Annotated in this window: 97 protein-coding genes and 1 tRNA gene (2 of these 98 cut by a window edge); 47 read left to right on the forward strand and 51 right to left on the reverse strand. The window is 47.4% G+C overall.

What is annotated here, in order from left to right; all coding sequences use genetic code 11:
* Positions 1-225: the beginning of a carboxy terminal-processing peptidase gene (locus tag BC349_RS02665; RefSeq protein ID WP_246456757.1), read on the reverse strand. Its footprint begins 1,968 nt before the window's first position; the window shows 225 of its 2,193 coding nt (coding positions 1-225); the start codon lies at positions 223-225; the stop codon falls past the left edge of the window.
* Positions 226-453: 228 nt separating this feature from the next.
* Here BC349_RS02665 and BC349_RS02670 point away from each other — a divergent pair.
* The 4 genes from BC349_RS02670 (at position 454) to BC349_RS02685 (ending at position 4,656) form a co-directional block, all read left to right on the forward strand.
* Positions 454-527: transfer RNA gene (locus BC349_RS02670), tRNA-His, on the forward strand.
* Between the two features lie 44 nt (positions 528-571).
* Positions 572-1,180, forward strand: coding sequence for a DUF445 domain-containing protein (locus BC349_RS02675; protein WP_187255193.1), 609 nt, complete (start codon positions 572-574; stop codon positions 1,178-1,180).
* Positions 1,181-1,341: 161 nt separating this feature from the next.
* Positions 1,342-3,996: a TonB-dependent receptor gene (locus tag BC349_RS02680; protein WP_246456759.1), complete on the forward strand. Its 2,655-nt coding sequence runs from the start codon at positions 1,342-1,344 to the stop codon at positions 3,994-3,996.
* Between the two features lie 87 nt (positions 3,997-4,083).
* The gene (locus tag BC349_RS02685; protein WP_187255194.1) at positions 4,084-4,656 is read left to right on the forward strand and encodes a GNAT family N-acetyltransferase; all 573 of its coding nucleotides are present in this window, start codon (positions 4,084-4,086) and stop codon (positions 4,654-4,656) included.
* Positions 4,657-4,684: 28 nt separating this feature from the next.
* Here BC349_RS02685 and BC349_RS02690 read toward each other — a convergent pair whose 3' ends face one another.
* From BC349_RS02690 to BC349_RS02710, 5 genes are all read right to left on the reverse strand, one after another.
* A complete protein-coding gene (locus BC349_RS02690; protein ID WP_187255195.1) occupies positions 4,685-5,320 on the reverse strand; it encodes a LysE family translocator in 636 nt (211 codons plus the stop codon).
* Entirely contained in the window at positions 5,313-6,377 is a 1,065-nt protein-coding gene (locus BC349_RS02695; RefSeq protein ID WP_187255196.1) for an ATP-grasp domain-containing protein, read from the reverse strand. The genes BC349_RS02690 and BC349_RS02695 overlap by 8 nt, the downstream gene beginning before the upstream one ends.
* Positions 6,374-7,105, reverse strand: coding sequence for an NRDE family protein (locus BC349_RS02700; protein WP_187255197.1), 732 nt, complete (start codon positions 7,103-7,105; stop codon positions 6,374-6,376). Before BC349_RS02700 ends, BC349_RS02695 begins: the two co-directional genes overlap by 4 nt.
* Positions 7,093-7,593: a DinB family protein gene (locus tag BC349_RS02705; RefSeq protein WP_187255198.1), complete on the reverse strand. Its 501-nt coding sequence runs from the start codon at positions 7,591-7,593 to the stop codon at positions 7,093-7,095. Before BC349_RS02705 ends, BC349_RS02700 begins: the two co-directional genes overlap by 13 nt.
* Before the next feature lie 62 nt (positions 7,594-7,655).
* A complete protein-coding gene (locus BC349_RS02710) occupies positions 7,656-8,204 on the reverse strand; it encodes a YceI family protein (protein WP_187255199.1) in 549 nt (182 codons plus the stop codon).
* A 128-nt stretch (positions 8,205-8,332) separates the two neighbouring features.
* Here BC349_RS02710 and BC349_RS02715 point away from each other — a divergent pair, with 128 nt between their 5' ends.
* A complete protein-coding gene (locus BC349_RS02715; protein WP_187255200.1) occupies positions 8,333-9,112 on the forward strand; it encodes a (Fe-S)-binding protein in 780 nt (259 codons plus the stop codon).
* A gap of 49 nt (positions 9,113-9,161) precedes the next feature.
* On the opposite strand, the gene BC349_RS02720 is transcribed toward BC349_RS02715, so the two are convergent.
* Entirely contained in the window at positions 9,162-10,043 is an 882-nt protein-coding gene (locus BC349_RS02720) for an OmpA/MotB family protein (protein WP_187255201.1), read from the reverse strand.
* A 133-nt stretch (positions 10,044-10,176) separates the two neighbouring features.
* On the opposite strand from BC349_RS02720, the gene BC349_RS02725 reads away from it, so the two are divergent.
* Entirely contained in the window at positions 10,177-10,770 is a 594-nt protein-coding gene (locus BC349_RS02725; RefSeq protein ID WP_187255202.1) for a DsrE family protein, read from the forward strand.
* A 42-nt stretch (positions 10,771-10,812) separates the two neighbouring features.
* A complete protein-coding gene (locus BC349_RS02730) occupies positions 10,813-11,703 on the forward strand; it encodes a DUF1684 domain-containing protein (RefSeq protein WP_187255203.1) in 891 nt (296 codons plus the stop codon).
* Here BC349_RS02730 and BC349_RS02735 read toward each other — a convergent pair whose 3' ends face one another.
* Positions 11,704-12,105 carry a nuclear transport factor 2 family protein gene (locus BC349_RS02735; RefSeq protein WP_187255204.1) on the reverse strand — a complete coding sequence of 134 codons (402 nt, stop codon included), beginning with the start codon at positions 12,103-12,105 and terminating at the stop codon, positions 11,704-11,706.
* Positions 12,106-12,314: 209 nt separating this feature from the next.
* On the opposite strand from BC349_RS02735, the gene BC349_RS02740 reads away from it, so the two are divergent.
* A complete protein-coding gene (locus BC349_RS02740) occupies positions 12,315-13,583 on the forward strand; it encodes an alkaline phosphatase family protein (RefSeq protein WP_187255205.1) in 1,269 nt (422 codons plus the stop codon).
* Positions 13,584-13,588: 5 nt separating this feature from the next.
* Here the strand turns inward: BC349_RS02740 and galA are convergent, their stop codons facing one another.
* From galA to BC349_RS02785, 9 genes are all read right to left on the reverse strand, one after another.
* Positions 13,589-16,987 carry a beta-galactosidase GalA gene (gene galA, locus BC349_RS02745; protein ID WP_187255206.1) on the reverse strand — a complete coding sequence of 1,133 codons (3,399 nt, stop codon included), beginning with the start codon at positions 16,985-16,987 and terminating at the stop codon, positions 13,589-13,591.
* Between the two features lie 81 nt (positions 16,988-17,068).
* Entirely contained in the window at positions 17,069-17,914 is an 846-nt protein-coding gene (locus BC349_RS02750; protein ID WP_187255207.1) for a hypothetical protein, read from the reverse strand.
* A complete protein-coding gene (locus BC349_RS02755; protein WP_246456760.1) occupies positions 17,911-19,272 on the reverse strand; it encodes an MFS transporter in 1,362 nt (453 codons plus the stop codon). Before BC349_RS02755 ends, BC349_RS02750 begins: the two co-directional genes overlap by 4 nt.
* Positions 19,273-19,363: 91 nt before the next feature.
* Positions 19,364-20,110 (reverse strand): MBL fold metallo-hydrolase, encoded by a 747-nt coding sequence (locus BC349_RS02760; RefSeq protein ID WP_187255208.1) that lies wholly within the window; start codon positions 20,108-20,110, stop codon positions 19,364-19,366.
* 56 nt (positions 20,111-20,166) lie between these two features.
* Positions 20,167-21,012, reverse strand: coding sequence for a sugar phosphate isomerase/epimerase family protein (locus tag BC349_RS02765; protein WP_187255209.1), 846 nt, complete (start codon positions 21,010-21,012; stop codon positions 20,167-20,169).
* A gap of 122 nt (positions 21,013-21,134) precedes the next feature.
* Positions 21,135-21,878 (reverse strand): substrate-binding domain-containing protein, encoded by a 744-nt coding sequence (locus BC349_RS02770; protein WP_187255210.1) that lies wholly within the window; start codon positions 21,876-21,878, stop codon positions 21,135-21,137.
* 72 nt (positions 21,879-21,950) lie between these two features.
* A complete protein-coding gene (locus BC349_RS02775; RefSeq protein WP_187255211.1) occupies positions 21,951-24,419 on the reverse strand; it encodes a TonB-dependent receptor in 2,469 nt (822 codons plus the stop codon).
* Between the two features lie 105 nt (positions 24,420-24,524).
* Positions 24,525-25,436: a patatin-like phospholipase family protein gene (locus BC349_RS02780; protein WP_187255212.1), complete on the reverse strand. Its 912-nt coding sequence runs from the start codon at positions 25,434-25,436 to the stop codon at positions 24,525-24,527.
* A gap of 55 nt (positions 25,437-25,491) precedes the next feature.
* The gene (locus BC349_RS02785) at positions 25,492-26,097 is read right to left on the reverse strand and encodes a DinB family protein (RefSeq protein ID WP_187255213.1); all 606 of its coding nucleotides are present in this window, start codon (positions 26,095-26,097) and stop codon (positions 25,492-25,494) included.
* A gap of 157 nt (positions 26,098-26,254) precedes the next feature.
* On the opposite strand from BC349_RS02785, the gene BC349_RS20220 reads away from it, so the two are divergent.
* The 6 genes from BC349_RS20220 (at position 26,255) to BC349_RS02810 (ending at position 29,935) form a co-directional block, all read left to right on the forward strand.
* Complete coding sequence (locus BC349_RS20220; protein ID WP_425489721.1) at positions 26,255-26,479, forward strand: helix-turn-helix domain-containing protein; 225 nt, start codon at positions 26,255-26,257, stop codon at positions 26,477-26,479.
* A complete protein-coding gene (locus BC349_RS20225; RefSeq protein ID WP_425489726.1) occupies positions 26,458-26,520 on the forward strand; it encodes a helix-turn-helix domain-containing protein in 63 nt (20 codons plus the stop codon). Before BC349_RS20220 ends, BC349_RS20225 begins: the two co-directional genes overlap by 22 nt.
* A 46-nt stretch (positions 26,521-26,566) precedes the next feature.
* Positions 26,567-26,764 (forward strand): hypothetical protein, encoded by a 198-nt coding sequence (locus BC349_RS02795; RefSeq protein WP_187255214.1) that lies wholly within the window; start codon positions 26,567-26,569, stop codon positions 26,762-26,764.
* Positions 26,765-26,816: 52 nt separating this feature from the next.
* Positions 26,817-28,268, forward strand: coding sequence for a DUF1593 domain-containing protein (locus BC349_RS02800; protein ID WP_246456762.1), 1,452 nt, complete (start codon positions 26,817-26,819; stop codon positions 28,266-28,268).
* 113 nt (positions 28,269-28,381) lie between these two features.
* On the forward strand, positions 28,382-29,329 hold the full coding sequence (locus BC349_RS02805; protein ID WP_187255215.1) for an SRA domain-containing endonuclease: 948 nt from the start codon (positions 28,382-28,384) through the stop codon (positions 29,327-29,329).
* Between the two features lie 93 nt (positions 29,330-29,422).
* Positions 29,423-29,935: a hypothetical protein gene (locus BC349_RS02810; RefSeq protein WP_187255216.1), complete on the forward strand. Its 513-nt coding sequence runs from the start codon at positions 29,423-29,425 to the stop codon at positions 29,933-29,935.
* Here the strand turns inward: BC349_RS02810 and BC349_RS02815 are convergent, their stop codons facing one another.
* Both BC349_RS02815 and BC349_RS02820 read right to left on the reverse strand, forming a co-directional pair.
* A complete protein-coding gene (locus BC349_RS02815) occupies positions 29,936-31,279 on the reverse strand; it encodes a sensor histidine kinase (protein WP_187255217.1) in 1,344 nt (447 codons plus the stop codon).
* Positions 31,269-32,624, reverse strand: coding sequence for a sigma-54-dependent transcriptional regulator (locus tag BC349_RS02820; protein WP_187255218.1), 1,356 nt, complete (start codon positions 32,622-32,624; stop codon positions 31,269-31,271). Before BC349_RS02820 ends, BC349_RS02815 begins: the two co-directional genes overlap by 11 nt.
* Positions 32,625-32,807: 183 nt before the next feature.
* On the opposite strand from BC349_RS02820, the gene BC349_RS20145 reads away from it, so the two are divergent.
* The 19 genes from BC349_RS20145 (at position 32,808) to BC349_RS02915 (ending at position 59,398) form a co-directional block, all read left to right on the forward strand.
* Positions 32,808-34,064 (forward strand): efflux RND transporter periplasmic adaptor subunit, encoded by a 1,257-nt coding sequence (locus BC349_RS20145; RefSeq protein ID WP_187255219.1) that lies wholly within the window; start codon positions 32,808-32,810, stop codon positions 34,062-34,064.
* A gap of 60 nt (positions 34,065-34,124) precedes the next feature.
* Positions 34,125-34,355, forward strand: a complete 231-nt coding sequence (locus BC349_RS02830; RefSeq protein ID WP_187255220.1) for a hypothetical protein — start codon at positions 34,125-34,127, stop codon at positions 34,353-34,355.
* A gap of 17 nt (positions 34,356-34,372) precedes the next feature.
* The gene (locus BC349_RS02835) at positions 34,373-35,050 is read left to right on the forward strand and encodes an ABC transporter ATP-binding protein (RefSeq protein WP_187255221.1); all 678 of its coding nucleotides are present in this window, start codon (positions 34,373-34,375) and stop codon (positions 35,048-35,050) included.
* A gap of 39 nt (positions 35,051-35,089) precedes the next feature.
* A complete protein-coding gene (locus BC349_RS02840) occupies positions 35,090-37,447 on the forward strand; it encodes an ABC transporter permease (RefSeq protein ID WP_187255222.1) in 2,358 nt (785 codons plus the stop codon).
* Positions 37,448-37,477: 30 nt separating this feature from the next.
* Positions 37,478-39,841 (forward strand): ABC transporter permease, encoded by a 2,364-nt coding sequence (locus BC349_RS02845; RefSeq protein ID WP_187255223.1) that lies wholly within the window; start codon positions 37,478-37,480, stop codon positions 39,839-39,841.
* A 10-nt stretch (positions 39,842-39,851) separates the two neighbouring features.
* On the forward strand, positions 39,852-42,287 hold the full coding sequence (locus tag BC349_RS02850) for an ABC transporter permease (RefSeq protein WP_187255224.1): 2,436 nt from the start codon (positions 39,852-39,854) through the stop codon (positions 42,285-42,287).
* A gap of 10 nt (positions 42,288-42,297) precedes the next feature.
* On the forward strand, positions 42,298-44,721 hold the full coding sequence (locus BC349_RS02855) for an ABC transporter permease (protein ID WP_187255225.1): 2,424 nt from the start codon (positions 42,298-42,300) through the stop codon (positions 44,719-44,721).
* Between the two features lie 14 nt (positions 44,722-44,735).
* On the forward strand, positions 44,736-47,198 hold the full coding sequence (locus BC349_RS02860; RefSeq protein WP_187255226.1) for an ABC transporter permease: 2,463 nt from the start codon (positions 44,736-44,738) through the stop codon (positions 47,196-47,198).
* 11 nt (positions 47,199-47,209) lie between these two features.
* Positions 47,210-49,594, forward strand: a complete 2,385-nt coding sequence (locus BC349_RS02865; protein ID WP_187255227.1) for an ABC transporter permease — start codon at positions 47,210-47,212, stop codon at positions 49,592-49,594.
* Between the two features lie 13 nt (positions 49,595-49,607).
* A complete protein-coding gene (locus tag BC349_RS02870) occupies positions 49,608-50,303 on the forward strand; it encodes an ABC transporter ATP-binding protein (protein ID WP_187255228.1) in 696 nt (231 codons plus the stop codon).
* Positions 50,300-51,829: a TolC family protein gene (locus BC349_RS02875; RefSeq protein WP_187255229.1), complete on the forward strand. Its 1,530-nt coding sequence runs from the start codon at positions 50,300-50,302 to the stop codon at positions 51,827-51,829. Before BC349_RS02870 ends, BC349_RS02875 begins: the two co-directional genes overlap by 4 nt.
* A gap of 108 nt (positions 51,830-51,937) precedes the next feature.
* Positions 51,938-53,353 (forward strand): tRNA (N6-isopentenyl adenosine(37)-C2)-methylthiotransferase MiaB, encoded by a 1,416-nt coding sequence (gene miaB, locus BC349_RS02880; RefSeq protein ID WP_187255230.1) that lies wholly within the window; start codon positions 51,938-51,940, stop codon positions 53,351-53,353.
* A 44-nt stretch (positions 53,354-53,397) separates the two neighbouring features.
* Positions 53,398-54,666: a sigma-54 interaction domain-containing protein gene (locus BC349_RS02885; protein WP_187255231.1), complete on the forward strand. Its 1,269-nt coding sequence runs from the start codon at positions 53,398-53,400 to the stop codon at positions 54,664-54,666.
* Positions 54,650-55,180, forward strand: a complete 531-nt coding sequence (gene lptE, locus BC349_RS02890) for an LPS assembly lipoprotein LptE (RefSeq protein ID WP_246456763.1) — start codon at positions 54,650-54,652, stop codon at positions 55,178-55,180. The genes BC349_RS02885 and lptE overlap by 17 nt, the downstream gene beginning before the upstream one ends.
* A gap of 27 nt (positions 55,181-55,207) precedes the next feature.
* On the forward strand, positions 55,208-56,272 hold the full coding sequence (locus BC349_RS02895; RefSeq protein WP_187255232.1) for a hypothetical protein: 1,065 nt from the start codon (positions 55,208-55,210) through the stop codon (positions 56,270-56,272).
* A 1-nt stretch (position 56,273) separates the two neighbouring features.
* Positions 56,274-56,648 carry a preprotein translocase subunit SecG gene (gene secG / locus BC349_RS02900; RefSeq protein WP_187255233.1) on the forward strand — a complete coding sequence of 125 codons (375 nt, stop codon included), beginning with the start codon at positions 56,274-56,276 and terminating at the stop codon, positions 56,646-56,648.
* Positions 56,649-56,725: 77 nt separating this feature from the next.
* Positions 56,726-57,772, forward strand: coding sequence for an endolytic transglycosylase MltG (gene mltG, locus BC349_RS02905; RefSeq protein ID WP_187255234.1), 1,047 nt, complete (start codon positions 56,726-56,728; stop codon positions 57,770-57,772).
* Positions 57,773-57,777: 5 nt separating this feature from the next.
* Positions 57,778-58,746 (forward strand): YihY/virulence factor BrkB family protein, encoded by a 969-nt coding sequence (locus BC349_RS02910; RefSeq protein ID WP_187255235.1) that lies wholly within the window; start codon positions 57,778-57,780, stop codon positions 58,744-58,746.
* A 49-nt stretch (positions 58,747-58,795) separates the two neighbouring features.
* The gene (locus tag BC349_RS02915; RefSeq protein ID WP_246456765.1) at positions 58,796-59,398 is read left to right on the forward strand and encodes a thioredoxin family protein; all 603 of its coding nucleotides are present in this window, start codon (positions 58,796-58,798) and stop codon (positions 59,396-59,398) included.
* Between the two features lie 83 nt (positions 59,399-59,481).
* On the opposite strand, the gene BC349_RS02920 is transcribed toward BC349_RS02915, so the two are convergent.
* The gene (locus BC349_RS02920; protein WP_187255236.1) at positions 59,482-59,958 is read right to left on the reverse strand and encodes a TlpA disulfide reductase family protein; all 477 of its coding nucleotides are present in this window, start codon (positions 59,956-59,958) and stop codon (positions 59,482-59,484) included.
* A gap of 108 nt (positions 59,959-60,066) precedes the next feature.
* On the opposite strand from BC349_RS02920, the gene BC349_RS02925 reads away from it, so the two are divergent.
* Positions 60,067-63,147, forward strand: a complete 3,081-nt coding sequence (locus BC349_RS02925) for an AsmA family protein (RefSeq protein ID WP_187255237.1) — start codon at positions 60,067-60,069, stop codon at positions 63,145-63,147.
* Between the two features lie 65 nt (positions 63,148-63,212).
* Positions 63,213-65,633: a sodium-translocating pyrophosphatase gene (locus tag BC349_RS02930; protein ID WP_187255238.1), complete on the forward strand. Its 2,421-nt coding sequence runs from the start codon at positions 63,213-63,215 to the stop codon at positions 65,631-65,633.
* A 140-nt stretch (positions 65,634-65,773) separates the two neighbouring features.
* Here the strand turns inward: BC349_RS02930 and BC349_RS02935 are convergent, their stop codons facing one another.
* The gene (locus tag BC349_RS02935) at positions 65,774-66,268 is read right to left on the reverse strand and encodes a MarR family winged helix-turn-helix transcriptional regulator (protein WP_187255239.1); all 495 of its coding nucleotides are present in this window, start codon (positions 66,266-66,268) and stop codon (positions 65,774-65,776) included.
* 135 nt (positions 66,269-66,403) lie between these two features.
* Between BC349_RS02935 and BC349_RS02940 the strand changes: the two genes are divergently transcribed.
* Both BC349_RS02940 and BC349_RS02945 read left to right on the forward strand, forming a co-directional pair.
* Positions 66,404-66,787, forward strand: a complete 384-nt coding sequence (locus BC349_RS02940; RefSeq protein ID WP_187255240.1) for a BlaI/MecI/CopY family transcriptional regulator — start codon at positions 66,404-66,406, stop codon at positions 66,785-66,787.
* Position 66,788: 1 nt separating this feature from the next.
* Positions 66,789-68,666 carry a M56 family metallopeptidase gene (locus tag BC349_RS02945; protein WP_187255241.1) on the forward strand — a complete coding sequence of 626 codons (1,878 nt, stop codon included), beginning with the start codon at positions 66,789-66,791 and terminating at the stop codon, positions 68,664-68,666.
* 26 nt (positions 68,667-68,692) lie between these two features.
* Here BC349_RS02945 and BC349_RS02950 read toward each other — a convergent pair whose 3' ends face one another.
* Positions 68,693-69,358 carry a WbqC family protein gene (locus BC349_RS02950; RefSeq protein WP_222840055.1) on the reverse strand — a complete coding sequence of 222 codons (666 nt, stop codon included), beginning with the start codon at positions 69,356-69,358 and terminating at the stop codon, positions 68,693-68,695.
* 389 nt (positions 69,359-69,747) lie between these two features.
* Between BC349_RS02950 and BC349_RS02955 the strand changes: the two genes are divergently transcribed.
* Positions 69,748-70,095 (forward strand): LEA/WHy family protein, encoded by a 348-nt coding sequence (locus BC349_RS02955; RefSeq protein WP_187255243.1) that lies wholly within the window; start codon positions 69,748-69,750, stop codon positions 70,093-70,095.
* A gap of 121 nt (positions 70,096-70,216) precedes the next feature.
* Here the strand turns inward: BC349_RS02955 and BC349_RS02960 are convergent, their stop codons facing one another.
* Together BC349_RS02960 and pyrE are read right to left on the reverse strand one after the other, a co-directional pair.
* Complete coding sequence (locus BC349_RS02960) at positions 70,217-70,582, reverse strand: heavy-metal-associated domain-containing protein (protein ID WP_187255244.1); 366 nt, start codon at positions 70,580-70,582, stop codon at positions 70,217-70,219.
* Positions 70,583-70,607: 25 nt separating this feature from the next.
* Entirely contained in the window at positions 70,608-71,243 is a 636-nt protein-coding gene (pyrE, locus tag BC349_RS02965; RefSeq protein ID WP_187255245.1) for an orotate phosphoribosyltransferase, read from the reverse strand.
* Between the two features lie 85 nt (positions 71,244-71,328).
* Here pyrE and BC349_RS02970 point away from each other — a divergent pair, with 85 nt between their 5' ends.
* A complete protein-coding gene (locus tag BC349_RS02970) occupies positions 71,329-71,979 on the forward strand; it encodes an NUDIX hydrolase (RefSeq protein ID WP_187255246.1) in 651 nt (216 codons plus the stop codon).
* Positions 71,980-71,984: 5 nt separating this feature from the next.
* Here BC349_RS02970 and BC349_RS02975 read toward each other — a convergent pair whose 3' ends face one another.
* The 7 genes from BC349_RS02975 to prfB form a co-directional block, all read right to left on the reverse strand.
* On the reverse strand, positions 71,985-72,419 hold the full coding sequence (locus tag BC349_RS02975; RefSeq protein ID WP_187255247.1) for a hotdog fold thioesterase: 435 nt from the start codon (positions 72,417-72,419) through the stop codon (positions 71,985-71,987).
* 2 nt (positions 72,420-72,421) lie between these two features.
* Positions 72,422-72,895: a pantetheine-phosphate adenylyltransferase gene (gene coaD, locus BC349_RS02980; RefSeq protein ID WP_187255248.1), complete on the reverse strand. Its 474-nt coding sequence runs from the start codon at positions 72,893-72,895 to the stop codon at positions 72,422-72,424.
* 17 nt (positions 72,896-72,912) lie between these two features.
* Positions 72,913-73,845 (reverse strand): aspartate carbamoyltransferase catalytic subunit, encoded by a 933-nt coding sequence (locus BC349_RS02985; protein WP_187255249.1) that lies wholly within the window; start codon positions 73,843-73,845, stop codon positions 72,913-72,915.
* Between the two features lie 19 nt (positions 73,846-73,864).
* The gene (pyrR, locus tag BC349_RS02990) at positions 73,865-74,386 is read right to left on the reverse strand and encodes a bifunctional pyr operon transcriptional regulator/uracil phosphoribosyltransferase PyrR (RefSeq protein WP_187255250.1); all 522 of its coding nucleotides are present in this window, start codon (positions 74,384-74,386) and stop codon (positions 73,865-73,867) included.
* 107 nt (positions 74,387-74,493) lie between these two features.
* Entirely contained in the window at positions 74,494-75,039 is a 546-nt protein-coding gene (locus BC349_RS02995) for a porin family protein (RefSeq protein WP_187255251.1), read from the reverse strand.
* 145 nt (positions 75,040-75,184) lie between these two features.
* The gene (gene pruA / locus BC349_RS03000) at positions 75,185-76,816 is read right to left on the reverse strand and encodes an L-glutamate gamma-semialdehyde dehydrogenase (protein ID WP_187255252.1); all 1,632 of its coding nucleotides are present in this window, start codon (positions 76,814-76,816) and stop codon (positions 75,185-75,187) included.
* Positions 76,817-76,833: 17 nt separating this feature from the next.
* Positions 76,834-77,932, reverse strand: a protein-coding gene (gene prfB / locus BC349_RS03005) for a peptide chain release factor 2 (protein ID WP_425489722.1) whose coding sequence is annotated in 2 segments (ribosomal slippage) — positions 76,834-77,880 and positions 77,882-77,932 — 1,098 coding nt in all. Because the reading frame shifts where the segments join, the coding sequence is not laid out codon by codon here.
* Between the two features lie 258 nt (positions 77,933-78,190).
* Between prfB and msrA the strand changes: the two genes are divergently transcribed.
* Positions 78,191-78,787 carry a peptide-methionine (S)-S-oxide reductase MsrA gene (gene msrA, locus BC349_RS03010; protein WP_246456766.1) on the forward strand — a complete coding sequence of 199 codons (597 nt, stop codon included), beginning with the start codon at positions 78,191-78,193 and terminating at the stop codon, positions 78,785-78,787.
* 282 nt (positions 78,788-79,069) lie between these two features.
* Here the strand turns inward: msrA and BC349_RS03015 are convergent, their stop codons facing one another.
* Both BC349_RS03015 and BC349_RS03020 read right to left on the reverse strand, forming a co-directional pair.
* Positions 79,070-79,804: an acyl-CoA desaturase gene (locus BC349_RS03015; protein WP_187255255.1), complete on the reverse strand. Its 735-nt coding sequence runs from the start codon at positions 79,802-79,804 to the stop codon at positions 79,070-79,072.
* 52 nt (positions 79,805-79,856) lie between these two features.
* Positions 79,857-81,479, reverse strand: a complete 1,623-nt coding sequence (locus tag BC349_RS03020) for an ABC transporter substrate-binding protein (RefSeq protein WP_246456767.1) — start codon at positions 81,477-81,479, stop codon at positions 79,857-79,859.
* Positions 81,480-81,537: 58 nt separating this feature from the next.
* Here BC349_RS03020 and BC349_RS03025 point away from each other — a divergent pair, with 58 nt between their 5' ends.
* Complete coding sequence (locus tag BC349_RS03025) at positions 81,538-83,196, forward strand: M1 family metallopeptidase (RefSeq protein WP_187255257.1); 1,659 nt, start codon at positions 81,538-81,540, stop codon at positions 83,194-83,196.
* A gap of 26 nt (positions 83,197-83,222) precedes the next feature.
* On the opposite strand, the gene BC349_RS03030 is transcribed toward BC349_RS03025, so the two are convergent.
* The gene (locus BC349_RS03030; RefSeq protein ID WP_246456768.1) at positions 83,223-83,891 is read right to left on the reverse strand and encodes a C40 family peptidase; all 669 of its coding nucleotides are present in this window, start codon (positions 83,889-83,891) and stop codon (positions 83,223-83,225) included.
* A gap of 95 nt (positions 83,892-83,986) precedes the next feature.
* Between BC349_RS03030 and dnaE the strand changes: the two genes are divergently transcribed.
* The 3 genes from dnaE (at position 83,987) to BC349_RS03045 (ending at position 89,928) form a co-directional block, all read left to right on the forward strand.
* Positions 83,987-87,625, forward strand: a complete 3,639-nt coding sequence (dnaE, locus tag BC349_RS03035; protein ID WP_187255258.1) for a DNA polymerase III subunit alpha — start codon at positions 83,987-83,989, stop codon at positions 87,623-87,625.
* Between the two features lie 99 nt (positions 87,626-87,724).
* Entirely contained in the window at positions 87,725-88,042 is a 318-nt protein-coding gene (trxA, locus tag BC349_RS03040) for a thioredoxin (RefSeq protein WP_187255259.1), read from the forward strand.
* Between the two features lie 110 nt (positions 88,043-88,152).
* Positions 88,153-89,928 (forward strand): transthyretin-like family protein, encoded by a 1,776-nt coding sequence (locus BC349_RS03045; RefSeq protein WP_187255260.1) that lies wholly within the window; start codon positions 88,153-88,155, stop codon positions 89,926-89,928.
* Between the two features lies 1 nt (position 89,929).
* Here the strand turns inward: BC349_RS03045 and BC349_RS03050 are convergent, their stop codons facing one another.
* Positions 89,930-91,192, reverse strand: a complete 1,263-nt coding sequence (locus tag BC349_RS03050) for a NupC/NupG family nucleoside CNT transporter (protein ID WP_187255261.1) — start codon at positions 91,190-91,192, stop codon at positions 89,930-89,932.
* 129 nt (positions 91,193-91,321) lie between these two features.
* Between BC349_RS03050 and BC349_RS03055 the strand changes: the two genes are divergently transcribed.
* Together BC349_RS03055 and mqnE are read left to right on the forward strand one after the other, a co-directional pair.
* Positions 91,322-95,005 (forward strand): T9SS-dependent choice-of-anchor J family protein, encoded by a 3,684-nt coding sequence (locus BC349_RS03055; RefSeq protein WP_187255262.1) that lies wholly within the window; start codon positions 91,322-91,324, stop codon positions 95,003-95,005.
* Position 95,006: 1 nt separating this feature from the next.
* A complete protein-coding gene (gene mqnE / locus BC349_RS03060; protein ID WP_187255263.1) occupies positions 95,007-96,143 on the forward strand; it encodes an aminofutalosine synthase MqnE in 1,137 nt (378 codons plus the stop codon).
* A gap of 1 nt (position 96,144) precedes the next feature.
* Here mqnE and BC349_RS03065 read toward each other — a convergent pair whose 3' ends face one another.
* The 6 genes from BC349_RS03065 to BC349_RS03090 all read right to left on the reverse strand — a co-directional run bounded on the left by BC349_RS03065 (position 96,145) and on the right by BC349_RS03090 (position 103,073).
* Complete coding sequence (locus BC349_RS03065) at positions 96,145-97,593, reverse strand: TolC family protein (RefSeq protein ID WP_187255264.1); 1,449 nt, start codon at positions 97,591-97,593, stop codon at positions 96,145-96,147.
* A 15-nt stretch (positions 97,594-97,608) separates the two neighbouring features.
* The gene (locus tag BC349_RS03070) at positions 97,609-98,982 is read right to left on the reverse strand and encodes an HlyD family secretion protein (RefSeq protein ID WP_187255265.1); all 1,374 of its coding nucleotides are present in this window, start codon (positions 98,980-98,982) and stop codon (positions 97,609-97,611) included.
* An 11-nt stretch (positions 98,983-98,993) separates the two neighbouring features.
* Positions 98,994-100,685, reverse strand: coding sequence for a peptidase domain-containing ABC transporter (locus BC349_RS03075; RefSeq protein ID WP_187255266.1), 1,692 nt, complete (start codon positions 100,683-100,685; stop codon positions 98,994-98,996).
* A gap of 78 nt (positions 100,686-100,763) precedes the next feature.
* Positions 100,764-102,191 (reverse strand): L-serine ammonia-lyase, encoded by a 1,428-nt coding sequence (locus BC349_RS03080; protein WP_187255267.1) that lies wholly within the window; start codon positions 102,189-102,191, stop codon positions 100,764-100,766.
* A gap of 5 nt (positions 102,192-102,196) precedes the next feature.
* Positions 102,197-102,673, reverse strand: a complete 477-nt coding sequence (locus BC349_RS03085) for an FKBP-type peptidyl-prolyl cis-trans isomerase (RefSeq protein WP_187255268.1) — start codon at positions 102,671-102,673, stop codon at positions 102,197-102,199.
* A gap of 91 nt (positions 102,674-102,764) precedes the next feature.
* The gene (locus BC349_RS03090; protein ID WP_187255269.1) at positions 102,765-103,073 is read right to left on the reverse strand and encodes a hypothetical protein; all 309 of its coding nucleotides are present in this window, start codon (positions 103,071-103,073) and stop codon (positions 102,765-102,767) included.
* Between the two features lie 73 nt (positions 103,074-103,146).
* Between BC349_RS03090 and BC349_RS03095 the strand changes: the two genes are divergently transcribed.
* Positions 103,147-104,034, forward strand: a complete 888-nt coding sequence (locus BC349_RS03095; RefSeq protein ID WP_187255270.1) for a hypothetical protein — start codon at positions 103,147-103,149, stop codon at positions 104,032-104,034.
* A gap of 9 nt (positions 104,035-104,043) precedes the next feature.
* Here BC349_RS03095 and BC349_RS03100 read toward each other — a convergent pair whose 3' ends face one another.
* The 10 genes from BC349_RS03100 to BC349_RS03145 form a co-directional block, all read right to left on the reverse strand.
* Positions 104,044-105,429, reverse strand: coding sequence for an undecaprenyl-phosphate glucose phosphotransferase (locus BC349_RS03100; protein WP_187255271.1), 1,386 nt, complete (start codon positions 105,427-105,429; stop codon positions 104,044-104,046).
* A 30-nt stretch (positions 105,430-105,459) separates the two neighbouring features.
* Positions 105,460-106,554, reverse strand: a complete 1,095-nt coding sequence (gene wecB / locus BC349_RS03105) for a non-hydrolyzing UDP-N-acetylglucosamine 2-epimerase (RefSeq protein WP_187255272.1) — start codon at positions 106,552-106,554, stop codon at positions 105,460-105,462.
* Between the two features lie 10 nt (positions 106,555-106,564).
* Positions 106,565-107,440: an aldo-keto reductase family protein gene (locus tag BC349_RS03110; protein ID WP_187255273.1), complete on the reverse strand. Its 876-nt coding sequence runs from the start codon at positions 107,438-107,440 to the stop codon at positions 106,565-106,567.
* 5 nt (positions 107,441-107,445) lie between these two features.
* Positions 107,446-108,456 carry a Gfo/Idh/MocA family protein gene (locus tag BC349_RS03115; RefSeq protein WP_187255274.1) on the reverse strand — a complete coding sequence of 337 codons (1,011 nt, stop codon included), beginning with the start codon at positions 108,454-108,456 and terminating at the stop codon, positions 107,446-107,448.
* Positions 108,456-109,481 carry a DUF354 domain-containing protein gene (locus BC349_RS03120; RefSeq protein WP_187255275.1) on the reverse strand — a complete coding sequence of 342 codons (1,026 nt, stop codon included), beginning with the start codon at positions 109,479-109,481 and terminating at the stop codon, positions 108,456-108,458. Before BC349_RS03120 ends, BC349_RS03115 begins: the two co-directional genes overlap by 1 nt.
* A gap of 3 nt (positions 109,482-109,484) precedes the next feature.
* Positions 109,485-110,423 carry an SGNH/GDSL hydrolase family protein gene (locus tag BC349_RS03125; RefSeq protein ID WP_187255276.1) on the reverse strand — a complete coding sequence of 313 codons (939 nt, stop codon included), beginning with the start codon at positions 110,421-110,423 and terminating at the stop codon, positions 109,485-109,487.
* A gap of 30 nt (positions 110,424-110,453) precedes the next feature.
* The gene (locus BC349_RS03130) at positions 110,454-111,878 is read right to left on the reverse strand and encodes an MBOAT family O-acyltransferase (protein ID WP_187255277.1); all 1,425 of its coding nucleotides are present in this window, start codon (positions 111,876-111,878) and stop codon (positions 110,454-110,456) included.
* A 97-nt stretch (positions 111,879-111,975) separates the two neighbouring features.
* On the reverse strand, positions 111,976-113,127 hold the full coding sequence (locus tag BC349_RS03135) for a glycosyltransferase family 4 protein (RefSeq protein WP_187255278.1): 1,152 nt from the start codon (positions 113,125-113,127) through the stop codon (positions 111,976-111,978).
* 28 nt (positions 113,128-113,155) lie between these two features.
* The gene (locus BC349_RS03140) at positions 113,156-114,085 is read right to left on the reverse strand and encodes a hypothetical protein (RefSeq protein WP_187255279.1); all 930 of its coding nucleotides are present in this window, start codon (positions 114,083-114,085) and stop codon (positions 113,156-113,158) included.
* 14 nt (positions 114,086-114,099) lie between these two features.
* Positions 114,100-115,343, reverse strand: the 3' portion of a protein-coding gene (locus tag BC349_RS03145; RefSeq protein ID WP_187255280.1) for an MBOAT family O-acyltransferase. Its footprint extends 181 nt past the window's final position; 1,244 of the gene's 1,425 nt are visible here — the last part of the coding sequence; its start codon lies off the right edge, out of view; it ends in the stop codon at positions 114,100-114,102.

A 115,343-nucleotide genomic window follows, 5' to 3' on the forward strand; every position in this document is an offset into this window, starting at 1 on the left:
TTTATTGAAAACCTCTTTTGAGAACTCATCATTCACTTTCCTGGGACTATAATGTACCTGCGCAAGGATATCTCCTACATTGTGAAGGATCTTTTCATATTTGCCGGGAGGATCATTGCTGATGGTTCCCATGGACCGGAAACCAATAAAAAGGGCAGCACTCAACAGGATCACCAGCACGGGTAAGCTTCTTTTATTAAACATAAAGTCAACCAGTTTTTGCATTGTTCCAAAAATAACGATAAAACAACTCGTCTTGTTGCCATCACCACCAATTAACATCTGATTATGATGAGCGGAACCGCTGTTCCCACATAGTATTGATGAGTGAAGCAGTTCCGGAGTTGTATGAGAAAGATGAAAACCAGAGTTTTTTTTAATCCGGATTAGCTGGATTCGATTTTTTACCTATTTTTGTGCCCGCTTCGAAAAAAGCGATGCGAAAAACGCATGGAGGCTGTAGCTCAGTAGGTTAGAGCGTCAGTTTGTGGCACTGAAGGCCGTGGGTTCGAGACCCATCAGCCTCCCATCATTCCCTCACTTCGGTGGGGGAATTTAATTTAAAGCAATCATGAATTACTGGCTCATTCTTATTCCCGTTATTTCTGCCTTTATTGGCTGGTTCACCAACTGGATTGCCATCAAAATGCTGTTCCATCCTCGCCGGCCAATGAATATCCTGGGTTTAACCGTACAGGGAATCTTTCCCAAACGGCAACAGCAGTTTGCGGAGAAACTGGGCAGGTTGGTAAGCGAAGAACTGCTTTCCTTTAAAGATATCGCGCACAAAATCACTGATCCGTCCAATATCGACCAGTTATTGCCCATGGTGGATGAACACATAGAGCATTTCCTTAAAGTAAAACTTAAGGAAACCATGCCCATGATCAGCATGTTCATCGGTGATAAGACCATCGCACAGCTGAAAGGGGTTTTCATGGAAGAACTGAAGACCCTTTTCCCCGTCCTGATGGACAAATACATGGAAAATCTGCAGGATCAGCTCGATTTGGAAAAGATCGTAGTGGAAAAGGTATCCAATTTCTCCAGCGACAAACTGGAGGAAATTCTTATGGCCATCATGGCAAAGGAATTCCGTTTTGTAGAGATTCTGGGGGGCGTGGTTGGCCTGCTGATCGGCATTGTGCAGGTAGCCATCACCCTGCTGACCACCCGGTAAGCCACCCCGAATTACCACTTATACAAAAATTTATCCATCCATCCCTGCTGTTAAACATTGTGGTAAGTGGATTGTCTTAATTCAGTTACCATTTATCAAATTGTCATGATTCCGTCATTGACATTTTAAGAAATTTGCGCCACTCAGAGAAAAACACACGAATGATTAAACAGATCCTATTGGTTGCGGCTATATTGGCCGGAACCTTTACCGTAGCACAGATGCCTGGCGGAATGCCGGGTGGAGCCGGCAGAATGGGCGCCGGAGGCGGAGCCCAGATGAATATCGGCAGATTTTATGGCAAGATCATAGATGCTGCCGGCAATAAAGGCATTGATGCCGCTTCCGTGCAACTGCTACAGAGTAAGTTTGACACGGTTAGCCGTAAAAGAAAAGATACCATAGTTGCAGGCATGCTGACCGACAAGCGCGGAGAGTTCAATTTTGAAGGTCTTGCCGTGATGGCCAGCTATAAGTTGGTAATCACTGCTATCGGTTTCAAAACAATTGAGAAAAAAGTAGGATTCGAACTCAATATGGCAGGTGGTGATATGCAGAAAGCACTCGCCGGGGTAGACAAGGACCTGGGAAACATCAAACTGGAAACAGATCCAAAGTTGCTGGAAAATGTTACCGTAACAGCTTCCAAACCACTGATGTCAATGGGCATAGACCGCAAAGTGTATAATGTGGAAAAGAACCTGGTATCCACCGGCGGAACAGCCGAAGACGTGATGCGCAATATCCCTTCCATTTCAATAGATATTGATGGGAATGTTTCCCTCCGGAATGCGGCACCGCAGATCTTCGTGGATGGCCGCCCGACAACGCTGACTCTCGACCAGATCCCGGCAGATGCCATCGAAAGTGTGGAACTGATCACCAATCCCTCTGCCAAATTTGATGCCTCCGGCGGTACGGCGGGTATCCTGAATATTGTGTTGAAAAAGAACCGTAAAGCCGGTTATAATGGCAGCATACGTGCAGGTATTGACAGTCGCGGTAAACCCAATGGCGGTGCCGACATCAATGTAAAGCAAGGCAAGGTGAATATCTTCGCCAGTGGAATGTTTCGTACAAGGAAATCCATCTCTGAAGGCAATACGCAGCGAACCACTTTCATTAAGGACCCGGTGACGGAATTGAACCAGGATGATTACAATAAGAGTACCGGCATGTTCATGTTCGGTCGCGCGGGAATGGATTATTTTATGAACAACCGGAATACCCTGGGTTTTTCTGTGAATGCAGTTCGGGGTAAGTTCGATTTCCTGAATAACAGCGACATCCAGACCGACAGTTTATTCAACTCGGGTACCAAAAGCAGCTACAGCCAGCGTTTGTCAGATGGTGAGCGTGAATTCCGCAACCTGGGTTCGTCGGTCTATTTCAAGCACCTGTTTACCAAACCCGGGCGCGAGTTTACCGCCGACATCAATTACAACCGCAGTAATAATGATAACATTACCAATGTGACCAACCTGGTGCTGAACGGCGCAGGTGGCGGCATTGCCAGAAAATACGGCCAGTTGAATACTGGTGACGGATCCAGTTCCAATGTTACTTTCCAGACAGATTTTGTAAACCCGCTCTCCGCTAACTCGAAGTTTGAAACCGGCCTGAGGGTGCAAAGCCGCAGCCAGGAAAGCATCAACGATATCAGCGTAGTGGATGCCAATGGCAATATCACATATGTACCATCTCTGTCCTCTCAGTTCAGCTATACTGATCGCGTGTATGCCGGTTACCTGACCTATACCAGCAAGTGGAAAAAGCTGGGCTACCAGTTAGGCCTGCGCGCAGAAAGCTCAGAGTACGATGGCGAAGTACTGACCACCACTGCCCCTCCCAACAGCAAAGACACCCTGTTGAATTATGGCAACAGTTTTCCGCTCAGCTTCTTCCCCAGTGCGTTCCTGACTTATCAACTGACGGATAATGACGAACTGGCCTTTAATGTAACGCGCAGGATCAACCGCCCGAATTTCTTCCAGTTGTTCCCCTTCACGGATTATTCAGATACCCTGAACCTGAGTCGTGGTAACCCGAACCTGAAGCCTGAATTCACTGCATCCTTTGAACTTTCTTACCAGAAAAAATACGGTTCCGGCAATTCCTTTGTAGCCAGCACCTATTACAAGCATACAACCAATCTGATTACGCGTAACCAGGTGGAAAGTGTGAACCCATTCTCCGGCAAGGAAGAACTGATCATCAGTTATATCAACGCCGATTACAGTACTATTTTCGGATTGGAGCTGATTGGCAGCAACAAACTCACCCAATGGTGGGAACTGGTGAGCAATTTCAACCTTTACCAATCGAAGATCAATGCCAACCAACCGGGAATACCCGACCAGGATGCGATCTCTTCCTATTTTATCAAGATCAACAACAACATCAAACTGACCAAAAAACTGACGCTCCAACTGAGCGGCGACTATACTTCCAAGACTATTCTGCCACCTGGCGGCGGCGGTGGTGGCGGTATGATGTTTGGCGGACCTCAAACAACGGCACAGGGGTATATCCGGCCAAAATATGAGATCGAAGCTGCGTTGCGGTACCAGTTCATGAAAGAGAACCGGGCCAACCTGACCCTGACTTTCAGCGATATTTTCCGTACCGACGCCAGCGATGTGTTCAGTTCCTCACCGGGATTTGTACAGAACACCTGGCGCCTGCGGGATCCGCAGATACTGCGCCTGAATTTCAGCTGGCGCTTCGGTAAGTTCGATACTTCGCTCTTCAAACGCAAGAACCTGAAAGGCGATATGCAAAACATGCAGAACGTAAACGAAGGAGTGCAGTTTTAACATCGCGTCTGACGTGCGTCTGACGTACGTCAGACGCATAAAAGAACCCGGCAGAAAACTGCCGGGTTCTTTTATTTAATTTAGGGCATGGAACCTACCTATTTTATCCGGCCGGCATTGGCAACGGAAGCCCGCAATGATGCCCCTGCCATTTCCTCTATCTGTAAGGAAGGATTTTCGTATATCCATGCCAGTGGTTTTGTACCGGAAGACCTGGTGGCATTCTGTGAAAGTTATTATTCTCCTGCGGCAATTGCAGATGATATCAGGATGAAGGACCGGTTTTACCTGGTATTGGAAAAGTTGAAAGGACAGTTGACAGAAAAGGTTGAAAAGGAATCAGAAATCGCAGGTTGCCTGCGCTTGTCATCTCCCAGCCTGCAACTGGCAAAAGAAGACCCCGGCGGAATAGAGTTATCCCGTTTTTATATCAGTGAAGAACATCGCAGCGGTGGCTGGGGCCGGAAGATGCTGGCCATGGCCGAAGCCAGGGCGTTGGAAATGGGGTTTAAGCGGTGCTGGCTACACGTATATATTCCCAATGCCCGCGCACAGGAGTTTTACAAGTCACTTGGATATGAGATAAAAGGCAAAGAAACACTGCATTACCGGGATAGCCACCCTGTCGGATTTGTGATGGTGAAATCTTTACGCGTCTGACGTGCGTCTGACGTACGTCAGACGCACGTCAGACGCGTTTACCCAAAACCCGCACCAGCTGCACAATAGCGGAAATGATAAACACCCCGCCCACCAGAAAGTTGAGTGTCCGCTGGCCGGTATTCAAACGTCTCACGAGCCAGCGACCGCCAAATATAAAAAGCAGCAACCCTGCAACCGTTCCAACCCCAATGCCAGCAGTGTATACATTGAAATATAAACTGCCGGACTGCAGCAGCTTCACACTAAAAAGATAACTGCTCCACATAAACCAGAACGGGATCTGAACAGGGTTCACGGCACTCATGGTTACCCCCAGCCAAAAGCGATTAACAGTGTTATCGAGTAACAAATTCTTTTTCTGTGTTCCCTGCCTTCTTGCTGCAAGCAGGCTGCTGATGCCCAACACTGAAAAAAGCACCACGGTGGCCCATTCCATCCAGTAAAACACCTTTTGGTTGGCCATGATCCAATCAACCCCCTTCAAGGACAGGCGAACGTAGATCAATTCCACAATCGCCACACCCAGCGCAAAAAGGAGCGCCCGGCGGGTCGATTCCTGAACGCCGATCTGCATGGCGGCCATGTTCAGCGTACCCAGGGGCAGGCTGCCCAGGAAACTGATTACCAGGCCAGCTGCAAACAGACTTAACAGGCTAAACATATAACTGCTCCATCTTTTGTTCAAAGGCCGTGTTGTCGCGGAACATCTGACGGCCTTCGGCGAAACTCATATAAGGTATGCCTTTTTTGTGGTTGGCGCGACTGATCCTGAACAACCAGAACCAGTGCCTGATAATCTCATTCCAGGCATAGAATACACTATGCCGCGGATCATAAATATGGGTAGGCTCAGAACCTGCGCCGTTGAGCTCAATAATTGAAAAAGCTTCGCCTTTTCGCAACTTTTCCCAACTCTCATAACGGATATCCAGCCGACCATAATAAAAACCGGGAATTTTTGTACACAAAGTATTAAACACGTCTTGCAGTTCAGCATCCACCAGATCTGTATCATCCAGGAATTTAGATCCCCGCGCATGGTTTCCATAGGGCACCAAAACCTGTTCCACCCCATTGGGCAGTACGGCATCCAGGAAACCGGAATGCATTTGTTCCAGGGCCTGCAACTGTAGGATAAAGCGTTTTTCTTTCAAGATTAGTTGCCGTATTGTCTGTATTCCATCGCCTGTAACCTTTACAAATTCCTTCCTAACGATACCGGTTATGCGCCCACATGTTTCATCCGGCATCCGGCAGAAGAACACACCCGCTTCTTTTTCAAAATGGATATATTCCTGCACCAAAAAATCCATTGGCGACTCCTCGCAATAGCGTGCCAGTTCAGCTTCGTCATCCAGTTTACGCACCCCCATCCCCTTGGCTCCGATATCGGGTTTGGCAATCAAAGGGTACCTGAAACCTGCCTCCCTTACCGCGTGAACAACTGCCGAAACATCAGCCGGCAGGGCAAAAAACATGGTACGGGGATAGGTCCCTGCAGGAAGGATATCATAGATTTTTTTCTTCGACTCCATCATGAAACCACCTGTTTCTATGGATGGATTGGAAGCAGAAAAAAAGAACAGCGCCCGTGCCCGCGCCGCCAGCAAAAAATAAACCGGCAGGATCGGTCCGTACACAACGGCGAAGGGCCAGTACTCCCAGTTCAGCAATCGGATGAAAAACGGCCGGTGTAAGAGACGTTGAAATGTATTCATGAATGGGTAACAGGGACTTTTGTAAGGGAAACCTCCACCTGGAAATGTGCATCCTCCAGTAGGTCCGTATAAAACATCGTGGCCGTATTGGGCGTTTTTTCCATGGAAGTGATGCTCACCGTCAGCATTTCGTTGTTGCGGTTCATGCGGATTCCGTTGTGTTCGTCGCCGGCGCCGCCAAACAGATGAAAGGACCTCACCGCCTGTATATCCGGTGAAGGATGCTGCAATAGCCAGGCATGAAACCAGTCCTTCCGCTGCCTGATCACCTCATCACTGTAAAGTGTAACCGAAGACCATATCTGCGGTTCTGAAGCATCCATAAAGCGCGAATGTTTCCTGCTGCCATCCCAGCGGTTCTCCTGCAACATTCCATCCTGGAACAATACAATCGTAAACGGTTCAATATTTTCCAGCGAAACACTTTCAAACCCTTCAAACAGGTTATCGGTCGCAGCAATATCCAAAAACACCAGTCCCCTGCTTTTCCTGTATGGATATACCGGCTCATGCTTTTGCCAGCCACCGTTCAGCAGCACTGCCATCTGGCCGTTTTCCTTCATGGTGATCCAGGTTCCGGCTGCATCGGGGTCCCTGGGGAATACCAGCCGATGCCCGTTCATTTCGTAGGAAGCGGGCGGCAGGGCGCGGGAGCGGACAATTTTTTCATCCCGGTTGGAAGTAATAAGTACCCCCGAATCGGTGGGCAAATACGTTACTGTGCACATGTTTTTCTGTACTTCATGGTAGAGGAAGCTACCCCAAACCCTTCAGGAATTGTGATATCGGATACTTCAAGCAGGCCCACTTTAATCAGGGCCATATGGTGGATGGTATGCTCCAGGTTGTAGGCGATCTCGCGCCAGAAATTGGTGTCGAGCTGCACCTGTTCATTGGTTTCGGCATCATATCCGGCATGCAGCTGCATGGATTTGTTTGGCAGTGTCAATGCGGCGCAGATCTCGGGCATCAGGGCCACTGCAAAATCCTTATCGGTTTCTATGCGCATGTCCCGCTTCCGGGCTTCATAATTCACCAGTCCGGAGAAATGACCGTTTACCAGGCACTGGTACATCTCGATGATATGCCTGGTATGCTGGCCGATGGTGGCACCGGACAGGGTTTTGCAAACCTGGGTGTACTGTGCCGGGGACAGTTGTTCAAGGATACCTTTTAATTGGTCAAAAGCGTTTTTAACAGCGTGTGTCAACTGCATGCTGGAAGATTGTTTAGTCCGAATTTAATGATTTTTTAACCCCTGCGAAGATAGGGTGGAAATTAATCTTTTGCCAACACTTTCAATTGAACGGTCACTTCGTCAGACAGGGATATACTTCCCCCTCCCACCTTGAAATCGCGGCGGTTGATGGTGAAACTTCCCTGGAAAAGCATACCGCCCGAAAAAGGGCCTGCGCGGAACAGCAACGGAATTGTTCGCGTAGTGGATTTGATGGTTACAGCCGCATCCATTAAATAGGTTCCCGGCTCCTTTCCTGCCCTGATGTTGCCGGCGCGAACCAGGATCCGCGGGTGCTGCTCCACCGCGAAGTATTTATCCCCCCGCAAATGCCGGTTTCGCATATTGATGCCCGTTTCTATGGTGGTGGCTTCTACTGAAACTTCCATACTGCCCGCTGACGCATGAGCGGGGTCGAAAACTATGTTCCCCTTCAGTCCCCTGAAACTGCCCTTCACCGGTGATCCGAAATTGTTAATAATGAATTCCACCCTTGACTCCGCATCCACCGGGTGAAGGACCTGCGCCGGGGCATACTGAATGCCAAAGCTGACCATAAAAAGAACCGTTATCATAACTGACTTCATCATCTTCCTCAAGTTATAATTAATTCCCGCACCAGGTATACACCTGCTTTGTGGCAAATTAGTCAATTTGCCCCCCTAACAACTGTTTGTAATTGGTTCAATTCTTATAGATTTACAAAAAATATCGCTTCATGCAGGTTCCAACGATGGCTGAGTTGATGGCCAGTGGCGAATCACCAGAAGTACTGTTCTGGGTGGGTTGCGCCGGCAGTTTTGATCAGCGTGCCCAAAAGATCACGAAAGCATTTGCCCATATACTGAACACTGTAGGCGTGAAATTCGCCATACTCGGCAAGGAGGAAATGTGTACCGGAGATCCCGTTCGCCGGGCCGGCAACGAGTTCATGTTCCAGATGATGGCCTACCAGAATATCCAGATCCTTAATGGTTACGGCATCAAAAAAATTGTAACCACCTGCCCCCATTGTTTCAATACCCTGAAAAACGAATACCCCGAACTTGGAGGCACATACGATGTGATACACCATGCCACCTACCTGCAGCAACTGATCGATGATGGTCGCATCAAACTTAAAGAGGGTGGCGTTTTTAAAGGAAAGAAAATCACCTACCACGATTCCTGTTACCTGGGACGTGCCAATAATATCTACGAAGCACCACGCAAAGTACTGGAAGCCCTTGATGCCGAACTGGTAGAGATGAAACGCTGCCGTACCAACGGACTCTGTTGCGGAGCCGGCGGCGCCCAGATGTTCAAGGAAGAGGAAAAGGGAACAACCCGCGTCAACTGGGAGCGCACCAGCGAAGCCCTTGAAACCGGTGCCAGTGTAGTGGCATCTGCCTGCCCTTTTTGCAATACCATGATGACTGATGGCATCAAGACAAAAGAGAAGGAAGACAGCGTGCAGGTGCTGGATATCGCCGAACTGATTGCTATGAATCTGCCATAAATAAAGCCCCGGATTTGCCGGGGCTTTAAAATTTCAGGAGCGGCAGGCCTTATTTATTCACCGGCTCCAGCAACTTGAAGAACTGGTCAAGTTGTGGTAAGATGATAATTCTTGTCCTGCGGTTGAGGGCCCTGTTTTCCTTTGTTTCATTATCCACCAATGGATTGTATTCACTGCGTCCTGCAGCGGCCATCTTTTGCGGAGACATTCCATATTCATCCTGCAGGATCCGGATGACTGAAGTGGCGCGCTTCACACTGAGATCCCAGTTGTCCAGCAATACATCCCTCCGGTATGGTACATTGTCTGTGTGGCCTTCCACCATAAACTCAATATCGGGCTGGTTCTTCAACACGGTGGCAACTTTTCCCAAAACAATTTTCGCTTTTTCGGTTACCACATAACTTCCGCTTTTAAACAATAGCTTGTCTGAGATGTCGATATACACCACACCCTTATCCACTTTAATATTGATATCTTCATCATCCAGGTTACCAATGGCCCCTTTCAGATTCAATACCAGCGCCATGTTCAGTGAATCCTTATGAGCCATCTGTTGCTGAAGGGTCTGGATATAGGCATCCTTTGAACCAATATTCTCCATGGATTTTCTTATGCTTTCCGCCTGTTGTTTTGATATAACCGCCATGTTCTCCAACTGTGCCAGTGCCTGGGTATTATTTTCCTTCAGGAAAGCCACCTGGTTGCGAAGATCATCGATCTGCCTGTTCATTTCCCCGTTGTCTTTTACCAGGGATGCATTCTGGGCGGTGAGATTTGTTTTATCCGTATTGCAGGCAGACAGTGTACTTTCCAACGCCCTGATCCTGTTGTCAGAATCGGCCTGTAGCGCTTTGTACTTTTTGCTGCTGACGCAGGATAGAAGTATCACCGGCAACGCCATTGCAAGCAGCATGGATTTAACTTTCATATGTAATAATTTTAAGATTAAAAATAACAGGATAACAATTTACCATAATATGAAGTTATTGCTTGTTCACGGGCACGCGAATGATGAAAATCATTAACTTGATTCCCATTCGTCAATCGCCAATCCAACTTAAATGCTTAAGAAATTCCTGCTATTGCTGATGATCTGTTCTGCTTTTATTGCAGCAACAGCGCAAACCACCCTAACGGACAGTGCCAAACAGGCAAAAAGAGTCGCTCTTTCCACCTATCCCTTACTGAATGCAGGAGAAAACAGCGGGGTATTACCGGTCCCTGTCATTACCGAAAGACCTGATCCAAACCTGGATTATAAGTTCCTCTTTGATTTTGTAGTGAAGAATCCTGATTCACTGGCCGGAGAGTTGAACAGCGGACTGGTGGAAATTGCCCGCAGGCTGAACCTGCATGCGGCGTGTGGCATACCTGCCAAAAAATTGTTCCCCGTTATCATTGTCCATTCGGCAGCCATCAATGCAGTAAAAACCAATGAATCTTACCGGAAAAAATTCAACCTGGACAATCCCAATATCAGGCTCATCGGGCAACTGCAGCAACTGGGCGCCAGATTTATTGTTTGCGGACAAACCATGCAGTTTAATGACCTCAGGCAGGACGATCTATTGCCGGGCATGGGCATATCCCTCTCCGCCCAGACAATGCTTTCCTTTTACCAGCTAAAAGGATATGTGTTATTTAAAATTCAATAACCGCGGTAAGGCTTAATTCCGGCGAATCCCTACATTTGATTCATGAAGTATTCACTCCGTTTTCTAATGGTACTGGCTGGTGCGTTTATAGCTTTTAATAACGGAAAGGCCCAGACGACAAATTCTTACCTGCAGGAAATTGAGCAATGGGACAGTTCCCGCATTCATTACCTGAAAAGCGAAGAGGGCTGGCTGAACCTTGAAGGCCTGTTCTGGCTGAAGGAAGGGAAAAACAGTTTTGGCAGCAATCCTTCCAGCCAGCTGGTATTTCCGGGAAATATCCTGCCCGCAGATGCCGGCTATTTTGAGCGGCAAGGCAATTCAGTGCGACTTTTCCCCACGGAACATACCGGTATACTGGTGAATGGCCAGGTCATGAAAGATGCAGTGGTTTACAATAAAGACCTCCTGCCTGCCCCAGTCATGTCCTATGGCAGCCTGCGCTGGACCATTATTCAGCGGGAGGACAAAATCGGTATCCGCCTGCGTAATCTGAGCAGCAGACACCTCCGGGAATTCAGGGGTATTGAGAGGTTTGCGGTGGATCCTGCATGGAAGGTTGATGCCAGGCTTGAAAGAGGCAATCCTTTTCATACTGTTTCCATAACCAATGTGCTCGGACAAACCACTGAACAGCGCTCTCCCGGCAAACTGGTTTTTACCCTGAAAGGAAAACAATATTCACTTGATGCCCTGGAAGAGGGTGACCAGTTGTTCATCATCTTCGGTGACCTGACCAGTGGAGAAACCACCTATCCTTCCGGAAGGTATATGTATGCACGCAAACCGGGGCCGGACGGCATCACAACGCTTGATTTCAACAAGGCCTATAATCCTCCATGCGCCTTTACCCCTCATGCCACCTGCCCTATTCCACCACCACAGAATATATTACCGGTGGCGGTTATTGCGGGGGAGAAAAACTATCATTGATCAATTCCTCATGGCATTGACAACCTGGTAGGTGTCTGCATATTGCTGGAAACTGATGGCTTTGTTATCCTTTACCCGCCAGATATGAACAAACTGCGCATGCATGGACTTGCCGGTTAATTTATTCACCCCGTTGTACCGCCCCGTTACTACTACTGAGTCATCCACTGTGGTATAAAAGACCATGTCCGACAGTGCGAAATTGTCCCAGTCGGCTGCAATGCGGCCAAACACACCTTCTGCAACAGCCTGGGGACCGATATAAGGGTTACGGTCTGAATAAGGAAAATTATCGGCCTCATTCCAAATTATTGCCGGGTCCATTGTGCCCAGGAATGTGGGGAAATCGCCCTTTGCAACTGCATCATACATGGATTTGACGATGCCTGTTTCTTTTTCCATCTTGTAAGCTTTTAGGAAATATAAAAATTGCTTTAATCGGGAAGCATTCAGGGGGGAGGATATGCGCAAATATCATTAAGAATACAATATGTAAATTAGGGTAATCCTGCCATAATCCGGCGATTATTAAAACTGAACCAGGCTTGCTATACGGATTGGTTCATATGCCAAAACCGCCAATGAATCGTGTTAATAATTACCTTGCCATTATGGCAAAACTCATAACCACACTTCTTTTAATTGTTTTTTATTATCCGCTGGCAGCTCAGGACACCACCCAGCAAATAGTTCCCGGAAGAAAAAATGACCCGCAGCATTTCAAGAAACCTTATGTAATTCTTATTTCGGCTGATGGTTTTCGTTATGATTATGCCGATAAGTACCCTGCCCCGAATTTGCGCAGGCTTCGACGCAAGGGAGTACAGGCCAGCAGTATGTTACCTTCCTTCCCCAGTGTTACCTTTCCCAACCATTATACCCTCGCCACAGGGCTTTACCCATCCCACCACGGACTGGTGTACAACCAGTTTTATGACCGGCAGAAACAACAGACATATGCCGTGGGAAACCGTGCGGTGGTGGAAGACGGAAGCTGGTATGGCGGTACGCCGCTCTGGGTGCTGGCAGAGAAAAACCGGATGCTGAGTGCTTCCTATCATTTTGTGGGAACCGAAGCACCGATACAGAACGCCTATCCCACTTACTGGTACAGGTATAATGAAACCACCGATATTCAATTCAGGATCAGCAAGGTGGTGGAATGGCTGCAACTGCCGGAAGACAAAAGACCGCATTTCATCAGTTTCTATTTTCCTGAAGCAGATCATGCCGGACATCGTTATGGTCCGGATTCGAAGCAAACGGCTGATGCCGTGGCATATGTTGACAAATACACCGGTGAACTGGTGAAAAAAGTTTCTGCCCTGGGACTCCCGGTAAATTTTGTGTTTGTGTCAGATCATGGAATGGGTACGGTGGATACAGTAACCCGAATCAATATTGCCGCGATGGTGGATACGTCGCGATTTATCATCCGCGGTGGAAATGTTATCCTGCACCTGTATGCGAAAGACAGTTCTGCCATTCAACCAGCTTATACAGCGCTGAAGGAAAAGGAAAACGGATTTCGGGTATATATGCCTGATGAAACACCCGCCCAATGGCATTATAGAAAATCAGATGATCACTTTGGAAGGTTCGGTGATATCATCGTGGTACCGGAATACCCAAAAGTACTGAGCAGTTATACTGGGGGCATTTCACCTGGCGCGCATGGTTTTGACCCGGCGCTGAAGGAAATGCATGCCAGTTTCTACGCATGGGGGCCACAGATCAAAAAAAGAAAACGCATAACTTCCTTTGAAAATGTTCACGTGTATCCCTTTATCTGCCGGATACTGGGGCTTACCCCGCCGGCTGAGATCGATGGAGACGGCAATGTGCTGGAAGCGATATATTATCCCCGGCCTGGTAATTAAAGCCATTATTGGTTCAATAGATACTTCCGGCTGATTTCATCATATAGTTTCAGGTAATCATTTGATTTACCCTGCCTGTCAAACACAGATTCCCAGGTGCTCAATGGTTCCCAGATACAGGAACCCTTTCCTTTTCCATTGGGCAGTTCAAAAACGAGTTTGTTTACTTCCTGTTTTTTCGCGGAATATTCCACTATGATAATGTCCTTATCAAAACGGCGGATCAGGTCATGCATATTGTCGCGCAGATCATCTAATGTACCATGCCATTTGGGATAATAGGATAGTCCGATGACATCGATCGGAACGCCACGCTTCATCATATTGTCTACAAAGAATACGGTTTCCTCGTTCTGTCCGCCAAGAGCCACGTGCAGCATCATTACAATGGATGGATCCACGGATTTTACCGCCGCGGTACCGGCATTCAGCAACTGCGCCAGGGTATCGAGGTGCTGCACGCTTCCTTCAGGCCATACGATACCATGGTTGATCTCATTACCTACCTGCACCATATCGGGTGTGGTTCCCTGTTGCTTTAACTCAGTTATTACTGTGCGGGTATAATCATACAGTGACTTTTTCAGCTGCCCAAAATCCAGGTTCCGCCAGGCCGCAGGTTTGTATTGCTTTCCGGGATCGGCCCAGTAGTCGCTGTAATGAAAATCAAGCAGCAGTTTCATGCCGGCGTCCTTCACCCTTTTGGCCATTCTTTTGGTATGGTCGAGGTTGCAGTATCCTTTTCCCGGCGCATAACCACTGTCCCTCGCCGGATCGTTGAAAATACGTAGTCTTACATAATTGAATCCGTGGTCTTTCAATATTTGTATGGCATCTTTTTCTACACCTTTATCTGAAAATTTAACTCCCTGTTCCTCCAACTGAGGCAGGAAAGAGATGTCAGCACCAAGCATCCGGCTTGATTCACGTGGCTTTGCTGCTTCGCCTTTCAGCGAATAGGCAGCATCGTTAGTGATACTCGCCATGCTACCCGGAGAAACCGTAATAATATCGGTGGAACCGCTCCATAGTCCGGCAGCTTTCGCTTCAAATTTTATCAGTCCGGGTTCTTTTGAAGCCTGTACAATCACCTGGCATTTCCCGTTAAAGGCAGACCGCTGCCAGGCACCGTCCACACATTTATCGGGTTCGTGGCTACTGGGATCACCATTTCCCACCCCTATGATTTTACCAGGACCGCTGATGTCAAACCGGATCATATTATTGGCATCGGGCACTTCGCGGCCTTCGCGGTCGATGATCGAAACATTCATTACAGTGGCGTCCTGTCCGTCTGCCAGCATGGTTGTTTTATAAGGTGTCAGTACCACTTCAAAGGGCTGCGAGGTCGTTTCAACCCTGGCGGTTAATTTCTTTCCGCGTTTGTAAGCAATGGCTTCCAGTTTTCCGGGTTCATATATCACTTTCCACTGCAGGTGCCCATTACGGGGCATGTCCTTTTTCCCCTGGCTTTTACCGTTCAGGAAAAGTTCCACATTATCGGCATTGCTGTTCACCCATACATCGATTTCCTGGCCGCGCTTGTCGGGCCAGTTCCAGTGCGGGGAAATATGCAGTACATCGTTGTCGGTCCACCAGCTCTGGTAGTAGTAATAAATGTTTTTCGGGAAGCCGCATACATCCATTACCCCGAAATGGGAATTGATATTGGGCCACTTGAAGGGAGTAGGTTCACCGCGGTAATCGAAACCCGTCCAGATAAAACCACCCAGCCAGAACTTGTTGTCCGCGGCCAGTTTCCACCAGGTTTCGGCTGTACTGGCCCACCAGGGCGCGGTGATATCCTGGTCGGGCAGATAGGCACGGATACTATCGGTTTCATAGATGCCACGGGTGGTAACTGTGCTTCCCATTTCAGTGCCGAGGATCGGCTGGGTGGGGTGATCACGGTGGTAATCGGCCACTGCGAACTGGCGATAATTAAAACTCCGGACGGGCACCACTTCATTCACCCCCCGGAACATATTGCCCAGGTCGGCGGCATAGGTGGAAATACGGGTGGGATCCAATTCTTTTTGTTTGGCCAGCAGGGTTTGTGCAATGCGTTTGCCGTTGGAGTTGGTATGGATCCAGCCTTCTTCATTTCCGATGCTCCACATGAATACGGAGGGATGATTTCTGTCGCGCAGGATGAGCTGCTCAAACTGGTCGAGGTACTCCTTACTGCTGTTCAGCAAACGCTGTTCATCCATCACCAGCATACCCAGGCTGTCGCAGGCATCCAGCAGTTCGGGCGTGGGGGCGTTATGACTGGTGCGATAGGCATTGGAACCCATATTTTTCAGGAGGCGGATGCGATAGTACTGCATGTAATCGGGAAGGGCGCTGCCCAGTCCGGCGTGATCCTGGTGGTTATTGGCACCTTTTATTTTCAGGTATTTGCCATTCAGGAAAAAGCCTTCCTTAGCATCAAAACGGATGGTGCGGATGCCAAACCTTTCTTTACGGGTATCCACGATGGCACTGCCGGATTTCACTTCAGACACCACCCGGTACAGATATGGATCTTCAAGTTCCCACAAACGTGGATTGGTTACTGTTAGTTGCTGTTTGATGGTAGTTTTTCCATTAGCCTGCAGTGTTAATGGCACTGCCTTTGATTGTGCAATGATTTTACCATCGCGGGTGGTGATATAGGTGTAAACTGAACAGTTGGCTGTTTCGTAGTGTTTGTTTTGAACAGTAGTTTCGATGCCTACCGTAGCGCGTGCATCATTCACAGACGTATAAACGAAAAGACCATCTTCCGGAATGCTGATATTATTGTATTGCCGGAGCCATACGTGGCGGTAGATGCCTGCCCCTTCGTAGAACCAGCCCTCGTACTGGGTGGCATCAACCCTTACCACCAGTACATTTTCGCGGTCGAACCGGATATAATCGGTGATATCATAGGAAGCGCCCACATACCCGCTTTGATTATTGCCGACAAAAAATCCGTTGATCCAGATATTGGCATTGCGGAAAATGCCATCGAATTGTATGTTGAAACGACTGCCGGAATCAGAAGAAGCCACGTTGAATTTCTTACGGTACCAACCAATGCTGGTTTCGGGGAAATAACCACCCACGGGTTTGTATCCATGGGATTGCACATCAAAACTTGTGTGGTTGGCAAAAGGCAGTTCCACGGCCCAGTCGTGCGGAATATCCAGTTTTCGCCAGCTGCTGTCGTTATAAGCGGGGTCGATGGCTGTTCCTGCAGCGCCGCCGCTTTTGGAAAAGATGGTGGCCAGGCTATAGTTGAAATCCTTTTCAGGGTTGGCGGCGTGTCCAAAATGAAAGGACCAGTTTTCATCGAAGTTGATTTTTTTCTGTGCGCCTGCCTGAAAAACAGAAAGCGTCAGGATCAAACTGCAATAAAACATCCTGATGGTTGTCATGGGTGCTGTTTTAAGTGTCAATTTGCACATTATTACTGATATCTGGCAGGGAATAGTAAAAAAATCCCCCAATAGGGTGGCTTATAATCGTATCCGGTAAGATGTACTCAGTTTGATAAATGGCCCATCGCCCATATCCACCTGGGTGAGATACTCCTTCTTTTGAATACCTGTCCGTAATTTCCTTGCGATGCCGTAACCTGGTTCCAGTGTAATGCAGAGGCGTTTGGCCGGGTAATAATCCACATACAGCGAAAGCTGGTTATCATCTATCCGGAGATATTGGCCGTTGGACATCCGGAAACTATTGGTCAGCGCCCGGAAAGTAATACCTCCATAAAATTTCTTAGTCCATTCGTGCTCAAAGGTCATTCTTCCAGGAAGGAGACCGAAGAGATAATTCTTTTCATCGATCCGCCAGTCAGCACCCAGCAGCGGCCACATGAACAGGCCAAAGAAATCAGCATTTGTATACAAGCCCAAACGGAATTTCTGCTTTGGCTTCCTCGCAAAACTGACAAAGGCGGCACCTCCCATCTGAAAGGTTTGATCACCAAAGAGTTTTTCTCCATTCCAGCGAAGGGTAGGGATAACCGTTAGTGACCATTTTGATTCCTGCAGGGGAATGATCAGTCCGATCGGAAAAACAAGGCTGCGAACGGTCGGGTAAATCTCTTCCTTACCGGCCGAATCTATGCGCCATTGTTCGTAATAGGGACTGAGAAGCAGGTAGGAATTATTACTGATTTTGAGTGGTATATCCGACCCGGCCCAGAAGTGACTAAAAGGAGTAGCTGCTGCTTTATTGTTCCGAAAACCATAGGTATACCTGAGTTGAAATGGATCCACATATGGTTGTGACCAAAGTTCTGCCGAAATCAACAGTGCAAAGGTCAACAACAGCCAGGTCCGCGATCTTGAATTCATATGGGTTTCTTTTGGTTGGTTAATGAATGGGGGTAGTGCAAGGAAGGTCTTTTTCTGTCTGCAATGATCAACAGGATCAATCCGATGGTGAACCAAATCGCCAGCGCCACGATCGAATTGCGCATACTGCCGGTAAGATTATCCAGGTATCCCCACATGACCAGTCCGCACATCATCGCCGTTTTCTCGCTGACATCGAAAAAACTGAAATAGCCGGCATTGTTGCCGGTTTCGGGGATCATTTTCGCATAAGTGGATCTTGAAAGAGACTGAATGCCTCCCATCACCAGCCCGATAAAAAATGCAGCCATATAAAAATGCAATGGCGTAATAATGAAATAGCTGCCCGCACAGATCAGCATCCATAACCCTACGGCAATCATGAGTGCTTTCATATTTCCCGCTTTTTTGGATAGCCAGGCAAAAAGAAAGGCGCCTCCAATTCCCAGGTATTCTAACAGCAACACTGTTAGGATGAGTTGTGTAATGCCGAGGTGTATTTCTTTTTCACCAAAGGATGTGGCCATAAACATAACGGTCTGAACACCCATGATATAAAAGAAAAAGCTGAACAGGAATGTCCTGAGTTTTGGTTGTGCCCGCAACTGGTTCCATACTTTACGCAATTCCATATAACCGTTCAGGAAATTTCTCCCTTTGTTATCAGCAGCATACAGGCCTTTGGGCAATACATGCAGTGGTATCTGTGCAAACCCTATCCACCAGAAACCTGTAAGCAGGAAAGATAGCCTTGGAAATAAGGTATCGTCTTTGACGCCCAGTGCTTCCTGGTTCAGTATAAACACCAGGTTCAGGATCAGCAAGGTGGTTGCCCCGATATACCCGAAGGAAAATCCCCTTGCGCTGACTTTATCCTGCCTGTCTTCGGTTGCAATAGCGGGCAGGTAGGCATTATAGAAAACAATGCTTCCCGAGTACCCTATTGTAGCCAGCATCATTCCCCCAAGGCCAAGGTAAACGAGGGAGGGACCCGTAAAAAAGAAAAGCAGCATGCAACCGATCGCCCCTGTATAGCAGAAGAACTTCAAATAGGACCGGTGATTGCCGCTGTAATCTGAAATGGAGGAAAGCAAAGGTGAGATCAGGGCCACCAGGCCGAAGGAAAGTCCCAGGTTAATGGAATAGGCTGCAGTATTTTCGATACCTGATCCGAAGAACCCGATCCTGGTGGAGCCGTCAACTTTTGTAATGGAGTTATAGTAAGCGGGGAAAATAGCGGAAGCAATAACCAGGGCATAGGCAGAATTTGCCCAGTCGTACATGGCCCAGGCATTGATCGTTTTCCGATTGTTCCTGGGAACAGGAACCTGCATTGAATGATCGGATAATACTAACATATTAAATGCCGGATACGTATAAACGCATTACGACCTTTAAATTAGTTGAATCATTTGACCTGCAGCATGATTTAGATCATGATTCATTAAGTCAGTACCATTTTCTGATCCTCACATCGATTGCAGGGTTGCCGGCTTTCACGATCCGCGCAAATTCATTGACATCGCTGAAGCCGCCGGGCTGGCGGAAATGGAAGGGATAGACGATGGCGGGTTTGAATGCCAGCACCGCACCAGCAGCCTGGTTGATATCCATGGTAAAAGGCTTGTTCATGCAAATGAAAGCGATATCAATCGCTTTGAGAGTGCGCATTTCAGGAATATCTTCCGTGTCACCGGAAATGTATACCCGCTTACCACCCAGGTTCAGCACATAGCCATTACCGCGCCCCTTTGGGTGACGCACGCCTGGTGTATCGGGCAGGTTGTACATGGGCAGGGCTGTGATTTCAATGCCTTTGAAGGAGGTGGTGGCATTGTTGGGTAACACTTGCAGGTTTGTTGTTTCCGGAAGAAAAGCTGCAGCCCGGTCTTTTACCGCCTGCGGGAGGATCAGGGTGGCTTTTCTCAGGTCAAGGTTCACCAGGGTGCTGCTGTCCATATGGTCGCCATGGATATCTGTGATCAGTACCAGATCGGGTTGACCCATGGCTTCATAGCGCTGTGCTCCGCCATAGGGATCGATAGCGATGGCAAGTCCGTTCCATTTCAGCCAAAGGGAGCCATGGTACACGGGATGTACGTCCAGCCGGCCTTTGCCGGTTCCATAGGAATCACTTTGTGCCATAGTCCGGAAGCCGGCAATAACCAGGAGGACTAATAGAAGAGTTTTTTTCATAACAGTATAAAATCACGCTGGGATTCAGCAGTTTGCAGTTTTCAACATCCAACTTCTCAGAGCGCGTACAGGTATTTCAGGCTACCCGGCACCTGTTTATGTATGTGGCTGCTTTCATCCTCAATATATAACCAAACCAGTCCCGCTTTACGGGCCGCTTTCATCACTGCAGGAAAATTAACCTGGCCGGTTCCCACCATCACATCATTTTCTGTGGATGTGCCGCCGGAGAAATCGCCCTTCACTCCTTTCCTCAGGTCTTTCACGTGCATGAGTTTGATCCTGGACCCATATTTCTTCAGCAGTTTAACCGGATCAACACCCGGGAACTGTGCCCACAAAAGATCCAGTTCAAAACTAACCCAGTCCGGGTTGGTGGAAGAAACGATCAGGTCAAAAAGATCACCCTTTTCATAGGGAATAAATTCATAGCCATGGTTGTGATAACAAAAAGTAACGCCATATTTTTCTTTCAGGATTTTTCCGGCGCGGTTAAAATCCTCAGCTGCCTGCTTGGCCACTTCGGCATTGAATGGTCCTTTATGGGGAATCCAGGCCACCATCACAAAGGAGGCGCCCAGGGTTGTGGCATTCATACCTACTTCATCAGTTTTGTTGACCAGGTCATCATAACTCGCGCCGAAGGAGGTGCAGACCATTCCTTTTTCATCCAGCAACTGCTTTATTTCGGAAGCCGTTTTCCCCCAGAGCGTATAGAGTTCCAGGTTGGTGAGCCCCATTTGTTTGATGGTATCCAGGGTCGCCGGTATATTGTGCTGGAAACTGTTCCGGAAGGTATACGCCTGTATTCCGATTCTAGATCTGATATGATCACCCAGGGACTGTGCCTTTGCGCCATACATGACGGAAGCACAAAAAAGTAATGCTACTAATTTTTTCATGAGAACCTGTTGTTTGGAACAATTTACTGAATCTTTTCAGGTGTCTGACATATGATGTCAGACACTACATGTCAGACACCTGCCCCACACATCCCCCTGATAGCCGGATATTTTCCTGAGCTTTATTCCCAGCCCCATTTTTTAAACACAGAATGTCCAGCTCCGGACTGCAGGTATTCAATGAATTTTTCCGCCAGTCCGCGCTTAGTAGAGATCGTTGTAAGGGCAATTGGTGTGCCCCGGTAAATGTTCCTACCTGAAGGTATCCTAACCAGTTCTGTAAAATCCTTCAACCGGTAGTGCCAGGAAGCATAGGTAATCCAGGCATCATAGGCAGAGTCGCTTTTTAATGCGGCAATGCCTAAGGCCGTGTTTTCAAATGATTGCCGGATATTCTGCTGAATGCCTGCGATCAGGTTTGCCCTGCCTGCAATATCCTCCCACAAGCCAAACTGTCCGGCACCGTTTACATCCAATATCTTGATGCCCGGTCTGGCCAGGTCGCCCAGATGCCTGATGTTTTTAGGATTACCCGGCCTCACCAGGATAGCTGCACCACGTTTATACAATTCCTTCCTGCTGGCATGATCTACTAAACCCGGGTGTCTCTGGGCAAAAGAAGTGAGCATGTATTCAGCGCCACCAAAAATGATGTCAGCATTGTTCTTCGCGGCAGCAATCCAGTTACCCTCGGGACCGGCAGTAACTTTTATTACAATACCATTCGCTTTTCCAAAAGCCCGGCCACATTCTTCCATCGGGGCAAATGGTCCTCCCGGACCGTACACAAAGAGCGTATCCGTTTGAGCGCTGGCAATTAACGGTGTCAGGGAAAAAAGCATCCATGCGATTACTATTCTTTTCATTCCTTTAAAATATTTGATTTTCTGAAACCTGCAGCCACCCGTCGGGTGGCACCCGACGGGTGAAAATCATCACTACCTCACCCGCCCCTGTTCCTCTTCTGCGCTGCCTCCGGAACGGTTGCGCCTGGATTGTTGCGCGCTTCCGAAATTCCACGTAAAACTCAGGGTGCCGACGCGCAGGTCGGATCGGTTCCGGAACTTCGCATCTGCCTGGTACAGGTTATGGATCTGTCCACGACGGGTGCCAGAATAGAATATATCACGCAGGGTTAACCGAACAGTGGCCTTATTACCGAACAGTTTTTTCTGCACTCCCGCATTCACCTGCCAGAAAGATGCGAGCGATACCTGGCCTACCAAAATGCCCGTTCGTGCTGTTCCACCGAGTTCCGCTGACCAGCCTTTACCTAACTGAAACTGGTTGGTGATATTGGTACCTGCATATACAGCACTGGTATCCAAGCGCCCCACCCGAAGCCTGCCTTCATAGTGACGGTCCTGCACTTCGGCAAAAATATTCGCCGACCACCATTTCGCCGGCTTTATCCCGGCATTAAAAGAGAAACCAAGCAACCTGTTTGTACCCAGGTTGTCGGTGCGACTCACATAATTACTTCCACTCAGTACAATTGACTCCATGAACACCTCATCAGTCATCGCATAGGACAAGGTCGCCACATAATTTTTATGCAGTGTATAGGAAACCGATAACTCATTGGTAACACCGGGTTGCAGAAATGGATTGCCTACATAAAGTGTGAATTTATCCAGTGGTGTAACATAAGGATTCAGATCCTGGTAAAATGGTCTTTCAATTCTTCGTCCATACGACAGCGTTATTATATGCTTCTCCAGGCTGTCAGCCTTATAGCTGAGAAACAGACTGGGAAAGAAATTCGTATAGGACCTGGAAAATGCGGAGTCAGGTTTTACGGGATTGCCCAGCTGGTGGCCCCTGGAACGTGTCTGTTCTCCCCTTAAACCAGCTTTCCAGGAAAATCGTTTCCCATCGCCATTCAGGCTTATATATGCCGCATGAATATTTTCCCGGTAACGGAAATCGTTGTTCTTTTCAAAATCGGGCGAAGTTAAACCGTCCTTGATGGTGGTAAAATCCGCCGTATTCCGTGTATTGGCCACACTGCTTTTCAAACCGGCTTCCATATTCCAATTCCACAGCTTTCCCGTATAATCCATTTTGCCGGCCATGATCTCAATATTGGAGGGAAGATACCCAACAAGCTCCTCCCCTTCAGGTTCAGGCGCACCGGGCTTGATAGTTGTATTTGTAAACAGCTGATCCACCCGTGATTTATAGTTCAGGTAATCGGCATCTGCTGCAATGCCGGTCCCTGTTGCCTTAAAGCTTTTACGGTAGTTAAGGTTGACGCTGTAATTGTTCCATTTATCCTCCTCCCGGTTTTTGGCAAGAGCAGTGGAATCCAGCGTGCCATTGGCCTGCGAGAGTTTGCTGGTATTATTGGTGGTCTGCAAAGACGGTCTGTGCAGGTAGGAAAAGCCATAACCGAGTGACGTGGTTTGATCCAGCTGGTAATCCATTCCACCGCGGATGCTGTAGGACTGGTTCCTGCGCCGGATATAGGAATTCTGCCAGAAGTTATATGTCGGTTGTCCCTGCTCGTTATGATAGTTGCGTTCAATGTCCAGGCCGGTTGAACGATTCTGTGTCACATAACCCAGGTTGGCATAAGCATATACCTTGCCAGTCAGGTAATTGGTATTGAGGGAGTTGGTAGTACTGAACAGTTTCCCCTGGTTGAATGCTGTGGACAGTGTTCCGTTCATTCCCTTTTTTAGGTTGCGTTTGGTCCTGAAATTTATCACACCAGCCGTACCTGCCGCATCATAACCTGCCGGGGGTGTTGGCATCAACTCAATTTTTTCCAGGGAAGAGGATGGAATGGATCGCAGGTAATTCGCCAGGGCATCACCCGACAGGTATGTAGGTTTGTTGTCGATCATCACCATCACTCCGGGTTTGCCATTCAGACTGATATTTCCATCCTCATCTACTGATACTCCCGGAACATTTTCCAGCATTCGCAGGGCATCGGCTCCGGCACTGGTGAGCATTGCATCCACATTTACCACAGTACGGTCAGATTTCTTCTCCAGCAATGCCTTCCTCCCGGTTACGGTTACCGATGACAACTGGCTGGCAGCGGCTGAAATAAGGACTACACTGATCGAATCTACCGGGTAACGGCCATTGATGGTTACCGGGTCCAGTAACCGGCCAGAATAACCCACCATGGATAATTCCAGTTGATAGGTGGCCAGGGACAGCGATTTAAAAATGTAATCACCGCTTTTACTGGTCTGGCCTGTTTCGGATTGTTTTAAATTTCCAATTCGCATAATGGTCAGTGTTACACCAGAGAGAGGTTTTTTGAGGCTGTCGGTGACGAATACCCGCAGACTATACTCCTGGGCTACTATCCATTTGAATGGAACTACACAGAATAAAAATATACAGACGGAAATACGCAGCATGGCTGACTGAAATTGAACTGCAATCATAAACCATGTATCACCGAATCCAATCACATGTTTGTGTGAAAAACAGGAACGGTTAGCTGGCCAACCGGAATGGCCAAATCAAGATAATATCAGGATAGCCCTGGCTTATTGCCGCGCAGTTACCCCATCCAGCGCCTTTCTGCAGGCAATTCTTCCAATCTCCACCATTTCCGCGGAACGATAAAATTCAAACGTGGAACAGGCCTCCCTGGAGATTTCCACCAGCACATCGGGCGGAAATTCTTTCAGCATCATAGCTGTAACCCGATCCTGGGTCATCTGGTAGGAATATAAAAGAATATCATTCAGGTATTTGCTGCCTGCCAGTTCCCGGGCATTGCTGATTTTAATTTCCTTCGCAGGCTTTTCGCGGGAGGAATTGATCCGTAACAAAGCTTTTACCTCTTTCAGTATAGTACTCTCCTCGGTTTCTTTTTTGGGTGCAGGAACAAAGAAAGGAGCATGTCCGTTCAGGTTGACGGCCAGTACAATGGCATCCGGTTGTCGTTCTACTGCATTCAGTGGCAAAGGATTCAATACTCCGCCATCCACCAGTATCTGATCTTCATCTATAACCGGCGTAAACACTCCTGGAATGGCGATGGATGCCCGCAAAGCATCGGTGAGCCTGCCCGACCGAAACCATTTCTCCCGTTTATGGTACATATCAGCGGCTATCGCGGTGAAGGGTATGCGAAAGGCTTCAATATCGGGAACATCCATGAACTGCCCTAATACTTCAAACAGTCTGTCACCCTTCACAAATCCTTTTTTATCAAGGGTAAAATCAAGCAATCCCCAAACCTTCCCTTTTGTGAGACCAAGCATCCATTCTTTATATTCCCGGTGAAAACCAGCTGCATAGATACCACCCACTACAGCCCCCATGGAACATCCGGCCACACTTACGATCTCATATCCTTCTTCTTCCAGTACATCAATCACACCTATATGCGCTATACCCCTCGCCCCACCGCTTCCCAGGACGAGTTGAACTTTCTTTTTATTGCCTTGCATGGCAATAAAAATAGTGCATTCACTGTGCCCGCTGAAATAGTTAACAATTCCTCACTTAGTTCTTTGGGAAATCCGCATGCCCCTTCAGTTCACGGATCTGTAAAGTGTGGCGCATGGTATGGCCAGCTATGAAAAGCAGCACCTGGTAAGAGTCAGCCAGTCCGAACGGCGTTTCTGCATAATGGTTCCGCAGGTCATCCTCAGTCGTCCTGATATATTCCATATTGGAAGCTCTCCGCTTTTTGAATTCAACCATTGCAGCAGATACAGAACCAAACTGGCCACTGGGCTGAAATGACTCCTGGGTTTTCACCCTGAAACTCCTGTCAACCAGTATGGACTTCATCTGTTCATCTGTATTCTTCAACTGCGACCTTTTGGAAGGATCTGCAGGGGTCTTGACTGTGCTCATTGCCCAGTCAAAAATGATCTTTTCAGAAATGGCCAGGTGCTCAACATTATTGGCCACACTCCATACGGAATCTGAAGGTTTCCATTTCAACTGGTTTTCCGTCAGACTGCTGATCTCATCTGCCAATGCCTGCCCGGTTTCTGTAAAATATTTAATGGCGGATTCCCTTTCTTCTTTTGTTAATCCGCCTGGTGCCTCCACAAAGGCAGCAAGTAAAAAAACAAGGGCAGTTACAAATAGATTACGCATAGGAAAAGATTTAATGGTGATAAATAAAACTTAATTAAAATTAAACATTTCCATAATACGTTTAAATATCCTCACCCATCGGATAAGTGGCTTTCCCGACGACACCGCAGTTGTCCTGGCTTTGTTATACGGTGTGCCCGGTACCTTCACGTTTTTTATGACAGCCATTTTCAAACAGGACTTCAGCTGCAAAAAGAACAAGAACTGTTTATCCAGAATGCAAACCATCGTCAACATTGATGTAATGCTCGCCAAAAGCAAGAAGCAATCGAAGGAGCTGGCAGAGATCCTGGGCTTACCGCCGGCCAATTTATCCATCCTCAAAACAGGCAAGGCCGAGGGCATCCGTTTTGATACCCTGTGGCCATCAGCAAGGCACTGAATTGCCAGCCCGGTGATATCCTGGAATACCGCGAGGAGTAATTACAGCGATATACAATTTTTTATACACCTACGGGAAATGGTGGCCATGTACCGCCTGTACCTGCTTCTTGGGGAAGAAAAGATCAACGAGGGCCTGCGCCTGCTGCTCTGCCATCATGCATGGCCCCAACCGCCGCCCACCAGTCTCGACCTGCCGGAAGCCCTGTACATGGTTTCTGATTCTACCCTCCATGCCGGGATAGACAGTTTATTAAAGTCGGTGGAACTGAGGAAATGGCCTTAGCAGGCGGGGATTTCCGGTCCGATATCCTATCTTACCTGTACAATTTATGGACATGATGCGAACCAATACAATGTGCACCAGGAGACCTTTGGCTAAGCCTTTCTATGCCTGCCTGCTATTCTTGCTTAGCATATCTGTTTTCTCGCAAGCACAGCCGGAACAGAAACTACGTGTACTGGTACTTACCGACATCGAAGCCGATCCGGATGATGCGCAATCCATGGTTCGTTTTCTTACCTACAGCAACCAGTGGGAGGTGGAAGGATTGATTGCAACTACTTCGATACACCAGAAAACAAGGGTGGCCCCGGAGAGCATTGTGAAAATCCTGGATGCGTATAAAGTGGCACATCCCAGATTGCTGCAACATGAAAAAGGATATCCTGACCCTGAGGAATTGAAAGGCAAAGTAAAGAAAGGACTGGCAGTATATGGCATGGAAGGCGTGGGGGAAGGGAAGGATTCAGAAGGCTCCGACTGGATAGTGAAAGTACTGGAGAAAAAAGACGACCGGCCTCTCTGGGTGCCGGTTTGGGGCGGTCCGAATACCCTGGCCCAGGCATTATGGAAAATCAAAAAAACGAAGACACCTGCCGAAGCCAGTAAACTCTATCAAAAACTACGGGTGTATACCATTTCAGACCAGGATGATTCAGGGCCCTGGATCAGGAAAAACTTTCCCGGGATATTTTTTGTCGTTACACCCGGTTACAATTATGGAAACGCCACCTGGCTGGGCATCGCGTTTGGCCTGCCCGGTTCCAATAAAGAGGTGGTTTCCGCAGACTGGCTGGCAACCAATATCCAGCAGGGACATGGTCCGCTGGGTGCTGCTTATCCCGATGTGGCTTATGGGATGGAAGGCGACAGCCCTGCCTTTATGAACCTGATCAACAATGGACTCAATGATCCGGAACATCCCAACTATGGCGGCTGGGGCGGTCGTTATGAATTATATTTGCCGGAATTCCAGGATTCCAACACCGGTCCGTTCAAGCGGGAAAACTGGCCGAAGGATGAACCCGAAACCAGACCCATCTGGACCAATGCGGCCGACTCCATTGTTTCGCCCCTTGATAAAAAATCCTATGTCGGCAACAAGGAAACGATCTGGCGCTGGAGAGTGGAATTTCAAAACGATTTTGCTGCGAGAATGCAATGGGCGACAAAACCTTTCAGCGAATGCAATCATCCGCCCGTTCCAAAACTGGCGCATGATGACCGGCTTACCGTTAAATCCGGTGAACTGTTTTACCTGGATGCTGATGGCACCACAGACCCGGATGGTGATTCGATGAGTTATCTCTGGTTTCAATATCCGGAAGCAGGTACCTATAAAGGCCTGGTCAATCTGCGCCCCTATTCACCGAATTTATACCGGCTTCCAGTAACCGCCCCGATGGTGGATCGTGAACAAACCATTCATTTCATTCTGAAAGTTACCGATAAAGGAAGTCCGGCCCTGACCCGTTACAAGCGAGTCTTCGTCACCGTTAGACCGTAAACAACCGCTTGTCCGGCCATATCGCCCGTTTTATCATTGTGCGGATAGCCCACTAATATCAGGCTGCCGTCGGCGGAAAGGGAAATCGAATAACCGGTGGTGTTATTGGCAGGATGGGTTTTCTAAACTCTAATAAATCATTATCTTACTGGCAACCATCAAAAATCCGGCAGCTGGAAAAAATTCCTTTCATACCAGATCATGTTTATAAAAGAGCTGATCTTCATGATTCGTATAAGGGAAATCGACAAACAGGCATATCTTATTCAAATAGCTCACCATATATCTTTATTTTCTCAGGAAAAACAGGCACTCAATATAGTTATGCCGATGGTTGGGAAAACGATAACATTTTCTTTTATTCAGGTGAAGGGCAGCAAGGAGATATGCAGTTTATACGGGGGAATTTGGCCCTCAAAAATCATTTGCAAAATGGAAAAAGAGTCTTTCTCTTTGAATTTGCCCGAAAAGGTTTTGTAAAATTTATCACGGAATTAGAATTTTTTGACGCTGGAATTGAACAATCAACTGATAAAAATGGGCATACACGAGACGCCATAAAGTTTTTCTTTAAAAGAAGAGGCGCATTTATTCCTGTTGCTCCGGGTGATTTCATTCAGACTAATTCAGAAGATCCGGAACCAAAATATAATATTGACCGGTTACCCAACACGACCGAACGAGAAGGTCTAATTATTTCCCGGGTTGGGCAGGGTATTTACCGTAAAAGAGTGATTCATCGCTGGAACTACGCATGTGCGGTCACAGGTTTCGATAAATTAGAAATCTTAATAGCATCACATATAGTTCCATGGAAAGATGCAACAGATAACGAGCGACTTGATCCTAATAATGGCATTCTACTTTCACCAACTTATGATGCACTGTTTGACAGGCATTTGATAAGTTTTGAGAACAACGATAGAATCATTCTTTCTGAAAAAATAGAGATAGCTGCATTTGAAAAAATTGGCGTGACCGGAAAGGAAAAAATCAAAAAACTGTCTCATCAAAACCTGTCTTATCTTGAAAAACATCAGGCGATCTTTTCAAGTCATTGAGGCATATAATGATTTATAATAATATTTATATTCTGAAAGTATTCAATAGTACTACAAACAAGTGAATTGTTTCTCATCCCCTAACTTTGTACCATGAATCTCTCCTACGCACACCTGCTGCCCGCTGATTTCCACCCTTCTTCAAGGGTTTGGATTTACCAGAGCAACCGTATGTTCGGCATGATGGAAGCACTGGAACTGGAAAAAATGCTGGACCAATTTGTGGCCGGATGGCAGGCTCACGGCGACCAGGTAAAGGGGTTTGCCACCCTGTTCTTCGGGCAATTTATCATCCTGATGGCAGATGAAACCCAGACCGGCGTAAGCGGCTGCAGTACAGACAGTTCAGTAAGGCTGATCAAAGCCATTGAACAGCAGTTTAATGTAAACCTGTTCGACCGCCAGCTGATGGCCTTTGTGGTGAAGGATAAGGTGCAACTCCTGCCCCTGGCCCAACTCAACCACGCCATAGAAAATAACTTCATCAACGGCGATACGCTCTATTTCAATAACCTGGTCCAGACCAAACAGGACCTGGAAAATAATTGGATCATACCTGTAAAAGACAGCTGGCTGAAAGGCCGTATTCCCACGCTGGCGACCTGATCAGAACTGCAGAATAAAAGCCGTTCCCTCTCCTTCCACACTTTGCACCTGGATACTTCCCTTGTGCAGCATCATGATCTGCTTGCATAAACTCAGCCCGATACCCGAGCCGCTTTTCTTGGTGCTGAAAAAGGGAATGAAAATCTTGTCGAGTACTTCTGCCGGCATCCCCGCTCCATTATCTGCCACGCGGATGACGGTACGTTTGTTGGAACCGGCATAGGCAGATAAGACGATCCGCGGATTGGGCCGGTCCTTCACTGCATCCATCGCATTCACCAGCAGGTTGATGAGCACCTGGTCCACCAGGTTGGTATCTGCTTCCAGGATCAGTTCCGGATCCTTCAGGATGATCTCCGTTTCTATTCCCATTTTCTCCAGTTTGGGAGCCATCAGCAGGTTAAGGTTCTGGAACAGATCAAGCACTTTTACTTTCGTGAGGGTCAGCGTGGTGATCTTGTTCAGGCTGCGATAGGTTTCAGCAAACCGCAGCAGTCCTTCACTCCGGCGCTTGATGGTTTCAATACCTAGCTCCAGGTCGTCGAAAACGGCCGAGTCCCCCTTTATTTCCTCAGCCACCTGGTGCAGACGGTTCTTCAGGGTATCGGCCAGGGATGAAATAGGAGCCACACTGTTCATGATTTCATGGGTCATCACACTTAGCAGCCTGCTCCACGCGCGACTTTCAGTTTCATCCAGGGCCTCATCCACATTCTGGAAAGCGATGAGTTTAAAGACCTGGTTTCCGGTCTGGAAGGCTGAACAGGAGACCAGTATTTTAAAGTTGCCTTTCTCCAGATGCACGGTTGCGATCTTCACTTCACCGGGTTTAATGGTCTCCACGGCCGCAGCCAACGCAGCATCGCGGCGGGCAAGGGATGCAATGGTCTTCAGATAGGGTATCTGCAACATCCGCTTGAGCGATTCATTCATCCACACCACTTCCCCGCTCTGTGTATCATAGGAGAGGATTCCGGTATCCACGAGCTCGAGTATACGCTGCAGGTACTGGTACTGGGTTTCCTTTTCCTTGCTGATGCCCTTGAAGGCGGTATTGATCTCATTGAATCCCTGCCTTAATGGTTGCAATTCAGCCGGGGCGTGCGTTACATCAAAATATCGGGTAAAGTCCCGGTAATGCACTGATTCCACAAATTGTTTCAACTCGTCCTGGGCTTTGCGCTGCGACCGGTAAAAATCATAGAACTGCCAGCCCAGCAGAGGAACCGTCAGCAACAGGAGGCGGTATTCCCCTCCTATCAATGTCCAGGCGGTTGCGAAAAGCACCGCAAAGAGTAGCAGTACCCGCAAAAACAGCCTCGTTTCAAATTTATCAGATATCATATTTGCTTAGTCTGCGGTAAAGGGCCGTACGCGTAAGTCCCAGCTCCTTTGCGGCCCGTGTGATATTGCCATTGTGTTTCTCGATCACTTTCAATATGGTATTCTTTTCCACTGCACTGAGTTTGAAATCCGCAGGTTCCTCACGTTCATCCATAGCCGATTCAATGGGTGAGAACAAAAGGTCCTCGGCAGTCAGTTCTTCTTCCTCGGCCATGATCACTGCCCGTTCAATGGTGTATTGCAGTTCGCGCACATTCCCGGGAAAGGAATAGGACAGCAGTTTATCCTTTGCGCTTTTATCAAAAGACAGCAAAGGCTTCAGGTACTTTCCGCTGTACATTTTATTGAAATGGTCCGCCAGCAGCAGGATATCCCTGCCCCGCTTACGCAGCGGCGGCACAATGATCTCAACGGTATTGATGCGATAGATAAGATCCTTACGGAAACGATTCTCATTGGCCAGTTCCGCAATGGGCAGGTTGGTGGCACAGATCAACCGCACATCTACCGGAATGGGTGTATTTGATCCCAGCCGTGTTACCTGCCGGTTCTGCAGTACACTCAACAACTTGGCCTGCTGCTGCAGACTGATATTGCCGATCTCGTCCAGGAAAATAGTACCACCACTGGCTGCTTCGAAGCGCCCTATTCTTTCCTCACGGGCATCTGTAAATGCACCTTTCACATGGCCGAATAATTCACTCTCAAACAAGGAATCGGTCAATGCGCCTACATCCACTTTCACAAAGGGTTTGGCGGACCGCAGGCTGTGCTGGTGGATGGCTTTGGCAATCAGGTCCTTGCCGGTGCCGTTCTCGCCCAGTACCAATATGTTCGCGTCAGTCGGTGCGATCTTTTCGATCTTGTAAAAAATTGCCTGCATCTGTTCGGATTCACCCAGGAGTTCAGATCCGATGATACTTTGCGTGGCAGCACTGCTCTCTTCCCGAATGCCCGCACGTTTGCGCAACACATCTTTGATGGTGCTGATCAACCGGTCGTTGTGCCAGGGTTTCACCACGAAATCTGCCGCCCCGTCCTTGAGTGATTGAACGGCAAGGTCCACATCCCCATAAGCAGTGATCATGATCACGCCTGCATCGGATTTGAGTTCCTTAATGCGACGCAGCCAGAAGAGTCCCTCATTACCGGTATTGATGGAACTGGTGAAATTCATGTCGAGCATGATCACATCAAAGCGCTTTCCGGCCAGCAGGCTGGGCAGGTGCTGCGGATTCTTCTCCGTCACCACTTCCATCACTTCCGTTTTCAGTAATAAACGTACAGCCGTGAGCACATCGGTGTCATCATCCACGACCAGTACAGTGGCATTTTTGATTGTCATAATTACTCTGCAATGTTAGGATTTATTTACACTGTACACACCGGCTCAAAAGCGGACACAAATTGTATCAAAAGCGAACAGTCGGATTCAAGATAAGTTTACAAAGACTTCATTTTCAATGATTTAAATTTTGGCACGCCGTTGCATATCAATAATCCGAACGAATAACACAAACCATCAACTGTGGACAGAGTAATAGAAAAAAAGAAATGGCCGGCCAGGAAGATCTGGACCATCGCGGGTATTGCGGCCCTGGTTGCGCTTATCGGAGGCAGTTACTATTATACTGCCGGTGCCAGCCGCCTCAACGTGGATACCGAACGTATCACGATCAGTGAGATCAAAAAGGGGATTTTCCAGGAAAATATTCCCGTAAACGGTATCGTGCTCCCCGTGACCACCATCTACCTCGATGCCACCGAAGGCGGACGGGTGGAAGAGAAATATGTGGAGGATGGTGCGATCATGACCAAGGGCCAGCCGATCCTGCGACTAAGCAATACCGATCTCGAACTGAGTCTCTCCAACCAGGAAACCCAGGTCTTCAATGTACTGACCCAGATGCAGATCTCCAGGAACAATGCAGACCAGAATACCATCACCCGCCTCAACCAGATGGCGGAGGTGGACAATGCGGTGAAAGAAGCCGAGCGCGTATATAACGTAAACAAGCGCCTTCATGAACAAAAGGCAATCGGTAAGCAGGAATACCAGTCCAGTGAAAACCTGTACAACTACCAGCAAAAGCGCAAAAACCTGACGGTGGATATCCTGAAAAAAGATTCCATTTCCAGCCGCCAGCAACTGAGCCAGATGCAGCAGTCTTACGAACGCATGCAGAATGCACTGCAGCTGATGCGCCGAAAAGTTGGAGACCTGGTGGTACGTGCGCCGGTGGACGGGCAGCTCACTTCCCTGGATGCCGAGATCGGACAATCCAAGAACAAAGGTGAGCGCCTGGGACAGCTGGATGTGCTCAGCGGTTTCAAGGTACGCGCAGATATTGACGAACATTATATTTCACGCATCATCACCGGTTTGAAGGGAACATTCAATTTCGCAGGCAGGGACTATGTGCTGACCATTAAAAAAGTATATACACAGGTAACCGGCGGTCGCTTCCAGGTGGACATGGAATTCGAGGGTGAAGTACCAAAGGGGGTGCGCCGCGGGCAGACCCTGCAGATCAAGCTGGCACTGAGTGATGAGAAGCAGGCCATCCTCCTTTCCAAGGGCGGATTCTATCAGCAGACGGGAGGCAACTGGATCTACAAGCTGAACGAAGCGGGAACCGTAGCCTACAAAACCGACATTCAGCTGGGCATGCAGAGCCCCGATAATTATGAAGTGCTAAGCGGGCTGCAGCCAGGCGATAAAGTGATCACTTCCAGCTATGAAAATTTCGGCACCAACCAGGAACTCATTCTGAAAAGGAAATAAACACTGACCACACCCACCATCCATAAAGCAATCAAGCCATCAACCATTAAACCTTCTTGTATGAAACATTCTCTTCTTAAATTTTGCGGAACACTTTTGCTGGTGCTGGTTTTATCAGCGGATACACAGAGCGGCGTGAATGGATGCCTGCCTTCTTTGGAGCAGGTAACCATTCCGGCCATCTATCAGACGCCGGCATTGATGCAGTACCCTGTTAAAAAAACCGCTGTTTCGCAGGAACATGCAGAAGAAGAATTGACTTCTCCCCTTTCTTTACTCTTATTCATTTAATACAACAACCACCTGATATGATCAAGATCTCTAACCTGGAAAAAATTTACCGCACCGAAGACGTGGAAACGGTTGCGCTGAACAAACTTTCTTTCGAAGTAAAGGACGGCGAATTCGTAGCCGTAATGGGACCCTCCGGCTGTGGCAAGTCCACCCTGCTGAACATCCTTGGCTTACTGGATGACCCCGATTCCGGCAGTTTTTTGTTTAACGGCATTGAAGTGGCGGGTTTCAATGAACGCAAACGGGCCGACCTGCGCAAACGCAATATCGGGTTCGTTTTCCAGAGTTTTAACCTGATCGACGAGCTCACCGTTTTCGAGAACGTGGAACTGCCCCTGATCTATACCGGCGTGAAAGCGGCGGAGCGGAAAAAGATCGTGGAAGATGTGCTGGATAAGATGGTGATCATGCACCGCCGTAACCACTATCCGCAACAATTGTCAGGCGGGCAACAGCAACGTGTAGCCGTAGCAAGGGCTGTTGTGAATAATCCCAAGCTGATCCTGGCGGATGAACCGACGGGTAACCTTGATTCCAGCAATGGCAATGAAGTGATGCAGTTACTCACAGACCTGAACGAGCAGGGCACCACCATTGTAATGGTAACGCATAGCGAACATGATGCACGCTACAGCCACCGCATCATCCGCATGCTCGACGGGCAGACAGTAATGCAGGACCTCATGGTATAACCATTCCCATTCACCCAACCAACCGGTCAACCTATCTTTATGATCTTCAGCTACCTTAAAGTTGCTTTCAGGAACCTGCGGAAAAACAGGTTCTTCACCCTAATCAATATAGCCGGACTCACCATCGGCATGACCAGCACACTGCTGATCCTGTTATGGGTAAATAGTGAGCGGTCCTGGGACAAGGACCAGAAGCACTATGAGGATATTTACCATGTTTATATAAACCGAAATTTCAACGGTGAGATTACCACCGGGCAGGACATGATGTTTCCCCTTCCTTCAGCGGCAAAAGCAGCCATCCCTGAAGTGGAAGCCGCAGCAGTAGCTAGTTTTCCAGGTGATGTGCTGATGACTGTGGGCGACAAAAAACTCAACCGCCGTTCGATTACAACCACTCCTGAATTCCTGGATATATTCAATTACGACTTTTTGGAAGGCACATCAGCGGCATTAAAAGATCCTGATGCCATCCTGATCACAGAATCCACTGCAAGAGGCCTTTTCAACCGCATCAATGTAATTGGCGAAACAATCAAACTGAACAACGACCGCTCCGTAGTGGTGAAAGCGGTCCTGAAAGACCCTGTCCCAGCCAGCACCGTGCAATTTGACCTGGTGCAGAGTTACAACCAATCATCAGATTGGGTGAAAAATGCTTCCGCTGATTGGGTGAACTGTGGTAACCGCGTATTCTTCCGTCTAAAGCCTGGATCCAATGCAACCGCAGTAGAGGCCAAGACAATTGCACTGATAAGGGCTAAGACCGGAAGCGAAAATCCCACCACACGCGGGCAGATTATCCTGCACCCGATGAGCAAATGGCGCTTGTATGAAGAGTATCGTGATGGGAAAAATACAGGCGGCCGAATTCAGTATGTGCGCCTTTTCACCTGGGTGGCTGTGGTGATTTTGCTGATTGCCTGTGTGAATTTCATGAACCTGAGCACAGCCCGCTCAGAAAAACGCGCCAAGGAAGTAGGCATCCGCAAGACCCTGGGATCCATGCGTAAGCAACTGGTTTTCCAGTTTGTGACCGAATCAGTCCTGATGGCCCTTTTCTCCTTTGCCCTGGCCGTTCTGTTCATGTTCCTCCTGGTGAAACCCTTCAGCCAGTTGCTCAACCAGCAGATCAGTGTTCCATACTCAGATCCGGCCTCCTGGGGCATTATGGCGGGAATCATTTTATTCACAGGATTCATTGCAGGAAGTTATCCCGCTTTTTACCTGTCAAGCTTTCAGCCTGTAAAAATTTTTAAAGGAACCTTCCTGAGCGGCAAACAATTACTGGCGCCCCGGAAGATACTGGTAACTGCACAATTCGTGATCTCCTTCCTGTTGATATCTGCAACCATCCTGATCTACCAGCAGCTTCAATATGTACAGAACAGGGATCTTGGTTACAGCCAGGACAACCTCCTGATGGTAAATTCTTCCAGCCAGGCCGACCGCCAATTGCAGGCATTTAAAAATGACCTTTATGCCACCGGTATGGTTGAGGCCGTGAACCGTACCGGCAACCAGATCACCGACATTTTCGGTTATACCTCCGGTATCAGTTACAGCGGAATGCCCGAATCAAAGAACCTGATCATAGGCTTCATGTTCACTGATCATGACTTCGCCAAAACAATGAAAGTAAAAGTCCTGGAAGGCCGTGATTTTCAACCGGCAGACACCAACAATGTTATCCTGAACAAGGAAGCTGTAAGGCTGCTGGGCCTGAAGGATGCCATCGGCACCAAATTGAACTGGGCCGGAAAGGAGCGCTTACTGGTAGGCGTTATAGATAATTTTGTAATAAACTCTCCCTATGGTGCCCCTGAGCCCCTGATGCTGGTTTCCGAATCAGGCTGGAATGGTCGTATCAATATACGTTTCAGGGATAATGTGGATATTAAAAAAGCAGTGGCGGCAGTGGAGACCATCTATAACAGGTACAGTCCGGATTACCTGTTCGAATACCGTTTCATTGATGAGTTTTTCAATGAAAAATTCAATAATGAGCAACTCATCGGCAGTCTCTCGGTAATATTTTCCGGTCTCGCCATTTTTGTTTGTTGTCTCGGGCTTTTCGGCCTGGTTTCTTTCGCCATTGAGAGAAGGAAAAAAGAGATAGGCATCAGGAAAGTATTGGGCGCATCTGTTCAGCAATTGCTGGTACTCATGTCAAAGGAATTCTTCCTGTTAATTGCCCTCGCCTTCCTGATTGCGATCCCATTGACCTGGTGGATGATGAAAGGCTGGCTCACAAATTATGCCTACCGCATTGAGATCAACCCTGTCGTTTTCCTGGTAGTGGCGGTACTGGTGGTATTCATTGCCCTGGTAACCATCAGCCTGAATGCCTCCCGGGCCGCATTGAAAAATCCTGTAACCTCCCTCCGATCTGAGTAAACCAATTCTTCATAACCAGAAACTGCCGGCATGTTCATCAACTATATAAAAATCGCCTTCCGGAACCTTTTAAAAAACAAAGGGTTCTCGGTTATCAATATCACCGGCCTGGCGATTGGAATGGCCAGTGCCATTTTAATACTGCTCTGGATCAATCATGAAACCAGCTATGACCAGTTTCATGAAAAAAAGGACAGGATTTATGAAGCCTGGCACAGGGCCGAATTCAGCGGTGAATTGCAGTGCTGGAATACCACACCAAAAGTATTGGCTGGTGCCATGCAAAAGGACCTGCCCGAAGTGGAAACCACGGCCAGGGTCAACTGGCGGAACATGAAACTGTTCACCGTAGGTGATAAAAGCCTGATGAGTGGCGGCAATATTGTGGACTCCACTTTTTTCCGGGTATTCAGTTTCCAACCGCTGAAGGGAAACCTGGAAACCGCCCTGATGAACAATGATGGCATAGTGCTGACCCGTTCCCTGGCCCTGAGTTTATTTGGTACAGAGGATGTGCTGGGTAAGATCGTAAAAATCGACCAGGAAGAAAATGCCATTGTAACGGCAGTAGTTGAAGACCCGCCCAAAAATACCCGGTTCAATTTTGAATACCTGCTACCATGGAGCAATATGCGAAAAATGCAGGGGGATGAAAGTAACTGGCAAAATAATTCCATACGCACATATGTGCTGCTCAGGCCAAATACCAACCTGGCCGGTGTGCAGGAGAAAATGAAGACCTTTCGGGTTAAATATGTGCCGGATGAACCCAAATGGCAGATGTTCATCTATCCCATTTCAAAGTGGAGGCTCTATTCCAATTTTGAGAACGGGAAAGAAAGCGGCGGCAACATATTATACGTTCGCATTTTTGCGGTAACTGCTGCTTTTATCCTGCTTATTGCCTGTATCAATTTCATGAACCTTAGCACTGCACGCTCGGAAAAAAGGGCAAGGGAAGTTGGCATCCGAAAAGTGGTAGGCGCCATGAAATCGAGCCTGGTAGCGCAGTTTATCGGGGAATCAATTCTGGTTGCAGGGATAGCCGGATTACTCGCCTTATTGATAGTTATCCTGAGCCTCCCCGCCTTCAACCAACTCACCAGCAAAGAACTAATGATCGACTTTGCCGACCCGACATTCTGGGGACTTTTTATTGCATTTATCCTTATTACAGGAATCCTCGCAGGCAGTTACCCGGCTTTCTTTCTCTCTTCATTTAAGCCTACGAGAGTATTAAAGGGGGCTTTCAATAAATCCAATGCAACGGTATCGCCCCGGAAAGTGCTGGTGGTAACGCAATTCAGTTTTGCCATCATCCTCATCATGTGCACCATCGTGGTACGCAAACAACTTTTGCATGCGCAGAACCGGAATGCCGGTTATGATAAGGATAAATTGGTGTATCATATGATGAACGGCGACCTTTATAAGAACTACACCCTGGTTAAAAATGAATTACTGGAATCGGGCATTGCCAGTTCGGTAACAAAAACCAGTGCTCCCCTGACGCAGGCCTGGCGAGATACATGGGGCATCCAGTGGGCCGGTAAGGATCCAAATGACAAAACTGATTTTGACATATTCTCTTCTGATGAAAACCTGGCAAAAACAGCAGGTTTACAGCTTGTCCATGGCCGCGATTTTGACCTTGCCAAATACCCCACCGATTCCATGGGCATGCTTATCAATGAATCTGCCATGAAGGCCATGAATTTAAAAGACCCCATCGGTAAGGAGATTTTTGATGGCGACGAAAAGTTCCATGTAGTGGGTGTCTTTCGCGATTTTATCATCCAGTCGCCCTTTTATCCCACCAAACCCATGCTGATTGAAGGCGCTGGCCCCAACTGGTTCAATACTATACATTTCAAATTAAGCAACTCGGGAACAGTGGCGGATAATGTCAGGAAAGCCGAAAGTATATTTAAAAAATATAACCCCAGCTATCCCTTTGAGTTTAAATTCATAGATGCGGAATACGATGCCAAGTTTGCCGGGGAAAAACGCGTAGCCACACTCTCCTGGCTCTTCTCCTTCCTCACCATTTTCATCTCCTGCCTTGGATTGTTCGGACTCGCAACCTATATGACTGCCACCCGTACCAAGGAAATCGGTGTCAGGAAAGTATTGGGCGCTTCGGTAACCTCCATATCCGGAATGTTATCAAAAGACTTTTTAAAACTGGTACTCATCTCGGTTTTCATTGGTTGTCCCATTGCCTGGTGGGCGATGAACAACTGGCTGGACAACTATCCCTATCGCACTGGCATCGAATGGTGGCTCTTCCTGCTTACCGCAGGCATTGCGATGCTGATCGCGCTGGCAACCGTCAGCTATCAGGCCATCAGGGCGGCGTTAAGTAACCCGGTAAAATCATTGCGTTCAGAATAAACCTTTTCATATGTTATTCAACAACCTTAAAATAGCCTGGAGAACTCTCGTAAAAAACAAGTTTTTCTCCGTTCTTAATATACTTGGCCTGGCAATTGGCATGGCTTGTTTCCTGTTGATTGCGCTGTATGTAACAGATGAGCTCAGCTATGATCGATTCCATAAAAAAGCGGACCGGATCTACCGAATCAATTCCGATATTCTCTTCGGTGGCAATTCGATGAGCCTGGCGGTCACATCAGACATGATGGGTTCTACCATCAAAAAGGATTACCCCGAAGTAGAGGAATTTACCCGTGTGTATAATTCCAATGGTTCGAGACTGGTAAAAAAGGGAAACGATTTCCTGCAGGAATTGGGGGTAGCCTATGCGGATTCCACTTTCTTTGACATATTCAGTTATGAGCCGGTAGCCGGAGATCTGCATACCGCCCTGAACGAACCAAATACAGTGGTGATCTCGGAATCCGCTGCCATGAAATATTTTTCCAGTCTGGACGTGGTGGGAAAGAATCTCGAAACTGATGACAACAATGGCACCATTTATAAGGTCACTGCCGTGATCCGGGACATGCCCAAACGTTCCCATTTCCGGTTCGACTTTATTTTTTCCATGGATAACCTGAACTATGGATTCGGGGATTTCCTCAGCCACAATTTCGCCACTTTCCTGTTGCTGAAACCCGGCAGTTCTGCTGCAAGCCTGGAAAAGAAATTCCCGGAATATGTCAACCGTTATATATTCCCGATGCTGCAACAGACCATGCAGGTCAAAACCATAGCTGACCTGGAAAAGTCGGGATCAAAGCTTGAGTATTCCCTCATGCCCCTTACCGACATTCACCTGCATTCCGCCAGGGTGGCGGAACTGGGCATCAACAGCGATATCCGTTATGTATATATTTTTCTAGCGGTAGCCGTTTTCATTTTGCTGATCGCCTGCATCAATTTCATGAACCTTTCCACCGCCAGGTCGGCAAACCGTGCCAGGGAAGTAGGAATCAGGAAAGTATTGGGCACTACATACCATACACTGATCCGGCAATTCCTTACTGAATCAACCCTGATATCTTTTCTGTCACTCCTGATTGCCATAGTCATCGCAGCCCTGGTCCTGCCCCTTTTCAATGATATAGCAGGAAAGGAAATTTCGCTGGCAAATTTCTTCCAGCCCCTGTTCCTGGTATCGATGCTGGCCCTGCCTTTTGTGATCGGCCTCCTGGCAGGCACCTATCCCGCCTTCTTCCTCTCTTCCTTCAAACCCATAACGGTATTAAAGGGAAAACTGAGTGGCGGGGCAAAGAAAAGCAACCTCCGCAGCACCCTGGTGGTCCTGCAGTTTTCAATGGCAATTATTCTCATAGTAGGCACCATCGTTGTTTACCGGCAACTGGCTTATATCCAGCAAAAGAAGTTGGGCTTTAGCAAGGAGCAGGTGATGGTCATCAATAATACTCAGGTTATGGGCGATGGCACCCGGGCATTCAAAAATGAATTGCTGCGTTTACCCGGGGTGAAAGCTGTCTCAAGTGGTGGTTATCTGCCAGTTGCCGGTAGCAGTCGTAATGACAACACTTTTTCGAAAGAAGCGGTAATGGACATGAAAAACGGTTTCAATATGCAGGTGTGGGGGGTCGATGAAAATTATATTCCCCTTCTGGGCATGGAAATAAAACAGGGAAGGAACTTTTCAAAGGAATTTGTTTCTGACTCCATGGCCATAATCATCAATGAAACCACGGCCGATATGTTGGGTTACGATGATCCTGTGGGGAAAAAGATATATAAGAGCCAGTCTAATTCCCAGGCTGAAATGCTTGCCTATACCATCATTGGTGTGGTGAAGAATTTCCATTTCGAATCCCTGAAACAAAAGATTGGCCCCCTTTGCATGCGCCTAAGGAATGCCGATTGGTCCATTGCGGTTAAAATGGATGCCACTAACGTCCAGAACCTGGTGAAACAGGTGGAGCAGAAATATGCGGCGCACGCAGCAGGTTTCCCCTTTGGGTATTCCTTCCTTGATGCCTCCTTCAACAATATGTATAAGGCTGAATCGAAAGCGGGTAAACTGGCCTTCAGTTTTGCTGTGCTGGCCATCCTGATTGCCTGCCTGGGGCTATTTGGCCTGGCAGCCTATATGGCTGAGCAAAGGAACAAGGAAATCGGGGTACGTAAAGTGCTGGGGGCGTCTGTCAACCAGATCATGGTACTGCTTTCTATGGACTTCCTGAAACTGGTGGCCATCTCCGCCTGTCTAGCCTTCCCGCTCTCCTGGATCGTAATGAACAAATGGCTGGAAGATTTTGCCTTCCGTATCAATATCGGATGGTGGGTCTTTTTGGTGGCAGGATTACTGGCGGCATTGATTGCCCTGGTAACGGTTGGCTTCCAGGCACTGAAAGCAGCATTAAATAATCCCGTAAAAAGCATTAGAACCGAATAAACCTTAGACTATGTTCAAAAATTATTTCACCATTGCACTCCGCAATATCAAAAGACACCGTTCGCACAGTGTCATCAACATTGCGGGACTGGCCATCGCACTGGCAGCCACCATCGTAATCTTCCTGGTACTGCAGCACGAGTACAGTTATGACACCTACCATAAAAATGCCGACCGCATTTACCAGGTCATCAAAAAAGATGTCAGCCCGACCGAAACAGGCTTCCAGGTCGGCGTCCCCTTCCCTGCTACAAGAGCCCTGCGCCAGGACTTTCCGCAGGTAACGTTTGGTGAATTGTATAAATCATTCGGCAGCCAGCTGACCGTGATGAAAGATCCCAACACAATCAGCTCACGAAGGTTCATTGAAGAGTCCGGGGTATTTTTTGCCGACCCTGAAATATTCAGCATTTTTGATGTGAAGTGGATGGCAGGATCAGCAGCCGTACTAAAAGAACCGGGCAAATTAGTACTGGCAAAAAGTATCGCGGAAAAATATTTCGGTACCTGGCAATCTGCCATGGACGGATACCTGAAGATCGACAACAATATCCTGGTACAGGTGGCAGGTATTATTGAGGATGTGCCCAGTAACAGCGACTTTCCTTTTGCGGTGATTCCTTCCTACAAAACATTTGAAAGCAATCAGCAATATTTCAATTACGGCGAACAGATAAATGATTGGGGGCTATCCACCTCCGACCACCAGGTATATGCACTGCTGCCTGAAAATATGAAAGCAGCATCCATTGATGCAAATCTGGAAACATTTTCAAGGAAATATTACCGAATGGAGAGTGCAACCAAAACCTCGCATTTTCTGCAACCACTTAAGAATATTCACTTCGACACCCGCCTGGAAAACAACGGGGATCACATCAGCAACAAGACTTCCCTGAATACACTGGCCCTGATCGGCGTACTGATCGTATTGATGGCCTGCATCAATTTCATCAACCTCTCCACTGCCCTGGCTGCAAAAAGAGGCAAGGAAGTGGGTATAAGGAAGGTGATGGGCAGCAGCAAAACACAATTGCGCACCCAGGTACTGTTTGAAACCGGTCTCATTGTATTGTTCGCAGGTATGACAGCTGTTTTGCTCGCATGGCTGGCACTGCCCTACCTGCGTTATATTGCCGATATCCAGCAACAACTGACCCTGATCAATACCGGTAGTATCCTTTTTCTGGTGATAACCCTGGTTGTTACAACCATTCTCGCAGGTTTCTATCCATCCCTGATACTGAGCAGTTTTCAGCCGGTGGAAGCCATCAAGAACAAAATCAATAATACCCGCGTTGGCGGCCTTTCTTTACGTCGTGTGCTGGTGGTACTTCAGTTTGCTTTCTCGCAACTGCTGATCATTGCCACCATCATTGCCGTGGGTCAAATGAATTTTATCCGCACCGCGGATATTGGTTTCGACAAGGAAGCTGTTTTGCTTTTACAAGGAAACAACGACAGCACATCCCTTGCCCGGCAAGCCGCTTTCAAGTCAGACCTGCTGAAATTGCCGGCGGTAAAAAGTGTGAGCTTTACGATGGATCCGCCATCCAGTCTTAATTCCTGGACTACCAATTTCGCCTTCAACAACAATACCGAGGATCTGCCTTTTAGCCTCTACCTCAAAACCGGAGATGAACATTATGCCGGGACCTTCGGTATGAACCTGCTGGCTGGTCGTTTTTATACAACCGCCGACAGTGCCCGTAAGGTGGTGATCAATGAAACCCTGATGCAAAAGGTTGGCATTAAAGAGCCATCCGAAGCGATCGGTAAAACCATCCGTATCGGTGCGGGAAAATTCAGGGAAATCGTAGGTGTGGTGCGGGATTTCAAAAACAATTCCCTTCGCGATGGCATCCAGCCTACGGCCATCATCAGCTACCCTGCATTTTATTCCCTCACTGCCATCAAGCTGAAAAGTAATAACCTGGGCAAGTCCGGTGAGGCAATCCAGCAGGTCTGGGATAAACATTATCCCGAATATGCCGCGGAGACAAGGTTCCTGGATGAAAGCATCAATGAATTCTACCAGCAGGAAGAAAGGCTGAGCAGGCTCTACAAAGTATATGCGACCCTGGCCATCATCATCTCCTGTCTTGGTTTATACGGACTGGTATCCTTTATGGCTGTGCAGAAGAACAAGGAAGTGGGTATCCGCAAAGTCCTGGGCGCATCCGTGGGCAGCATCGTGTACTTGTTCTCGAAAGAATTTACCGTACTGATCCTTATTGCCTTTGCCCTGGCAGCTCCTGCAGGCTGGTACCTGATGAACAACTGGCTGCAGAATTTCACCTACAGGATCGATATCGGCGCCTGGGTATTTATCCTTGCTGTGCTGGCTTCCGTAATCATTGCCTGGCTGACCGTTGGTTATAAAGCGATCAGCGCGGCTACAGCCAATCCCGTTAAAAGTCTGAAATCAGAATAAAGAAAAATTACCCCATGTTCAGGAATTATTTCACCATTGCGATCCGGAATTTTTGGCGACACAAATTCTTTACGCTCATCAATGTGCTGGGACTGGCCATTGGTATTTGCGCAGCATTGGTTATTTACCTGATTGTGCAGCATGAGCTGACGTATGACAAATTCCATAAAGATGGTGACCGTATCTACCGGGTAGTATCAAATATGCAATTCCCGGGCATGACAATGAATATTTCGGGGGTACCGGTACCCCTGGCAAAAGCGGCCAGGGAGGAAATAAGCGGACTGGAATCTGTTACACATTTCCTGACGCAGTACGAAACCACGGTATCACCGGACCTTAACAGCCAGCAACAACCGAAAGTTTTCCGCAAACAGCAGCATGTAATTTATGCGGATGAATATTATTTTACCCTGGTCAACTACGACTGGCTGCAAGGCGATGCAGGCTTGGCACTGGTGAAACCGTTTTCAGTAGTTTTGACGGAAAGCCGTGCCAGGATGTATTTTCCGGGAACAGAACTGGCCGATATTCCCGGCAAGACCCTTACTTACAACGATTCAATCCGAACCACCGTTACCGGCATCGTAAAAGATTTCAAAGCAAACACCGATTTCGTTTTCACTGATTTTATTTCCAGGTCAACCATTGAAAATTCAGCATTGCGCAAGGATTATAACTGGGAGGAATGGAGAAGTATCAGTTCCGGGTCTCAATTGTTGGTGAAACTTAAAACCGGCGCAAATCCCGGTGGCATTGAAAAACAGATTGCCAACCTACGCCTCAAATACGTTAAACCTGAACAGGATGGTGAAAAAGATGGTTCCCAGCACTTCCTGCAACCACTGAAAGATATCCATTTCAATCCCGATTTCGATGCCTTCGACCAGCGCCAGGCCCACCTGCCCACATTATACGGTTTGATGGCAGTAGCCGTATTCCTGCTACTGTTGGGTGCCATCAATTTCATTAACCTTAGTACCGCACAGGCGTCTACAAGGGCAAAGGAGATCGGTATCCGCAAAACATTAGGGGGTGAGAAAAAACAACTCATCCTGCAATTTCTAAGCGAATCTTTTCTGCTGACAGTTTGTGCAACTGCACTGTCAATACTCTTACTGCCCATTTTACTGAATGTATTCAGGGACTTTATTCCGCCGGGCATCAGCGCAGGTTCACTGAACCAGCCGCATGTATGGTTGTTCATGTTGCTGGCAGTGCTCCTGGTAAGTTTAATGGCAGGCTTTTACCCTGCCCTGGTCCTGAGTCGTTTTAATCCTGTTACGGCAATGAAAAACCAGTTGTATGCGCAATCTGGCAGGTCACGGAGTGGCTGGCTGCGCCAGAGCCTTACCATTACACAGTTTGTGATCGCACAGTTCCTGCTCATTGCCACACTCATCGTGAGCAAGCAGATCCATTATTCCCTGAACAAGGACCTGGGATATAAACAATCGGCCCTCGTCTATTTTAACACCAAATGGAACTGGGCTAACCGGGAAAATGATAACCGGCGTTTCGCCCTCCTCCAGAAACTGAAAGCAATACCCGAAATCGAAAACCTGAGTCTCGCAGGTGGTCCGCCCGCAGAAAACGGCATGTCTTCTACCTCCATGAGTACCACCCATAATGGTAAAAAACTGGAGACCACAGTTGAAATGAAATATGCCGACACCACCTATTTCAGTCTCTATGGTATGAAATTACTTGCAGGAAGGAACCTGCGCCAGAGTGATACCATCCGGGAACTTGTCATCAATGAAACCTATGCCCGGATGATGGGTTTTGATCAGCCTGAAAAAGCAGTGGGACAATTAATCGACCGCGCATGGCCCACACCGGTAGTTGGGGTGCTGGCAGATTTCCATACCAAGGGAACACAGCAGGCCATCAAGCCCCTGGCCTATTCAGCCGCAACCGGAAGAAGCAGGACCATTCATCTGGCACTGAAACCCAAGGACAATGATCCCGAATTATGGAACCGCGGATTGAAAAAAGTGGAAACGGCCTACAAAGAGATCTACCCTGATGAAGATTTCGAATATCAATTTTTTGATGAATCCATCGCAAAATTCTACAAGTCCGAACAGAATATTTCCCGCCTGTTGAAATGGGCCACGGGCCTGAGTATTTTTATCAGTTGCCTGGGATTGCTGGGACTTGCCATTTACAGCACCAACAGCAGGAAGAAGGAGATCGGGGTGAGAAAAGTGCTTGGCGCCTCCGTGCCGCAGGTCACCGGTTTGTTGCTGAAAGATTTCCTGCAACTGGTTTTGCTGGCGATATTGATTGCCGTTCCGCTAGGCTGGTGGGCCATGTACAACTGGCTGCAGGATTTCTCCTATCGCACCAGCATGAGTTGGTGGGTCTTCGCCGCAACTGGCACAGGAATGATGCTTATTGCCCTGCTTATATTGAGTGTACAGACCGTTCGCGCAGCAAGCGCCAATCCGGTTGAGAATTTGAAAACAGAATAAAAAACCTATCCATGATCCGAAATTTTATCCTGATTGCAGTACGCAACCTGAAAAGAAATCTGGTCTTTTCAGCGATCAATATATTTGGTCTCAGCCTCGGGCTTGCCTGTTGTATGCTGATCTACCTGTATACCCTGGACGAAGTAAGTTTTGACAGGTTTCACAAAAATGGTCCGCAGCTATACCGGATCTCCGTCAACCTGTCCAACCCCGAAGGCAAACTGCACCAATTTGGTTATACAGGTATGATGCCCGGCCCCGCTTTTAAACATTCCATACCGGATGTCGAATCATATGTCCGGTACCAGTCAGAATACCTAACCGTTCGTAATGGGAATGAACTATTCGACCAGGAAGCCGCTTATGCCGATGAAACATTTTTTCAATTATTTTCCTTCCCCCTGGTCTCAGGTGTTCCGGAAAAATCCTTATCGGATCCCCAATCGGTAGTGCTTTCTGCCAGCATGGCGAAGAAATATTTTGGCAGCACCAATGCAGTGGGGAAAACACTGGAACTTAAACTGGGTGATACTTTCCAGCCCTACCAGGTATCGGCTGTGATGCAGGATGCGCCGCAGAATTCCTCCATCAAGCCACAGTTGCTACTACCCCTGAAATTCGCGCCATCACAAAATGACAAACACTGGATGAATTTTTTCCTGCACACGTTTGTACTTCTTAAACCCGGTGCTGATATCGCAAAAGTGGAAACACAGATGAACAGGGTTTTCATGGCCGAAGCCGCCGAAGAACTGGCAGCTAATAAACAAAATTCCGGCATGGAAGAAAAAGTCCATTACGGACTGCAGGCTTTCGAATCCATGCACCTGGATACCGTTTATCAGGCAGACAATGGACTGGTGGACGCCAGCAACCCAATGTATACTTATATTCTATCGGGCATTGCATTACTAATCCTGGTCGTCGCCTGTATTAATTTCGTGAACCTCACCCTGGGCCAGGCATTGAAACGATCCCGCGAGATCGGTATCCGCAAAGCTATGGGCAGCCAGCGATCACAACTGGTCACCCAGTTCCTGGGCGAAGCCCTTGTATTATGCAGCATCGCCTTCCTGCTGGCCGTTGGAATGGTTATCACGGTTTTGCCCTATTTCAATACACTCGCCAATAAAGCGCTTTCCTTCAGTTACCTGCTGGATGCAAAACTAATTTTCGGTTATGGGTTACTGTTATTTGCAACAGCCTTGCTCGCTGGGTTCTATCCAGCCCTTGTCCTGTCGGGTTTCAACCCGGTGCAAACCCTTTATGGCAAGGCCGTCCTGTCGGGAAGAAGCCTGCTCGCAAAGGGCATGGTGGTGTTCCAGTTCACGCTGGCAACCTTCCTGATTATGGCGGTGATCACCATGTACAGCCAGTTTAATTATCTGACCAATTATAACCTGGGCTATAATGATAAGGGCGTTTTAAGTGTGAATACGGAGAGAATGGACAAGCAAAAACTCAACCTTTTCCGGAATGAATTATTAAAAAATTCTGCCATTCAACAGGTTGCAGCAGATCAGGGTGGGTTCCAATTCAGCGTGGCCCATATCAACCAGGGATCCAATATTGAATACAATATCAGGTATATCGATGAGCAATATTTCCCGCTCTTTGACATTCCGGTGGTAAAAGGCAGGAACTTCTCTTCTGCCATGACAACAGATACGTCTGAAAGTGTTATCGTGAACGAAAGCTTTGTGAAGACGGCCGGCTGGAAGGATCCAATTGGACAGGAAGTGGATTTTTTCTGGCGCAATAAGAAATGTAAAGTGATTGGTGTGATTCGCGATTATCATTTCGAGTCACTCACAGAAGAAATGAAGCCGCAGCTTTTTACCGCTGATCCCGAGATGAAATTCTCCAATGTTTACCTGAGAGTGGCTCCCGGTGCGCTCGGCTCAGCACAGGCACACCTGTCATCGGTCTTCAAATCCTTTTTCCCGGCGCAGGCCTATAATCCCAGGTTCAAGGACCAGGAAAACCTGCAGGCATACGAAGCCGAAGCCAAATGGAAAACAATGATCAGTATGGGAGCAGTGCTGACCATCATCATATCCTGCATCGGCTTATTGGGACTCGCCACCATCACGGCACAAAAACGTACAAAGGAAATTGGGATCAGGAAAGTACTAGGTGCATCAGTCAGCGGAATCGTATCCATGTTGACAAGCGATTTCCTGCGTATGGTGGGATTGGCTGTCCTGATCGGTTTTCCACTGGCAGGATGGGCCATCGGGCAATGGCTGCAGAATTATCCATACCGGATTGAAATGAAATGGTGGATGTATGGCCTGGCGGGATTACTGGTGATGATGGTTGCCTTCTTTACCATCGGCTGGCAAACCCTGCAGGCAGCCCGTAGCAATCCTGTAAAAAGCCTGAAATCAGAATAATAAAATAACGACCATGATCAAGCTAAAAAATATAACCAAGTGGGTGAACAACGGAAATAACCGGGTATTCCTGCTCAAGGACATTAACCTTCAGTTCAATGAGGGAGAATTCATATCCATCATGGGGCCTTCCGGCTCGGGTAAATCCACCCTGCTTAATGTGATCGGCATGATCGATGATGCCGATGAGGGCGAATACCATTTCCTGGACCAGGCCGTTCATGAGATGAAAGAAAAACAGCGGGCGCTGTTATACAAACAACATATTGGTTTCGTATTCCAGGCTTATCACCTCATTGATGAACTAACCGTTTACGAAAACATTGAAACACCCCTGCTCTACCAGAACATCAAATCTTCCGATCGGAAAGCCATGGTGGCTGATATGCTGGACCGATTCAACATTGTGGGTAAAAAGGATCTCTTCCCCAACCAGCTCTCCGGCGGACAGCAACAGCTGGTTGGCATCGCCAGGGCACTGATAGGTGCCCCCACCGTCATACTGGCCGATGAACCAACGGGCAACCTCAACAGCAAACAGGGCGAAGAGATAATGGAACTCTTCAGGGAACTCAATGAAAAAGACGGGGTCACCATCATCCAGGTCACCCATTCAGAAAAAAACGCCGCATACGGCAATCGTATCATTCACCTTTTAGATGGTCGGGTTGACCATCATGCAATGGAACAATACACAAAAACAGTATGAAAAATCAGTTATACTACCGGATTAGAATAAGCGCAGCTATCCTGTTGATGGCCGGCGCATCATTGCTGGCCACCGGAGATTTGCAGGCCCAGTCCACGGCCCCTGCACGGCCAGCCAGTACAACCGCAACATCCCAGCCCCCAGCCCCCCCGGTAACAGGCGACCCCACGGGTCCTCTAAGCCTGCAGCAATGCGTGGAACTGGCCCTGGCCAATAACCTTGAGTTGAAACAGGCCGAGATCCAGGCATCTTCTGCAAAGGTGGATTACAAACAATCGCGCAACAACCTGCTTCCTGCGGTGAATGGTTTTGTGGAACACGGATTGAACCAGGGCCGGAGCATCGATCCGTTCAGTAACAGTTACCTGAACCAGAACATCAATTACGCCAACTACGGTCTCAGTGGCGGCGTAGTGCTTTTTAACGGCCTGGCCGCACAGTACAATATCAAATCGCAGCGGCTGGCCTATGAAGCCGGACAGGCTGATATCCAGCAAAACAAGGACAACCTCATTGTGCAGGTGATGGTTGCCTATCTGCAGGTGCTGGCTACTTCTGACCAGCTCGTTCAGATCCGCAACCAGGCAGAACTCAGCCGGAAGCAGGTGGAAAGGCTCACACTGCTGAACAATGAGGGATCAATTACCCCTTCACAATTGTTTGACCTCAAGGGACAACTGGCCAATGACGAGATCAGTCTCATCAATACACAGAACCAGCTGGAGGCGGCCCGACTGACCCTTTGCCAGCTCATGAATGTGCCCTATGATCCCACTATCCAGCCCCAGTCCATCAGCACCGGCGATTTCCTGAAATCTTATGAAGGCAGCGCGGCAACCGTCTATCAATCAGCCCTGCAAAACCTGGCCATGGTAAAATCCGCCACCCTCAAAAAGGAAAGCGCCGAACAGGGCGTGAAAGCCTGGAAAAGCCAGCTCTGGCCGGTATTTTCAGTAAATGCAGGATTGTACACCAATTACTCCAGTGCGGCAAAAACCGCCCGATTGATCAGTTCCAGTGAGGTGGAAACAGGTGGATATATTAAGATCAATGGCAGCCAGTCGCCGGTGTACACCATGCAGGATAATTTCACCCAGCAGGACATCAGCTATGGTAACCAGTTCCGCAACAACTACAGTACCAATGTGAACCTGGCGGTCCGTATTCCCATCCTGAACAGCCTGCAGACCCGAAACCGAATCAGCCGGTCGAAACTGGTATTGCAAAACGCAGATGTGGTGGAGAAAACCACCCGCACACGCCTTCAGCAGCAGGTGGAGCAGGCCTGGCTCAATATGACAGCAACCTATAACCGTTATAATACTTTACTGCAGCAGGTAGATGCTTTCAATGAATCCTTCCGGGGAACTGAAGCCCGTTTCAACGAGGGTGTCTTGAACAGCGTGGACTATCTCACCGCCAAGAACAACCTCGACCGTGCAAACAATAATCTGATCATCGCCAGGTATGAATATGTACTGAGAACCAGGATTCTGGATTACTACCAGGGAATGCCGGTGTGGTGAGGAGAATAAAGGCCGGACAACTCATTTTCCCTATCACCAATAATTAACATCTGCCAATTTGGCACTAATGGTTGCTTTTTGCTATTTTTGCCCCCTTAATTGAGCTAGATGCTGGACCTGATCAATAAAGTACATGATGAGAACCGCCAGGGGGAGGCTTTTGCTCCCTTTCCCGTGGATGAAAACCATTACAAAAAACATTTTTACATCGAGAGCTATGGCTGTTCGATGAACTTTGCCGACAGCGAGATTGTGGCATCCATCCTGCAGGACCAGGGATTTGGTGCCACCCGCAATATGGAAATAGCTGACCTGATTTTCATCAATACCTGTTCCATCCGCGAAAAAGCCGAACAAACCGTTCGCAAGCGCCTGACAGATTTCAAAAAACTGAAAAGGGCCAGGCCGGGGTTGCTGGTTGGCGTACTCGGTTGTATGGCTGAGCGCCTGAAGGCAAAATTTCTGGAAGAGGAGAAACTGGTGGATATGGTGGTGGGGCCAGATGCCTACCGCACCCTGCCCGGATTGATCGAAGAGGCAGAAACCGGTCAGAAAGCAGTGAATGTGTTACTGAGCCGCGATGAAACCTACGCCGATATTGCACCCGTGCGCCTGGATTCCAACGGCGTTTCAGCCTTTGTGAGCATCATGCGGGGATGTAATAATATGTGTTCCTTCTGCGTGGTACCCTTTACCCGCGGACGCGAAAGGAGCCGGGATGCAGAAAGCATCCTTGCGGAATGCACAAACCTTTATAATGATGGTTACAAGGAAGTGACCCTGCTGGGTCAGAATGTTGATTCCTATTATTATGTGAACGAAAGGTCAGATGAAACCGTCACTTTCGCCAGCCTGCTGGAAAAAGTGGCGCAAATCGGCTCGGATTTGCGCGTGCGTTTCTCTACTTCCCACCCCAAGGACATCACCGACGAGGTGCTGCATATCATGGCGAAATACGAAAACATCTGCAAATACATCCACCTGCCTGTGCAGAGTGGCAGCAGCCGTGTGCTGCAGCTGATGAACCGGACCTATACCCGTGAATGGTATATGGCAAAGGTGGACCGCATCAGGGAAATTCTTCCGGACTGCGGCATCTCATCTGATATCATTGCCGGTTTCTGTACGGAAACCGTGGAAGATCACGAGGATACACTTAGCATCATGGAGTACAGCCGGTATGACCTGAGTTATATGTTCTTCTATAGTGAGCGCCCGGGAACCCTGGCAGCCCGCCGTTACCAGGACGATATCCCACTGGAAGTGAAGAAACGCCGCCTGCAGGAGATCGTTGATCTGCAGGGAAGACTCAGCAGGGAAAGCAACCTGCTCGACCTGGGAAAAACATTTACCGTATTGGCAGAAGGCCCGAGCAAGAAAAACCCCGCCGACTGGATGGGACGCAGCAGCCAGAACAAAGTGATCGTTTTCCCCAAACCCGAAGGACTGAAAAAAGGTGATTACGTGAAGGTGAAAGTGACAGATTGTACCCAGGCAACCTTATTAGGCAGGGTCGAAGAATAGATCCCATTCACCTATTGACCCAATCACCCATTGACTATTTCACCATGGACATTCAAAGTATAAAAAATCGTTTCGGCATCATCGGCAACGCCCCTGCCCTTAACCATGCACTGAACGTAGCGGCCCAGGTAGCCAACACCGACCTCAGCGTATTGATCGTGGGGGAAAGCGGTGTGGGTAAGGAAGCGTTCTCCCAAATCATACATGCCCTGTCGGCACGCAAACACAACCCTTTTATCGCGGTAAACTGCGGTGCCATTCCGGAAGGCACGATCGACTCTGAATTATTCGGTCATGAAAAAGGCGCCTTCACCGGCGCAGTTGACAGCCGGAAAGGTTATTTCGAAACCGTAAATGGCGGCACCATCTTCCTCGATGAAATTGGTGAGATGCCACTCGGCACACAGGCCAGGCTGTTGAGGGTGCTGGAAGCCGGAGAATTCATCCGTGTTGGTTCCTCCAAGGTGCAGAAAACAGATGTGCGGGTTATTGCCGCCACCAATAAGGAATTACTGGAATTCACCCAGAATGGCAAATTCCGGGAGGACCTCTACTACCGCCTGAGTACCGTGCCCATCCGGGTGCCATCCCTCCGAGACCGCAAGGAAGACATCCCCCTGCTGTTCAGGAAATTCGCAGTTGACTTTGCGGAACGCTACAAGACCCCACCGGTTCAGCTCGACGACGAGGCCCGAAATTTACTGGTCAGTTATTCCTGGCCTGGTAATGTCCGCGAGCTGAAAAATATCGCCGAACAGATTTCCGTACTTTCCACGGACAAACAGGTTGGCGCAAATGAATTAAGAAAATTCCTGCCCGTTGAAAAGGTCACAAGCCGGCTGCCAATGGTCATCGGGAACGGTTCACATGGAGGCACACACGAATTCAGTAATGAACGGGAGATCCTGTACAAACTTTTTTTCGACATGAAGAAAGATGTAACGGAGCTGAAAAAAATGTTCGTGGAAATCATGCAGAACCCGGGCGAAGCCGCTGCAGCTGCTGCCTATACCAAGGAAAGTCTCCTGCGCGAATATCCCTCACCGGTAGAACTGCAACAGCCGGCGAATGTATTGCCCCCAACCTATTTGCCACAGGTAAGCTCGCCGCAGCCTGCAGTCATTATGCCACATGAAGAAATCCACGAACATGAAGAAGTGGAAGAATCGCTCAATATCATGGACAAGGAAAAGGAACTCATCGTCAAAGCGCTGAAAAAACATAAGGGAAAAAGAAAGGATGCTGCAACAGACCTGGGCATCAGCGAAAGGACCCTTTACCGCAAACTGAAAGAATATGATATCAATGACTAATCCCCTGCATAGAACTTTCGCCATAAAAACAGTCCTGCTGTTGTTTTCAGCCATGACCTTATTCAGTGGCTGCTATTCCTTCCGCGATGTATCCATTCCGCCTGAAGTGAAAACTGTCAGGATCAATTTCATTGAAAACAAGGCCAGGTACGTGAATCCCCTGCTGAGCCCACAGCTGACGGACAAATTACGGCAGAAAGTGATAAGCCAGACCAAGCTGACCCAGATCCAGGGCGAGGATGCGCATTATGATATTTCGGGAACGATCACCGATTATTCAGTTACCACCACAGGTATTGCTGACCGCCAGGTGGCCAGTAACCGCTTAAACATAACCGTACAGATTGTTTTTAAAAACCGTCTCGACGAGAAAAAGAATTTTGAGGCATCCGTGACCCGGAATTTTGATTTCAATGCCAGCCTGAGCTTACAACAAGCCGAAACCCAGCTGAATGAAACCATCCTCAGGAACCTAAGCGATGAAATTTTCAACCGCATCTTTTCCAACTGGTAAATAACTGTATATTGCCTGCTCACTGAAATGGAACTAAACAAAACCATACAGCATTATTTTCACCAGCCGGCACTGGAAAGTGTCAGCCTGTCTGAGCTTGAAAAAGCCGTGCAGCGTTACCCATATAGTGCTGCTTTGCAATTCCTGCTCCTGAAAAAAATGCAACAGGAAAAGGATCCCGGTTTTGACAGGCAATTTGCTGTGGCTTCCTTATATTATTCCAACCCCTGGTTGTTGCGCGACCTGTTACAGGCCAGTCCCCATCCTTCTCAACAATCGGTTCATACCGGTTTCGAACAGGTTGTTACGCAAAAATCAACGGCTTCGTCCGGCACCATTGAAATCGTTGAAGAAACTGTGCCGGAAGCTATTGAGGAACAGCCCCTCGCACCCGAAACCGGACTGACAAAACCGGAAATCAATGAAGAAGCTGCTTTCCCCGAAGTACTGCCAACATGGCCACCTGTGGAGGAAGCCGAAACTGTAGTTGCGGAAACGAAAGCCGAAACACTCGCCGAAATCGACCAGGTTTCAGCTGAAAAGCCGGAAGAAACAGCAGAAATAACGGCCACACCAGCTTCGGTTAAGGAAATGGAACCCAAACCTGAACCACGCCCGGAAACGCCCGAAGAATCTGAATTGCGGACAGAACTCCTGATGAAGGAATCCCCCATCCGGATACCATCCCTGCGAGATCTGAGTCCCCAGACAGATGAACTGCCCATTTTTGAACCTTATCATACCATCGATTATTTCGCTTCACAGGGAATAAAACTCAGCCATGAAATGCCGGTCAATGACAAGCTGGGGCGACAGATGAAGAGTTTTACAGAATGGATCCGCACCATGAAAAAGCTGCCACAGTCGCAGATCGAGCGCCAGTTGCTCATCGCTGCTACCGGGGAAAACATCGTTGCCATGGCGGCCGGATCCGTGAAAATGAAGGATGTAGTCACCGAAACCATGGCCGAAGTGCTGGTTAAACAGGGGAATATTGCCAAAGCCATCGATTTGTATAATAAATTAAGTTTGGCTCATCCCGACAAATCCGCTTATTTTGCGACTCGAATTGAACAATTAAAACATAGTTAAGATGATGATTTTGTTCCTGATCCTGGTAGTATTGGCCAGTGCGATTCTTGGTTTTGTGATCCTGGTCCAAAACCCCAAAGGTGGTGGTCTGGCCGGAAACGTGGGCGGACTCAGCAACCAGTTTATGGGTGTCAAACAAACAACGGATGTATTGGAAAGAGGTACCTGGATCTTCGCTACCGTGGTAGCGCTGCTCTGCCTTTTCTCTGCTATTTTTATTCCACAGGCAAGCAGTTCCGATAATAACCTCCTGGAGCAACTGAATACCAAGCCAGCTGCAACTGCACCGGCCCCTGCCCCTGCCAACCAGGGTGCACAGCCATTGACCCCGGCTCCCGCCCCGGCCAATACCCAGCCGCAGCCTGCCAACAAATAATTTAGCCGAAAGCTACTACTGAAACCCTGCTCAACCGGCAGGGTTTTTTGCTTATTTTACACAGCAATCAAGGATCCATGAAAAAAATCTTAGTATTCATCCTGCTTGCGGTACTGGCTATTGCAGGCTATATGGCCTGGCTGCTGCTGGGACCCGCCACCGCTTTTAAAGAAAAACAATTCAACCTGGAAATTCCCACCGGCAGCAATTATGAAGCGGTACAGGAACTGCTTGAAAAAGGCCCTGTCATCAACCATCCGAACTTGTTCAATTTGGTGGCCAAACAACTGGGCTATCCCGAAAAAGTGAAAGCCGGCCGCTACATCATAAAAAAGGGCTCCAGCCTGCTTTCCATCATCCGAAAACTGCGCAATGGCCGGCAGGATCCGGTTAACCTGGTTATCACCAAACTGCGCACCAGGGAAGATTTTGCTTCTCTCGCCGGCCGTAAATTCGAATTTGATTCTGTGAGCTTTCACAGCTACCTGAACAACAACGATTCCCTCCGGCAGTTCGGACTCGATTCCAATACCATAATGGCAGGCATACTGCCCGATACCTATACCTTTTTCTGGAACACCACCCCCTCCCGAGTATTGCAAAAGATCCTCAGGTCCCGGGATGCATTCTGGACGACCGACCGGCTTGCGAAGGCAAAGAAAAAGGGATTTACGCCCGAACAGGTGGTTACCATCGCTTCCATAGTGGAAGAAGAAACGAATAAAAACGATGAGAAGGATACCATTGCGAGCGTCTACATTAACCGCCTGAACAAGGGCATGAAACTGGGAGCGGACCCCACAGTAAAATTTGCATTACGCGATTTCAGCCTGAAGCGGATATACAACAAACACCTGGCCGTTGAATCACCCTGGAATACCTACCGGGTAACAGGATTGCCTCCCGGCCCGATCTGCACACCGCAGAAAGTTACCATTGATGCCGTCCTGAATGCCCCTGCCACCGATTACCTGTTTTTTGTAGCCCGTGCAGATTTTTCCGGCTACCATGTCTTCGCTGAAAATTACACGGAACACCTGGTGTACGCCAGGGAATACCAGCAGGCCCTTGATGCCTATATGAAGAAAAAAAACCAGCCCGAGGATACCGGAAACGGCAATTAAACAACATGACCAAACTCGAACGCATCATACTGAACACTCTGCCGGTAAGGTTCCTGATCAGCAAGAGCAAGAAGATCGTGCTTCCCGGCTTTGAAGGCCTGCCCCTTTATGATGTGATCGTTTTTTTCATCCGGCAGGTACAGAAAGTGGGTCTGAACGACCGTGCAGCGGCCATCTCCTTCAACCTGCTGATGGCTATTCCTGCTGCCACGATTTTTCTGTGTACGCTGATCCCCTACATGCCGTTTTCAAAACAGATCACGACAGAACTTTTATCGCTTACTCACGACCTTACCCCCGACTTAAGCACTTACCTGATCGTAAAAGATTTCCTGGAAGACTTCCTGGAAACACCCAGAAGCGGTCTGCTCTCCTTCGGTTTCCTGGTAGCTGTATATTATGCCTCCAACGCTGTATTGGGTATCATGCGCACTTTCAATAAATCGCTGCTCTATTCCACAAGCAAAAATTTCCTTGAAAACCGCTGGATGGCAGTTAGAATCACGACAGTAATCATCTTTCTGGTATTGCTGGCAATTTTACTGATGATGGCTCAGGGCACCCTGCTCAACTGGGTGCTGGATCGTATCAATCTTAATACCCCCATCATTAACTGGCTGGTGAAAAACCTGCGCTGGATTTTCATAATAGCCCTGGTATATTATACTATTGCCATTATTTACAAATATGGCCCGGCTATCCATGAACGTTGGCAATTGTCCTCGCCGGGAACAATTTTTGCAACCGTACTGATCATCATTACTGTTATCATCTTTTCCATCTGGGTAAATAAGTTCAATAATTTTAACAAAGTGTATGGCTCCATCGGTACCATACTGATCCTGATGTTGCTTACCTATTTCAGTTCCCTGGTACTACTGATTGGATATGAACTGAATGTGAGTATTCATTCGCTGAAAATGATGGCGGCGGAGCGTGAACGCAAGGAAGCGCATACAGCACACCAGTTGTAAAAAAATACCGAACTTTATGCAGATCCGGTTGCTACCTAAAATGGAACATATGAAAAGTTTAATCATTCTTTCCGCCATTGTATTGTCGGCATTTGGCTACAGGGCTCAGACCGATCCCCTGCCAATAGGTTCTCCGATTCCCAAAGCGGAGCTGAAAATGAAAGATGTTTCCGGAAAACTGGTTTCACTCTCCGATGTCAAAACCGGGAACGGATTGCTGGTAATGTTCAGCTGCAATACCTGTCCCTATGTGGCCAAGAACCAGGCACGCACCAGGGCCATTGCAGGTTTTGCCATCCAGAAGAATGTCGGTGTCATTGTCCTGAATTCCAATGAAGGCAGCCGGAATAATGAAGATTCCTACAAAGCCATGCAGCAATATGCTTATGCGCAACAGTACAACTGGGCCTATTCAGTAGACAGTAACCATGAGCTGGCTGATGCATTCGGTGCTTCACGCACCCCTGAGGTTTACCTGTTCGACGGCAACGGAAAACTGGTCTACCGGGGAGCAATAGACGATAGTCCGGCAGACGAATCCAAGATCAAAAGGCAGCACCTGAAAGAAGCTATTAACGAAATGCTTTCCGGCGCGGATATTTCCGTAAAAGAAAGCAGGTCGGTAGGATGCAGTATCAAAAGAAAAGGCTGATCAACTGGCCGGTCCGGGCCTTTTACCCGAATATGTCACGGGTAGGACCATGCAAAACCAATGGGGCCGGCAGGGTTCGCAGATTACTTTATCAGTTCCGTAAATGCAAGCCTGATCTGTGCTTCCGTCATCGGGCGGTTCACGAATTTTCGGTAAGACTTCCTGTTATTTACCCATAAAGTCACGGGTATCGCTCCCTCCCAGCCCGGGTCAATGCGCGGGCAGAAAGTATCCGCATTGGTCTCATCAAGCCAGAACTGGGTTGCGTTGGTAAACTGCCTGGTCTTCAGAAATGTTTCCACTTTGGCGGGATAGTAGTCCGGCAGGTCGAGACTCACCAGCACCAGTTCAACGGAATCCTGTTTTTCTGCTGCTGACAGGAAATAAGGCAACTCATCTATACAGGGCTTACAGAAAGTGGCCCAGAAATTAACCACCAGGGGCCTGGGGCTGGAATTTATATAGGACTCCAGTTCACCAATGGAAATCTTTCTGACTACTTGCCCTGAAACGGTGCCCAGCAGGAAAAAATACAGTAAAAAACAGAGAATCTGCTTCATATGCTAAATTAAGCGGTTCTGCCATCAATAACACCACAACAGTTGCGCCGGTTTACCGTTTATCTTTGCCGGGCATGATATTTTCATGCTTCTATAAAATCTTATACCATGTTGAAAAAAATCCTGGTAATAATCGGTGTTCTGATCCTCCTCCTGGTGATAGCGGCCATCGCTACGCCCCTACTTTTTGGCGGTAAGCTGAAAGAGCTGGCCAGGCAGGAAATGAACAACCAATTAAAGGCTAAATCCGGATTTGATGACGTTTCGGTGTCCTTTTTCCGCCATTTCCCCAAACTATCCGTTGGGCTGCAAAAATTGTATATCACCGGTCCCGAGCAGTTCGCTGCCGATACCCTGGTCTCGGCTGATCGCATAGATATTGCTGTGAACCTGTTCAGCCTCCTGGGCAGCGGACCGGTTTCGGTGTCGAAAGTAGTGCTCGACAAACCCCGCATTCATGCTATCATCGATAAAAACGGGGCGGTGAACTGGGATATCATGAAAGCTTCCGGGGAAGAAACATCCCCAGATACCAGCAGTTCCGGCTTTTCCGTTGACCTGAAAGGATATGAAATAATTGATGGCTACCTGCGGTACGATGATGAGGAAGGCAATATGCATGCCCTGGTTACCAACCTGAACCACCAGGGTAGCGGTAATTTCAGTGCAGATAACTTCCTGCTGAAGACCAGCACAAATGCCGGCTCGGTGAGTTTCGATTACGAGGGCATCCCCTACCTGGTAAAAACCATCACAACACTGGATGCCGATTTCGATATTAATACCACCGACAGCAAATACAGTTTCAGCAAGGCCACTGCAAAACTGAATGAACTTGAACTTAATGCCGACGGGTATTTCCAGCTTGTAAATGATTCCACCTATGGAATGGACATAAAATTCAGCACCCCTTCCAATGAATTCAGGAGCATTCTTTCACTGGTTCCGTCCGTTTACCAGAAAGATTTCAGGGACCTTAAAACCAGTGGCACCGCTGCATTTGACGGATTCGTAAAAGGGATATACAGCACAGGTGTAATGCCCTCCTATGAGGTCAATTTATCTGTTAAGGATGGCTTCTTCCAGTACCCCGATCTTCCCCAGCCGGTGCAGGACATCAACCTGAAATTAAGGGCATCTAACGTAGACGGACAACCGGATAATACGGTGATTGACATTCCGGCCGCCACGCTGAAATTCGGAAAGGAACCCTTTAGTTTCCGGGCCCTGTTTAAAAATCCTGAGACCATTCAATATATTGATGCTGCTGCCAAAGGCAGGCTTGACCTGGGGACGGTTGGGCAGTTCATAAAACTGGAAGAAGGTACCAGGATAGGCGGGCAGGTAAACGCAGATATTGAGGCGAAGGGCAACCTGAATGTAGTGATGCAGCAGAAACCCGGCCCCTTCCAGGCAAAGGGACTTATCCAGCTTGTCAACCTGCTCTATGCTTCCAAAGAATTTCCGCAGCCCATTAAAAATACCAATGCCACCATCAACGTATCGAACCCTGATGGTGTGCCGGATCATACTGTCATCAATATCCCGGCGGGGCATGCAGAATTCGGTGAGGATAAAATTGATTTCAGTCTATTACTGACCACCCCTGCTACCGATCCCAATTTTGATGCAACTGCAAAAGGAGGTTTTGATCTCGCCCGCGTAAAACAGTTCTATGAATTTGAACCGGGCACCAGCCTGGCGGGGCACCTGAACGCGGATGTCCGCATCAAGGGGAAAAAATCAATGATCGACAAGGAGCAATACGAGGCGATCCAGTCTGGTGGAACGGTGGTGCTGCATAATATCATATACAAGACACCCGAATATCCTGATGGACTGGCGCTGAAGAATGCCAATTTGAATTTTACACCGAAGGATATTGCCATCAGTAACGCCAATGGCAGCTTCATGCAAACCAATTTTACAGCTTCCGGAAAGATTACCAACGCCATTGGTTATGCGCTGAAAGATGAACCCCTCAGTGGCAGCATGCAAATGGATGCAGACAGGATCGACCTTAATAAGTGGATGGGCACGCCGGCACCGGATGAGCCCGAAGCCGCCGGCAGCCAGCCATTTGCCGTACCGGCCAATATCAGGTTCGCGGTGAATGCCGGGGTGGATGAAGTAATCTATGACAAGGTCAGCTACCGTGATGTAAAAGGCAGCCTGAACATTGCCAATGAAACTGTAACCCTGCAGAACCTTAACATGAATGCGCTGGATGGCAGTATTGGTCTCAGCGGCTCCTACTCAACCCGTGACAGTAAGACCAAACCTGCCATCAGCCTTGCATACCAGCTGAATAACCTGGACGTAGAGAAAACCTTCAAGGCATTTAATACGGTGAAATTCCTGATGCCTGTCAGTGGTTTTATTTCCGGTAAACTCAACTCCGGATTAACCGTAAACGGCCGCCTGGGTGAAGGCATGATGCCCGACCTGGCCTCCCTGAATGGCAATGGCATGATCCTGCTCATAGAAGGTTTCCTGAACAAATTCAAACCGCTGGAAATGCTCGCGGAAAAATTCAGGATCAATGAACTGGAGAAGATCAGTGTAAAAGACATCAAACAGTATTTTGAATTCGTGAACGGCAAGGTTCTGGTGAAGCCGTTTACCGTTAGGCTCAAGGACATTGAAATGGAAATCGGCGGCATGCATGGCTTTGACCAGACGCTCGATTATGTAATCAACCTGAAACTGCCCCGGTCCAAACTGGGAGCGGAAGCCAACCAGTTGGTGAACGGACTGGTTTCGGAACTTACTAAAAAAGGAGTGCCGGTGCAGATGGGCGAAACCGTTAGCCTGAAAGTGAATATGGGTGGAAGCATTACCAATCCCACCCTGAAATACAACCTGCAGCAATCTTCCGCCAGCCTGGCCACTGAACTGGAAGCCAGGGCCAGGGATATCGCGGCCGAACAGAAGGCAAAAGCCGACAGCCTGGTAGGCATTGCGCAGAAAAGAGTGAAGGACTCCCTGGATGTACTGAAAAAGCAGGCCGTTCAGGATGCAAAAAAGGCTCTGCAGGACCAGCTTTTCAGCAAAAAAGACAGCACGGCTGGGGTGGATACTGCGGCTAAGGCAACGCCAAAAAGGGCTGAAGAAGCAGCAAAAGACATCCTGAAAGATTTATTGAAAAAGAAAAAGAAAGCGGTCGATACCACCCAAAAACAGCAATAGTTCTTTTTTTAAGCTTTTCTCCCCTATTTTTGCCCACTCTAAAATTTTGTTAACAAAATTTCATTATGGACAAATTGTTTTACCTGGTTCCGGCAATGGGTGTGATAGGATTACTGTACACCTTTATCAAGTTTGCCTGGGTATCCAAGCAGGATGCAGGTTCCGACCGCATGAAAGAGATCAGCAACTACATCGCTGAAGGTGCCATGGCCTTCCTGAAGGCCGAATGGAAGATCCTCGGATATTTTGTGGTGATTGTTGGTATTTTATTAGGCTTTATGGCCAGCAGGAATGAACATTCCCACTGGAGCATTGCCCTGGCATTTGTAGTAGGAGCCGTATTCAGCGCCCTCGCCGGTTATATCGGCATGCGCATTGCAACCAAATCCAATGTGCGTACTGCCCAGGCAGCCCGTACCAGTTTATCAAAAGCATTGAATGTATCCTTCACCGGCGGTTCCGTAATGGGATTGGGTGTAGCCGGCCTGGCCGTACTCGGACTGGGTGGTCTGTTCATTGTACTGGTGCAGTTTTTTGCACCCGGACTGGCAGCCAATGACCACCTTGTAGCCAAAGCCATCGAAGTATTGACCGGTTTCTCTCTGGGTGCCGAGTCCATCGCCCTGTTCGCCCGTGTGGGTGGAGGTATCTATACAAAAGCTGCCGATGTGGGCGCTGACCTGGTAGGTAAGGTTGAAGCCGGTATTCCGGAAGACGATCCTCGCAACCCCGCCACCATCGCCGATAACGTTGGTGATAATGTAGGTGACGTGGCTGGTATGGGTGCCGACCTTTTTGGTTCCTATGTAGCTACCGTTCTGGCTACCATGGTACTGGGACAGGAAACCATCGCCACAGATGCGTTCAATGGTTACTCTCCTATCCTGCTTCCCATGCTGATTGCAGGCGTTGGTATCCTTTTCTCTATCGTGGGAACCTGGTTCGTACGCATTTCCGACAATGCCGGCATCAGTACCGACGCGGTTCAGAAAGCCCTGAACATGGGCAACTGGGGATCCATCATTTTAACTGCTATCGCATCTTACTTCCTCGTACAATATATTCTTCCTGATACAACTATGATCCTGCGCGGTTTTGAATTTACCAGCATGGATGTGTTCTATGCAATCCTGGTAGGATTGGTTGTAGGAACCCTTATGAGTATCATTACCGAATATTATACCGCCATGGGCAAACGCCCGGTGATGAGCATCATTCGTCAATCCGCCACCGGACACGCTACCAACGTTATTGGTGGTCTGGCCGTTGGTATGGAATCAACCTTCCTGCCGATCCTGGTGCTTGCGAGTGGCATTTTTGGTTCATATTATTTCGCGGGATTATATGGCGTGGCCATTGCAGCCGCCGGTATGATGGCTACAACCGCCATGCAGCTGGCTATTGATGCATTTGGTCCCATCGCAGATAATGCCGGTGGAATCGCTGAAATGAGTGAATTGCCCAAAGAAGTGCGTGAGAAAACCGACGTACTGGATGCAGTGGGTAACACCACTGCCGCAACCGGCAAAGGTTTTGCCATCGCTTCTGCTGCCCTCACCGCCCTGGCCCTGTTCGCTGCCTTCGTTGGGGTATCCGGAATCAGCGGCATCGATATTTACCATGCCGATGTACTGGCCTGTCTCTTTGTGGGTGCAATGATTCCGTTCATTTTCTCCTCCCTTGCCATCCGCGCAGTAGGTGAAGCGGCCATGGCAATGGTTGAAGAAGTTCGCCGCCAGTTTAAGACCATTCCAGGTATCATGGAAGGAACAGGAAAGCCCGAGTATGACAAGTGTGTGGCTATTTCCACCGATGCATCTATCAAGAAAATGATGCTGCCCGGTGCTATTGCCATCATCTCTCCCCTGATCATTGGTTTCCTGTTCGGACCAGAGGCCCTCGGTGGATTCCTCGCCGGTGCTACCGTTAGCGGTGTACTGATGGGAATGTTCCAGAATAACGCAGGTGGAGCATGGGATAATGCCAAGAAATCTTTTGAGAAAGGCGTTGAGATCAATGGCGAGATGTTCTACAAAAAATCAGAACCCCACAAGGCTTCCGTAACAGGTGACACTGTTGGCGATCCCTTCAAGGATACTTCCGGACCTTCAATGAACATCCTCATCAAACTGATGAGTATCGTTTCCCTGGTAATTGCCCCAACGCTTGCAGACCTGCACAATACCAGGGCTGAATCCGGTGCAGCTAAAGTGGAGAAGAAAATGGAAATCAGGGTTACTGCACAGAATTCTGGCGACGCTGCCGTTCAGATTGCCGGAACCGATGCCGACAAAGCCCTGAATGAGTTCATTGCCACCCTGCAAAAGGACGGTTTTAGCCAGAATGGAGCCCTGTCCGTTGATTTCAAAGGCGGTAAGCTGACCATCAACGGAACTGAGCAACCTGCCGATGTAGTTAAGAAATATGAAAACTTTCTTAAATCAGGCCAGGAAATTTCCTTTTCAATTAATGTAGATGAGAAATAACTCCTACATTTGTACCAGAAACTAATCAGATCCAAATACCAAAAGTCCCGACGTGTCTACGCCGGGGCTTTTTGTTTTAAGGCAATCGCTGAGGCATCAGATGGTTTATTCCGGATGTCAACCGGTTAGCAATGCCGTCTTCATTGACCTGGAATGACAGGTTCATTATCTCCCCCGCAATTTCCAATAACCCTGTTCAGCAAATCTTTTAATATATCAAGGTTGACTTGTGTGATCCCCCGCAAAGCCTGCTGCCGGTTTTCGATTGCCCGCGGCAGAACTGCTTCAATTAGTTCTTCGGCGCTGGGCGAAAGAATCAGTTCAGACTGACGGCTATCTTCCTGGTGGTTGGTCCGGAATATCAAGCCCTTTATCACCAGGGTCCTGATGATCCGGGTGATGGCGGCCCGGTCCAGGAAGACAGATTCCGCAATCTGCTGCTGGGTGAATCCCGGATTATCATAGACCATTTTCATGACAAGGAGCTGGTCGAGGGTAAAATCCCCAAACTCCCGGGCAAAATGTTGCTGGGCATAATCACGGTAAGAATGAATTGATTTTTCCAAAAGGTAGAAAAAGGAGGCGCATTCATTTTCCTCTTTCCATTCTTTTTGCCTGATGTCGATTTTTTCCATTTATTTGATACAACAACGTTTGATATATCAATATTATAAAGTATTTTGATTTTCTGCTGGTTGTTATCCAATTTTTAAAGGGTGTTAACTTTTATTTACGAAATCAATCGTATATTCGGCAACAAATCCCCCGTCATGGCTTCAACCAAGTATATCAAACCAACCGAGAGTGAACTGGAAATTTTGCAGGTTCTCTGGAACAAAGGGCTTGCAAGCGTCCGGGAGGTTCACGAGGAATTATCCAAATCAAAAGATGTAGGTTATACCACCACCCTCAAGTTGATGCAGATCATGAATGAAAAGGGATTGGTTAAGCGCGACGATTCGGTGAAAACGCATATTTACCAGGCAGCTGTAAGCCGGGAAAAGACCCAGAAACATTTACTTGGTAAAATGATTGACGGCTTGTTTGGGGGTTCCCCAACCCAGTTGGTAATCCAGGCCCTTGGAAATCACAAAGCTTCGGACCAGGAACTGGAGGAAATCCAGAACCTCCTGAATAACCTTAAAAAGCATTGACATGCCCAACCTTCCCCAGGCTGCTTTATTGGAAGCCCTGGGTTGGACCATTGTAAACAGTTGGTGGCAGTTTGGAATTTTGTGGCTCTTGTTCCTGTTTATAAAGAAGGTCCTGCCAGGAATGCGTTCCGCCCAGCGGTACAACCTTTTGTTAGTTTTACTGATGATAGGTTTATCATGGACTTTGTTGTCCTTCCTGATTCGGCTCAATGCTGATGACTCCTCCGTATTTGTGCCGGTTAGCACCCTGCAGGATAACCTGGCCCTTACCCTGTACGGAAAACTACATTATTGGGCAGGTTTAACGCTTCCTTATTTATCGTTAATTTATCTTATCTGGCTGTTTTTTAAACTATTACAATTTACTCAGCAACTTTGGAAGACCCATCAGGTAACGATGGAAGGTTTGGTTAAAGCCCCTGTAAAATGGCGGATTTTCCTCGAGTCCATCAGTGGCCAAATGAATATTAGTCCGCGTATCCGCCTCTGGCTTACTGAAAAAATTGATACCCCGATGATTATTGGCTGCCTAAAGCCAATGATCCTGCTTCCGGTTTCCGCCTTTAACCAGTTAAATACCGAACAACTGGAAGCCATACTAATCCATGAACTGGCACATATAAAAAGAAATGATTATTTCTGGAATTTGCTGGTAGCCCTGGCGGAACTTGTAATGTATCACAATCCTTTTGCCCGGTTACTGATCAATGCCATCAGGGAAGAGAGGGAACATTCCTGTGATGACCTGGTATTACAATTTCCTTTTATTCCTGCAGAATATGCCGATGCGCTGCTGCAACTTGAAAAAAATCGGCGGTCGGCCGAATCCCGGCTTTTAGTGGCAGCCCGTGGAAATAGCCGGAAAGTTTTATTAATTAGGGTGCAAAGAATGCTGAATATGCCAGTGTCCAGACAAAAGACACACTGGAAGGTTGGCTTACTGGCCTCAGTGGCGGGCTTGCTTGGCTTCTTTGCCCTGGTAGGTCCCGGTAAGGGAAACAGCCGCCTGGTAAGTGTACCGACAATAGTTTCACCGGCAGTCAGCCAACCAGGTACCTTCCAGGAGATGAATGGATTGCCCCTGATTAAGGAAGCATCAGATCCTGTTCAGGCTTCCGAAATGAAGGATGGGGATGCTCTTTTTGAAAAACTTGCAAGCAGACAGGGTCCGGGAATTTCACCGGGGGATGATACTGCCGGGGGAAATGTCAGCAACCAGGATGCCCCGGGTACTTCAGGATCAGACATTAATGAAAGAGGTTCCCAGTTGTTATGGGTTGCCAACGAAAAGGAATTTGCACGCTATGAGAAAGCGCTTGCAAAAATAGAAACTGAAACGAAAGCCTACACCCTCAACCTTGAAAAGATCAACCGTCCGGAAGAAGCATCCTTCCTGTACCAATTACCATACGTACCAAAGAACAGTTTCCAGGCCAGCGGCCAGGCGGATACCCTGCCGGATATGGCGAATGTTGAAATGCTGGACCTGAAGGCAATGGAAGCCGCCCTGCAGGTTAAACTGGCCATGGAGCAGATCAACTGGCAAAGGGTGCTTTCCGAATTGCAGGAAAAAGGCGCTTCAGTTGAAACCATGAAGCTGGAACTGGAAAAATCAATGGCTAAACTGGATTGGAACCGGGTCCGGGAAGAGGCCAAAACTGCCCTCAGGGATCTGGAGGAAAGTCATTTAATGAATAAACTGACCACCATACTGCAGCTTCAGGCAGAGTATGAACAGCAGGAAGCCGAGTTAAAAAAGCTTCACAAACAACTTGACCACCAGCAGGACTTACTCAAACAACAACTCCGGATCCAGGAACAGAAACTTAGGAAATTACCAAACGCCGGTAGTCCCAAAAAGAAAATCGTCCACATCTAAGCCTGCCACCTCCTCCCCCTCATCACTCATTCATTCTGCAAAATCCCAATTGCTGCCGGCCCTTCGCAAAACAACAAATCCAGGATCGATAGTCCGGGTATGAAACCCGTTCTCTCTTCAAATACCTGGGCATATTTTATTCCCCCGCCTCCCTCTTCAATCCATTCATCCATATTCCCCGGGCGGTAAAAATTCGTGTAATCATTCCCGTCGGGTCTCACCCGTCGGGTGGCACCCGACGGGTGAGACCCGACGGGTGAAATGAACTGCCAGTCGATTGGCTGGCCCAGTTGATCGTTCACCCAATCCAGGCAAGCCAGGTTCCAGTCCTGCAGGAACTGGTATTGCTTTTTATACAATTCTGCCAGATCGTCACGATAATGCTCAAACCAGGGAGACCGGTTATAACAGGAACAAATAGCCCTGAAATGATCCGTGGCCCATCTTCCTCCTGCGATTTTCACCTCCTTATAGAGTTGCCTCTCATTCCTGCCATCCAGGATCGGAACCGACAAATTCATCCTTCCATCTGCCCCGGCCAGCCATAAACGGTTCCGAAAACTCATTTTTGAATGATACTCATATTCAGAAAATTCTATATGCTTATATTTAATTGCTTTTTTAAACCAATAAACATTTCCAAAATATTGTAAATCAACTGATAATGTATTTATTGATGTATTTTTTTCCATTCAGTTTATATTTATTAAATTTCGCCGTTTTATTGCCTTTTAAACGTAGTAATTATTACTTTTAAAATATCTATTTATGTGTATATTTAATTGCAAAAGAATGATTTATAATTAATTTTTGCAACTAAAATTATTAGCTCATTCTATCTTCTATTAAATTTCCGGTCAATCCTCCAAAGGCCAAAAATATTGGCACTAAAGATAGCGCATTTTAAGAAATTGAATTTGCTGATAAATGGCCAATCCCCTATTTTGCCATCATTATGGTCAAATCAATTTCCGGGCGTCTAAACCGCCTTAAAATCACGTTTACTGCCCTCTCCTTTTTAGTGCTGGCAGCATGCAAACAGCCCCAGATACCAGAGTACCAGGCTTTCGAAAATTTCCGCTTGTCTAAGATTGGAATGAATGAAACTGTCGTTTCGGCAGATTTGAAGTATTTCAATCCGAATGAATACGAACTGCAATTCAAGCGGGCCGACCTCGATATTTCCCTGAATGACAAGTATGTTGGCAAGACGGTCCTCGATACCCTGATCCGGATTCCAGGGCGGGATACCTTCTATGTTCCGGTTCAGATGAAGGTGAACCTGAAGCAACTTTTCAGTAATGCGTTTTCCATGCTCCTGACGAACGAGATGGAGGTAAAAGTGAATGGCGTGATCCGGATCGGGCGATCGGGATTCTTTATGAATATGCCAGTGAATTATTCCGGAAAGCAGGGAATTGACTGGTAAAAATGGTACAGGTGTGGAGGACAGAGAAGAAACTTCCCGCAAGTGAATGAACTCTCCGGAAAACCAGGGGCAAAAAAAATCCGGCCCCACCGGGACCGGACATATGATATTTTTTCTGTTATTATTGCTTTTTCATTCCTCCTCCATCTTCCGGCTTTTTACAGCACTTGGGCAGTTTGTTGTAAGCCTCTTCGTTGGCAGTTACATCATCTGCATCATATCCCGCATTGGCAATAGCGGTCTTGACGTTTTCGATATTGGTGCGGTCGGTATAAAAACTCACTTTGGTTTGTTTCCTTTTGTAGTCTACCACCGTTTTGGTCACACCCTCTTCCCTGGCCATAAAAGATTCAATCTTCTTTTTGCAGGTTTCGCATTGTACCGTGGGGGTATTGATTGTAACAGTCTGGAGTACTTTTTTGGCCTGCGCCATGGTCGTACCAACAGAAGCCACCACCATCAGCATGAGCAGGTATATCTTTTTCATAGTAGAATTATTTATATCGAATGTACTAAAGTCCGGTCCAGTTTGCCGGGTCTTCCCTCCATTTTAACAGAACAGGTTGCATGGACGCGTCAATGATTCCTTTTTCCAGGGCCAGTCCTACAAGGTTCTCGTAGTTGGTGAGGGACCGGTAAGGCACGCCCGCATCGGCAAATGCCTTGTCTGCGACTCCAAAACCATACGTGAAGATGGATACCATGCCGATCACTTCCATACCAGCCGCCCTCAGGACATCCACCACCTGGAGGCTGCTCTTCCCTGTAGAGATAAGGTCCTCCACCACTACCACTTTGCTGCCGGTTTCATAGGCACCCTCGATCTGGTTGCCAAGACCATGCTCCTTGGGTTTGGGTCTTACATATATATAAGGCAGTTTCAACTGGTCGGCCGCCATTGCGCCCCAGGCAATACCCGCGGTGGCCACCCCTGCCAGGATATCGGCTTCGGGAAACTGCTCGAAAATGACATTGCACATTTCGGATTTAATAAAATCACGTACATAGGGGAAGGACAGTACTTTTCGGTTATCACAGTAAATGGGACTCTTCCAGCCACTGGCCCAGGTAAAGGGTTGTTCCGGACTCAGCCTGATGGCATTGCTCTGAAGTAATTTTTCAGCTACTGCTTTTTCGTTCGACTTCATGTTATCTTTATTTTGTATTCGCGTCTGACGCGCGTCTGACGTATGTCAGACGCGCGTCAGACGCATAGCCGCAAAAATAGTCCATATGTTCATCAAAATTTACTTTGGCGGGAAACCGCTTTTTCTTTGTGACGAGATCAGTCCGGACATCGAACATTACCTGCACCATGACGATGCAATATTTATAGATGAGTTTTCCACCCCGGCCCTGCGGTCCATGATCCATGAGATGGATCTGCCCCAGGTTCATGCGGGCATCCTCAAACATCCGAACCTGAAGGATCTGCAAAATGCATTCTGGAAAAAATTTACCGTTATCAGGGCCGGCGGCGGGGCTGTCTGGAATGAAAATGACCAGTTGCTCTTTATCCACCGTCGGGGAAAATGGGATTTGCCCAAGGGTAAACTGGAGGAGGGCGAAACCATAGAGGAATGTGCCATCCGGGAGGTCATGGAGGAAACGGGTGTCAGGAACCTGTCCATCACCCGCACCCTGTCAACCACCTATCATACCTACCACGAAAGCGGAAAACACATTCTAAAAGAATCCTACTGGTTTGAAATGAAAACCACCGGGGAACAGGATATTGTTCCGCAAACGGAAGAGGACATTCATGCCATCGAATGGCTTGGGGAACAAAATTGGGACCAAGTGATGGAGAATACGTTTCCGAGTATCATGGACGTACTGGAAGAAGTAGGCAAGATGAGAAATGGTGAAATAGAGAATGGGTGAAATAATCAGGAGCGGCTTTTCAGTATGGCCACTGTCAGCCGGCTGATGCAAACCAGTTTACCCTGCTGGTCCTCTATACGAATCTCCCAGACCTGAGAGGATGCACCCCGGTGAACAGGTCTGGCCGTTCCGAAAACCCGGCCCTCCCGGACGCTGCGGATATGGTTGGCATTGATTTCCATCCCCACCGCAATCCACTTTTCGGGATTAACGGACATGGCTGCCCCCACACTGCCAAGGGTCTCGGCCAATGCCACAGAAGCCCCACCATGCAGCAAGCCATAGGGCTGCTGCGTCCGGTGGTCCACTGGCATACTGGCAACCAGGAAATCAGGACCGATTTCTTCCCATCTTATTCCAAGATGATCGCCCATGGTATTGGCACCAAGGAGCTGAAGTTCTTCCAGGGAAAGTGCGGGATTGAACCAGATAACATCCATGCTTAACCGTTTTGGTGTAAACTTTTAAAAACTACATCCGGAATAAAAGGAGATGCGTCACCGTTATTGCGGATGATATCCCTCACAATGGTGGATGCTACTGAAGTATATTTCGGTTCCCCGGTGAGGAAGATGGTTTCTATATCCTTGTCCATGGTCCGGTTGGCATCAGCGATGGTTTTCTCATATTCGAAATCGCTCACATAACGAATACCCCTGAGAATAAACCTGGCCCCGATCTCTTCGCAGAATTTGATCGTCAGCCCCTCATAAACTGCCCCTTCTACTTTGGGTTCATCCTTGAATATTTCTTTGATCCACAACAGGCGCTGTTCCGGTGAAAACATGGGTGCCTTGGCGGCATTCAGGCCGACCCCGACAACAATTTTGTCAAACAGGGGAAGCGCCCTGGTGATGATATCTACATGACCCAGGGTAATAGGATCAAACGTACCTGGAAAGAGGCAAATTTTCATATATTGATTTATAGGATTTAACCTTCTCCCCGACGTCCGGCCAGTAAATAAAGTACAGCCATTCTTACGGCCACACCGTTTTCAACCTGGTTGAGAATAATTGACTGTTTGCTGTCGGCTACATCACTGTCCAGTTCCACCCCGCGATTGATGGGACCAGGGTGCATCACCAGAATTTCCTTATCGAGATTATCGAGCAGGCTTTTTTTCACACCATAAGCCAGGTTATACTCACGCAGTGAGGAAAACAGTACCTGGTTCTGTCTTTCGAGCTGGATCCGTAACACATTGGCCACATCGCACCACTCCAGGGCTTTTTTGAGATCGTATTCCACTCTCACATCAAAGGATTCTGCCATATGCTTGGGAATCAGTGTGGGTGGTCCGGCTACGGTTACATCAGCCCCCATTTTCTTGAGCAGATAAATATTGCTGAGTGCCACCCTTGAATGCATGATATCCCCGATGATGGCAATCTTTTTACCTTCGAGCGTTCCTAAACGCTCACGAATGGAAAAAGCATCCAGCAAGGCCTGCGTGGGGTGTTCGTTGATACCATCGCCGGCGTTCACGATCGCAGCTGGAATATGTTTGGCCAGAAAATGCGGAGCACCACTGGCACTGTGGCGCATTACCACCATATCCACTTTCATGCTAAGGATATTGTTTACCGTATCCAGCAGGGTCTCCCCTTTTGAAACGGATGAACCACTTGCAGAAAAATTGATGGTATCGGCGCTGAGCCTTTTTTCCGCCAGTTCAAATGAAATTCTGGTCCGGGTTGAATTTTCGTAAAAGAGATTCACGATGGTAACATCGCGCAGGGAAGGAACTTTTTTGATCGGCCGCTGGAGAACCTCCTTGAACTGGGTGGCCGTATCTAAAATAATCTGTATATCCTGGGGAACAAGATCTCTAATGCCGAGTAGATGTTTAGTACTGAGTTGCATTAGGGTGCAAAGTTAATCGTTAGAGTAATACCACTTCATCCTTTCCGTCATTTTCCTGCCAGCAAACTTTTACCCGCTGCGAAATGATCGAATCAATTGACTTTCCGGTATAATCGGGCTGGATAGGTAACTGCCGGCTGAACCTGCGGTCGATCAGCACGCAGAGCTCCACTTTGGCCGGCCTTCCGAAATCGAGCAGGGCATCCATGGCTGCCCGTATGGTACGGCCGGTGTACAATACATCGTCTATCAGGATTACCTTTTTATTTTCAATGGAGAAACTGATGTCGGTTTGGTTGGCCACATGTAATTCCTTGCGCACGTCATCACGATAAAAAGTGATGTCCAGCACTCCGTATTTCATGGCGGCACCGGGTGCGTTGGCCCTTATTTCTTTCACGATCCGGTCACTCAGCCAGATACCCCTGGGCTGAATACCGATTATGCAGGTATCAGACAAGTCGGCACAGTTTTCAAGGATCTGGTGACTTAATCTTTTTATGGTGATCGCCAGCTGGTCGCCGCTGAGAATGGTTTTCAATGCTTCAAATTTCCGCTAAAATAACGCATACTGGCCTTTTGATGAAACCGTGATAAAAAAACGGGGCAGGTTTTAGCCCGCCCCGTTGGAAAACAATCAAAAATCAATTAAAGATGGATCTGGAATCCAAGTCCCACACCAAAAATATTGTTCCTGCCATCCACATCCTTGATCTTGGTCGAATTATAAAAAACATTCAACTCAAGGGCTGTATTTTCAGTCAGGAAAAATGCAGGGCCTGCGGAAATGGTAAATCCGCTGTATTTTGTCTTGTCTTCTTCACCTTCAGCTTCCTCTTTTTGGCTGCCAAAAGAATAGGATGCATCTCCGAATAATTTGATTTTTTCGGAAAGTGGCACAAAATAATAACGCACAAATGGTGCAACTGCCACAGCGTTTGACTTTTCCTTAAAATCACCAACCTTCGTAGTGGCAGTTCCCAGTTGCAATCGCAGACCACCCGCCAGGTTATCGATGAAGAAATAACCGGCATCAGGATTGAAATTCAGAGTAGTGATCTTCAGGTCCGATTCCGAATGTTTTGAAGAGGCAAAAGAAGCATTTCCTCCAACCAGGATTTTACCTGTTTCAGTTTGCGCAAAGCCAGCTGCACTTAAAAAACAAGCCGCTCCAAGAATCAACATTTTTTTCATACGTGGAATTTAAAATTAATGGACCTAAAACGTGTAGCATGGTTTCTTATTTTACCGTTTATTCGAAAAAATCTGAACTTGAAAAGTTGGCATAAAAAAACCCATTCGCTTTTTCGAATGGGTTATTCCATATTGAATCAGATTATTATGCTTCCTGTAAAAAAGGATAACGGTAATCCGTAGGCGGATTGAATGTTTCCTTGATGGTCCTTGCACTAAGCCACCTGTAGAGATTCAGCATGGAACCCGCCTTGTCATTGGTTCCGCTGGCCCTGGCACCGCCGAATGGCTGCTGGCCAACCACTGCACCTGTCGGCTTGTCGTTGATATAAAAATTTCCCGCAGCGTTCCGCAGTTTGTTCACCGCAAGTTCCACGGCATCACGATCCTGGGATATAATAGAACCAGTCAGTGCATAGGGTGATGTTGTATCAACAAGATTCAATGCTTTTTCAAAATCGTTCGCATCATAGGTATAGATGGTCAGAATGGGTCCGAACAACTCCTCACACATGGTAACATATTTCGGATCGCGTACTTCTATAACGGTTGGTTCAATAAAGAATCCTTTGCGTTTATCGCAGTTTCCTCCCACCAGGATTTTCGCCTTGCGGTCTTTGCGTGCGTTGTCGATATACTTCTTCAGTTTATCATAGCTCTTCTCATCAATCACTGCGTTCACGAAATTGCTGAAATCCTCTACGGATCCCATTTTCATGCTGGTGATCTGGTCAACCAGTTTCTTCTTCACAGCATCCGCAATGTTGGAAGGCAGGTAAGCCCGGGAGGCGGCAGAACATTTTTGTCCCTGGTATTCAAAAGCGCCACGGGCCAGGGCTGTAGCCACTACATCAGGATCAGCACTCCTGTGGGCAATCACAAAATCCTTTCCGCCGGTTTCGCCCACAATACGCGGATACGACTTGTACATACCGGTATTGGCGCCAATGGTTGCCCACATATGGTTGAACACGCCGGTGGACCCGGTAAAATGCACCCCGGCAAAATCGCGGTGGTTAAAGCAAACTTCCCCAATTGTGGGACCATCAACATAAATGAGATTGATTACACCATCGGGTAAACCGGCTTCCAGCAGGACACGCATGAACATCTGGGCGGAATATATCTGCGTATTGGCAGGTTTCCATACTACGGTATTGCCACACATGGCTGCTGATGTCGGCAGGTTGCCGCCGATGGCCGTAAAGTTGAAAGGAGTAATCGCCAGCACAAATCCTTCGAGCGGGCGCCATTCCATACGGTTATGTATACCCGGACTGCTGATCGGTTGTTGCTTATAGATTTCGCTCAGAAAATGAACATTAAATCGCAGGAAATCGATGAGCTCACAGGCGCTGTCAATCTCGGCCTGGAAAATATTCTTGCTCTGCCCCAACATGGTAGTTCCGTTGATATAGGGCCGGTACTTGGTTGCCAACAGGTCAGCTGCTTTCAGGAAAATATTGGCGCGGTTCTCCCAGCTCATACTGGCCCAGGATTCCTTTGCCTTCAGGGCAGCATCAATGGCCTGTTGAACATGCTTTTTCTCACCAGCATGAAAATAACCCAACACATGCGCTCTTTCATGCGGAGGATGAATGCTCACTTTATTTCCGGTGCGGATAGCGCGACCACCAATATACATGGGAATATCTGCTTCCTTTTTCTTCAGTTCAGCCAATACTTTTTTCTGCCTGAGTTTCTCAGGAGATCCGGGTGCATAGGATAACACCGGTTCGTTGGCCGGAAGGGGGTAAGAAAAATAACCTAAACTCATAGTGTGTGTTTTATGTGTTAGCTAACAGGTTCGTCTTCTTTCTGGCTCATCAGGTAAGCTTTGATGAATCCATCCAGTTCTCCATCCATAACCGGCTGGATATTTCCGACTTCAAAATCGGTTCGATGGTCTTTGATCATTTTATATGGATGGAAAACATAACTCCGTATCTGGCTGCCCCATTCGATCTTTTTCTTGTTGGCGTTGGTAGCGTTTTTTGCTTCTTCCCGCTTGCGCAATTCTTCTTCATACAAACGGCTTTTCAGCATTTGCATGGCTTTTTCGCGGTTACCCAACTGGGTTCTTTCGGTCTGGCAGATCACTACAATTCCGGTAGCCAGGTGGGTCAGCATTACCTTTGTCTCCACCTTGTTTACGTTTTGTCCGCCTGCACCACCGCTTCGCGCGGTTTCCATTTTCACCTCACTGTCCTTAACCTCTATTTCAATGGTATCATCAACGAGTGGATAAACGAAAACAGATGCAAAAGATGTATGCCTGCGGGCGTTGGAATCAAAGGGTGAGATGCGCACCAGGCGGTGTACACCACTCTCCCCTTTCAGGAACCCATAGGCGAAGGGACCATCAAACTGGAAAGTTGCACTTTTGATACCGGCTCCATCACCATCCTGCCAGTCGAGTTCGGTCACGGTCCAGCCCTGCTTTTCGCCGTACATGCGGTACATGCGGCTGAGTATCTGGGCCCAGTCCTGGCTCTCCGTTCCACCTGCGCCGCTGTTGATCTGCACCACGGCAGGCAGCTCGTCTTCAGGCTGGTTCAGCGTGCTCTTGAACTCGGCATCCTCCACCACTTCCAGTGCCTTGTCGTAAGCCTGTCGGACTTCCTCCTCTGTGGCTTCACCGGCTTTCCAGAAATCATGGAGCACAGCAAAATCTTCCACGGCCGTATCCACCTGGTTAAACAGGTCAATCCAGTATTCGTGTACCTTAATCTCTTTGAGAATGGCGGTGGCGCGCTGGTTATCATCCCAGAAACCCGGCGCCAGGGTTAATTGTTTGTCTTGTTGGATCTTGTCGGTTCTGTTAGCGACGTCAAAGAAACCTCCTTAGAACCGAAACCCGCTCCCGTAATGTTTTCAATTGTTCTTGTGTCATAGCGGGGGCAAAGATAGGTTTTCATGTCAAAAGTTCTATATTTAAGTCCGGACTGTTAAGGCTTTCTTAAGTTAATGCTTTCTTAAAAGGTAAAACCTTAACGGGAATCCCCATCCCTAACCAAATAGCAATCGTAACTTGCATTGTTACCTTTTTTAAACTGAAATGAAGCGTTTGAATATATATCTACCCCTATCCATATTGGTATTATATCAACTGCTCAGCGGTTGTGCACAGAAAGAAAATCCCAACAGAACTATGAGCAATGATGTAATGTATGCAGGAGCGTATGCACAAACGGATACTGCCACTTTAGGTGCCGGATGTTTCTGGTGTGTGGAAGCGGTATTCCAGCAACTGAATGGCGTCCTAAAAGTTTCTTCGGGTTATTCCGGCGGCTCTGTGGCCAATCCCACTTATGAACAGGTATCGGAAAAAAACACCGGCCATGCAGAAGTGATCCAGGTGGTGTATGATCCATCTATCATCACATTCGATGAGTTGCTGGAAGTGTTCTGGCAGACACATGATCCAACTACACCCAACAGGCAGGGAAACGATGTTGGTCCACAGTATCGCAGTGCCATCTTCTACCATAACCAGGAGCAGAAGGAAAAAGCAGAATACTACAAGGAGCAGCTAAACAGGAGTGGTTCCTGGAACTCACCCGTTATAACCGAAATAGCACCTTACAAGAATTTCTATATTGCAGAAGACTACCACCAGAACTATTACCTGAACAATGGGACCCAACCATATTGCTATTTTGTAATCAGGCCTAAGATGGAGAAATTCGAAAAAGCTTTTAAGGATAAGCTGAAGCGCACGAACCAGGTGCAGACGAGGAATAAATGATAAAGTGCGAGGTAACAATTGGCATACTGAGCAGAACTCTGAAGTATATAAATAAACGAGGCGCAGAATCATTCTGCGCCTCGTTTATTTATGTAAAGTTGACAAATCCTTGATTTCACCCGTCGGGAGGCCTTTCGCTGTATTCCGGAGGCCACCCGGACGGGAGAAAACTTCGTAGTACTGTTCACCTTTGATTTCACCCGTCGGGAGGCCTTTCGCTGTATTCCGGGGGCCACCCGGACGGGAGAAATCTCCCCAATCCGGACGGGAGAAATGACCTATTTACGCTTTCTTAAACTTGATGATGCCTATGAAATTCATCAGCTTCATCACGTGGAATGTAGGATCCAGCTCAAACCACTTGCGGGCGAAGTTTGGGTTCTCCCCTTCTTTATGGTGATTATTCTGGAATAATTCACCCAGCAGGAATATCCCCCAGGGCTCAGAATTTTTGGAATGATCGTCATTGGAATAGTTCGCATAACCATACTTGTGACCACACCAGTTTACGATAGCACCTTGAACGGGTCCCATCAGGAAGTGAATCGGTAACAGCAGGAACCACCAGGCATTCGGTGCATAGATTACATATACCATTGTATAGGCAATAATGAAAAACAACCGAACCACCATGTTATCACCAAAACGGTCGAGTTTTTCCCAAACAGGCAGGTACTTCTGGGTGAACTTCTCGTCCGGCATATTCTTGCGGGTAACAAAACTATTGTAGATATTCCTGGTATGCATCATCATACCCCATACATCCTTGAAGAAATGGGGGCTGTGCGGATCCTTTTCAGTATCACTGTATTCATGGTGCATGCGGTGCATCACGCCATAGGCACGGGGTACCAGGTAAGAAGATCCCTGCGTAAACCAGGTTGAAAGGTAAAAAAACCTCTCCCAGCCCTTGCTGGTGGTATACATTTGGTGGGAAGCAAACCGATGCAGGAAAAATGTGTGGAAAAACAGAGACAGAAACCAGTGAGTGATAAAAAACGTGAGAATAACAGCCATGAGAAACTTTTAAAAAATTAATGGGCAAAGTTACACTAAACTGACCAAATTATCACTCAATTTCTACTTGTCTGAGTTCCAATAAGTTCAGACCATTAGGACGAAAATCCTTCACATTTGGTTGCACGAGGCGAATCACTTCATCATACCACAAAGGTACCACCGGCGCGTCCTTTAACAATATATTATCCATTTCCTGGTAAAGCCTGAAACGCGCACTGTCATTGGTTTCCAGCAGTGCACGCTCATAAAGTTCATCAAAGGCAGGATTCTTATACCGGGTATAATTTGGTGGCGCCGGATTGTGTGAATAGAACACACTTAAATAATTTTCAGCATCAGGATAATCAGCAATCCAGCTGCCCCTGAAGAACAATGCCTGTGATTGCGCGGTTTGTTCAAGCAAAAGACTTTTTTGCACCACTTCAACTTTAACATTTAGCCCCAGTTCTTCCAGTTCGCGTACGATATAACTTGCCAGTTCCGCATAAATCGGGATGGTCAGCAACCGGATTTCCCCCAATCCCTTACCGTTGGGAAAACCTGCTTCGGCCAACAGTTTTCTTGCCGCGAGGGGATTGTACTGGTATCCCCGTACAACCATTGAATCAAAAGATGGCAAACCTGCGGGCACAAACCCGCTTTCTGCCGCAATGCCGATGGAATTGCGCAGGTACAACATCATTTTCCTGCGGTCGAATCCATAGTTGATGGCTTGCCGAACGGCCCTGAACCGCAAGGGCGATGCTTTCACCAGCGGATTCAATGAATCCACCAGGATACCCAGGTACTCGGTATTTAAATAGGGATGTTTCGATAGCCGGATCCTGCCTTCCCAGTCTTTCCGCAACTCGCCGCGCTTGTTTAATACCTCATCCTTAAAAGATGCATCGATATCGTTGACAAAATGAAGTATGCCCTGGCGGAACAACAAAAACTCGGTGGCCTTGCTGTCATAAAAACTTACTTTCACTCCGTTCAGGTAGGGCAGGCGCCTGCCGGCTGAATCGAATTCAAAATATTGTTCATGTCGCCGCATAATGAGCGATTGTCCTTCTTCCATCGCCACAAAACGGAAGGGACCGGTTCCTACCGGATGCGACCTGAAACCCGCACCATAATTCGCCACCGCCTCTTTGGGAATGATGGAACAATACTGCATACTCATAATGCCCAGGATCGGAGGAAAAGGCCGCTCCAGTGTCAGTTGAAAAGTGCTGTCATCCAATGCAATAAAACCGCCTTCTTTTTTTACCCGATCATTGAAGATCCATGCGCCACTGCTGGCCGTGGACGGATCCATAATCCGCTGCAGGCTGAATACCACATCATCCGCCACCATCCGCCTGCCCCTGCCCTCCGGAAAACAGGCATCATCATGAAAAAAGACATCCCCCCTTAAATGAAAGGTATAAACCAGTCCATCCCCGCTCACATCCCAACTTTTGGCCAGGGATGGTTTGATCCTGAGTTGCTCATCCACTTCCACCAGGGAATTGTACATCTGGTGAACAGCCCACATGATGCTTTGGTTCTTGGCAAAAGCCGGGTCAAGGGAAGCTATACCCGAAGATTCGTTGTACAGGAAAAACCCTTTCTCCCTTGAATTTCCCGACCTGCAGGAAGTAAACAGCAGTGCGGCCACTGCAAATAAAAGGAAGGATCGGCTAATCAAATGGAAGGGCATTTTATATGAAGGGCTTATATTTATCGCTGAATAATTTTTAGCTGGTATGCAACTTACATCAATCGGAAGAGTAATCATTGGCCTCCTGAGTATAATTTCCAGCGCCTGTGTTAGCCAGGCTCAACCATTATCAAAATCAGGCAGTGCCACCCGGCAGGATTCCCTTCGCGGCACCCTGAACGCCGAACGCACCTGGTGGGATGTTACCCGATACGATATTTCCGTGCAGCCGGACTATTCTGCCAAAACCATCAAAGGCTCGGTGGTCATGGGTTTCAGGGTTACCGGAACAGGCAGCAAAATGCAGATCGACCTGCAGGAACCTATGCAACTGGATAAAGCCTTATTAAACGGACAGTCACTAAATTTCACCCGCGAAGGCAATCATTTCCACCTGTCCATTGACGTTAGCCTACCACAGAACAGCCAGCAGAGCATAACCCTGGAATTCTCCGGCAAACCAGTGGAGGCCGTTCGCCCGCCCTGGGATGGTGGCTGGATCTGGAGAAAAGACAAACAAGGTAACCCCTGGATGAGTGTTGCCTGCCAGGGACTGGGAGCCAGCGTCTGGTATCCCTGCAAAGACCACCAGTCGGATGAACCCGATAATGGCGCATCCCTGGCCATTATAGTTCCGCAGGACCTCGTGGGCGTCGGAAATGGCCGGCTGATCAAAACAGAACCTAACGACAATGGCACCACGACCTATGTATGGGAAGTGAAGAACCCGATCAATAATTATAATATCATTCCATATATCGGCAAATACGCGCACTGGTCCGAAGTTTTCAATGGTGAAAAAGGCCCGTTGAACTGTGAGTACTGGGTATTGGAAGAGAACCTGGAGGCTGCGAAAAAACAGTTCCAGCAAACAAAGCCTATGCTTCAATGTTTTGAACACTGGTTCGGTCCCTATCCTTTTTATGAAGATGGCTTCAAGCTGGTGGAATCACCCCACCTGGGCATGGAACACCAGAGCGCCGTGGCTTATGGCAACAAATTCCAGAATGGTTACCTGGGGCGCGACCTCTCCGGTACCGGCTGGGGACTGAAATGGGATTTTATCCTGGTGCATGAATCGGGGCATGAGTGGTTCGGCAACAATATCACCACCAAAGACATTGCGGATATGTGGGTGCATGAAGGTTTTACCAATTACAGTGAAACCATCTTTACACAGTGCCAGTCGGGTTTGGATGCCGCCAATGACTACCTGGTGGGAATACGGAAAAACATTGCCAATGACATTCCCGTCATCGGGCAATATGGTGTGAACAAGGAAGGCAGTGGCGATATGTATTACAAGGCATCCAATATGATCCATATCATCCGGCAGATTATTGGTGATGATGAAAAATTCAGGCTGCTGCTGCGAGGCCTTAATAAGGATTTTTATCACAGCACTACCAGCTCTGCCGAAGTGGAAAAATATATCAGCAATTACGCAGGTAAAGACCTGTCAAAAATCTTTGACCAGTACCTGCGGACCACGCAGGTACCCCGCCTGGAATACCGGTTCAAAAAAGGAAAACTCTTTTATCGCTGGCAGAATGTGGCAGATGGATTCAACATGCCGGTAAAAGTAAAACTGGATAAAAACGACACCTGGTTGGAACCCGCCACCCAATGGAAAACCCTCAGGACAAAAGCCACCGCCTTAACGGCTGACCGGAATTTTTATATTACTACGCAGGCTGGGAACTGACTCCAGCAATGGTGAGTCCGAACGGATCATAATCTCCCCGCTCCAATAAAGCGCCTGCGATAGTAATCCTCGTTCAGGTCGCTGATCACCACGCCGCTGGAGGTAGAGGCATGAACGAATTTATTATTGGACAGGTAAATACCCACATGCGATACACCACCGGTTGTATTGAAAAATACCAGGTCTCCTTCCTGCAGGTATTCGGCAGGGATCTTTTGGGCACGATCATACTGCTCACGGGAAGTTCGGGGTAAGGTCTTGCCGAAAACCGTACTGCTCATGGCGCAGGTGAAGCCCGAACAATCTACTCCACGCTTGTCATTTCCCCCATAGCGGTAACGGGTGCCATACCAATCCTCAATAAACTGCAACATACCCAGGTTGGTGAGCGATTCCACGGGCCTGTCCAGCAAAACGGCATATTTGAAATGCAGGTCGGTACTGTTTTCAATATTCACCAGCACACCATTGCTGTAATATTCACCCGGACCGCTCAGCGCCCCGGTATTGGGATTGTTTCCAGAACCAGGCGCCTCTTCCCCCGGGGTCATAGAAATCGATTCAATAAATTTGGGATTACTGTGTTTGGTACGCTTGACTGTGGGGGTGCTATTGCCCGCAGTACTGCTTGTCCGGGTGGTACCACAGGAAGCCAGTAATAACGCAACCGGAATGATATATATTAATTTCTTCAAGAATATTATATTCTTTAGTAATGGGATAAACTGGTGCAAAAATAACGATTTTCATTTTTATCGAGTCGCGGGGAAAATTTGTTACTTGCAGGCTTATGTCCAGGTTCTCCCATTTACACTGTCATACCCAATATTCCCTGCTCGATGGAGCCGCATCCATCCAGTCTCTTTATAAGAAGGCGGTAAAGGAAAATATGCCCGCCATTGCCATAACGGATCACGGAAATATGTTCGGCGCCTTCGAGTTCGTTTCGGAAGCCTATAAACATAAAGGGGAAGACGGCAAGCCCCTGGTGAAACCCGTGGTAGGCTGCGAGTTTTACGTGGTGAAGGATCGCCACCGCAAACAATTCACCAAGGAACAGAAAGACGAACGCTACCACCAGGTGTTGCTGGCGAAAAATGCGGTGGGATACCAGAACCTCATCAAGCTGACCTCCCTTGGTTATACAGAGGGAATGTACAGCAAGTACCCGAGGATCGACAAGGAACTGATTGAAAAATATCATGAGGGACTGATCGCCACCACCTGCTGTATTGGTGCCTATGTGCCGCAAACCATTTTACACGAGGGTGAGGAAGAAGCGGAAAAAGAATTCAAATGGTGGTTCGACATGTTTGGTGAGGATTATTTCATCGAACTGCAGCGCCACAACATGAAGGAGCAGGAAATCATCAACCAGACCCTGCTGAAGTTTTCAAAGAAATACGGGGTTCCGGTGATTGCCACCAATGACAGTCACTATACCGATAAGGACGATGCCAACGCGCACGACATCCTGCTTTGCATCAATACCGGCGAAAAGCAGAGCACGCCCGGCTTTGATGATTATGTGAACGACGATGCCAACGTGAAGAACCGTCGCTTCAAGTTCCCGAACGACCAGTTTTATTTTAAGGGAACAGAGGAGATGAAAAAACTCTTCAGTGATGTGCCCGAGGCGATCGACAACACCAACATGATCGTTGACCGCGTGGAACTGCTGAACCTGAAGAAGGATATCCTGCTCCCCGCCTTTCCTATCCCAAAAGAATTCCAGGTACACGGTGATTCCAATCTCGACCAGTGGGAATTTCTCAAACACCTCACTTACGAAGGCGCCAAACAGCGTTATTCCGATATCACCCCTGAAATCCAGGAGCGACTCGATTTCGAACTCTTTACCATCAAAACGATGGGCTTCGCGGGTTACTTCCTGATCGTTAGTGATTTCATAAAGGCAGGTCGCGACCTTGGGGTATTCGTTGGTCCGGGCCGTGGTTCCGCCGCCGGAAGTGTGGTGGCCTATTGTATCGGCATCACCAATATTGATCCCATCAAGTATAACCTGCTGTTCGAGAGGTTCCTGAACCCCGACCGAAAGAGCATGCCCGATATTGATACCGATTTCGACGACGATGGCCGCCAGAAAGTAATCGATTATGTAGTGCAGAAATATGGTAAGAACCAGGTGGCACAGATCGTAACCTACGGCACCATGGCCGCCAAGATGAGTATCAAGGATGTGGCCCGGGTGCTGGACCTGCCCCTGGCCGAATCCAATGCACTGGCCAAGCTGGTACCGGATAAGCCGGGTATCGAACTGGGTCGGGTTCTGAAAGCGCCACTCACTGTCAAAGATGGCCCCAAATCACTGGAAGAAAAAGAGCAGTTGCAGGCGGAAGACATGGACAATGTCAAAAAACTTCGAGAACTGTACCATGGTACCGATATCCGGGCCCAGGTGCTGAAGGAAGCAGAGCGTCTGGAGGGCTCGGTGCGAAACACGGGACTGCACGCGGCGGGTATCATCATCGCCCCCGATGACCTGATGAATATTATCCCGGTTTGTATGTCCAAGGACTCCGACCTCCTGGTAACACAGATCGAAGGAAGCATCATTGAAGATGCCGGTGTCATCAAGATGGACTTTCTGGGACTGAAGACCCTCACCATCATCAAGAATGCGCTGGCGCTGATCAAAAAGAACCATGGCGTTGAAATCGTGATTGACGATGTGCCACTGGATGACCAGAAAACATTTGAACTTTACCAGCGTGCGGATACCATCGGCACATTCCAGTTTGAAAGTCCGGGTATGCAGAAATACCTGCGCGACCTCAAACCCGATCAGTTCGCCGACCTGATTGCCATGAACGCCCTCTACCGTCCGGGGCCGCTGGCCTATATTCCCAACTTCATCGACCGTAAGCACGGCAAAGAGCCCATCACTTACGACCTGGAAGAAATGAAGGAGTTCCTGGAAGAATCCTATGGCATCACCGTTTACCAGGAACAGGTAATGTTGCTGGCACAGAAGATCGGAGGTTTCAGCAAGGGCGATGCCGATGTGCTAAGGAAAGCAATGGGTAAAAAGCAGAAATCTGTTCTGGACAAGATGAAGACCCAGTTTGTGGAGGGCGCGATGAAAAAAGGGCACCCCAAAGAAAAGCTGGAAAAGATCTGGACCGACTGGGAAGCGTTTGCGCAGTATGCCTTCAACAAATCGCACTCTACCTGTTATGCCTTTGTGGCCTACCAGACGGCCTACCTCAAGGCACACTATCCCTCTGAATACATGGCCGCTGTATTGAACAACGCCGGCAGTATTGAAAAGATAACCTTCTTCATGGAAGAATGTAAGCGGATGGGACTGGAAGTGCTTGGACCGGATGTAAACGAATCACAAAAGGGTTTTGCCGTGAACAAGGGTGGTGCCATCCGGTTCGGATTGGGCGGACTGAAAGGAGTGGGTGAAGCGGCAGTGGATGCCCTTATCCAGGAACGCGATAAAGATGGACCGTTTGCGTCTATTTTTGATATGATCAAGCGCATCAACCAGCGGGCGGTAAATAAAAAAACATTGGAAAGCCTGGCCTATGCGGGCGCTTTCGATTGTTTTCCCGAACTGCACCGGGCACAATATTTTTATATCCCTTCCGGTGATACCAGCACCGGGTTGGAAAAAATCATCAAATACGGAAACATTTTCCAGGCGCAATCGCAGGGATCGGCCAATACCTTATTTGGCGACCTGCCGGCGGTACTGGATGTGCCCGCACCCAAAATACCGGCCTGTGATCCCTGGTCGCTTACCGACCGGCTGGAGCATGAAAAAGAAGTAACCGGCATCTTCATGAGCGGCCATCCCCTGGATAATTTCCGGTTCGAGATGCGCTACTATGGCATCATGCCCCTGGCGGAATTCAATGAAGTGGCGACCAATCCATTATTGCAGGCCAACGGGAGGCAATATCGCCTGGGAGGACTGGTACTGGAAGGATTGCACCGGCAGACCCGCACCGGGCGGAATTTTGGGGCGCTGACCCTGGAAGACTATACCGGCAAAACAGAGATTATGTTATGGGGGGATGACTACATGCGGTTCAAGGATTACCTGGATAAGGGCAAGAACCTCTTTGTGGTGGGGTCGTTTAAATCGAGGTTTAATTCGGATAAATACGAGTTCAAGGTGGAAAGGATCTCCCTGTTGGAGTCTGTCAAGCAATCGCTCACCAAACAGCTTATCATGTATGTGGAACCGAGGCATGTAACGGATAAGATGATTAACTTCCTGATGGAAAACATGCAGAAATACAAGGGTGGAACCAATATCCGGATCAACCTGGTAGAGCCGAAGACGAATGCCATCACCAGTTTGTACACAATCGCCAATGGCGTGGAAATGAATGACGAATTGACGGCCTGGCTGCAACAATCGCCGGAACTGGAGGTGAAAATTGACACAAATTAACAGGGTTTAACAATTAGGGATGTCATAACTGCCCGTTTGAACCAACGGAACTATTTTTGCGTTCTATTTCGAAACAACAAACAATAAAAAACAATAATTATGGCTTTAGAATTCACCGATGCCAACTTCCAGAAAGAAGTTCTGGAATCAGATAAACTTACTGTAATTGATTTCTGGGCAGAATGGTGTGGCCCTTGCCGCGCTATCGGACCAGTCATTGAAGAACTTCACAAGGAATATACAGGCAAGGTAAATATTGGCAAGGTAAACGTGGATAACAACCCCCAGATTTCCATAAATTATGGAATCACCTCTATCCCTGCGATCCTCTTTGTAAAGGGTGGCAAAGTGGTGGACAAACTGGTGGGAGCCCAGCCCAAGGCCAATTTCGTGAAGAAAATCGAGGCGCATATTTAATATCACACTTAATTCATTCAAAAGACGGCCGTAGCCGTCTTTTTTTTATTAGGGGCAATCCTGGGATAAGAAAACGGGAATTAGAACGTTATTATAACAGAATTGAACCTATGAGAAATCCAATATTCCGCCTAAGCTGGATACTGCTCCTGCTTGTATCCGTATCAGTTGGTTGCAGAAAAACCGATATAGGAGCTGATTCTCAAGAAATTGCAGAAAGCAATTCACCCAACAGACTTGTAAGGATCAGCCTGGAGGGGAAAGTCATCAATGCCAATAAAGAACCGGTTAGTGGTGCCATTGTACGTTCCGGTACAAGTGTAGCCCAAACGGACATCAACGGTCAATTCAGTTTTCCTTCTCTAATGGTTTATCCCGATGCAGCATTTATAGAGGTTCAGAAAACCAACTTCTTCCGGGAGTTCAGGTCTTTGGATGTCCTGGCCGATTCAAAACAGTTCCTGGAGGTTGAGTTGCTTCAACAGGAGGAATTCCAGTTATTTTCTGCAGTGGGAGGGGCGGTAATTGAGACAAAATCCGGCGCATCGGTTACCATTTCGCAAAACGCCCTTGTTGAAAAAGCCAATGGCAATACTTTCTCTGGTGAAGCAAGATTAGATATCGCTTCAGTCAATAGCAATGAAAGTTCCTTTTTCAATTTATTGCCAGGCATCAAGGGAATCAACAAAGACAAAAAGCAGGTGGTCATTATACCGGTTGGAATGATTAAAACCGAATTAACCGGTAGTACAGGCCAATTACTGGAACCTGCTTCTGGTAAACCGGCACAACTCAGGTTTGTAATTCCCGCTACAATTGCCGGTTCTGCAGATGGTCCTCTAACCTTATGGCATTATAACGAATCAATAGGTCAATGGACGGAGGAAGGTGTAGCGGTTAAAACGGGAGATTTTTATACCGCACAGGTAACAAAATTCTCCACATGGGCCCTGGCTGGTTCAAAGTCATCGGTTACGGTGAAAGCTGAAATCATTGATGAGGATAACAGTGCTGTCCCGTTTTCTGTGATCCAGTTATTTTCGGAAAATGGCACTAAAGCACTTTCCCACAAAATCAGGACAGACGAGAAAGGAATGCTGTCCATCCCAGCGATTTCAAATATGGGCATGGAACTCAGGGTAACTAATGATTGCGGAGAAATGTTGTTATCAAAAAGGATCAATACCAGAACAACCGGAATGTCACTGGGAAAATTGCAAACTACTCACAAAGCCCCTGCTATAGTAAATATCTCAGGAAATGTAACCAATTGCAAGGCTGCTCCTGTTTTTAAGGGACACGTAAGGCTGCAGATTGATGGAAAACTTGTCAAAGCCCCCATCACCAATGGTAGCTTCCTTTTATCGGTAAAGCGGTGTAACAATTCCAATACCATGGCAACTCTGGTAGCTGTGGATGAAGAAGGCAATTACGAAAGCGGCCCTTTAAACATAGCGGTTAATGAGGGTAACTATGAAACAGGAAATATCAGTACCTGTAAGAAAAACTCATTGCAGTACATCAGTTACATAATCAATGGTACAAATTACCTCCTGCAGGCGCCGTCTGATTCACTGGTACACATTAAAGATCCCCTGCAGAATAAAAACAATATTCTCTGCTATAAAACGAATGACAACACCACCGTTGCCTTTAGTTTTAGTTTTTCAGGTTCGGAAACACCGGGCGAATATCCGGTAACTGCCCTGAAAGTAATTCAGGAAAAATCGCAGCTCCAGCCTGCGGGCACTTTTACTGTAAAAATTTCCAACTATGGTAATTCCGGCCAATTCATTGAAGGAAGTTGTACGGGAAAAATAAAGGATCTCTCAACGAATAAAATTCTTCCCTTTTCCTTCCAGTTCAAGGTGTTGAGAAATCAATAGATCACATCAGGATACCTGCAATGGTTGCACTCAGGTAGGATGCCAGAGTACCGCATAAAAGGGCTTTTAATCCTAGCCGGGCCAGATCTGCACGTCGCCCGGGAGCGATCTCCCCTATTCCGCCAATTTGCATGCCCACTGAACTGAAGTTTGCAAAACCACAGATTGCGATACTGACAATGAGCAGGCCTTTATCGGAAACCACCGGAACGGAGTTGTTGGTAAGGTTCTGGAATGCTACAAATTCATTAATGGTCAGTTTTTGCCCAAGCAGTGTTGCCACACTGTCAACATCCTGCATAGGCACTCCCATGGCCCAGGCAAAGGGATAAAATATCTTCCCGAAAATAAAGTTCAGGCTCAGGTCAAAGGAGGGATTAAAGAGATGTCCGGCTTTAATCAGCAACCAGTCCAAACAGGCAATAACAGCAATGAAACCGATCAGCATTGCTATGACATTCATGGCAATTTTAAAGCCATCACCTGCACCATGGGAAACTGCATCCACCACATTAGTATAATGGCTCTTTACCTCCAGCTTAACCCTGCCCATGGTTTGGCTTTCTTCTGTTTCGGGGAATACGATCTTGGATATCACCAAAGCGCCGGGTGCTGCCATAAGACTGGCCATGATCAGCTTTGGTGCCAGGTCAAGGCCTGCCTGGGATCCCATATTTGCATATACCACCAGTATTCCACCGGCAATACAGGCAAGGCTTCCGCTCATACTTGCCAGCAATTCGCTCATAGTCATGGTTTGCAGGTAGGGTCGGATCATGACCTGGGCTTCCACCTGGCCGACAAAGGCACTGGCAACATTACTCAATGCCTCAGCACCGCTTACCCGCATCACAAAGTTCATAGCCCTGGCGATGACGGCAACCACGCGCTGCATGATGCCAAAATGGTAGAGGATGGCAACCAGGGCACATACCAGGATTATAGTTGCAGTCACATTAAATGCAAATACAAACCCGGAGTTTACATAATTACCAACCGTTCCATCGGGCTGGGCAACCGCGATGCCACCATATACAAAGGAGGCGCCTTTCCGGGCAAAAATTTCAATTTTCTCCATTCCTTTCCCCAGTGTCTGAAAAAAACTGGTGACTGCAGGAACTTTCAGTACCAATATGGCAATCAGAAGCTGGAGGGCTATGCCGCTTCCAACAACCCTCATATTGATCTTTTTCTTATTATTTGAAAAGAGGTATGCAATACCTAAAATCAGAATGATTCCGATGATTCCCTGAAAGCGCCCCATGAAGTTTAACAATTTAGAAGCAAGCAAGATATAAGATTTTAAGTTAAAACCTGACTTTGGCGTTCCTCCTTTGATGTACACATGACTGTCCAATGTTATATTTGCAACTCTCTCAGCGGAGATGCATTCATGATAAAAAGAATACTATTCCTTTTTGGTTGCCTTATCATCGCCTTTTATACCCTTTATGCCCAAAATGGTAAAATCGGCTCATCTACCGGGCTGCTTATTGGTAAGACCAGGAATTTAAGTGACTTTGATCCGTCTTATGGCAAGCAGAATATTGTTGTTCGGGACAGGCATGGCCTGCTCTGGAACAGGGGAAAAAGAAAAAGTCCCGATATCAAATGGGATCCTTCGGCCCGATACCTGAAGGAGGATCCATTAAGAATGGGATCCGGATACAATGGGCTGCAGCCCCTCAGCAACGCAAAAGTATTATCACCCGAAATAGCGGTTAACAAGGAGGGAATGGCAGCTGCGGAGATCACCCCCGCCGACCCAACACTTTGTGTTGGTCCCGGGCACATTATTCAAATGATCAATGGACCATCGGGTGCCTATTTCCAGGTTTTCAACAAGACCGGTGAACCTATGAATAATGCCACCTATCTTGATAACCTCGCCGAAGAATCCGGTTATAGCGGTGCTGGTGATGGTATATGCCTGTACGATCAGTTCGCGGACCGTTATGTGATGACTGAATTTGGAACCCCTGCTGGGAGCAGTGATATCAATACCCTGATTGTTTATGTGTCACAAACAAATGACCCCCTACAGTCCTGGTATATTTACAAATTTACTGATGCCAGTTTCTTTCCGGATTATCCAAAGTTTTCAGTTTGGCCTGATGCATGGTACGCCACTTCGAGGGACTTCACCTTACCCGATAACCTGTTTTCAGGAATCTCATTTTTTGCTTTCAACAAACAACAAATGATCTCAGGGAGCAGCACGGTACAGATGCAGCGGATCAGGTTGAACAATGTTGAGAAATACGATGGTGCCGCACCCATCAATGTTTTTGGCCCTACTCCGCCGGATCCCGGTTCACCGGGGTTGTTTGCCTATCGTAATGACGACGGCCGTACGGTGGAAACTGATGCAGACAGCATTGCATTGATGGCCTTCGATGTGGATTTCGACAATCCATCCAACAGCAGTTTTTACCATGCAGGATCGGTACCGACTTCTCCGTTTAATACCATCATCTGTAGTGATGGCGGGTACTTCCAGGCATGCATAACTACTCCGGGAAGCAATAATAAGTTGATGGCTACGACCAGTTTTGTGATGGATAAACCTGTATACAGGAAGTTCCCGACGCACGAGTCAATCCTGGTATATCATACCGTAAATGCGGGTTCGCCCGGAATTTCAGGTATTCGCTGGCATGAACTCAGGAAAACCACCGGTAGCTGGCAACTTTACCAGGAGGGAACTTACTCACCCGATAGCACCCATCGTTTTTATCCATCCATGAATATGAATGGAAAAGGACAGATAGCCGCGGTTTACAATTCATCATCCACCACCCTCTGGCCTTCCATCAGGGTAACCGGGCGAAATGCAAATGATCCCCCTGGCAGACTTCCTGCAGATGAAACCAATATTGTGACTGGTACCGGATACGGCACTTTTTCTTCCCGCTGGGGAGATTACAACATGATAGCCCCGGATCCGGCCAATGATTCCCTTTTCTGGCTTACTTCAATGTATGGTGCCCCAGGAGGCTGGAAGACACGTATTGCTTCCATCAAACTGGCCCCCAATAAAAACCTTGATGCAAAACTCAGCAATATACTGTCGCCTGTGAGTGGCCAGATATTCTGCAACCCGAACCAAATGGTCACCCGCATCCAGATTGGTAATAGTGGTATACAAACCCTCACATCGGTTAAGATAAACTGGCAGCTTAACAGTGGCACTATTCAATCAACCATCTGGACAGGTTCCCTTGGTTTCGGCAATGTAGCAACTGTTGCATTACCGGTTGTGGTTACCGGACAGGGAAATTTCAACCTCCGCATTTTTCTGACTGAGCCCAATGGTGGGGTAGATGAACGCTCTTCCAATGATTCTGCCAGTGTGAGTTTTCTTATTCAGCCGCCCGTTTCCGGGGGAATTACCCAGGGATTTGAACTGCCCGGCTTTCCTCCTGCCGGTTGGAAAATCATGAACCCCAATGCGGGTAGCGTTTCATGGACACGGACTACGCTGGCCCAAAAAACAGGAACGGCTTCCGCATTCATGAACCTCTTTAATTACAATAGTATTAACGACGAGGACCTTATGATTTCACCGGGTCTCAGGTTGCTGAACACTGACTCCATTTTCATCCGATTCTCGCATGCTTACAAACCTTATTCTAATTCTGCCACATTCGCTGATTCATTGAAACTGATGGCATCAGTTGACTGCGGAAACAGTTTTACCCTATTACTCTGGAGCAAGGGTGGCTCTGAATTGGCAAGCACAACTGGTTTCACCGGTGACATCAATTGGGTACCAGGCACAAATGAATGGGCCAGCAATTTAATACGTATACCGGCAAGCACTTTTGGTGGTGCCGAAAATGTTTCCTTTGCCTGGATAAGCATAAACAAATTCGGACAGAACATTTTCGTGGATGATATCCAAATTGAGCCCTATACCCTGCCTAACCGCGATATTTCAGTTAGGCATCTGGAAGAGCCTGGCACACAGATATGCAACAATACTTTTTCGCCTGTAATTGATATCAGGAACAATGGGAAGGAAACCATCAACAGTTTCCGCATCAACATGCAGTTGAATGACGGGAATATCATATCACGTGATTTAACCGGCCTGACAGTGACCACCGGCCAGATCTACCAACTGCGTTATGACAGCCTGTTTGCCTTAACTACATCCGGGGAAAATAATTTTGTTGTTTATACGACCCTGCCGAATGGGCAGCCTGACCAGCAAAAAACAAATGATACACTTGCCAGGCGTGTATTTCTGTTTACTGAAACAAGTGCGCCGCTAATAGAGGGTTTTGAAACAACTGGCTTCCCGCCGCAAAATTGGGATGTATATAACCCGGGAAATAATAACAGCTGGCAACCGGCCGCGGGTGCCTCTTCCGAAGGCCAGAAATCCATAATGATCCGGAATTTCGTAAATCCTGTCCGGGGCGATGTGGATGAGTTGTACACGCCTCCGGTAAAAGCAGGCAACGCAGACTCAGTTTTCCTGAAATTTGATCTTGCATATATTTCTGCCAAACCGGAAGGGGAACCGACCGATACCCTGCAAGTGTGGTTAAGTAAGGATTGCGGCCAGTCAAAGACTTTATTGTATTCCAGGTGGGGTGCTGACTTACAGTCCGTCACTGACCCAAACTTCCCGGGCACCAACGAATTTGTCCCCGTTCTGGATGAACACTGGAGAACCGATTCCATTGACCTCACCAGCCTGGTTGCGGCCAATGAACCATTCCAGGTAATTTTCCGCAATTCTTCCAATCAAAACAATAATCTCTACCTCGATAATATCAATCTCTATACAGTAACTTTGCCGGCGAAACTGAAGAGCGATGGTTACCTCGTAGCACCCAATCCTACCCCGGGGCATTTTTTGGTCAGGCATTACCGCGACCAGGAAAACCTTCGAAAGATTGAAGTGATTAATGCACTGGGGCAACTGGTATGGACTCAGTCTTTTAACGGAAACGCGTCCAGCACCATACCGGTGGATATCAGTAAGCATGCGGCAGGTATCTATGTCGTTCGATTGGTGTATGAAGACAGCGTACGAAATACAAAAATCCTTAAGACAAACAGATAAGATGACCGAGCAAGAATTTGAGCAACTGAACAGCATCCAGGCAGATACAACGTTGAAATTTATCGGGGAGAAAGTAATTCGGGGAGAAAGGATCAGTCCCGAAGAAGGTATAATCCTGTTTGAAAAAGGAAGCCTTTCCTGGCTTGGTTCACTGGCCAACCATGTTCGCGAAAAACTGCACGGCAACAAAACTTATTTTAACCGAAACTTTCATATCGAACCTACCAATGTATGCGTATTCAGTTGTAAGTTCTGTTCTTACAGCAAGCTGTATGCGCACAAGGAAGAGGGCTGGGAATTGACCACGGAACAGATGCTCGACATCGTGAAAAGTTACGACGGACAGCCCGTAACCGAGGTCCATATTGTTGGAGGTGTACATCCCAAGCTGACCCTGGAATTCTTTGCCGACCTTCTCCGGCAGATAAGGGCTCACCGACCCGATCTTCATATCAAGGGATTTACACCCGTAGAGCTGGATTATATGTTCAGAAAAGCGAAAGTAAGCGCGGAAGAGGGCATGAAATATCTGCAGGAAGCAGGCTTACAATCATTACCCGGAGGCGGTGCTGAAATTTTCCATGAAGAAATCCGGAAGCAGATCTGTGAAGATAAAGTGGATGCGGAAGGCTGGCTGCATATCCACCGGGTTGCCCACCAATTGGGCATGCACACCAATGCCACTATGTTATACGGTCATATTGAAGAATACCGTCACCGCATAGACCATATGGAACGTTTGCGCCAACTGCAGGATGAAACCGGCGGCTTCAATACTTTCATTCCGCTGAAATTCCGCAACAAGGATAATGAGATGAGCCATATCCCGGAAAGCAGCATAGTGGAAGACATGCGCATGTATGCGGTAGCACGTATTTACATGGATAATTTCCCCCACCTGAAAGCCTACTGGCCGATGCTGGGAAGGAACAATGCGCAGCTGACACTTTCATTCGGAGTAAACGATATTGACGGAACCATCGACGATTCTACAAAAATATACTCCATGGCAGGTTCTGAGGAGCAAAACCCCACCATGACCACAACAGAACTGGTAAACCTGATCCGCCAGGTTAAAAGGGAACCCGTAGAAAGGGACACACTCTACAATATCATTAAGGATTATTCCCTGGCCTGATTTATTCAGTATCTAGAACTGGAATGCCTAACCGACCACCTGCCCAGAGTAGTCCGGCCTGGCTCTTGTACCATTTTGTTTTAAGGTCCAGCAATTTCTGTTGTGCTTCCAGCATTTTATTTTCCCTCGAATTCAGCAGAAAGAGCGTACTCTCACCAATCTTAAATCTTAGTTCCTCAGCCCTGAAAAGCCGCTGGTAATTCCGGTAGGCATTTTCGTAAATATTTATCTGATTACGCAACGCCATCAGCTCATTGTAATAATTGCGGATTTTGTTTTCAATTTCCCATTGCACCTGATCCAGTTCAAGGTTGGACTGGCGGATTTTGATGAGCGACTGTTGATAGGCGCCCCTTCCCTGCCGCAGGAATAACGGCATCTGGAAATCAAACCCAAACTTGTAGTTGTTCTGAAGAAATGCTCCGTCCACTTTATTGAGGGCATTGTAGCCCTTATTGATCAGGTTATATTTCAGGTCCATTTTGGGCAGCAGGCTCTGAAACTTCAGTCTTTTCTCTATGTCCAGTACATCCAGTTTGTACCGGTAAGATTGCAACTTCGGGTGTTCCATCCGGGCGCTGGTTACAAATTCATCGAGAGCCGGTATTTCGGTTATCCATCCCTGTTCATTGACCCAGGTGGTATCAGGAATGATCCGGTTGCTCCAGGCAAAAACATCCTTTTCATCGAGCCAGAGAAAATTCGACAACTCCAGTCCGGCATTCAGAAATGCGAGTCCGGCCTCCGACTCCGATAACTGGAATTGTTGCAACTGGGTCAGCGCTTCAGTTGTATCTATTGCGGCCCGCAATCCCTGCTCCGCCTCGATCCTGATATATCGGTACCGGTCAGCATTCACTTCCACTGCCTGCTTCAGTATCCGATACACCTGGTACTGTTTCACCCAGTTCCAGTAAGCAACCAGCGCTTCCTGAATCAGGTCGTTTGCCATGTTTCTTTGCTCTGCTCTGGTTTGCTGTAAAATTACCCTGGATTGCCGGAGAACCGCCCTCCTCTTATCCAGCACCAGGTCTTTTCCCAATGGTACACTGATGCCCAGGTAACTGGACTGCCCCATTGTTTTTTCCGGAGTAACCCGGTCGCCAAGCACTTCTTCCGCACCGCCAAACAGTTCAATTCCATACCAGGTGGGAATGGTTATTTCCGGATTGAAATAACTGTAGTACAGTTTATCATCAAAGGTCTTTCTTTCGAAACCCGTGCCCAGCACCGGATCAAAAGCTCCCCTGCTTTCCCTTACCGCCGCCTTCGCCTGCTTCACCGCAAGACCAGCCTGCTGCAGATAGGGATGAAAATTCCGGATGATGGCCAGGTACTGGGATTCACTGAGCATCAGCAGGCTATCCTGCATTTGTGCATGTATGTTAGTAACAGATCCCTGCCAGAGGATCATACAAACAACCAAAAAACTATTAATGCCTCTCCTCATAAGGTAGATATCATTTTATTTTTTTTCAGCTGCGGATTTTCCGTTTTTCGAATCATTTTTACCGGCAGCAGTTGTTTGGTAATAATCCGGCGGGAACCCATTGATATTTCGCCAAAGTTCATACCAGACCGGAACATCCTTTAGCAGTGCGATACCACTGGCACCCGTTCCCATCTTGAGGGCTGGCGGCCATTTACGGTCGGCCGGATCTTCCGTTACCAGTACCCGGAACATGCCATTTTCACTGACAGAACTTTCCACCGCAGAAACAATACCGCCAAAAGTTCCATAGGATGCTTCCGGCCATCCGCTGAATACGATGGCAGGAAAGCCGTCAAATATGAACCTTACCTTCTGGCCCTTTACCAGTAGCGGCAGGTCGACAGGCCGAACAAAGATCGCCACGGCATACTGGTAATCAGTAGGAACGATCTCGACCAGCATATCTCCTTCTTTCACCATTTCATTGATACCTGCCTTTTTCGCTTTTACAACCTGCCCATCCTGAGGCGCCACCACATTGTACATCTGGTTCCTCATATCATAACTGGTATATAGATTTTCCAGTTTAGCGATCTCACCTACACCTGTCGCAATCTGAGATTCTGCCTGAAAACGGTCCCCCTGGGCTTTTGATATTTTTTCCAGGTATTGTTGCCGTTCGCCATTCAGTTCAATCTGCAGGCGGGTCAGTTCCTGCCGCGCATTGCTGAGCTTAATCTCGGCACTGGTTTTCTTAGCCAGGGCTTCCTGTACGGACTGGCTTCTCTGTTCGAGTGAAAAGAGAGAAGCTACTCCTGAATCATACATGATCTTCTGGCGCCTTTGCTGTTCCCTTTTAAATGCCAGGTCATTCTCCGCCGCCACAAGGTCCATGCTGTCGCTCCTGATCTTAAATTCCTGCTGCCTGACCTTATTCTGCAATTCGTTAATTTTCAGCACCAGCGCCTGTTCCAAAAACTGCAATTGCTGGTCTATTGTTTTTACCTTTCCCTTATAGTTTTGGACGGCATCTTTTTTGGCGTCGAGTTGTTCTTTTGTCCTTGGCACCAGGTTGGGATCCAGGTAATCTACCTTCACTTCCGCCAATTGCAGGATGGTATCTCCCTTTTTAACAAAGTCACCCTCTTTAACATTCCATTTAACGATGCGGCCCCCTATAATAGCATTTAACTCCTGCGGTCTCTGCTCCTGCCGAGAAGTCGTTACAGCTCCTCTGGAACGTATATTCTGCGTCCAGGGCAGGAACAGACAGATCAATAAAATGACAAATAAAATAATGGCCCAGTATTTTACGCGGCTGTCCTTTTCGACCATATATACCTTTCTGAGCGCCTTGAACTCCTTTCCAGGGGCTTCTTTTTCCAAAAATTCTCTTACGTGTTCCATGCTCTTTGGTTTTATAGCGAGGGTTGAACTTTCTCCCAATTACCAGCAGCCCTTATCCGGCCTTCTTCCAATAACAGTACCTGGTCGCATTGTTGGGCGAAACCAATATCATTGCTTACTATAAGGCAGGTACAATCCGGTATCTGGTGTAACAGATAATCCTGTATCTGTTGGGCATAAACCGGTTCCAGTCCAAGCCAGGGTTCCTCCAGCAACAACAGCCGGGGCTTATTCACCAGGGCCCTCAGTAACAGCAATTTCTGTACGATCTTCCGGGGTAACCTCTCACCCGTCGGGTTTATTTCCATCTCCAGTCCTTTAGGTGATTTGTCAAGAAAGGTCTTTATCCCAGTCACTTCAGCCAGTTGGAAAATCTCGTGAACCGTAACATTTTCATTCCCCATGGTTATATTTTGCAACAGGCTACCCTTGAATAATTCCTGCGTACTGAGGAGGATTCCTGTCTGACCACGGATGCTGTCCAGGGAATAATTGGAGATGGAAATATTATCGAGTTTTACCACGCCCTCAAAGGGCTGGTAGGCGCCGCTAAGAATTCTGATAAGGCTTGATTTACCTGATCCGTTCCCCCCCATTATCTGCACTTTTTGTCCGGGTAATATCTCAAAACTGATATCCTGCAGTACTGGCTGATTTTCCTGGTAGGCAAATTCAAGGTCTTTCACCATAATGGCAGCCCCCCCGGTATGGGCACCAAAATCAAGTTTGCCACTACCTTCTTCCGGCATGTCAGGGATTTTGGAAAGTTTTTCTACAGAAGTAAGTACATCATATACATTATTCAGATTGAGAATTAGTTTTTCAACCGAGGTTATTACGGTGATAATGATGATTTCTGCAGCGATGAACTGCCCTATATTCAATTGCTGGTTTACGAGCAGGATGCTGCCCACGATTAGCATGGCTGCGGTGATGGCAACTTTGAACCCCACCATGGACCAATATTGAATCAGCAATATTTTAAAATGGCTGGTGCGGGCATCCAGGTATCCGGCTACAGTACTATCGGTATTTCCCAGGTGGAGGTTGGATCCTTTTGAAAACTTAAAGGATGTAACCACCCGTCCCAGTTCTTCCAGCCATCCTGCCGTATCATATTTATAATTGCTTTCTTCTATGCTGGTTTCCAATCCCCTGCCACTGGTAAAACGCAGGATAAGGTAAATGATCAGGATAAGTACAAGTCCGAAGAAAATAAAAACAGGATGATAGAATGAAAGCACCAGTAAACCGAAGAGTATCTGGATGGTGGCGGTGGGAATATCCAGCAGCAGTTTGGCAAGGCCTTTCTGCAGGATTACCACATCAAAAAAACGATTCACCAGTTCCGGCAGGTAGTAGCGGTCAGCACTTTTCAGGTTGAGCCGGGGTATGGAATGTGCAAATAAAAAGGAGTAACGAACAAATAATTGTTGCTGGATCTTTTCGATCAGCTTCATCTGGTTGATCTGGAACAGTCCGGTAAAAAAAACGCCTGTGACAACCAGAATGATCAGTACCACTATGGAGGTGGAGATGGCGCCTCCCTGCACGAAACTGATAATCGATTGAATACCCAGGGGAAGAGATAATTGCATCAGTCCGTTCAGAATTGCGTAGAAATAGACTGCTCCTATTTCTTTATTCTGAAAGCGTAACACCTCTAATATACGTTTTACAGGGTTGGGGTTGGTTCCAGCCATACCAAATCAATTTTTGTTTAGTCAAAGAGTGTTCCAGTTTGCCCGCACTACAACAGGCAATTAAAGAAAAAGTTCAGATCAGCATTCCGGTAAACTAAGCGGAATATTGATCGCCAGGCCGCCATCGGCCGTTTCCTTGTATTTACTGCTCATATCCTGGGCAGTATCCCACATGGTTTTTACCACTGCATCCAGGGAAACCTTGGCAAAGTCGGGCGCACTTTGCAATGCCAGCTGTGAAGCCGTGATGGCCTTGATAGCTCCCATGGTATTGCGTTCAATACAAGGCACTTGCACCAATCCGCCAATAGGATCACAGGTCAGTCCCAGGTGATGTTCCATTGCAATTTCAGCAGCCATCAGCGCCTGGCGCTGGGTGCCCCCCATAGATTCGGTCAGAGCTGCGGCAGCCATTGAAGATGACACCCCAATTTCAGCCTGACAGCCACCCATAGCTGCAGAAATGGTTGATCCCTTTTTGAAAATGCTTCCGATTTCTGATGCGGTAAGAATGAACTGTGTTATGGCTGTATCTTCCTGTCCTTTGCAAAAAACTGCGAAATACTGAAGTACTGCAGGAATTACACCCGCCGCTCCATTGGTAGGAGCAGTTACCACCCTGCCGAATGAGGCGTTTTCTTCATTAACCGCCAGTGCAAAGCAACTTACCCAATCGAGGATATACTGGAAATCATGTCCACCTGCCCTGATAGCATCCACCCATTCATCGTATCCGGTATAGGACCTGCCTTTGAGGAGCTTTTTATTCAGTGAGGCAGCCCGGCGCCTTACATTCAATCCGCCCGGCAAAACCCCTTCTACATGACAACCGCGGTAGATGCAGTTTTTCATCACCTCCCAGATCCTCATCACCCCTGCCCTGGTTTCCTCTTCTCCCCGCCAGGATTGTTCATTTTCCAGAACAATTTCATGAATGGCCAGTCCGGTTTTACGGCACCAGTGCAACAGGTCTTCGGCATTATCAATCGGAAAGGCCAGTTGCACCTGGTCTTTACCTGAAACAAACTCACCTTCCTGCTGTACGAAACCTCCGCCCACAGAATAATAAGTGGCCGCATGCTGTTCACCATTTTCAAAACCGGCCAGAAAGCAGACTGCATTCGGGTGAAAGGGCAGGGATTCGTTCATTAAAAAAACGATATCCTCCTGGGGATTAAATGCCACCAGGATTTCTCCGGCTAAACGAATCGCCTTTTCACTCCTGATGGTTTCAATCTTGCTGTTGATGGCTTCCACATCACAGGAAACCGGGTCTTCCCCCATTAGTCCGAGCTGAACAGCCAGGTCAGTGCCATGCCCTTTACCAGTTTTGGCAAGGGAGCCGTAAAGCAGCACTTTTACTGATATGATATCAGCAAGGGAATGTTTTTCCCTCAGGAAACGGGTAAAAGATTGTGCAGCTCTCCAGGGTCCCAGGGTATGGGAACTGGATGGGCCTACACCAATTTTGAAAATATCAAAAACAGAAATGGGTTCATATGGCATAAAACTCAATAAAAGTCAACCAGTTCAACATCGAATACCAGTATGGAATTCGCCGGGATATTACCATAGGCAGTACAGCCGTAGGCAAGTGCAGAAGGTACGACCATTTTAATCTTACCACCTTTTTTAATTTTCGGGATAGCGATTTGCCAGCCGGGAATCAGGGTTCTCAACGCCCATCCGGTTTTGGTGGGGTCATTCTGGGAATCAAACTGGGTACCGTTGGTCATGGTACCTGAATATTTGATAAATATCTGGGAGTTCAGATTGGGTGCACCACCGGAACCTTCCTGCTGTATCTCATAATACAGGCCGCTTTCATCTTTTACAGCGGTCATATTAGCGGAACTGATATATTGAAGAATGGCAGTTTCTTCAGCCTGTGGGGCAACAGGGGTGCAGGCGGAGCTGCTTTTATTACATTGCCAGCTGGCAGCAACAGCAATCACAAGGGACAGGAATAAAACTACTTTTTTAAACATTTTCCGGTAAAATTTTGGGCGAATATAGGAATTGACAATAGTTAGACCAGCAAATAACCTGATTTGTTGCATAGAAACCGGCAGGAAACGCTTATTCGCCTTCTTTTTGCTTCAGTTCCCGGTATTTCTGCTCATATTGCTCCCACTGGTGCTGTTTGTAAAAAATTGCAACAAAACTGATGATCAACAATATTGCCACCAGTAAAACCAGGGGACTGGACTGGCTGCCGGATACCATATTAGCTCTTTTATACCAGCCAAGCACATAATTCAGGACGATGGGTACGCCAAACAGCAATCCCATCGGGATGCCGACCAGCAATTGCCGGAATAATTTTTTCCTGCGGTCGCGGTTGGTTTCCCAGTATAGGATAAAATCCTTTTCTTCCTGTGTCAGCATGGTATCTGTTTCTGCAAAAATAAGCAGCCAGCGGATTTTTACTTATTTTGTGCAATAACCAACCCAATTTGCTTTGAAACTTGACCACTTAATAACCCAGTATCTCTATCAGCAGAAAAGAGTCAGCCTTCCGGGAATCGGCACTTTTACCATGGAGGGCACAACCATACAATTTGACAACAAAGCAGATGCAGCCATCAGCAATGATCTCATCGAATATGTAAGGACACATACCGGGAAAATGCATTCCCTGGCGCTTTCCGATATTGAATCCTATATCATGCTGAACAAGCAGTTCCTGAATATCGGGAAAGCACTTTATATGGAAGGAATCGGGACCCTTGTAAAAACGAAGGAAGGAAGTTTTGATTTTACTGCCGGAGACATGGTGGCTGAACGGATGGATGACATTTCCACGGAAAGCAGAAAACCTTCGGCTTTTGATGATGACCCACGTTACCAGCCTCAGTCCAATGGTTCAAGAAAATGGCTGCTGGCCCTGGGAGCATTGGCAACCATTGGCATCGTGGTTTGGGGGGGATGGAAACTTTTTCAAAACAATCCGCAGGAACCGGAGCAGGCTGCGGCTGAGCAGGTGGTGAATCCTCCGGCAGCAGATACCCTGGTGATGGTAGCGCCGGACAGTGCCCTCCAGTTAAGGAAGGACAGTCTCGCTATTTTGGGAACAGACAGTTCGGGGAGCAAAGGAGTATCAGGTTCTTCATTGGTATCAGTAGCAGGGAACTGGAAGTTTATCATCGAGGAGACCACCAACAAAGCAAGGGCCTTCAGGCGTTACAACCAGTTAAAGGAACTGAAGAAAAACATCCTGATGGAAACACAGGATTCGATTAAGTTCAGGCTCTACTTTTCATTACCAGCCAGCGCTTCGGATACTGCAAGGATCAAGGATTCCCTCAGGATATTTTATGCCAGCAAGGTAAAGGTGGAGCAGTTATAATGGTGACGGTCAGAAGGCGTTCCTGTCGCCTTTAATGGAAAGAAAGACAGTCAGGAATATGATCTTTATGTCCAGCCAGAGGGTCCAGTTTTCCATATACCAGATATCGTATTCGATTCTTTTCTGGAGGTGCAGGTTGTCAGTAATTTCGCCCCTGAAACCGTTTACCTGTGCCCAGCCGGTAACCCCGGGTTTCACGAAGTGACGGATCATATATTGCTTGTACAGGTTTGAAAAATCTTCTGTGTGCTTCAGCATGTGGGGCCTGGGACCCACCACAGACATATCGCCCAGAAATACATTAAAGAACTGCGGCAGTTCATCAATATTGGTTTTGCGCATGATTCTCCCGAGCCTGGTTACACGTGAATCGTTGCGCGATACCTGTTTTTCATTGGCCTCCGTGTTTAACCTGAGGCTCCGGAATTTAATACAACGGAAAGGGCGGTTGTTCTTTCCGGACCGCATCTGTGTAAAGAAAACCGGGCCTTTTGAGCCAAGTTTGATCAGCAGCGCCATCAGCGGAATGAGCCAGGAAAGAAGCAAAATAATAACAATACTGCTGAAAGCTATATCAAACAACCGTTTCTTGATACGATTGCCTGTATCTTCCAAAGGTTCATTTCGCAGTGATAATACCGGGATATTGTCAACGAAATCAACATAAATATTCCGGTTAACAAAGATCTTGTAATCCGGAACAAACTTAAAATGTACAAATTCCTTTTCGGCTGATTTTGCCAGTTCGTACAGATCAGGAAAATGTTCAGGCGCAAGTGTTGAATATATTTCCGTTACCTGGTTTTCCTTTACAAATGCCATACAATCTTTCAACCCGCCCGTAATCGGGAACTCGGGGTTATCCCCCACCCTTTCCTGGTCTTCAAAGAATCCGGCCACATTCACAAATTTGGATTCCTCCTGGAAATACCTCAGCAGACGCCTGGAAATGTCATTGTATCCCAGGATGACAACATTTTTCTGCAACCTGAATTTATTCCTGAGTGAGAAGATCAGCAGGTTGAAAAATATCCGGTTAATGCTGAGGATCACACCAAATCCGACAATAACGAACAAAATATAAAGCCTCGAATACTGGAAATGATACAGAAATATGAAAAGGAAAAGTATCAACAGGGTAATGAGGTAGCTTTTGATAGTCCGTTTGTAAAAACTTTCAAAATCGAGCCAGTCTTTAGCCAGGTACAGGTTGGTCAGGTAAACAGCACTCAACCAAGACAGGTTAATAACGGCGAAGAATACATGATATTCCAGCACCTCGAAGGCATTTGCCCTATCCAGGTAATAGCTGACCAATAAGAGCACGAGGTTTAGTGAGATTATATCCCATAACCATAGCATCGTGCGGTAAAATATGTAAGACAGCTTATTCATAAAAAGGTAAAGGCGTCCCGGACCGAATAATTATGAAATATAAAGGTCTTCCAGTTTACTAACAATTCTTTCTGCGGTTTTCCCATCCCAGAGTGGCGGAATCGCTCCTTTTTTCCAGTTACCCGACATGACTTTATCGAGGTAGGGAACCAGTTTGGCAGGATCTGTACCTACCAGTTCATTGGTACCCATGGTAATGGTTTCAGGCCTTTCAGTGGAATCGCGCATAGTCATGCAGGGTACTCCCAGGACTGTTGCTTCTTCGGTAATACCCCCGGAATCGGTGATGATGGCAAGGGCGTTTTTAACCATGTAAATAAACTCCAGGTATGGCATAGGTTCCGCCAGGACCAGTTTCGGGTTATTAAAACCGATGCCGTCCAGAATCTTTTTTGTTCTGGGGTGAACCGGGAACACCACGGGCAAATCGCCGGTGCATTGCATGATAGTTGACAGGAGATGGTCCAGGTTGGCAGGATCATCCACGTTGGCCGGGCGGTGCAGGGTAAGCAGGAAATATTTTCCGGACTGCAGGTTTTGGTCATCCCACAACGCGGGTTTCAACAACCTTTCCAGGTTGCCAATCAGGGAATCAATCATGGTATTACCCACAAAATGGATCCTTTCCTCCCCAACACCGGAATGGCGCAGGTGCTGGTTGGCCACTTCACTGGTAGTGAAAAAATGATCGGTTATGGAATCCGTAACGATCCGGTTGATTTCTTCGGGCATGGTCATATCCCCCGAACGGATGCCTGCTTCAACGTGTACGGCATCAATACATAATTTCTTGGCGGTAATGGTGCAGGCCATGGTGGATGTAACATCCCCCACCACCAAAATAAGGTTGGGTCTGTGTTCCATAAGTTCCTTTTCGAAACGAACCATGATGGCAGCTGTCTGCTCTGCCTGGGTTCCACCCCCTGCCTCAAGGTTGGCATGAGGCTCAGGAATGCCCAATTGGTCAAAGAAGTCAGCACTCATTTTTTTATCATAATGCTGTCCGGTATGAACCAGACGGTATTCGATGGCAGCGCCTAATGAGTTTCGTTTCTGGATCGCTTTGATAATCGGCGAAATCTTCATAAAGTTCGGGCGAGCCCCTGCAACTATCGTAATCTTCATTTTCTATGCTTTATATAGTTGGGCGAAATACTCCATCGTAATGATGGATAAGTGACGCGGTATCATTTATATTGGTTTTGGAAGAAGCCCCGAAAAGAATAGATTCGATATTAGGTAATCCGCAAACATATTCAATGGCTTCCCTGGGCGACACGGCCCCGCCGGCCAGCACCTGCATGGCAATGGCACGGAACTGACGGGTGCGAAGGGTTTCCTCATAAAGTTCCTTACCGCCAGACATCCTGAAACCTGCTTTGTTAATGGATGAGCAGATGATCGGATTTTGAATTCCGGCTGATTCGAGTACATCCAGCAGTTTCGGCATATTCATGGTAATAAAACCAGCCTCTGCATTGTATTTCTTCTGAACATAATGGTGGAATGCAACCAACACATCCTTCATACCCAGTCCCAGCAGCAGGTCGGTAATAACGTTCTGCAGGAAAATAACCGGTGTATTAATGCCCTTGAACATTTTCATCTCAGCATCGATCAGGAGTTCCATGATAGACAGGAAATCCTTGGACAAAAAGGCCACCCCTCCTTTAAACAGAGAACCAAAGAAATTGCCCGGAACATATTGTTTTATAGTACCGGTAATTCCCAGTTCAGTTACCGCATTGGCATATTTATGTGCATAAGGCATGCAGGGGTATATCTTGAAATCACGGTATTTATCAGGTTGGGAACGGATGACTTCGCAAATGTTGGCAATCCTGTCGTGTGTGGTACACATGAAAGTATTGATTCCTGCTTCCATGGCATAGTCCAGCGTGCGAATAATGGCAGCATCTTCCTTGAACCTGATAGACTGGGCCATTGATTTTTCATCCGAAATATGGTTGACAGCAAAAAACTGGTTGTCGCCGAATAAAATTCTTTCCATCTTTATCAAGGTTGAGCTTTTCTGATTAAGGATATGGCATTGTCTGTTTGGGCCGCGGACTCAAAAGAATTGAGCAGGTTGGGCACCTTGCCCTCTACTGCTTTTATAAAATGGTCCATCTGAGCAGAATATTCTTCTCCCCGCAGGTAGTAATCTACAGAAGGAGTCAGGTCGGTAACATATTTCACATTCCAGCCTCTTGAATATCCAGCAGGACAGGCCGCATCCTTGAAATATACTTTGAGTTCATTGGCATCGCTGACAATTTTCCCTTTCTTACCGTTAATAGTAACCGAAGTGGTCATTTTCCGGAAAGTATCATCACTCCAGTTAACTGAAAGGAGACCCGACACTCCATTTTGGAGTTGCATCATGGCGAATACGGCATCATCTACATTCCTGGAAAATACTGACTTCAGCATGCTTGCCTGAACAGATTGTACGGGTGATACCAGGTAGTTGACAAGGTCAATCACATGTGAGGCGTAATCCATCAGGCAGCCTCCTCCTTCTTCAGGATTCGACCTCCAGGTGTCACCTTTGGCCTTAACCACCACGGGTCCGTATGCCTGCCCCATAAAATGATAAATCTCGCCAATGGCGCCGGCTTCCAGCAGTTTCTTAACCTCGGTGAATGTGCCTACAAATTTATTGTGGTACCCTACCTGGTTAACCAGCTTTTTCTCCTTAGCCATCCGGATCAATTCCACCCCTTCCTCCGGTTTTAAACAGAATGGTTTTTCAACGAACACGTGAATTCCAAGTTGCAGTAATTCTGCCACCATGGAAGCATGAAACCTGGTAGGAACAGCCACTACAACAGCATCTGGTTTTGCCTGTGACAGCATTTTCTTATAATCCGTAAAACAGGGAAACGGGCTATACTTTTCCATTGCCTCAATTACCATTTTCGAGGTGTCACAGACCCCTACCACATTCACATCCGGATGGGCGCCCAGGATGGCAAGATGGGAGATGCCCATTTTTCCGGCTCCTATCAATCCTACATTTACCATTACTTACTGTATTTTAAGATTTCATTTATAAACATATCATATGCCTGCCTGCCTTTATCCATCAGCTGGAGATCAGGATCTTTATTCTCGAGTGATTCTATAAAGTACTGTACCTTTTTTGGTTCAATGTTTGGTTCGTGCAGCATCAATCCTTTTTCCAGAAGGAACTTGTCAACCTCCAGTAATTCATCCTGGTAAACCGAGATCGTTGGTATGCCAAGAATTGCCAGTTCCCTTGTCATGGAACCACCAGCACCAATGAACAATGTACATTCCCTGGCTATCTGGTCAAAATGCATCGGTTTTTCAGGCACCCTGATGGCCGAGAATTTTGACTGGCGATAATGTTCCAACTGGGTTTTATCCCTTGGCAGGATGGTAATTGAATACTTGTCCTGAAGGGCTTCCAGGGTACTGTCAAGGAAATTAAGCCCCCCCTTATAATATTGTGCGGTCAGTGGTTCCGGCCTTACGTAGATTGTTTTATTGTCGGGAGGATTTGCTTTCCTTGCCGCGTGGATCTCTGCACCTTTCTGCCAGAGATAAATTCCTTCTTTCACGCCGGGATATTGCCTGATCCGCTTCCTGGACCCGCCCTTTTTGACAATTTTCTCAACCGGCAGGTTTTCAGGGATCAGCACCAGGCTGGCAAACATGAAACAGGGTATATTACCCATCGCATGTTCATTATCGTTAGTATAGATGGATGGTATTCCCAGGAGTTTAGCCACCACCGGCGAATGAAAAGAACTTTGCGAAACGGCAAGATCGATATTTTTTTGCTTCAGGAATTTTTTCAATTGGAAGACCCTGATGGGATAGCCAAAGATCTTTTTGTACAGGTTTTTCCCATAGTGTTCTCCTATTACATGATGCTCCAGGTTTTTCTGCTTCAGTAGATCGATGGTATTGGCAAGCGGACGGCAGGTAATCAGTATCTCGTGCCCCCTTGATTCAAGGTCACGGATCATGTCGTGAAACATGTTGATATGGGGCGAATTCGAGAGGTCAAACCAGATTTTCATGGGTCAATTTTGATTCTTTAGCCTGTTTGCAATACTATCAGCTACCTGCCGGGAAAAAATATCAGCCCCCTTTGCATTCAGGTGTACATTGTCTGAATACAGTTTATTGTCTGACACAAATGGTTCCGTGCCAGAAAAATCCAGGAATGGAACACCTTGTTCCGATGCTATTTTCCGGGCGATACTTACAGAATAATTGTTGCCTATATTCTCAAGATAAGCCGGGGAAAAGACTACATATAAGTTGATGCCCTCCTTTTTACAGGTGGACATAATTTCTTCAAAAGTCTGCAATTTCAGTGAATCAAGCCCATACTCTATTCTTTCGGACCTCTTTTTCACTGAATCTGTCATCACTGCATCAATGGGAAGGTATCCTTTGATCTCCGGTTCCCTGACCTTATCGAAACCAAGGTTGCCATTGAGGACAGGCAAAATAAGGGAATTGTAGGGATATACTTTTGACACCAGTTTCACTGGTTCAAATGGGCTTCTCAGATTGATGAGTTCTTCTAACTCGGGATGAGTATCATGATAGGGCAGGAAAACTGAGAGCCGGTCGTAACTGTCCTGAACTGGTTTGAATTCATCGTAAAGTATATCCAGCACAACAACCTGGGGTTTATATCTCCTTAGCACCCCTTTGAGGATGCCGTAATGATAAAAGATATGGTTGCCCTTCTGGCCGGCATTGTATACAGTACGGTTCATTGCTACCTGCATGACATCCGGATTATAATGCCTGCTGGCCCGGGAAGATCCCAGTACGAGTACCTGTGCAGTTGTACTGTCCAGTGCATAGGTTGTTCTGTATAATGAACCGGAGTCCTGCCTGAAATAAAAATAACGCATAACCTGGCCGACTGCGAAGTCCACCAGGAAGACTGCAAGGAAAAACAGCAGTGTTCTTTTTACAAACCTGAAAATGTCCTGTTTTTCCATATTCGACCATTTAGAAATAAGATCCATTTATCAGAATTGAAAATATATGAACTGACCTCCATCGAAAACACCGATTAGAAGTATCAGCAGAATTAGAAAAATATAAGAGAGGTTTCTCAGGATCAGGCGGTCGCTCTTAAAAAACAATATCTGCCCTTTCAATTCCTGACGAAGCTCTATTCCGATTAATAATATAATTGCCAGTATACAATAAAGGAAAAGGAATGCATTACTCACAAAAACAGACCCGCCGGTTGTTATCATTTTTGTGATAATCAATGATGCGTCCTGAAAAGATGCTGCACGGAAAAATATCCATGAAAAACAAATCAGGGCAAAAGTCACCATTATATTTACACTCTTTACCAGGGGCGATGGGAGATTGATATTTTTTTGAAAGAAAGTATCGATATACCTGGCTCGTACAAGTGCAAAAACAAGATACAAGCCATTTAAAGCGCCCCAAATAATATAGGTCCAGTTTGCTCCATGCCACAAACCGCTGATCAGGAAAACAATAAACAGATTAAAATACCAGCGCGGAACGGAAACCCTGTTACCCCCCAAAGAGATATAGAGGTAATCCCTGAACCAGGTAGACAGGGATATATGCCACCTGCTCCAGAACTCTGATATGCTGGAAGAAAAATAAGGTCTTTTGAAATTGGTCATCAGGTCAAAGCCCATTACTTTGGCTGAACCAATAGCAATGTCGGAATAACCTGAAAAGTCACAGTAAATCTGGAATGCGAAAAATATGGTAGCAACGATTAAAGTTGGGCCATTATGATGTTCGGCGTTATTATAAATGGAATCAACATAAACAGCCAGCCTGTCGGCGATTACGAGTTTCTTAAAGAAGCCCCAAAGCATCAGCTGGAGGCCGGAAATGACCCTGGTGTATTCAAACTTATGCTCCTTATAGAACTGGAACAAAAGGTTCTGGGGCCTTTCAATCGGGCCGGCAACCAACTGGGGATAAAACATCACATACAATGAATAAATCCCGAAATGTCTTTCAGCTTTCTGATGGCCTCGGTACACTTCTATGGTATAACTCATTGCCTGGAAAGTGTGAAAGGACAATCCAATGGGCAACAGGATGTTTAGGTAGGGAATAGGATTTGACTGCCCAACTCCGTAAAGTAAGGCAGTAATGTTATCGTTGATGAAATTATAATATTTAAAAATGGCCAGGACCCCGATATTGGCAACCAGGGAAACAACCAGCCAGGATTTTCGCCTTTTCCCTGTGGAACCTTCAATCAGGATGCCCGCATAATAATCAATAACGATGGTAAATCCGAGGATGAGGATATAAACCGGCACAAAGGCCATATAGAAATAACAACTGCTGATCAGAAGTAACATCCATCTGTAACGGTGGTTCAGCAGGAAATATAATCCTGTGACTACAATAAAGAAGATGACAAATTCTATAGAATTAAAAAGCATGTTACTCCTTTGCGTTTTCTGTTTTTATCGTATAAATACGCTTTTTACATTGTTTTATTGTAAGAGGAATTACTTAGACACCCCTTAAAGCGACTATTTATCCGGACTGCCTGATTTTCTGGTAAAATTCCAGGGTTTTCCGGGCAACTCCCGATGCAAGATAAGTGACGCGAGCTTTTTCCCTGGCCGCTGCTCCAACTTTAAGTATTAGGTCCTGGTTATCATGCAACTGTGCAAGAATTTTATAAAGGTCATCCTCCGAGGACTCTGGGAAAACAAATCCATCTCGCCCATGATCGATCATTTCAGGAATACCTCCTACATCCGTCCCAACCACTACCCTTCCGGCCGCCATTGCCTCGGCAATAGCCATCGGCAGAGTTTCCTGCCTGGAAGGAATGGCCAGGATATCTATCTCTTCAAGTTTGCGGATTACTTCCGGCTGAGATAACCATCCGTTGAAATGAATATCCTTTTCAAGTCCGTTGTGCTGAATAAACTTTTCAACAGTTTGCCGGTATTCTTCATTCAGATACCCGCCAACCACTTCCAGCCGGAACAAAATATTGTTTTTTTTCAACCTGGCCATTGCCTGCAGGAGCAACAGGATATTTTTCCTGTCATACAAAATCCCAAGGTACAATATGGTGTTCTTTACGCCCTGTAATGCAGGCACTTCGAAGTAATCCATTTTTATGGCATTGGGGATGATTGCGTATTCGGCTTTCCCTCCCCACCAGCTGTTAAACAGTTGGTGGGAATACTGGGAAAGATGAACCACATGCCGGGGCAGGAGAATCCTTTCAAGGTACCCATTGTAAAGGCTCATCCATTTACGCCCCAATGTGGTAGATATTTTTGCCTCACCCAGCGCAATCCCATGCACTGTCAGCACCATTTTCCTCCGGTCAATTCTGCAAAGAGATGATAAAAGAAAAGCCCCCCCCAATTCAAAATGAATGATATCCGGCTGAAACTCCCTGACATACTTTTCAACCTGCCTGCTGCAATAAAAAAGATAATTGAGCGCATGGTAAGGCATCTTCCCTTCAGGGATAAAATAGATGTCAACAGTTTCTGACAGAGATTTAATTGTTAGTTCCTTAACCTCATTGGTAAAGGCCAGTAGCCTGACTGTTGCCTTTTCCTGGAGAAAACCGTTCAACAGGTTGATGGTCGCAGAATGTACACCACCCTTGATTTTTGTGGTATCTAACGGTAAGCCCGGAACAAGTATTAATATTTTCATACGCTTTGGGTAGGTAGGGTTGACCGGATCAGAATAGTATTTTTTTCAAACTATCCGAACAAACTTTTGAAAACTCCCTGGCAGCCTCTTCATTCAGGTGGTGGAAATCATCAAATTTGGACTGGTGGCCGGAGAACCGGGGGTCCTGTGAATAATCGAGGAATGGTATGGCTTCCTGGCTACAAATTTCATTAACACTGTCAATTGTGGCATCTTTCATTACATACTTGTCATAGTAGGGGGAACATACCACAGCAACGGGAATACCCTTTTCTTTAAAGGCCCTCAGGTATTGCCTGAAAGCATCTACCAGGAATGTATCCAGTTCATAAGCCGGTTCTGTTTCAATTGTTTTCATTGGGCGGTCAATGGACCTGAATAATGGGATGAAGCCGTTTATATTCGCAGATTTTGACTTGTCGCGCACCACATTCAATGCTATCACTGGAAATAAACTATTATAAGGATAAATTCGGGAAAAGAGTTTCACCCTTTCAAAACGGCTGCGCTGGTTTAAAATATCACGGATGCCATTGTTGTCCTCATAAAATGGCAACAAAGATGAAAGATAGTCGTACCCCCCCTCCTTGCGCTGGAACTCCTTCCTGCTTATATCTATAACAGCGAGTTTTGGTGTGTGACGGGCAAGTACGGATTTTGCCACAGAATAGCCATAAAGGATAAAGTTCCCGTCTCTGCCTGTATTATAAGCCGACATGTTGAATTCATCAGAAAATACGGAAGGAACATAGTGATGGCTTGCCCTTGATGACCCAAAAAAGAGGATATCTTCCCTGGATTTCTTCATCGAATATATTGTCTGGTAATCCAACCCGCTTTTCTGCCGGTAAAAAAAATACTTTAATACGGCCCCTGCTGCAAAATCAATGACCAGCAGGAGAAAAAACAGGATAAATAATTTTTTTAACAAGACCATTATAGAGGAATTGAATTTCATTGTATTCAGGTTTCTTAAAATTGGAAGTAAATAAACTGGCCGCCATCAAATACTCCCATTAATAAGATCATCAAAAGCAGGAAAATATAGGTTGAATAACGGATAACAGGGTTACGGTTATTCATGAAACTGAATGACCCCTTGAAATATTCCTGTTTGGCTTCAACAGCGAGTAACATAATTATGCTCAGCAGGCAGAAGAACATGGTAGGATATGTAGAATAAAGCGGCCCATCAAAACTTGCCATTTTTCGAATAATCAGGAAAGCATCAGACACATTGGATGCCCGGAAAAATATCCAGGAAAAGCAAATGAGTACAAATGTAAACAGGATATTGAAAGATTTGCCCGCTGCCCCTTTGGAACCAGGTATTTCAAGCTTGTACTTTGCAATGAACCGGTCGCGCATAATAGCAGCCACCAGGTAGAATCCATTCAGGGCTCCCCAGATGACATATGTCCAGTTTGCACCATGCCAGAGCCCGCTTATGAGGAAAACAATAAACAGGTTAAAATACATTCTGGGCACGGCAACCCTATTGCCGCCAAGTGATATATATAAGTAATCCTTGAACCAGGTTGACAGGGAAATATGCCAACGTTTCCAGAATTCTGAAATTGAGGAGGCAAAATAAGGCCGGTTGAAGTTTTTCATCAGGTCAAATCCCATAACCCTTGCAGCTCCGATGGCTATATCTGAATAACCTGAAAAATCGCAATAGATCTGGAATGCGAAAAAAACAGTTGCTACAATCAGGGTAATTCCGCTGTGGTTCTCGGGATAATTATAGGCTGCATCAACATAAGTTGCGAGTCTGTCTGCCACAACCAGCTTTTTAAAAAATCCCCAGAGCATCAGTTTAAGTCCACTGATCACCCTGTTAATTTCAAAACTATGTTTCGCATAAAACTGGAAAAGCAGGTTTTGCGGCCTTTCAATTGGGCCTGCAACCAGTTGGGGATAGAACATTACATACAGTGCATAGATACCAAAGTTTCTTTCGGCTTTCTGATGGCCCCTGTAAACTTCAATGGTATAACTCATCGCCTGGAAAGTATGAAAGGAAAGGCCGATGGGCAAAAGGATCGACAAATAAGGTACCGGATTTTCCTTACCAGCCTGGCCTAATAAAAATGTCAGGTTGTCGTTCAGGAAATTATAGTACTTGAAAACTGCCAGCACTCCTATGTTGGCTATCAGGCTTACGATAAGCCAGGACTTCCGTTTTTTTCCTTCCGATTGTTCAATGAGAATGC

It is taken from the genome of Flavihumibacter stibioxidans, from assembly GCF_014332695.1.
Taxonomy (GTDB): Bacteria; Bacteroidota; Bacteroidia; order Chitinophagales; family Chitinophagaceae; genus Flavihumibacter; species Flavihumibacter stibioxidans.

Bases quoted from the DNA above. Each gene is read 5' to 3' on its own strand.
- BC349_RS02675 (WP_187255193.1), top strand. From the start codon at position 572: ATGAATTACTGGCTCATTCTTATTCCCGTTATTTCTGCCTTTATTGGC.
- BC349_RS02750 (WP_187255207.1), bottom strand. From the start codon at position 17,914: ATGAATTCAAGATCGCGGACCTGGCTGTTGTTGACCTTTGCACTGTTG.
- BC349_RS02970 (WP_187255246.1), top strand. From the start codon at position 71,329: ATGTTCATCAAAATTTACTTTGGCGGGAAACCGCTTTTTCTTTGTGAC.
- BC349_RS03050 (WP_187255261.1), bottom strand. From the start codon at position 91,192: ATGGGGCGCTTTCAGGGAATCATCGGAATCATTCTGATTTTAGGTATT.
- BC349_RS02690 (WP_187255195.1), bottom strand. From the start codon at position 5,320: ATGTTTAGCCTGTTAAGTCTGTTTGCAGCTGGCCTGGTAATCAGTTTC.
- BC349_RS02760 (WP_187255208.1), bottom strand. From the start codon at position 20,110: ATGAAAAAAACTCTTCTATTAGTCCTCCTGGTTATTGCCGGCTTCCGG.
- BC349_RS02685 (WP_187255194.1), top strand. From the start codon at position 4,084: ATGGAACCTACCTATTTTATCCGGCCGGCATTGGCAACGGAAGCCCGC.
- dnaE (WP_187255258.1), top strand. From the start codon at position 83,987: ATGTCCAGGTTCTCCCATTTACACTGTCATACCCAATATTCCCTGCTC.
- BC349_RS02800 (WP_246456762.1), top strand. From the start codon at position 26,817: ATGATGCGAACCAATACAATGTGCACCAGGAGACCTTTGGCTAAGCCT.
- BC349_RS03135 (WP_187255278.1), bottom strand. From the start codon at position 113,127: ATGAAAATATTAATACTTGTTCCGGGCTTACCGTTAGATACCACAAAA.
- mqnE (WP_187255263.1), top strand. From the start codon at position 95,007: ATGACCGAGCAAGAATTTGAGCAACTGAACAGCATCCAGGCAGATACA.
- BC349_RS03025 (WP_187255257.1), top strand. From the start codon at position 81,538: ATGCAACTTACATCAATCGGAAGAGTAATCATTGGCCTCCTGAGTATA.
- BC349_RS03090 (WP_187255269.1), bottom strand. From the start codon at position 103,073: ATGCTGACACAGGAAGAAAAGGATTTTATCCTATACTGGGAAACCAAC.
- BC349_RS02730 (WP_187255203.1), top strand. From the start codon at position 10,813: ATGAAGTATTCACTCCGTTTTCTAATGGTACTGGCTGGTGCGTTTATA.
- BC349_RS02810 (WP_187255216.1), top strand. From the start codon at position 29,423: ATGAATCTCTCCTACGCACACCTGCTGCCCGCTGATTTCCACCCTTCT.
- BC349_RS02920 (WP_187255236.1), bottom strand. From the start codon at position 59,958: ATGAAGCAGATTCTCTGTTTTTTACTGTATTTTTTCCTGCTGGGCACC.
- BC349_RS02865 (WP_187255227.1), top strand. From the start codon at position 47,210: ATGATCCGAAATTTTATCCTGATTGCAGTACGCAACCTGAAAAGAAAT.
- BC349_RS02830 (WP_187255220.1), top strand. From the start codon at position 34,125: ATGAAACATTCTCTTCTTAAATTTTGCGGAACACTTTTGCTGGTGCTG.
- lptE (WP_246456763.1), top strand. From the start codon at position 54,650: ATGATATCAATGACTAATCCCCTGCATAGAACTTTCGCCATAAAAACA.
- BC349_RS02850 (WP_187255224.1), top strand. From the start codon at position 39,852: ATGTTATTCAACAACCTTAAAATAGCCTGGAGAACTCTCGTAAAAAAC.
- BC349_RS03115 (WP_187255274.1), bottom strand. From the start codon at position 108,456: ATGGTAAATGTAGGATTGATAGGAGCCGGAAAAATGGGCATCTCCCAT.
- BC349_RS03085 (WP_187255268.1), bottom strand. From the start codon at position 102,673: ATGTTTAAAAAAGTAGTTTTATTCCTGTCCCTTGTGATTGCTGTTGCT.
- BC349_RS03045 (WP_187255260.1), top strand. From the start codon at position 88,153: ATGAGAAATCCAATATTCCGCCTAAGCTGGATACTGCTCCTGCTTGTA.
- trxA (WP_187255259.1), top strand. From the start codon at position 87,725: ATGGCTTTAGAATTCACCGATGCCAACTTCCAGAAAGAAGTTCTGGAA.
- BC349_RS02735 (WP_187255204.1), bottom strand. From the start codon at position 12,105: ATGGAAAAAGAAACAGGCATCGTCAAATCCATGTATGATGCAGTTGCA.
- BC349_RS02910 (WP_187255235.1), top strand. From the start codon at position 57,778: ATGACCAAACTCGAACGCATCATACTGAACACTCTGCCGGTAAGGTTC.
- BC349_RS02725 (WP_187255202.1), top strand. From the start codon at position 10,177: ATGCTTAAGAAATTCCTGCTATTGCTGATGATCTGTTCTGCTTTTATT.
- BC349_RS02705 (WP_187255198.1), bottom strand. From the start codon at position 7,593: ATGCAGTTGACACACGCTGTTAAAAACGCTTTTGACCAATTAAAAGGT.
- BC349_RS03080 (WP_187255267.1), bottom strand. From the start codon at position 102,191: ATGCCATATGAACCCATTTCTGTTTTTGATATTTTCAAAATTGGTGTA.
- msrA (WP_246456766.1), top strand. From the start codon at position 78,191: ATGAGCAATGATGTAATGTATGCAGGAGCGTATGCACAAACGGATACT.
- BC349_RS03065 (WP_187255264.1), bottom strand. From the start codon at position 97,593: ATGAGGAGAGGCATTAATAGTTTTTTGGTTGTTTGTATGATCCTCTGG.
- BC349_RS02985 (WP_187255249.1), bottom strand. From the start codon at position 73,845: ATGCAACTCAGTACTAAACATCTACTCGGCATTAGAGATCTTGTTCCC.
- BC349_RS02680 (WP_246456759.1), top strand. From the start codon at position 1,342: ATGATTAAACAGATCCTATTGGTTGCGGCTATATTGGCCGGAACCTTT.
- BC349_RS02875 (WP_187255229.1), top strand. From the start codon at position 50,300: ATGAAAAATCAGTTATACTACCGGATTAGAATAAGCGCAGCTATCCTG.
- BC349_RS02740 (WP_187255205.1), top strand. From the start codon at position 12,315: ATGGCAAAACTCATAACCACACTTCTTTTAATTGTTTTTTATTATCCG.
- BC349_RS02720 (WP_187255201.1), bottom strand. From the start codon at position 10,043: ATGAAAGTTAAATCCATGCTGCTTGCAATGGCGTTGCCGGTGATACTT.
- BC349_RS02815 (WP_187255217.1), bottom strand. From the start codon at position 31,279: ATGATATCTGATAAATTTGAAACGAGGCTGTTTTTGCGGGTACTGCTA.
- BC349_RS02795 (WP_187255214.1), top strand. From the start codon at position 26,567: ATGTACCGCCTGTACCTGCTTCTTGGGGAAGAAAAGATCAACGAGGGC.
- BC349_RS02995 (WP_187255251.1), bottom strand. From the start codon at position 75,039: ATGAAAAAAATGTTGATTCTTGGAGCGGCTTGTTTTTTAAGTGCAGCT.
- BC349_RS02770 (WP_187255210.1), bottom strand. From the start codon at position 21,878: ATGAAAAGAATAGTAATCGCATGGATGCTTTTTTCCCTGACACCGTTA.
- BC349_RS02915 (WP_246456765.1), top strand. From the start codon at position 58,796: ATGAAAAGTTTAATCATTCTTTCCGCCATTGTATTGTCGGCATTTGGC.
- BC349_RS02860 (WP_187255226.1), top strand. From the start codon at position 44,736: ATGTTCAGGAATTATTTCACCATTGCGATCCGGAATTTTTGGCGACAC.
- secG (WP_187255233.1), top strand. From the start codon at position 56,274: ATGATGATTTTGTTCCTGATCCTGGTAGTATTGGCCAGTGCGATTCTT.
- BC349_RS02940 (WP_187255240.1), top strand. From the start codon at position 66,404: ATGGCTTCAACCAAGTATATCAAACCAACCGAGAGTGAACTGGAAATT.
- BC349_RS02925 (WP_187255237.1), top strand. From the start codon at position 60,067: ATGTTGAAAAAAATCCTGGTAATAATCGGTGTTCTGATCCTCCTCCTG.
- BC349_RS03110 (WP_187255273.1), bottom strand. From the start codon at position 107,440: ATGGAAAGAATTTTATTCGGCGACAACCAGTTTTTTGCTGTCAACCAT.
- miaB (WP_187255230.1), top strand. From the start codon at position 51,938: ATGCTGGACCTGATCAATAAAGTACATGATGAGAACCGCCAGGGGGAG.
- BC349_RS02840 (WP_187255222.1), top strand. From the start codon at position 35,090: ATGATCTTCAGCTACCTTAAAGTTGCTTTCAGGAACCTGCGGAAAAAC.
- BC349_RS03075 (WP_187255266.1), bottom strand. From the start codon at position 100,685: ATGGCTGGAACCAACCCCAACCCTGTAAAACGTATATTAGAGGTGTTA.
- pruA (WP_187255252.1), bottom strand. From the start codon at position 76,816: ATGAGTTTAGGTTATTTTTCTTACCCCCTTCCGGCCAACGAACCGGTG.
- BC349_RS02710 (WP_187255199.1), bottom strand. From the start codon at position 8,204: ATGATGAAGTCAGTTATGATAACGGTTCTTTTTATGGTCAGCTTTGGC.
- BC349_RS02845 (WP_187255223.1), top strand. From the start codon at position 37,478: ATGTTCATCAACTATATAAAAATCGCCTTCCGGAACCTTTTAAAAAAC.
- BC349_RS02950 (WP_222840055.1), bottom strand. From the start codon at position 69,358: ATGGAAAAAAATACATCAATAAATACATTATCAGTTGATTTACAATAT.
- wecB (WP_187255272.1), bottom strand. From the start codon at position 106,554: ATGAAGATTACGATAGTTGCAGGGGCTCGCCCGAACTTTATGAAGATT.
- BC349_RS02935 (WP_187255239.1), bottom strand. From the start codon at position 66,268: ATGGAAAAAATCGACATCAGGCAAAAAGAATGGAAAGAGGAAAATGAA.
- BC349_RS02975 (WP_187255247.1), bottom strand. From the start codon at position 72,419: ATGGATGTTATCTGGTTCAATCCCGCACTTTCCCTGGAAGAACTTCAG.
- BC349_RS03120 (WP_187255275.1), bottom strand. From the start codon at position 109,481: ATGAAAATCTGGTTTGACCTCTCGAATTCGCCCCATATCAACATGTTT.
- BC349_RS03140 (WP_187255279.1), bottom strand. From the start codon at position 114,085: ATGAAATTCAATTCCTCTATAATGGTCTTGTTAAAAAAATTATTTATC.
- coaD (WP_187255248.1), bottom strand. From the start codon at position 72,895: ATGAAAATTTGCCTCTTTCCAGGTACGTTTGATCCTATTACCCTGGGT.
- galA (WP_187255206.1), bottom strand. From the start codon at position 16,987: ATGACAACCATCAGGATGTTTTATTGCAGTTTGATCCTGACGCTTTCT.
- BC349_RS02755 (WP_246456760.1), bottom strand. From the start codon at position 19,272: ATGTTAGTATTATCCGATCATTCAATGCAGGTTCCTGTTCCCAGGAAC.
- BC349_RS02895 (WP_187255232.1), top strand. From the start codon at position 55,208: ATGGAACTAAACAAAACCATACAGCATTATTTTCACCAGCCGGCACTG.
- BC349_RS02870 (WP_187255228.1), top strand. From the start codon at position 49,608: ATGATCAAGCTAAAAAATATAACCAAGTGGGTGAACAACGGAAATAAC.
- BC349_RS03125 (WP_187255276.1), bottom strand. From the start codon at position 110,423: ATGGAAAAACAGGACATTTTCAGGTTTGTAAAAAGAACACTGCTGTTT.
- BC349_RS02930 (WP_187255238.1), top strand. From the start codon at position 63,213: ATGGACAAATTGTTTTACCTGGTTCCGGCAATGGGTGTGATAGGATTA.
- pyrE (WP_187255245.1), bottom strand. From the start codon at position 71,243: ATGAAGTCGAACGAAAAAGCAGTAGCTGAAAAATTACTTCAGAGCAAT.
- BC349_RS03015 (WP_187255255.1), bottom strand. From the start codon at position 79,804: ATGGCTGTTATTCTCACGTTTTTTATCACTCACTGGTTTCTGTCTCTG.
- BC349_RS02695 (WP_187255196.1), bottom strand. From the start codon at position 6,377: ATGAATACATTTCAACGTCTCTTACACCGGCCGTTTTTCATCCGATTG.
- BC349_RS02700 (WP_187255197.1), bottom strand. From the start codon at position 7,105: ATGTGCACAGTAACGTATTTGCCCACCGATTCGGGGGTACTTATTACT.
- BC349_RS20220 (WP_425489721.1), top strand. From the start codon at position 26,255: ATGACAGCCATTTTCAAACAGGACTTCAGCTGCAAAAAGAACAAGAAC.
- BC349_RS02885 (WP_187255231.1), top strand. From the start codon at position 53,398: ATGGACATTCAAAGTATAAAAAATCGTTTCGGCATCATCGGCAACGCC.
- BC349_RS03055 (WP_187255262.1), top strand. From the start codon at position 91,322: ATGATAAAAAGAATACTATTCCTTTTTGGTTGCCTTATCATCGCCTTT.
- BC349_RS02820 (WP_187255218.1), bottom strand. From the start codon at position 32,624: ATGACAATCAAAAATGCCACTGTACTGGTCGTGGATGATGACACCGAT.
- BC349_RS02780 (WP_187255212.1), bottom strand. From the start codon at position 25,436: ATGCAAGGCAATAAAAAGAAAGTTCAACTCGTCCTGGGAAGCGGTGGG.
- BC349_RS02855 (WP_187255225.1), top strand. From the start codon at position 42,298: ATGTTCAAAAATTATTTCACCATTGCACTCCGCAATATCAAAAGACAC.
- BC349_RS02775 (WP_187255211.1), bottom strand. From the start codon at position 24,419: ATGATTGCAGTTCAATTTCAGTCAGCCATGCTGCGTATTTCCGTCTGT.
- BC349_RS03070 (WP_187255265.1), bottom strand. From the start codon at position 98,982: ATGGAACACGTAAGAGAATTTTTGGAAAAAGAAGCCCCTGGAAAGGAG.
- BC349_RS02960 (WP_187255244.1), bottom strand. From the start codon at position 70,582: ATGAAAAAGATATACCTGCTCATGCTGATGGTGGTGGCTTCTGTTGGT.
- BC349_RS02715 (WP_187255200.1), top strand. From the start codon at position 8,333: ATGCAGGTTCCAACGATGGCTGAGTTGATGGCCAGTGGCGAATCACCA.
- BC349_RS02835 (WP_187255221.1), top strand. From the start codon at position 34,373: ATGATCAAGATCTCTAACCTGGAAAAAATTTACCGCACCGAAGACGTG.
- BC349_RS02765 (WP_187255209.1), bottom strand. From the start codon at position 21,012: ATGAAAAAATTAGTAGCATTACTTTTTTGTGCTTCCGTCATGTATGGC.
- BC349_RS02805 (WP_187255215.1), top strand. From the start codon at position 28,382: ATGGGTTTTCTAAACTCTAATAAATCATTATCTTACTGGCAACCATCA.
- BC349_RS03130 (WP_187255277.1), bottom strand. From the start codon at position 111,878: ATGCTTTTTAATTCTATAGAATTTGTCATCTTCTTTATTGTAGTCACA.
- BC349_RS02945 (WP_187255241.1), top strand. From the start codon at position 66,789: ATGCCCAACCTTCCCCAGGCTGCTTTATTGGAAGCCCTGGGTTGGACC.
- BC349_RS02785 (WP_187255213.1), bottom strand. From the start codon at position 26,097: ATGCGTAATCTATTTGTAACTGCCCTTGTTTTTTTACTTGCTGCCTTT.
- BC349_RS03100 (WP_187255271.1), bottom strand. From the start codon at position 105,429: ATGAATAAGCTGTCTTACATATTTTACCGCACGATGCTATGGTTATGG.
- mltG (WP_187255234.1), top strand. From the start codon at position 56,726: ATGAAAAAAATCTTAGTATTCATCCTGCTTGCGGTACTGGCTATTGCA.